96 protein-coding genes and 6 tRNA genes (2 of these 102 only partly in view) are annotated in these 115343 nt (G+C 47.6%); 57 read left to right on the top strand and 45 right to left on the bottom strand.

The features are described 5' to 3' along the window. The 8 genes from M0415_RS05175 to M0415_RS05140 form a co-directional block, all read right to left on the bottom strand. Window positions 1–809, bottom strand: partial view of a glycosyltransferase family 2 protein gene (locus M0415_RS05175; protein WP_220055507.1) — the 5' portion only. Its footprint begins 247 nt before the window's first position; only the first 809 of its 1056 coding nucleotides appear in the window; its start codon is at window positions 807–809; the stop codon falls past the left edge of the window. Continuing rightward, window positions 806–2134 carry an oligosaccharide flippase family protein gene (locus M0415_RS05170; RefSeq protein ID WP_249555216.1) on the bottom strand — a complete coding sequence of 443 codons (1329 nt, stop codon included), beginning with the start codon at window positions 2132–2134 and terminating at the stop codon, window positions 806–808. Before M0415_RS05170 ends, M0415_RS05175 begins: the two co-directional genes overlap by 4 nt. Before the next feature lie 216 nt (window positions 2135–2350). Beyond that, window positions 2351–3673 (bottom strand): O-antigen ligase family protein, encoded by a 1323-nt coding sequence (locus tag M0415_RS05165; RefSeq protein WP_249555218.1) that lies wholly within the window; start codon window positions 3671–3673, stop codon window positions 2351–2353. After that, complete coding sequence (locus tag M0415_RS05160) at window positions 3628–5040, bottom strand: GumC domain-containing protein (RefSeq protein WP_249555220.1); 1413 nt, start codon at window positions 5038–5040, stop codon at window positions 3628–3630. Before M0415_RS05160 ends, M0415_RS05165 begins: the two co-directional genes overlap by 46 nt. Before the next feature lie 67 nt (window positions 5041–5107). Continuing rightward, window positions 5108–6376: a polysaccharide biosynthesis/export family protein gene (locus M0415_RS05155; protein ID WP_249555223.1), complete on the bottom strand. Its 1269-nt coding sequence runs from the start codon at window positions 6374–6376 to the stop codon at window positions 5108–5110. 38 nt (window positions 6377–6414) lie between these two features. Then, window positions 6415–6756 carry an STAS domain-containing protein gene (locus M0415_RS05150; protein WP_249555225.1) on the bottom strand — a complete coding sequence of 114 codons (342 nt, stop codon included), beginning with the start codon at window positions 6754–6756 and terminating at the stop codon, window positions 6415–6417. Between the two features lie 225 nt (window positions 6757–6981). Continuing rightward, a complete protein-coding gene (locus M0415_RS05145; protein WP_249555227.1) occupies window positions 6982–7377 on the bottom strand; it encodes an ATP-binding protein in 396 nt (131 codons plus the stop codon). Continuing rightward, on the bottom strand, window positions 7374–8609 hold the full coding sequence (locus M0415_RS05140) for a SpoIIE family protein phosphatase (protein WP_249555229.1): 1236 nt from the start codon (window positions 8607–8609) through the stop codon (window positions 7374–7376). Before M0415_RS05140 ends, M0415_RS05145 begins: the two co-directional genes overlap by 4 nt. Window positions 8610–8918: 309 nt before the next feature. On the opposite strand from M0415_RS05140, the gene M0415_RS05135 reads away from it, so the two are divergent. The 3 genes from M0415_RS05135 to M0415_RS05125 are packed head-to-tail and all read left to right on the top strand — an operon-like array spanning window position 8919 to window position 14669. Beyond that, window positions 8919–9821 carry a phosphate/phosphite/phosphonate ABC transporter substrate-binding protein gene (locus M0415_RS05135; RefSeq protein WP_249555231.1) on the top strand — a complete coding sequence of 301 codons (903 nt, stop codon included), beginning with the start codon at window positions 8919–8921 and terminating at the stop codon, window positions 9819–9821. Between the two features lies 1 nt (window position 9822). Next, window positions 9823–13182, top strand: a complete 3360-nt coding sequence (locus M0415_RS05130) for a PAS domain S-box protein (RefSeq protein ID WP_249555232.1) — start codon at window positions 9823–9825, stop codon at window positions 13180–13182. Window positions 13183–13190: 8 nt separating this feature from the next. After that, window positions 13191–14669 (top strand): sigma-54-dependent transcriptional regulator, encoded by a 1479-nt coding sequence (locus M0415_RS05125; RefSeq protein WP_249555240.1) that lies wholly within the window; start codon window positions 13191–13193, stop codon window positions 14667–14669. Window positions 14670–14873: 204 nt separating this feature from the next. Here the strand turns inward: M0415_RS05125 and M0415_RS05120 are convergent, their stop codons facing one another. The 4 genes from M0415_RS05120 to M0415_RS05105 form a co-directional block, all read right to left on the bottom strand. Further along, window positions 14874–16505 (bottom strand): methyl-accepting chemotaxis protein, encoded by a 1632-nt coding sequence (locus M0415_RS05120; protein ID WP_249555242.1) that lies wholly within the window; start codon window positions 16503–16505, stop codon window positions 14874–14876. 597 nt (window positions 16506–17102) lie between these two features. Beyond that, window positions 17103–17179 (bottom strand) — tRNA-Val (locus M0415_RS05115). A gap of 38 nt (window positions 17180–17217) precedes the next feature. Beyond that, a tRNA-Val gene (locus tag M0415_RS05110) sits at window positions 17218–17294 on the bottom strand. Between the two features lie 251 nt (window positions 17295–17545). Beyond that, a complete protein-coding gene (locus tag M0415_RS05105; protein ID WP_249555244.1) occupies window positions 17546–18925 on the bottom strand; it encodes an MATE family efflux transporter in 1380 nt (459 codons plus the stop codon). A 33-nt stretch (window positions 18926–18958) separates the two neighbouring features. On the opposite strand from M0415_RS05105, the gene M0415_RS05100 reads away from it, so the two are divergent. Further along, on the top strand, window positions 18959–19579 hold the full coding sequence (locus M0415_RS05100; protein ID WP_249555246.1) for a riboflavin synthase subunit alpha: 621 nt from the start codon (window positions 18959–18961) through the stop codon (window positions 19577–19579). A 9-nt stretch (window positions 19580–19588) separates the two neighbouring features. On the opposite strand, the gene M0415_RS05095 is transcribed toward M0415_RS05100, so the two are convergent. Further along, window positions 19589–19789 carry a CPXCG motif-containing cysteine-rich protein gene (locus M0415_RS05095; protein ID WP_011622722.1) on the bottom strand — a complete coding sequence of 67 codons (201 nt, stop codon included), beginning with the start codon at window positions 19787–19789 and terminating at the stop codon, window positions 19589–19591. Between the two features lie 239 nt (window positions 19790–20028). Next, complete coding sequence (locus M0415_RS05090; RefSeq protein WP_249555249.1) at window positions 20029–20289, bottom strand: hypothetical protein; 261 nt, start codon at window positions 20287–20289, stop codon at window positions 20029–20031. A gap of 362 nt (window positions 20290–20651) precedes the next feature. Between M0415_RS05090 and thrS the strand changes: the two genes are divergently transcribed. From thrS to rplT, 4 genes are all read left to right on the top strand, one after another. Continuing rightward, complete coding sequence (gene thrS, locus M0415_RS05085) at window positions 20652–22580, top strand: threonine--tRNA ligase (RefSeq protein ID WP_011622724.1); 1929 nt, start codon at window positions 20652–20654, stop codon at window positions 22578–22580. Window positions 22581–22583: 3 nt separating this feature from the next. Next, window positions 22584–23126 carry a translation initiation factor IF-3 gene (gene infC / locus M0415_RS05080; RefSeq protein WP_084294816.1) on the top strand — a complete coding sequence of 181 codons (543 nt, stop codon included), beginning with the start codon at window positions 22584–22586 and terminating at the stop codon, window positions 23124–23126. 85 nt (window positions 23127–23211) lie between these two features. Continuing rightward, window positions 23212–23406, top strand: a complete 195-nt coding sequence (gene rpmI, locus M0415_RS05075) for a 50S ribosomal protein L35 (RefSeq protein WP_011072303.1) — start codon at window positions 23212–23214, stop codon at window positions 23404–23406. 16 nt (window positions 23407–23422) lie between these two features. Beyond that, a complete protein-coding gene (rplT, locus tag M0415_RS05070; RefSeq protein ID WP_006081652.1) occupies window positions 23423–23779 on the top strand; it encodes a 50S ribosomal protein L20 in 357 nt (118 codons plus the stop codon). A gap of 194 nt (window positions 23780–23973) precedes the next feature. On the opposite strand, the gene trxB is transcribed toward rplT, so the two are convergent. Together trxB and ald are read right to left on the bottom strand one after the other, a co-directional pair. Beyond that, on the bottom strand, window positions 23974–24927 hold the full coding sequence (trxB, locus tag M0415_RS05065; protein WP_249555251.1) for a thioredoxin-disulfide reductase: 954 nt from the start codon (window positions 24925–24927) through the stop codon (window positions 23974–23976). Between the two features lie 528 nt (window positions 24928–25455). Next, window positions 25456–26571: an alanine dehydrogenase gene (gene ald, locus M0415_RS05055; RefSeq protein ID WP_011717031.1), complete on the bottom strand. Its 1116-nt coding sequence runs from the start codon at window positions 26569–26571 to the stop codon at window positions 25456–25458. Window positions 26572–26751: 180 nt separating this feature from the next. Here ald and lrp point away from each other — a divergent pair, with 180 nt between their 5' ends. The 7 genes from lrp (at window position 26752) to M0415_RS21435 (ending at window position 34158) form a co-directional block, all read left to right on the top strand. Beyond that, window positions 26752–27258 (top strand): leucine-responsive transcriptional regulator Lrp, encoded by a 507-nt coding sequence (lrp, locus tag M0415_RS05050; RefSeq protein WP_007647640.1) that lies wholly within the window; start codon window positions 26752–26754, stop codon window positions 27256–27258. A gap of 303 nt (window positions 27259–27561) precedes the next feature. Next, window positions 27562–30315, top strand: a complete 2754-nt coding sequence (locus tag M0415_RS05045) for a DNA translocase FtsK (RefSeq protein WP_249555253.1) — start codon at window positions 27562–27564, stop codon at window positions 30313–30315. Between the two features lie 69 nt (window positions 30316–30384). Then, window positions 30385–31005, top strand: a complete 621-nt coding sequence (gene lolA, locus M0415_RS05040) for an outer membrane lipoprotein periplasmic chaperone LolA (protein WP_249555255.1) — start codon at window positions 30385–30387, stop codon at window positions 31003–31005. Between the two features lie 8 nt (window positions 31006–31013). Continuing rightward, window positions 31014–32345 carry a replication-associated recombination protein A gene (locus M0415_RS05035; protein WP_249555257.1) on the top strand — a complete coding sequence of 444 codons (1332 nt, stop codon included), beginning with the start codon at window positions 31014–31016 and terminating at the stop codon, window positions 32343–32345. Continuing rightward, entirely contained in the window at window positions 32338–32712 is a 375-nt protein-coding gene (crcB, locus tag M0415_RS05030) for a fluoride efflux transporter CrcB (RefSeq protein ID WP_011622732.1), read from the top strand. The genes M0415_RS05035 and crcB overlap by 8 nt, the downstream gene beginning before the upstream one ends. 18 nt (window positions 32713–32730) lie before the next feature. Continuing rightward, the gene (gene serS, locus M0415_RS05025) at window positions 32731–34017 is read left to right on the top strand and encodes a serine--tRNA ligase (protein ID WP_249555259.1); all 1287 of its coding nucleotides are present in this window, start codon (window positions 32731–32733) and stop codon (window positions 34015–34017) included. 18 nt (window positions 34018–34035) lie between these two features. Beyond that, complete coding sequence (locus tag M0415_RS21435; protein WP_011622734.1) at window positions 34036–34158, top strand: hypothetical protein; 123 nt, start codon at window positions 34036–34038, stop codon at window positions 34156–34158. A gap of 67 nt (window positions 34159–34225) precedes the next feature. Here the strand turns inward: M0415_RS21435 and M0415_RS05020 are convergent, their stop codons facing one another. From M0415_RS05020 to punR, 6 genes are all read right to left on the bottom strand, one after another. Further along, window positions 34226–34564: a TusE/DsrC/DsvC family sulfur relay protein gene (locus M0415_RS05020; RefSeq protein WP_088212406.1), complete on the bottom strand. Its 339-nt coding sequence runs from the start codon at window positions 34562–34564 to the stop codon at window positions 34226–34228. Continuing rightward, entirely contained in the window at window positions 34558–34839 is a 282-nt protein-coding gene (gene tusB / locus M0415_RS05015) for a sulfurtransferase complex subunit TusB (protein ID WP_011622736.1), read from the bottom strand. Before tusB ends, M0415_RS05020 begins: the two co-directional genes overlap by 7 nt. Next, window positions 34839–35195, bottom strand: a complete 357-nt coding sequence (gene tusC / locus M0415_RS05010; protein WP_011622737.1) for a sulfurtransferase complex subunit TusC — start codon at window positions 35193–35195, stop codon at window positions 34839–34841. The genes tusB and tusC overlap by 1 nt, the downstream gene beginning before the upstream one ends. A 14-nt stretch (window positions 35196–35209) precedes the next feature. Continuing rightward, the gene (gene tusD / locus M0415_RS05005; RefSeq protein WP_220055592.1) at window positions 35210–35599 is read right to left on the bottom strand and encodes a sulfurtransferase complex subunit TusD; all 390 of its coding nucleotides are present in this window, start codon (window positions 35597–35599) and stop codon (window positions 35210–35212) included. A 59-nt stretch (window positions 35600–35658) separates the two neighbouring features. Continuing rightward, window positions 35659–36318, bottom strand: coding sequence for a Bax inhibitor-1/YccA family protein (locus M0415_RS05000; RefSeq protein ID WP_249555261.1), 660 nt, complete (start codon window positions 36316–36318; stop codon window positions 35659–35661). Window positions 36319–36577: 259 nt separating this feature from the next. Continuing rightward, window positions 36578–37480, bottom strand: coding sequence for a DNA-binding transcriptional activator PunR (gene punR / locus M0415_RS04995; RefSeq protein ID WP_041408771.1), 903 nt, complete (start codon window positions 37478–37480; stop codon window positions 36578–36580). Between the two features lie 115 nt (window positions 37481–37595). On the opposite strand from punR, the gene punC reads away from it, so the two are divergent. Further along, a complete protein-coding gene (gene punC / locus M0415_RS04990; RefSeq protein ID WP_220053124.1) occupies window positions 37596–38867 on the top strand; it encodes a purine nucleoside transporter PunC in 1272 nt (423 codons plus the stop codon). Between the two features lie 80 nt (window positions 38868–38947). Further along, a tRNA-Ser gene (locus M0415_RS04985) sits at window positions 38948–39038 on the top strand. Window positions 39039–39352: 314 nt separating this feature from the next. Here M0415_RS04985 and M0415_RS04980 read toward each other — a convergent pair. Then, window positions 39353–39883, bottom strand: coding sequence for a hypothetical protein (locus M0415_RS04980; protein WP_220053125.1), 531 nt, complete (start codon window positions 39881–39883; stop codon window positions 39353–39355). A 368-nt stretch (window positions 39884–40251) separates the two neighbouring features. Between M0415_RS04980 and M0415_RS04975 the strand changes: the two genes are divergently transcribed. The 5 genes from M0415_RS04975 (at window position 40252) to M0415_RS04955 (ending at window position 45800) form a co-directional block, all read left to right on the top strand. Then, window positions 40252–41925, top strand: coding sequence for a ribulokinase (locus M0415_RS04975; protein ID WP_249555263.1), 1674 nt, complete (start codon window positions 40252–40254; stop codon window positions 41923–41925). A gap of 1 nt (window position 41926) precedes the next feature. Continuing rightward, a complete protein-coding gene (locus M0415_RS04970; protein ID WP_011626173.1) occupies window positions 41927–42622 on the top strand; it encodes an L-ribulose-5-phosphate 4-epimerase in 696 nt (231 codons plus the stop codon). 38 nt (window positions 42623–42660) lie between these two features. Next, a complete protein-coding gene (gene araA / locus M0415_RS04965; RefSeq protein ID WP_249555265.1) occupies window positions 42661–44163 on the top strand; it encodes an L-arabinose isomerase in 1503 nt (500 codons plus the stop codon). A 76-nt stretch (window positions 44164–44239) separates the two neighbouring features. Next, the gene (locus M0415_RS04960) at window positions 44240–44848 is read left to right on the top strand and encodes an HAD family hydrolase (RefSeq protein ID WP_249555267.1); all 609 of its coding nucleotides are present in this window, start codon (window positions 44240–44242) and stop codon (window positions 44846–44848) included. Window positions 44849–45083: 235 nt separating this feature from the next. Then, complete coding sequence (locus M0415_RS04955) at window positions 45084–45800, top strand: FadR/GntR family transcriptional regulator (RefSeq protein ID WP_011622747.1); 717 nt, start codon at window positions 45084–45086, stop codon at window positions 45798–45800. A 110-nt stretch (window positions 45801–45910) separates the two neighbouring features. On the opposite strand, the gene M0415_RS04950 is transcribed toward M0415_RS04955, so the two are convergent. After that, window positions 45911–46858: a glycoside hydrolase family 43 protein gene (locus M0415_RS04950; RefSeq protein WP_249555269.1), complete on the bottom strand. Its 948-nt coding sequence runs from the start codon at window positions 46856–46858 to the stop codon at window positions 45911–45913. 176 nt (window positions 46859–47034) lie between these two features. On the opposite strand from M0415_RS04950, the gene M0415_RS04945 reads away from it, so the two are divergent. The 10 genes from M0415_RS04945 to M0415_RS04900 all read left to right on the top strand — a co-directional run bounded on the left by M0415_RS04945 (window position 47035) and on the right by M0415_RS04900 (window position 58527). Further along, window positions 47035–48768 (top strand): IlvD/Edd family dehydratase, encoded by a 1734-nt coding sequence (locus M0415_RS04945; protein WP_249555271.1) that lies wholly within the window; start codon window positions 47035–47037, stop codon window positions 48766–48768. A gap of 60 nt (window positions 48769–48828) precedes the next feature. Further along, window positions 48829–49599: an SDR family NAD(P)-dependent oxidoreductase gene (locus tag M0415_RS04940; RefSeq protein ID WP_249555273.1), complete on the top strand. Its 771-nt coding sequence runs from the start codon at window positions 48829–48831 to the stop codon at window positions 49597–49599. Window positions 49600–49678: 79 nt separating this feature from the next. Continuing rightward, a complete protein-coding gene (locus M0415_RS04935) occupies window positions 49679–50734 on the top strand; it encodes an aldose epimerase family protein (RefSeq protein WP_249555275.1) in 1056 nt (351 codons plus the stop codon). A 98-nt stretch (window positions 50735–50832) separates the two neighbouring features. Further along, window positions 50833–51774 carry an ABC transporter substrate-binding protein gene (locus tag M0415_RS04930; protein WP_011622752.1) on the top strand — a complete coding sequence of 314 codons (942 nt, stop codon included), beginning with the start codon at window positions 50833–50835 and terminating at the stop codon, window positions 51772–51774. A 31-nt stretch (window positions 51775–51805) separates the two neighbouring features. Continuing rightward, window positions 51806–53305 carry a sugar ABC transporter ATP-binding protein gene (locus M0415_RS04925; protein WP_249555277.1) on the top strand — a complete coding sequence of 500 codons (1500 nt, stop codon included), beginning with the start codon at window positions 51806–51808 and terminating at the stop codon, window positions 53303–53305. Beyond that, entirely contained in the window at window positions 53306–54523 is a 1218-nt protein-coding gene (locus M0415_RS04920; protein ID WP_249555279.1) for an ABC transporter permease, read from the top strand. Further along, a complete protein-coding gene (gene yjfF / locus M0415_RS04915; RefSeq protein WP_011622755.1) occupies window positions 54520–55482 on the top strand; it encodes a galactofuranose ABC transporter, permease protein YjfF in 963 nt (320 codons plus the stop codon). Before M0415_RS04920 ends, yjfF begins: the two co-directional genes overlap by 4 nt. Then, complete coding sequence (locus tag M0415_RS04910; RefSeq protein WP_249555281.1) at window positions 55457–56593, top strand: glycoside hydrolase family 43 protein; 1137 nt, start codon at window positions 55457–55459, stop codon at window positions 56591–56593. The genes yjfF and M0415_RS04910 overlap by 26 nt, the downstream gene beginning before the upstream one ends. A 61-nt stretch (window positions 56594–56654) precedes the next feature. Further along, the gene (locus tag M0415_RS04905; protein ID WP_011622757.1) at window positions 56655–57656 is read left to right on the top strand and encodes a family 43 glycosylhydrolase; all 1002 of its coding nucleotides are present in this window, start codon (window positions 56655–56657) and stop codon (window positions 57654–57656) included. Between the two features lie 280 nt (window positions 57657–57936). Next, window positions 57937–58527 carry a DUF4303 domain-containing protein gene (locus M0415_RS04900; RefSeq protein ID WP_249555283.1) on the top strand — a complete coding sequence of 197 codons (591 nt, stop codon included), beginning with the start codon at window positions 57937–57939 and terminating at the stop codon, window positions 58525–58527. A 253-nt stretch (window positions 58528–58780) separates the two neighbouring features. Here the strand turns inward: M0415_RS04900 and M0415_RS04895 are convergent, their stop codons facing one another. Together M0415_RS04895 and M0415_RS04890 are read right to left on the bottom strand one after the other, a co-directional pair. Further along, window positions 58781–61168, bottom strand: a complete 2388-nt coding sequence (locus tag M0415_RS04895) for a glycoside hydrolase family 127 protein (RefSeq protein WP_249555285.1) — start codon at window positions 61166–61168, stop codon at window positions 58781–58783. Between the two features lie 107 nt (window positions 61169–61275). Next, window positions 61276–62721 carry an MFS transporter gene (locus M0415_RS04890; protein WP_249555287.1) on the bottom strand — a complete coding sequence of 482 codons (1446 nt, stop codon included), beginning with the start codon at window positions 62719–62721 and terminating at the stop codon, window positions 61276–61278. Between the two features lie 208 nt (window positions 62722–62929). Here M0415_RS04890 and M0415_RS04885 point away from each other — a divergent pair, with 208 nt between their 5' ends. Beyond that, window positions 62930–63997: an arabinan endo-1,5-alpha-L-arabinosidase gene (locus M0415_RS04885; RefSeq protein WP_249555289.1), complete on the top strand. Its 1068-nt coding sequence runs from the start codon at window positions 62930–62932 to the stop codon at window positions 63995–63997. A 2-nt stretch (window positions 63998–63999) separates the two neighbouring features. Further along, window positions 64000–65901, top strand: coding sequence for a family 43 glycosylhydrolase (locus M0415_RS04880; protein ID WP_249555291.1), 1902 nt, complete (start codon window positions 64000–64002; stop codon window positions 65899–65901). Window positions 65902–66093: 192 nt separating this feature from the next. On the opposite strand, the gene M0415_RS04875 is transcribed toward M0415_RS04880, so the two are convergent. Both M0415_RS04875 and M0415_RS04870 read right to left on the bottom strand, forming a co-directional pair. After that, the gene (locus M0415_RS04875) at window positions 66094–66849 is read right to left on the bottom strand and encodes a sulfite exporter TauE/SafE family protein (RefSeq protein ID WP_249555293.1); all 756 of its coding nucleotides are present in this window, start codon (window positions 66847–66849) and stop codon (window positions 66094–66096) included. Window positions 66850–67028: 179 nt separating this feature from the next. Further along, window positions 67029–69866: a TonB-dependent receptor gene (locus M0415_RS04870; RefSeq protein WP_249555295.1), complete on the bottom strand. Its 2838-nt coding sequence runs from the start codon at window positions 69864–69866 to the stop codon at window positions 67029–67031. 586 nt (window positions 69867–70452) lie between these two features. On the opposite strand from M0415_RS04870, the gene M0415_RS04865 reads away from it, so the two are divergent. The 7 genes from M0415_RS04865 (at window position 70453) to fdhE (ending at window position 81739) form a co-directional block, all read left to right on the top strand. Next, window positions 70453–73818 (top strand): LamG-like jellyroll fold domain-containing protein, encoded by a 3366-nt coding sequence (locus M0415_RS04865; protein WP_249555297.1) that lies wholly within the window; start codon window positions 70453–70455, stop codon window positions 73816–73818. A gap of 99 nt (window positions 73819–73917) precedes the next feature. Then, entirely contained in the window at window positions 73918–74769 is an 852-nt protein-coding gene (locus tag M0415_RS04860) for a DMT family transporter (protein WP_249555299.1), read from the top strand. A gap of 99 nt (window positions 74770–74868) precedes the next feature. Continuing rightward, the gene (locus M0415_RS04855) at window positions 74869–75771 is read left to right on the top strand and encodes an SMP-30/gluconolactonase/LRE family protein (RefSeq protein WP_086904292.1); all 903 of its coding nucleotides are present in this window, start codon (window positions 74869–74871) and stop codon (window positions 75769–75771) included. Window positions 75772–76294: 523 nt separating this feature from the next. Further along, a complete protein-coding gene (gene fdnG, locus M0415_RS04850) occupies window positions 76295–79312 on the top strand; it encodes a formate dehydrogenase-N subunit alpha (protein ID WP_249555301.1) in 3018 nt (1005 codons plus the stop codon). 2 nt (window positions 79313–79314) lie between these two features. Further along, a complete protein-coding gene (fdxH, locus tag M0415_RS04845; RefSeq protein WP_088212379.1) occupies window positions 79315–80217 on the top strand; it encodes a formate dehydrogenase subunit beta in 903 nt (300 codons plus the stop codon). Next, the gene (locus M0415_RS04840) at window positions 80214–80837 is read left to right on the top strand and encodes a formate dehydrogenase subunit gamma (protein WP_249555303.1); all 624 of its coding nucleotides are present in this window, start codon (window positions 80214–80216) and stop codon (window positions 80835–80837) included. Before fdxH ends, M0415_RS04840 begins: the two co-directional genes overlap by 4 nt. A 2-nt stretch (window positions 80838–80839) precedes the next feature. After that, a complete protein-coding gene (fdhE, locus tag M0415_RS04835) occupies window positions 80840–81739 on the top strand; it encodes a formate dehydrogenase accessory protein FdhE (RefSeq protein WP_249555305.1) in 900 nt (299 codons plus the stop codon). 1068 nt (window positions 81740–82807) lie between these two features. Here fdhE and M0415_RS04830 read toward each other — a convergent pair. Then, a complete protein-coding gene (locus M0415_RS04830) occupies window positions 82808–84103 on the bottom strand; it encodes a tyrosine-type recombinase/integrase (RefSeq protein ID WP_249555307.1) in 1296 nt (431 codons plus the stop codon). A gap of 61 nt (window positions 84104–84164) precedes the next feature. Then, window positions 84165–84383 carry a hypothetical protein gene (locus M0415_RS04825; protein ID WP_089067768.1) on the bottom strand — a complete coding sequence of 73 codons (219 nt, stop codon included), beginning with the start codon at window positions 84381–84383 and terminating at the stop codon, window positions 84165–84167. Window positions 84384–84554: 171 nt separating this feature from the next. Between M0415_RS04825 and M0415_RS04820 the strand changes: the two genes are divergently transcribed. Next, the gene (locus M0415_RS04820; protein WP_249555309.1) at window positions 84555–86141 is read left to right on the top strand and encodes a DUF3369 domain-containing protein; all 1587 of its coding nucleotides are present in this window, start codon (window positions 84555–84557) and stop codon (window positions 86139–86141) included. Window positions 86142–86240: 99 nt separating this feature from the next. Here M0415_RS04820 and M0415_RS04815 read toward each other — a convergent pair whose 3' ends face one another. Further along, window positions 86241–86726 (bottom strand): hypothetical protein, encoded by a 486-nt coding sequence (locus tag M0415_RS04815; protein WP_249555311.1) that lies wholly within the window; start codon window positions 86724–86726, stop codon window positions 86241–86243. A gap of 223 nt (window positions 86727–86949) precedes the next feature. On the opposite strand from M0415_RS04815, the gene ccoN reads away from it, so the two are divergent. From ccoN to ttcA, 11 genes are all read left to right on the top strand, one after another. After that, a complete protein-coding gene (ccoN, locus tag M0415_RS04810; RefSeq protein WP_089067765.1) occupies window positions 86950–88386 on the top strand; it encodes a cytochrome-c oxidase, cbb3-type subunit I in 1437 nt (478 codons plus the stop codon). Window positions 88387–88398: 12 nt separating this feature from the next. Further along, entirely contained in the window at window positions 88399–89025 is a 627-nt protein-coding gene (gene ccoO, locus M0415_RS04805) for a cytochrome-c oxidase, cbb3-type subunit II (RefSeq protein ID WP_011622772.1), read from the top strand. An 11-nt stretch (window positions 89026–89036) separates the two neighbouring features. Continuing rightward, window positions 89037–89213 carry a CcoQ/FixQ family Cbb3-type cytochrome c oxidase assembly chaperone gene (locus tag M0415_RS04800; RefSeq protein WP_011072349.1) on the top strand — a complete coding sequence of 59 codons (177 nt, stop codon included), beginning with the start codon at window positions 89037–89039 and terminating at the stop codon, window positions 89211–89213. Then, window positions 89213–90181 (top strand): cytochrome-c oxidase, cbb3-type subunit III, encoded by a 969-nt coding sequence (ccoP, locus tag M0415_RS04795; RefSeq protein ID WP_088212366.1) that lies wholly within the window; start codon window positions 89213–89215, stop codon window positions 90179–90181. Before M0415_RS04800 ends, ccoP begins: the two co-directional genes overlap by 1 nt. Before the next feature lie 110 nt (window positions 90182–90291). Further along, window positions 90292–90771: a FixH family protein gene (locus M0415_RS04790; protein ID WP_011717084.1), complete on the top strand. Its 480-nt coding sequence runs from the start codon at window positions 90292–90294 to the stop codon at window positions 90769–90771. A 22-nt stretch (window positions 90772–90793) separates the two neighbouring features. Further along, on the top strand, window positions 90794–93193 hold the full coding sequence (locus M0415_RS04785) for a heavy metal translocating P-type ATPase (RefSeq protein ID WP_249555313.1): 2400 nt from the start codon (window positions 90794–90796) through the stop codon (window positions 93191–93193). A 20-nt stretch (window positions 93194–93213) separates the two neighbouring features. Next, window positions 93214–93426: a cbb3-type cytochrome oxidase assembly protein CcoS gene (ccoS, locus tag M0415_RS04780; protein ID WP_023265289.1), complete on the top strand. Its 213-nt coding sequence runs from the start codon at window positions 93214–93216 to the stop codon at window positions 93424–93426. Window positions 93427–93434: 8 nt separating this feature from the next. After that, a complete protein-coding gene (locus M0415_RS04775) occupies window positions 93435–94127 on the top strand; it encodes a sulfite exporter TauE/SafE family protein (protein ID WP_023265288.1) in 693 nt (230 codons plus the stop codon). Between the two features lie 55 nt (window positions 94128–94182). Continuing rightward, entirely contained in the window at window positions 94183–94935 is a 753-nt protein-coding gene (gene etrA, locus M0415_RS04770) for an FNR family transcription factor (protein WP_218738453.1), read from the top strand. A gap of 142 nt (window positions 94936–95077) precedes the next feature. Then, window positions 95078–96010: a universal stress protein UspE gene (gene uspE, locus M0415_RS04765; protein WP_249555315.1), complete on the top strand. Its 933-nt coding sequence runs from the start codon at window positions 95078–95080 to the stop codon at window positions 96008–96010. A 76-nt stretch (window positions 96011–96086) separates the two neighbouring features. Continuing rightward, window positions 96087–97055 carry a tRNA 2-thiocytidine(32) synthetase TtcA gene (ttcA, locus tag M0415_RS04760; protein ID WP_220055690.1) on the top strand — a complete coding sequence of 323 codons (969 nt, stop codon included), beginning with the start codon at window positions 96087–96089 and terminating at the stop codon, window positions 97053–97055. 58 nt (window positions 97056–97113) lie between these two features. Here ttcA and M0415_RS04755 read toward each other — a convergent pair whose 3' ends face one another. Both M0415_RS04755 and M0415_RS04750 read right to left on the bottom strand, forming a co-directional pair. Further along, on the bottom strand, window positions 97114–97737 hold the full coding sequence (locus M0415_RS04755) for a DUF2987 domain-containing protein (RefSeq protein WP_249555317.1): 624 nt from the start codon (window positions 97735–97737) through the stop codon (window positions 97114–97116). After that, window positions 97730–98542: a glucosaminidase domain-containing protein gene (locus M0415_RS04750; protein WP_249555319.1), complete on the bottom strand. Its 813-nt coding sequence runs from the start codon at window positions 98540–98542 to the stop codon at window positions 97730–97732. The genes M0415_RS04755 and M0415_RS04750 overlap by 8 nt, the downstream gene beginning before the upstream one ends. Before the next feature lie 316 nt (window positions 98543–98858). On the opposite strand from M0415_RS04750, the gene M0415_RS04745 reads away from it, so the two are divergent. Beyond that, a complete protein-coding gene (locus tag M0415_RS04745; protein ID WP_249555321.1) occupies window positions 98859–99782 on the top strand; it encodes a YvcK family protein in 924 nt (307 codons plus the stop codon). 131 nt (window positions 99783–99913) lie between these two features. Here M0415_RS04745 and M0415_RS04740 read toward each other — a convergent pair whose 3' ends face one another. The 5 genes from M0415_RS04740 to M0415_RS04720 all read right to left on the bottom strand — a co-directional run bounded on the left by M0415_RS04740 (window position 99914) and on the right by M0415_RS04720 (window position 103456). After that, window positions 99914–101107, bottom strand: coding sequence for an amino acid aminotransferase (locus M0415_RS04740; RefSeq protein WP_249555323.1), 1194 nt, complete (start codon window positions 101105–101107; stop codon window positions 99914–99916). A gap of 293 nt (window positions 101108–101400) precedes the next feature. Then, window positions 101401–101487, bottom strand: a tRNA-Leu gene (locus M0415_RS04735). Window positions 101488–101536: 49 nt separating this feature from the next. After that, window positions 101537–101610, bottom strand: a tRNA-Cys gene (locus M0415_RS04730). A 23-nt stretch (window positions 101611–101633) separates the two neighbouring features. After that, a tRNA-Gly gene (locus M0415_RS04725) sits at window positions 101634–101709 on the bottom strand. 313 nt (window positions 101710–102022) lie between these two features. Continuing rightward, window positions 102023–103456, bottom strand: coding sequence for a glyceraldehyde-3-phosphate dehydrogenase (locus tag M0415_RS04720; protein ID WP_011622785.1), 1434 nt, complete (start codon window positions 103454–103456; stop codon window positions 102023–102025). 206 nt (window positions 103457–103662) lie between these two features. Here M0415_RS04720 and M0415_RS04715 point away from each other — a divergent pair, with 206 nt between their 5' ends. After that, the gene (locus tag M0415_RS04715; RefSeq protein ID WP_249555325.1) at window positions 103663–104550 is read left to right on the top strand and encodes a DUF2989 domain-containing protein; all 888 of its coding nucleotides are present in this window, start codon (window positions 103663–103665) and stop codon (window positions 104548–104550) included. Window positions 104551–104762: 212 nt separating this feature from the next. Beyond that, window positions 104763–105773, top strand: coding sequence for a type I glyceraldehyde-3-phosphate dehydrogenase (gene gap, locus M0415_RS04710; protein ID WP_011622787.1), 1011 nt, complete (start codon window positions 104763–104765; stop codon window positions 105771–105773). A 124-nt stretch (window positions 105774–105897) separates the two neighbouring features. Here gap and sodC read toward each other — a convergent pair whose 3' ends face one another. From sodC to astE, 6 genes are all read right to left on the bottom strand, one after another. Further along, window positions 105898–106410, bottom strand: coding sequence for a superoxide dismutase [Cu-Zn] SodC (sodC, locus tag M0415_RS04705; RefSeq protein ID WP_249555327.1), 513 nt, complete (start codon window positions 106408–106410; stop codon window positions 105898–105900). A 290-nt stretch (window positions 106411–106700) separates the two neighbouring features. Continuing rightward, window positions 106701–107774 carry a quinolinate synthase NadA gene (gene nadA, locus M0415_RS04700; protein WP_249555329.1) on the bottom strand — a complete coding sequence of 358 codons (1074 nt, stop codon included), beginning with the start codon at window positions 107772–107774 and terminating at the stop codon, window positions 106701–106703. Window positions 107775–107918: 144 nt separating this feature from the next. Beyond that, on the bottom strand, window positions 107919–109511 hold the full coding sequence (locus M0415_RS04695) for a dihydrolipoyllysine-residue acetyltransferase (RefSeq protein WP_249555331.1): 1593 nt from the start codon (window positions 109509–109511) through the stop codon (window positions 107919–107921). Between the two features lie 9 nt (window positions 109512–109520). Beyond that, window positions 109521–110498: an alpha-ketoacid dehydrogenase subunit beta gene (locus tag M0415_RS04690; RefSeq protein WP_249555333.1), complete on the bottom strand. Its 978-nt coding sequence runs from the start codon at window positions 110496–110498 to the stop codon at window positions 109521–109523. 3 nt (window positions 110499–110501) lie between these two features. Next, window positions 110502–111680, bottom strand: a complete 1179-nt coding sequence (locus M0415_RS04685; protein WP_249555335.1) for a thiamine pyrophosphate-dependent dehydrogenase E1 component subunit alpha — start codon at window positions 111678–111680, stop codon at window positions 110502–110504. Window positions 111681–111842: 162 nt separating this feature from the next. Next, window positions 111843–112877 (bottom strand): succinylglutamate desuccinylase, encoded by a 1035-nt coding sequence (gene astE / locus M0415_RS04680; protein ID WP_249555337.1) that lies wholly within the window; start codon window positions 112875–112877, stop codon window positions 111843–111845. 278 nt (window positions 112878–113155) lie between these two features. On the opposite strand from astE, the gene msrA reads away from it, so the two are divergent. Continuing rightward, window positions 113156–113635 carry a peptide-methionine (S)-S-oxide reductase MsrA gene (gene msrA / locus M0415_RS04675; RefSeq protein WP_011717096.1) on the top strand — a complete coding sequence of 160 codons (480 nt, stop codon included), beginning with the start codon at window positions 113156–113158 and terminating at the stop codon, window positions 113633–113635. A 118-nt stretch (window positions 113636–113753) separates the two neighbouring features. Here msrA and pgm read toward each other — a convergent pair whose 3' ends face one another. Next, window positions 113754–115343: the 3' portion of a phosphoglucomutase (alpha-D-glucose-1,6-bisphosphate-dependent) gene (pgm, locus tag M0415_RS04670; protein ID WP_249555339.1), read on the bottom strand. The gene runs 63 nt beyond the window's last position; only the last 1590 of its 1653 coding nucleotides appear in the window; the start codon falls outside the window, past its right edge; it ends in the stop codon at window positions 113754–113756.

Below are 115343 nucleotides of genomic sequence, written 5' to 3'. Positions count from 1 at the left end.
CGAATGGCTTGCCTGGCTAAATAGCGAAGCTGATAGGCTCTGGCAGCATTTTCATGCTTTAACAGGATCTTAGGGGCATAACGGCGCGCCTTAGTGACCATTTGCTCCCAAGATGCCAACTGTTTCACTAAATTCGCTGAAAGGCCGCCATGGTTTAAGCGGTAGTAAGTTAATGGTTCGGGGATCCCCTCCATTTGCCACTCGGTTGTCGCCACAATGCGAAACCAACACTCGATATCTTCCGATTGGCGAAATTGTTCATCGAAATAACAAGTGTAATGCTCGCTGTGGTTCAGCGCTTGGAAGCGAATATCATTTAAGGTTTCGCGGCGGATCACCGGCGCTGAACCATTGCCCACCGGATTGCGGCACAGCAAATGGCCAGCATCGATATCGGTAAGTTGCGGCATCTGGTAAAAATTGATCGGGTTGCCCCGGTAATCGATAAAGCTTGAACGCGAGAAGCTGATCCCCACCTTGGGCGATTTTTGCAGATGATCCACATGCAGCTTTAACTTATCCGGATGCCAGAGGTCGTCCGAATCGATAAAGGCCACATAGCGACCAATCGCATGGCGTATACCAGTATTACGTGCGGCGGCTAAGCCCTTATTCACGGCATGCTGCACGATACGAATGCGGCTGTCGCAAAATTGTTTACAGCGGGCGAGGCTATTATCGGTCGCGCAGTCATTGACTATGATGAGCTCAAAATCCGTAAAACTTTGAGCTAATACAGAGGAAATTGCTTTTGAGACAAAAGCTTCCACATTATAGACTGGCATCACCACAGAGACGGTAGGGATCATAATGAACCTCCTAATGAAGGGGATAAGCTGGGTAAACTCAATTTGAGTGCTATGGGTTTCATCACAAAGTAGGCAAATAACGGCATACAAATCAGGTAACAGAGGAAGATGCCCATGGCGACGCCTTTCAGCCCCCACAAGGTGCCTAGGCTGATACTCAGGGCCAATAGGCCAATAAAGCCAACATTTGAGACTAAGTTCAGCTTACTCAGCTCGCAGGAAATCAGCAGTTGACTCGCGGCTTCACCCAAGGGACGCGTTAAACCACTTAAACAGAGCAGAATAAATACTGGGAGTGCGCCAGCTTCAAGCCAGTGTTGACCATACACTAGCGGTAAATACCAAGGGGCGAGCGCGCTTTGTAAGCCTATGATAGGCAAGGTCACCAGCATGATACTCAGCAGGCCGTGACGGTATTTAAGCAGTGGTTCTTCACCATCACTCTGGCAGAGATGTGAATAGAAGGCAGTGCCAAAGCTTTGAATTAACCCTAAGCTAATGCCAAGACTGGTATTGACCGCAAAGAAATAGATCCCAAGCGCCTCAACACCTAAAAAGTAACCCACTAATAAATAATCAATATTTTGTCTCATGGCGAGGCAAAGATCCCCAAGCGCCACCTGAGTACCAAAGCGAAATAGTGATTTACATTGAGTTAAGTTTATCTGGCAGAAAGAACGCGCGAGTGGGGCTGTGTGAATATTTTGGATGCCAGAATGCTGTCTATGCACGGCTACCCAAATCAACACCACCAGCACTTTAGGCAGAATAATCCCCCAGATCCCTAAGCCGCATAACGCTAAGATAGCGGTGAGCACACTGTCGGCCACCGTCTGCCACAGGTTGGCCTTGGCGACGATACGCATCTTATTTTGGCGTAGGTTGGCGGCGGCATGCAGCATGCCAAAGGGGAGGAGCAAATAGCTTGTTGCCATGAGTATCATAGGCTTCACTATCTGTGCATCTTGATAGTAAATCGCTAACAGGCCACTGAGTAAGCTCAAGGCAACAAAAGACAGTACACATACAAAAAGGTTGATCAGATTGGCGCTGGCGAGATGAGAAGCAAAGGCGCTATCGTCCATCTTGATCAGTGATGCCGAGGTGATCCTGCGAATAAAAATGCTGACTATTTCAAAACTGGTCAGAATGATCGCGACTTGGCCAAAGACCTCGGGGGTGAGTAAACGGGCTAAGATAATACTGCAACCAAGGCGCACGATACGACCGCCGACTTGGGCTGAGCCTAACCACAGTATGCTGCTAGCCAATCGACGAATACCTTGGTTGTGCTTAAGGGTTTGTATCCATGCCCATCTGCTCATCGCAACACCTATCAGTTAAGAGTGCCTGTTCTGACTATTCAGTTTCTATGCCAGCTTTTTAATGTTTATTTTCTGATTTAAAAACAGGTGGTTATAGCAGTTTTGACTAGTTTTCAATTTAGCAGAGCTTTAGGTGTTGCGGTCCATTGCAAAATGCAAATCAAGATGCAACGGCCGCGAGTATTGAAAGGACAACGAAAAACTCGCGAAGGGATCTCACTGAGCACTCAGTTGAGTCGCTTCTGATGATTGTTGTGATGGTTCCTGTAATAAGCTCTTATGGCGAAGACTCGCCGCTTGCCTTGCCTGATTGTGGGCAATGCCAAGCACGATTAACCCAGGCCAGAAGAGATAGGCGAGGATCTCTAAATTTTCGCCAAAGGTGTAAAGCAGCAAAATCATCAGTACCGCCATACCGACTGCCGAGAGTCTGGATTGCATCAAACTAGGTAGAAGACTGAGCACACTGACAAATAAGGCTACCGCCAGCGCGAAGGCGCCAACAATTCCCTTCACAAACAATAGACCGTACCAAGTGTGGTGCGAGCCAATCGGCATGTACTCGACCATATGGGGGCCGCGCTCGACAATGCCATGGCCCCAGACAATAGCCTCGTTCGCCCAGCGCTCGAGGGCAATTTGGCCGAGGGCCTCACGCACCCGAGTCGAATCGGCTCTGGCGGCTTTAACACTGTGAATACTGGCTTCGATGCTAGATAGTACCGACTCGCCAAAAATACCCGCTAATAGAAAAACCGGACTCACCAATAAGTACAGCCAAGGGGATTTGGCGTAGCGAATAAAGTTGAAATAACACACGAGAGCAAGACAGCAGAGGATCGCGAGTCTGGATTGCGAGATGAGCACCATCAAGATACTCCCAGCTAAGCCATAGAAGCGATAACGCTTATTGCTTTCCTGCAGGGCAAATAGAAAATAAAAGTTACCCACCATGCCAAGGGCGGGAGCCCAAGGAGTGAAGAGACGCCACCTCGGCATGCCGCTGCCAGGGTCGATTTCATACAAGCTAACGGCGAAAAACTCAGGCCCAGGTCCACCGACAATGCTTAAGGGAGAGACATACAAGGTTGTCGGCAAGTGCAGCAGCCAAGCGAGTACAAACAGCGGAAACAATATTAAGGTATGTTTGCCGACCACGCAGCAGGCGCGGTAAATCAGCTGTGGCCGAATTTGCAGACCGCCAATCAGCGGAAATACCGCCAATAGCGCCCAGCCCTTAGCCCAACCTATGGAGGATTTAATCAGTTGGGCTATGCCTAAATGCTCCACCAAATGACCTATGACTAATGCCAATAGCATCAATAACATAGCAAATATCCAACTTATTATTGGTAACGAAATCCGGCACCCTTCGGCGTAAAACAGCAGCCGGCCGAGTATCCGCAGCACTAAGAGCCACCCGATTACTGGAGCAACCAAGTACATGGCACCTAAGAACCAAAAGAAGTAGGTGCCTGTAATGGCGAGCCAGACTAGTCGTTCGTCAGAATTTTCTGGAGTATAGGTTTGCGTATCCATAGTATGCTCAATCCGACAATGACCATCATTGAGGCGGCGATGCCACCCACTAAGGTTAAAATTAAGCCCAGTTTGTCAGGCTTTTCGGGGCGAGTCGGTGCTGCAAACAGCTGTAATAACGGGTAAGCGGAAAAGATGTCGGCCTTACCCACATCAATTTTTGCAATGGCCGAGGTAAATACTGCGGTCGCAAGTTGATGATCTCGGTGTAAATCCTCAAGCTTGGCGGCATCATCATTACTGTGCTTGAGCCGGGTTTCCCATTCATCAATCTGGGTGCTCAAGGACGCCAGCTCATGGGTTAAGCCTTCATTTTCGGTGGTGATGTTTATCAGCTTTTGCATCAGCTCTGCGCGGCCATCGATATCATCGACTGAGAGGATCAACATCAACTTAGGATCGCAGCGCGTGAGCAATTTTTGGCAGCGACTATGCAGCGCATCCAACATAGTTTTTTGCTCTGTCTTGGCGGTCAGCACTTGGGGATGTTGCTCACCAAAGTGACCATTAAGGCCCACAAGCAGCGCGGTAGACTCGGTATATTTAACTAAGAGTTGTTGGAATAGCTGATCGTTTTTCAGCTTAAGCAAATCAGTGGACTGACTTGCCGTTAGGGATAAGTCGGCCTCCAACAGTTGCTGACTGGCAAGGCCGCCATTGAGTTTAGCGGTCAGATTGACTTGGCTTTGGCGTAAATGCTCAATGGTGACCGCCACTTCCTTAAATTGATCCAGCGAGACCAACCCCGTCTTCGATTGGAAGGCGACAATATTGGCCTGACTCTGATGCACTTTATCGGCAAAGCTCTCAAGCCCCATTCTGACGCCGTTTTCGCGAATATGGATTTCATCGATTCTCAGGTGTGAGAGTGTGCCCTGTAGCGTGCGGTAATGTGCCCAGGCTTTTTGCTCGGCAAGCTCGGCGCTGTTGGCGCTGATACTAAACTCCATTAATCCCGTTTGACTGGGGAGCTTTAATTTAGGCGTGCCCAAAGCTGAGGCCTTAAGATTTAACTGGGCGGCAGCGTCACTTAATAGCTTGTCGCTTAGCGCGATGGCCTTATAGTTTTCCCGCGGGTCGATGGCAGAACTCAGGTAAGGAGAACTGCTCGAGCTGCTGGCTTGCCCCAAACTGTCTAGACTAACGACCGCCCCTGCGCCGGCGCCGGGTAAAATCAGCACCCATTTGCAGGTATAGCGGGTTGGGGTGATGACGATAACAAGACCTGTGATCAGCCAAATCACCGCTAATGCTGATAGCACAGTCTTTAGATACAACTTACGGCGCGCGGGGGCGGGCAAGCTGCTGCCATTGACCAGCGCGCGCTTTAACCACAGTAGAGGGTAGCCTTCCTGAGATGCTTTCATGATCAATTCTCCCTCGCCGAATCATCCTAAGGGTGGCATCATCTGCCACCCAAGCGCTTGTTCCGAGCTACAGCAAACCGAGTAAACTTGCGGGCACCAATAAATCGGTTAGGCTGCGCGCAATCTCACGCACATTGGTTACGCCAGAGTCATAGCAGGCGATACCATCACCTGGGAGCAATACCGGGTTCATTTGTGGCTGCCAAGAATCACGGATTAAGCTGTCGAGTGAGCGCTCAACGATATCGGTTTGATCTGAAAGCGGATTGCGTGTCACTAGCAACACATGACGACTGGCGTTGGTGCTTTGGGCGCCGCCGACACAGTTAGCCGCTATCGCGCCAGTGAGTAAACGTGTGCCGTAGGGAAAACGTGTCGCTTCGGTATCTAACGCAGATTGCGAGTTACTGCTCGCGGGTTGGGTTAAGTTGGAAATAAACACGCGGATCCCAGGCGCGGTGATTTGCGAGGGACGCACGAGTTTGTCCTCAAAATGCCGAGAACTTGGGACAAAGATTTGATCGCCAGCACTCAAGAGAAAACGTGGCACTTGGGTGCCGCTGATCACGCCGGATAAATCCAGTAAAAAATGCTGTTGACCGCGGATCACCCGCACTTGACGGATGTCGGCGTCGGGTCTCACCCCTCCGGAGGCGCGAAGGGCGGCGGCTATGGTGCGATCGCTTGCCTGATCGCCGCTATGGCTCTTGTCATCATCCTTAATCTCGGTATCGGACTTTTGGTTGATAAAGTGCTGCCCGGGCTCAAACACTGAACCCAGTATTGTGACTTCAACCGGCGCCCAGGCGATGGGACTGATATTAACCCGCACACTGCTGGCTTGCATTAATTGCTCATTCACTAAGGTTTGACTGATACGTTTTTTCAAGACGGAGAGGGTTAATCCCTGCGCATTAATCGGCGGTAAATAGGGCAGATAGATTTGGCCGTTGGCATCAATCTCCACATCGGCACTGAAATCCTCGCCATTGAGGACCCCTACACGCAATTTATCACCAACAGAGAGCTGTGCATCGAGGGCGGCCGTATCGCTCAATGTGGCGCTAATGCTTTGAACTTCACTTGGATTAAGACTGATGTTCTCAGCTTGCGCCGTTAACAACTGTTGGTCCGCCTGACGCAGATACGAAGTTTGCGGACCGAAGTAGTGACAATATTCTCCGGCCTGTTGCTGGCAGAGTTGATCCTGTGTCGTACGCAGGGGAGTGACGCAAGCCGTTAACATGCAGATAGCGGCGCCGATAGTCACTTGTGGCAAGGATAAATGGCATTTACCTGCGATATGGGCCAAATGGCTGAGTGTTAACCTTTCCATAATGTCACTCCCTCTTAGCTTAAACCCTGTACGATGCGCTAGTGGCAACTAAAGTGCGCGATGGCTGCATCTTGATTTTCATAGATGCTGAAAATCTGGTGTAAGCGCGTTAGTTCAATCAGGGCGCGTACATGGGCCGAAGGAGACAAGAGTAATATTTCACCATCATGCTGCTGTGCCCGTTTAAGGGCGGAGATCAGTACCGACAAGCCGCTAGAGTCGATGTATTTCACTTGTTCAAGATTGATTATTAAGCGGTTGGTGTTCTGCTCCATATGGCGTAATAGCGCGGCCCTGTGGGTGGGCGTATTGGCCATTATCATCTCTGTAGGAAATATCACTAGGCTCGCGTTGTATTTTTCGAGTGGGAAGAATTTCATGATAATCACCTCTGGCTGCCAGTTAATATTGAAACCGCAGTAACAGATAAGCATTTATCAGGCCAATATTTATAATTAATAAATTCAATTGGTTAGCTTGGCGCAGGCATTAAGGATAGAGCTAGGTTTGAAAATGCATTGCAATTTGCAATTGGAAAGCGCAGCGGGCATGAAACGAAACCTAGCGGTGGAAATTCCCGCCGCTAGGTATGATGGAAATGATCTTTAGTGATGACGCAGTAAGGTTAACCTTAAGTGTGAGCCGAGCACTGTGGTCTGAAACCGCACTGCATCCATCCAGTTATACATGATCCATAAGCCTCTACCATGCTCGCTCAGTTGGTCAGGACATTGGTCGAAGGAAACCTTAGGCACCACGGGCGAGCGGTCCAGTAAATCGACGATAATTCGGTCATGATTACAGTGGACAATCAATACGATGGGCTCACGGGAATCTTCGGTGTGATTTATCACATTACTGACCGCCTCGAGTATGCAGGTAATGACTTTAAATCGTTGGCGCTCATGTACATTTTGCATCAGCATAAACTGCTCTAATTCGGAGCAAAAAGGCTGTTGACTCCATTGGTCATGGGTGAGGTTAAACTGCAAGCTGTTCATAATGCCTCCAAAGCCGCATTGGCATAGTTGGCTGACGGGTAGGTAATTAACATCATCGAAATATCATCTTGAGTTGTGCCGCCTTGCCAGAGTTGTAAGGCATGGCTCAAATGATGCAGCAAGGCTTCATCGCTCAAGCTGTTGGCTTTCGAGCACAGGGTTTGCAAACGCGCTTGGCCGAAAAAACCGAACTTGGGGTGTTGGCACTCATAGGTTCCATCGGAAAATAACAACAAGCGACTGCCAGGTAAGAGGGTGACTAGCTGATCTTGATACTGCACGGCGCCATGGATCCCAAGCGGTAACTCAGTGTCGAGGGGCAAGGGCTCGCAGCCAGTCTCGGTGAGCAGTAACGGCGCGGGATGCCCGGCGCTGCATAGCCTTAGTTCACCCGTCAGCGTATTGATCTTGCCGAGTAACAGAGTCACAAAGCGGCCAGTATTGTCAGGATCGCTTAGCTCGCGATTGACCTGATTCACTATCTCTTGGGGCGATAACCCGCACCAATCGGTACGTTCCATCGACAGACGTTGGGCAAGGCTGACACTCTGCAGCGCGGCGGCGACTCCATGACCCGCGGCATCAATCAGATAAAACCCGAGCTGATCGTCGCCAAGATCGAAACATTGATAGAGATCGCCAGCAAGATAACTCGCGGGCTGAAACTCATGGTGTAACTGCCAGCCCCTTGGCAAGGTTTTACTGCGGGGCAGTAATTCTCGCTGCACCTTAGCGGCAGAAAACAAATCCTGTTTTATGGTGCAGAGCAAGGCGGATTCTTTCGCAAGCCCTTGCTGTAGCAGTTGATTGTTACGGCTCAAATTATGTTGCAGCTGCACGATACGCATCGCGGCTAACATCCTAACCTTTAACAATTCCGGTAGAAAAGGCTTACAGATAAAGTCATCGGCACCCGCTTCAATACCTAACACTATGTCGGCAGTTTGATTATTGGCCGTCAGCAAAATCACAAAGGGTGGCAGATGATTATTTTTAACGATTTGGCATAGCTCGATGCCGCTCATCTCAGGCATGCGCCAATCGCTGACTAAAATATGCACTTCATTCTGCTGCAAGTAATCCAGCGCAGCCTTACCGTTACTGCGACTCTCCACCACCCAACCAAACTGTCTTAGCAGGTGAGTGATATAAAAGCGCTCGCAATCTGTGTCTTCCACGACCAGCACAGACAAGGTAAAGGCTTGAATCGATGTGAGCGAAGAGAGCGGCATAGTCTGACTCCTGCAAAGGGAATATTCTCGAATAGCAAGAGCTATGCCCATTTAAAAAAAGCCAACTAATTGAGGTTGATACTGCAAAGGATTGCCGAAAAGCGCAGGCTTAAGACTGATTTTTGCCATCTTGTTGCAAAATGCAAAACCCTCATCCATAGTGAGTTTATCTCAGGCGAAATGTTCTCCAAGGTGATTGTTTTTATTGATGGTATTTTTTATGGCACAGGGGTTGCTGATGCAGCATAGGGGCAAAGTGTTTTATGTCCTATATGTAGAATGCATATCATTGAGAAAAGGACATTTAGCATGGCTCAGTTTTCCAGATTGTGCGTCAAGGCAGCGCCTAACAATGCCATAAAATGGCAGCTTATCTATCTGATAATATTCGTAATGGCTTGGGTATCGCCGACTTATGCGCAGGATACCAATCCCCCTGATACCCCAAAACCGACGCTGATTTTTGGCGTAGTACCCCAGCAGTCAGCCACTCAACTCGCAAAGCTGTGGCCACCGATCCTCGCCGCCTTGTCTGAAAATGCAAATTATCAATTGCAATTTGCAACGGCGCCCGACATTCCCACCTTTGAGCGGCGGCTCAAGGCAGGGGAATACGATATTGCCTATATGAATCCCTATCACTATGTGGTGTTTCATGACAGCCCGGGTTATTTGGCCTTAGCGCGTGAAAAGGATAAAAAGCTCAAAGGCTTGCTTGTGGTACGCAAGGATTCTCCCATCAAATCGTTAGCCCAATTAGAGGGAAAAACCTTGGCTTTTCCAGCGCCCGCCGCATTTGCAGCCAGTGTGCTACCTCGGGCACATCTGCAGCAGGCCAATCTTAATGTGCAGGTAAAATATGTAGGCTCCCATGACTCAGTATATTTAGCCGTGCTGCAAGGGCTTGTAGATGCGGGCGGCGGTGTGCAGCGCACCTTCAATAATCTGAGCGAGGCGCAAAAACAGCAATTAACAGTATTGTGGCAAACGCCGACCTATACGCCCCATGCTATCGCAACGCATCCACGTGTCTCGGCGGCGCAGCGTCAAATGCTACTCGAGCGGTTAATGGCACTCTCGACGACGGCGCAGGGCAAAGCCTTATTAGAATCGGTTGATTTTTCAGCGTTTACCGCGGCAGAAGATCAGGATTGGGATGATGTCCGCTCGCTCAAACTCGGCTCCTTAACCAAACCGCTCGGGGAGAAATAGTGTGTCGTTTAGACTGAAAACAATTTTAGGGATCGCCTTAATCGAAGGTTTATTACTGTTTTTGCTGGTGTATACCAGCATTAACTACCTTAAGTTGTCTAATCAGTCGCAAATTGAAAAACGGGCCGAAACCACATTAACGCTGTTCTCTGTGGCGGCGCAGGATGCGGTGATCAGTAACGATCTGGCGACATTACATTCGTTAATTCAAGAGCTGTTAAGCCACAGCGAAGTCTTGTATGTCACTGTGTCAGATCAGAGCCGCATTTTGGCCTATGGCGGCGCCGATAAATACATTCAGGTTTCGCATCAAGCGGATAAGCATCTGGATCAAGTCAAGGATGGGATCTTCGATCTCGAATATCCCATTGAAGTCAATGGCTATCTTTTCGGCAAAGTGAACATGGGGTTTGAGACCCAGAGCCTTGATAATCTGGTTCATACAGTGACACAACAGATCCTCTCAATCGCTGGGGTTGAAATGTTGCTGGTGGCCTTGTTTTCATTGCTACTCGGGCATTATCTCACCCGAAACTTAACTCAGCTAACCAGCGCTTCGAAACGCATTCTCGCGGGTGAGCTAGGGGTGAGGGTGCCTGTCAAAGGCAAGGATGAAATCGCCCAGATGACCCGCGCCTTTAACAATATGGTCGATAAAGTCGATGCAAGGACTAAGGCATTAGAGGCGGCAAATATCCGTCTCAATACCATTCTTGAGTCGGCGGTCGATGGCTTTGTGATCATCAATGAGTTCGGCATTATCACCGACATCAACCCCGCCGTCAGTCGACTCTTTGGTTATGCTCATAATGAACTGATTGGCCAGAATGTATCGATTTTTATGCCATTCGACCAAAGGCCATTGCACGATGGCTACATTCAGCAGTACTTCACAACCCATGTTGCCAAAATCATCGGCACTAGCCGCGAGTTAACGGCGCAACGTAAGGACGGCCAGCTATTTCCCATCGCTTTATCCGTGTCGCAAATGAGCATCGATAATCGGGCGATGTTTATCGGTTTAGTCAAAGACTTATCCGAAGCGAAACGCAAAGAAATCGCCGCGGCGAAAACCGAGTCAGTGCTGCTTGCCACCTTAGCGGCGAGCCAAGATTGCTTAATTACTATCGATATGTCGGGCAAAGTCATTGAATTTAACCTCGCGGCCACTAGGCTGTTTGGTTATAGCCGTGAGGAGGCTGTCGGCGCCTTATTGGAGGATTTAATTATCCCCGAAGACAAACAACAGGGGCATAAGCGAGGCATTGAACGTTATCGCCGCACTGGCGAAGGGAGAATGCTCAATAAACGGGTCGAATTACTCGCGCGCTGCAAGGCGGGCAATCTAATCCCCATCGAGCTTGAGGTGGTACCGATCCAACTCGGGGATGAAGTGCTGTTTACGGCATTTTTGCGGGATATTTCCGAGCGCAAAGCCAACGAGCAAAAACTACAGCAGGCAAAGGAACAAGCCGAGCAGGGCAGTAAAGTGAAATCGCGTTTCTTAGCCACCATGAGCCATGAGATCCGCTCACCGCTAAACGCAATTTTAGGCGGGGTGGAATTGTTACTCGACTCATCCTTAAGTAAAGACCAACGCATTCACGCCAATATCGCACGGGAAGCGGGCAGTGCTTTACTGCATACGATTAACGATATCTTGGATTTCTCGAAGATTGAAGCCGGGCAGATGGTGCTCGAGTCCCATGAGTTTGAGCCAGATAAACTGGTTGCTCAAGTGCTGCAAATTCTTGAGCCCAAAGCCTTCGAAAAGGGGTTAGAGCTGGTCAGTTTTGTGAATCGAAATGTGCCAAGAACCGTGGTTGGCGATCAGCAGCGCTTACGTCAAGTGCTGCATAATCTCGTCGATAATGCGATTAAGTTCACGGCATCCGGCACCATCACAGTGGAAATGTGGATCCCCGATAATCACCAAACCGAGGTGCAACTCTATTGCCGTGTCACTGACTCTGGTATTGGTATCTCTGCGGAGGCGCAAAGCAAACTATTCAAAGAGTTTAGCCAAGTACACGATACCCATAACACAAACTACAAGGGTACGGGCCTAGGTTTGGCCATCTGTAGCGAGCTTATCACTATGATGGGCGGCACGATTGAGCTGCAAAGTGAACTTGGTCAGGGCAGTCGCTTTACTTTTTATGTGTCTTTGCAATTGCTTGAGGGGAATTTCTGCCACAGTCATTATTTCCCCGCCCATTCTCGGGTTCTGCTTGCCCACCATGATGCAACTTGGCTATCGCTCGTCTCGAAACAATATTCGCAATACGGAGTAGAGACGGTTGAAGTGATGGACTGGCAATCGATAAAACGGGCGAAAAAAATAAAAGGTCAATTCAACCTGATTTTGCTCGACGAAGGTTTCTTTTTGGATGTAAACGAACAGGATGTCAATCGCTTAAGGCAAGCGCATTTAACCGCCGATGGTTCTATGGTGGCCTTGGTATCGGGTATGAGCACCGAAATAACCCATTCGCTCGCTACATTAGGGTTAGATCAAGTCGTCAATAAGCCTCTAAGCCGCGCCATGCAGTTGGCACTCTTAAGTAAAGATGCGCTGGCGAATGAGTTTGAAGAAGAATATGTGGCCCAAGAGAAATTCCAAGGCCATATCCTCCTCGCCGAAGACAGCCCCGCGAACCAAATTATTGCCGGAACCATGCTCACCAAGGCAGGGTTCGATGTCACTTATGCCTGCAACGGGCTTGAAGCGGTTAAGTTGGTCGTCGAAAAGCCCTTCGATCTCGTCTTGATGGATGTGCGTATGCCCGAGATGGATGGACTCGAGGCCACGGAAGTCATCCTGCAAAATCAGCCTGAGCAAGTTATTTTGGCGATGTCGGCCAATGTGATGAAAGAAGAGATAGAGCATTGCTATCAAGTCGGGATGAAGGACTTTATCGCTAAGCCCGTCAAACAAAAGACCTTACTGCATGCCATTCAAAAATGGTTGCCCAATGCCGTTGTCAGTTTACCAAGCTCACATAAACCCGCTGAAAATACAGCGAGTTTACTCGATGAACAACTCTTAGCGGAGCTTGAACATACCTTAGGTAAAGCGAGTCTATCGAACATGATGACGATCTTCTGTGATGAATTGGCGCAGCGGCTTAATCAGTTAAGCGAACTCGAATCGACGCAAGTGGACGAGATTGAAGATCAAGCGCACACTCTAAAAAGCAGTTCAGGCAGTTTCGGGGCGACGGCGCTGTTCTTATTAGCTCAGAAATTAGAAGCCTGTGCCCGTCAGCAACAGCTCGGTGCCATTCCCGAGCTGATGGCACAGATTGATGTCCTCGGAAAACAGACTCACAGTCTATTAACGGAACGATTTATTCAATAGGGATAGCTATGAATTATTCAGCATTATTGGTTGAAGACAGTATGTCACTCGGTGCGCTCTATACGGAGTATTTGCGCGCGGAGGATATTAATGTAACCCATGTGCATTACGGCGCGGATGCCCTAAAGGAATTATCGAACTGGCAGCCCGATCTGTTAATTCTCGATATTAAGCTGCCGGATATGTCGGGGCTCGACATCCTTAAGCAAGTGCAGCAGAGTCATCCCCATATCAGCACCATTATGATCACCGCCCACGGCAGCATCGATATTGCCATCGATGCGATGCGCTCAGGGGCGTTCGACTTCTTAGTTAAACCCTTCGATGCCAAGCGACTATCGATTACGGTGCGTAATGCCCTTAAACAAAAGCAATTACTCGAGCTTGTGACTCAGTATGAAAACAGCTTGCCAAAAGGGCATTATCAAGGGTTTATCGGCGATTCGCTAGCAATGCAGAGCGTGTACAAAACCATTGATTGTGTCGCCAACAGTAAGGCATCGGTTTTTATTATGGGGGAGAGTGGCACGGGTAAAGAAGTCTGCGCTCAAGCCATTCACCAAGTCGGCAATCGCGCCGACAAACCCTTTATCGCCTTAAACTGCGCATCAATCCCGAAAGAACTGATTGAAAGCGAAATTTTTGGCCACTGCAAAGGGGCATTCACCGGCGCCCATAACAATCGGGATGGCGCCGCGACCCGAGCCGACGGCGGCACCTTGTTCCTCGACGAAATCTGCGAAATGGATTTAGAACTGCAGAGCAAATTACTGCGGTTTATCCAAACAGGGACCTTTCAACGGGTGGGCGGCTCTAAAGAAGAGCATGTGGATATTCGTTTTATCAGTGCGACCAATCGCGAGCCCTGGGAAGAAGTCAAACTTGGGCATTTCCGTGAGGATTTGTTTTATCGCTTGCATGTTATTCCTATCGAACTGCCGCCCCTGCGCGCACGTGGGAATGACGTGCTCTTGTTGGCCAAACAATTATTAAAAACCTATACCAAAGAAGAAGGTAAAAAGTTTATCGACTTTAATCCACAAGCTGCAGCCATGCTACAAGCCTATGATTGGCCAGGCAATGTAAGGCAACTACAGAACGTGATCCGTCAGATTGTGGTACTCAATGACGCAAGCCATGTCGAGCCAAGTATGTTCCCCGTACCGCTAAAGCCGCTAGCACAGCCTCAAACAAAAGTTCAGCAGAAGACTAAGATGCAGGTCGAAACGACAAAACTGGACATTGATACACCCGTTCAAGTGGCGAGCCGCGAATTATCGGCAGAGTCTACGCAAGAGGCGCATACACAAACTGCTGAGCAACAGCGGATCCAACCGCTTTGGTTAACCGAGAAGCAAACGATAGAAGGGGCGATTGCCCTGTGCGACGGTAATGTCCCTAAAGCGGCCGCGCTGCTGGACATTAGCCCATCGACCATTTATCGCAAACGCATGACATGGGAAGAACAAGCGGAACGTTCAAGCTAATAATTGCTCCGTTTTGAGCCGCAGACACTTGCGTTAACAAGAGCCTCAACAGATAGCTAAACAATGAGCTTTCACATTGAACGTCAACAGTGTTTGCGGTTAGGTGTTTATCCTCTTTTGTAGCGCAAGCCAAGGCTGCGCTAAATCTCAAGTGTGCTAACGCTGAGTGGTTCGCTTTAACTCACAATCGACACGTGAATATAATCAATAACTGCGCTTGGTTTTGAAGAAGGCAAGTAGCTGTTTTTGTTTACCCGCTTCGGATAACACATCATGGCAAGCCTTACTGGCGTTGCCGACTCCCACCACGTTTTGATCGACCATTTCAACCGTCGATGAGATATTTCTGGAAATGTCTTCGGTCACGCTGGATTGTTCACTCGAGGCCGTGGCAACCACGGTATTAACATTAGAAATCGCATTGACTGAGGCCGAAATCCCTTGGAAAGCTCTGCGCACTTTTTCCGATACCATTTGAGACTCATCCAGCAAACTGGTATTGGCCTTCATATAATGGTCGGCTTTTTCCGCCTGAGACTGTAATTTTGAAATAATTTCTTGGATATCAATGGTGGATTGTTGGGTTTTAGCCGCAAGAGAGCGAACCTCATCGGCAACAACGGCAAAACCGCGACCCGCTTCTCCAGCCCTTGCCGCTTCAATCGCCGCATTAAGTGCCAGTAGGTTGGTTTGTTCGGAAATACTGGTAATCACATCAATAACAGAACCAATTTCGATGGAATAGTCTTTCAACTGATTCACAATCGAGCCTGAATCTCGGATCGCCGCCCCAATTTTGACTGAAATATTATCGGACTCGCCGAGGGATTTATTGCCTTCAGAGACATTGCCCATCGCCTCACCGGCACTGGTTTCGGCCTCGGTCGCATTTTTACTCACTTCTAGCGCGGTACTGGACATTTCATTGAGCGCCGTCGCAATTTGCTCGACCTGCACCAGCATTTGCTGGGAATTATGTTCAACCTGATTCATGGTTGAGGCGAGGATTTCGGCCGAAGTCGCGGTATTGTCGGCAACGGTAATTAATTGCTCGGTCATCTCAGAAATTTTATCGGCAGTCTCATTACAGCCCTGGGCCAAAACACCCAATTCATTATTGCCAATATCGGCAATGCGCTCGGAAAGATCGCCATTAGCCAACTTCGCCATAAAACTCTGCACGGTTTTAATCGATGTAATAATAAATTTTGAGATAGCCGTCGACGTCACTAACACCAACAATGACACTATGACCAAAATGAATAACATTATTTTGATCGATTCATCGTAAATCACATCGCCATAGCTGCTTGCGTCCTGCGCGCCTTTGTAATTCAGGTCTGATAATTTCAGCAATAAATCCGAGTATTCGTTATACGCCTCGAGTGATTCCGTCAGCAGCAATTGCTTAGCATCTTCGTTTTTATTTGCCCGTGACAGTATAAGCAGCTTCTGGTGAACGATCAGATATTCCTTATATAAGCGCTGAAAATCATTGAAGATATTTCGTTCTTCATTGCCGCTGATCAGTTGCTCATAGGTGTGGATAGAGTCATCGATTTGCGCTTTGGTTTTCTCCAGTTCTCGCTCAGTATCCCGCATCTGTCCTTCATCCAGCGAGAGAATATGCCGGGATTCTAATACCCTAAGATCTGCGGTTTGACCGTTGAGTCGCTCGATGACCCGCACGGCTGGCAACCAGTCATTGGATATGACGGTGGACTGTTCATTGATGACTTGCATTTTGCTCATTGCCATCATGGTTAACCCTAGAATTGCAATAATAGGAATCGCAAAAGCGCCAAGTAATAGGTGACTTATCTTTAGATTACGCATGTAAACCCCAGCAATGATGACTATGCTCAAATTCAGTTAAAAAAGCCTAATATAGGTATTTTTCCTTCCATAGATATATAAGTCAGAGTCTTCACTTTCGCTATGTCCACACAATGAATATTTGAATTGCAATAGTGACTTGCTTGTTTGCGAATACTGTTGTGATGCAGGCAAGATGACCCCATTAAATGCCGAAATAAAAATACCTAGAATCTTAGTCGATTTGCCGCTGGCGAAATGAAAACACATTTTACAATCGGTGTGGCGGTTACGGCTCACTCATGATGGTCACTAGGATTTCTTTAGCTATTTAGGACGGGGGGCAGTGGATAAGTTATCAAATGTATCTTGTGCCTACAGGTTTGGCACGAATTGGGCACAAATTTAGAAAAACGGCGAATTGGGGGGAAATTGCGGTAAATGTGGATTAAGCAAAAGAGGCAAAATCAGGTAGAGCCGAAGGGTGGGGCATGTTTGAATGTTTTTGCAAAAAACTAAAACAGGCTCGAAGATTTTATCTTAGGCACAAATAAAAACTAAGTATCTTGATGGAAGATTATATTAAATTGAGGTTTTACAGGGAGTTAAAGCGAGAAATGGTACACCCGAGTGGACTCGAACCACCGACCCCTACCATGTCAAGGTAGTGCTCTAACCAACTGAGCTACGGGTGCACTGTTTGAATTTCAAAATTTATACTCTTTTAAGAGAGTGGTACACCCGAGTGGACTCGAACCACCGACCCCTACCATGTCAAGGTAGTGCTCTAACCAACTGAGCTACGGGTGCATTGTTTTAATCGTTTTCTCAACACAACTTTGCGTTGTGCTTCGGAACGAGCGCTATATTAGGGGGATAGCGAAAGGCTGGCAAGCAAAAAAATGAATTTTATTGCCAAATGGTGAATTGCTGTGCAACTTGTCCAGTGTTTCAGCAAAGTTGTTGATAAAACGGCAAGTTAGACTGTGATGAGGGCCCAAATGACCCCGCACGAAATAAAACGGCGAGCCAAATGCTCGCCGTTTTATCTTTCAATCTGCTTAATGATGTACGCTGTCACCTTCAATCAAACTTAAATGCACACCATGCTTTTGAATATAACGAAGGCGGATGAAAAACAGCAGCGCCGCCGAGGTGAGGCCGGCAATTAATCCTGTCCAAAAACCATGGGCGCCCATGGCGGGTACGATAAAGTCGGTATACGCCAAGGTATAACCTAATGTCATGCCAATGCCCCAGTAGGAAAACAGCGTAATATAAAACGCACTGCGGGTATCTTTATATCCACGCAAGGCGCCGGCGGCGACCACTTGAACTGAGTCAGATAATTGATACAGCGCGGCCATCAGCATCAAACTGCCCGCAAGTACCACCACTTCTGGATCGCTGTTATACAACTCGGCGATTTGGAAGCGGAATAACACCGTTAAGATTGCCGTCGACAAGGCCAATGAAAGCGCCAACCACAATCCAACCTTTGCCACCACGGCAGAAATATCCGCGCGATCGCGGCCAAGGTAATAGCCAATACGAATCGAGACGGCAATACCAATCGAGAGTGGCAACATAAATACTATGGCGGAGAAGTTCAGCGCAATCTGATGGCTGGCCACCACAGTCGCGCCTAATGGCGCCAACAGCAGGGCAATAATTGCAAATAGGCTCACCTCAAAGAAGAGTGCCATCGCAATCGGCATCCCAAGCTTAGTCATCTTCTTCATGGTGGCAAAATCAGGGCGATGGAACTGGCTAAAGGGCGCCAATGCGGCAAACTTTTTATGGAACTGCATATAAATCGTCATGGCAATCAACATGGCCCAAAAGACTAAAGCAGTCGCGATACCACAACCGGCACCGCCCATGGCTGGCACGCCGAAATGGCCATAAATAAAGATATAGTTTGCCGGAATATTCACCGCTAACCCCACGAATCCGATGATCATGGTCGGTAATGTGTAAGAAATCCCTTCACTGCAACCGCGTAATACCTGATAGAGCACAAATGCGGGCGCGCCCCATAAAATACCGTCGATATATCCTATGGTTAAGTTGTACAATTGGGGCTCTAAATTCATATGGCTGAGCACGAGTGGTGCGGATGCGAGAAACGCCATCACGCCAAGGCCACCAATTAAGGCCAGATAAGCGCCTTGAAACGCCAGCGGTTGAATGGCTTTCTGATTATTTGCGCCATTGTGATGGGCAAATAACGGCGTAAACGCCATCAACAGCCCTTGGACAAATAAGATGGCGGGTAACCAAAGACTGGTTCCTACGGCCACGGCGGCCATATCGACAGCACTGACGCGGCCCGCCATGACAGTATCGATAAACCCCATCATGGTTTGTGTTACTTGGGCGATCAACACTGGGAGTGCGAGTTGAATTAAGCGTTTGGCCTGAAAGCCTGAATGATTCATAAATACAGCCTTTAACGAATAAGCGAGCAAAAAATGTTTACTGGTATAGTTCAAGCCACCTGCGAGGTGGTTGCAATACATAAGAAAGATGGCCTAAATACCCTTGAGGTAGCGTTTAAACCTGATTTGCATGAGGGACTTGCGATTGGTGCAAGTGTGGCAAATAACGGGGTATGTCTGACGGTGACTCAGGTCGTTGATGATAGGGTATTTTTCGCTGTAGTGGAAGAGACCTTAAGGTTGACAAACCTTGCTAATTTGACTGTTGGCCAGCGGGTGAACATCGAGCGTTCTTTGACGTTTGGCAGCGAAATCGGCGGTCATATCCTCTCGGGACACATTCATACTAAGGCGAAAGTGAGTCACATTAGTCATACAGAGCAGCATTATGATCTGACCTTAAGTGTCGAGCCTAAATGGATGAACTATATCCTTTATAAAGGCTTTGTCGGGGTAAACGGTTGCAGCTTAACGGTAGGCGAGGTGACCGAAAGTAGTTTTATGCTGCACTTGATCCCAGAAACCCTCAAATTAACCAATTTAGGCCAGTGTCAGGTTGGTGATGAGTTAAATATCGAAATTGACAGCCAAACCCAAGCGATCGTCGACACCGTCGAGCGCGTGCTGGCCAAACGTTTTAGCGGCCAATCTTAATTCACATGCCTAATAAATTTGCTCGTCGTCCGAGTCAATATATAACTCAATGGTGCGGCGGGCATCATCCACATGTAAACGCAGGTGGATGGGATTACAACAAATTCGGCAGTCATCGTAATAATCCTGATCGCCGCTGCTGGCATCAATACTAATATGTTGATGGTGTCCGCAGTGGGGGCAGGCAATCACTTTATTCATGATCCTCATGGCGCAACTCCTCTCTAACGAATGCTAGGGATGACACTTGTCGCTAAGCCATCACACTGGCTTTAGTTGAGTATACAAGAATGTGCTATTGCAACTTAGATAAAGTCGGTATCAAAATCTTATTAACTAGATTTTTCCGTTCCGCTCAGCGCTTGGTACTTTTTTCACAGATATTTATCTAGCGTAAAAACCGTCAAGCATGCGCACCAGTTAAGTTATGTAAGTTATGTTAAGTTAACTCAATCCTTTACTGTCATCAGTTCGACAGGCGCAGTCGGTAATATGCCTTCCTCTATATTGTCACTAATGGCCTGCGATAACTGTTCTATCTGCAGCAAAAGCTCGGCGTGGATGTCGGCCTGCAAACCAATGGCGTCAAATTGCACCGCTTGGCGTTGAACTGCTCGGGGTTCAGGTTGAGTGAGTGGCGTGGGGCTAACTGGGATTGGGTTCTGGGCGACTTGGCTAAGTGCAACCGTTAATAGGATACTCGTGAACATACCAACTCCTTTGGCTTCATTATTTACAGCGATGCGACTGCGCGATAAACCTCCAACCCACCCGCAATCATTTAACGCGCATAGCGTAGGGGCGTTAAATGACTGCCACATGAACGATTGACTGCAATATGATGAATTCACAGCAAACTTTGCCGATGATGTTAATAAAGGAGCAAATTTGGGGGCTAAGCCTCGCAATTGGGCCATTTAACTTGCGTGCCTTAAAGACTATCCCGTAGAATAACTGTCCTGCTACGCAAGGCGGCTAAGACTCCTGTACTGTCTTAACCTCGCGAGCATTCTCTTTTTACTTAATCACCATGTGGCCCTACGTGTGGGTCACCACTGGACAAGGATATTTCATGCCTGTAATTACACTTCCTGATGGTAGCAAACGCGAGTTTGCACATCCCGTATCGACTCTCGATGTTGCCGCTGATATCGGCCCTGGTCTTGCTAAAGCCTGTATCGCTGGTCGCGTGAATGGCGAACTAAAAGACGCTTGCGATCTGATCGAAACCGATGCTGAACTTTCTATTATTACCGCTAAAGACGAAGAAGGTATTGAAATCCTTCGCCATTCTTGCGCGCATTTATTAGGCCATGCAATCAAGCAATTATGGCCACAAACCAAGATGGCGATCGGTCCTGTGATCGATAACGGCTTCTACTACGACATCGATCTTGAGCACAAGCTGACTCAAGAAGATATCGAAGCCCTCGAAAAACGTATGCTTGAACTGGCTAAGACCAATTACGACGTAGTCAAACGCGTTGTGAGCTGGCAAGAAGCCCGTGATACCTTCGCCGCCCGCGGTGAAGAATACAAGATCGCGATTCTGGATGAGAACATCAGCAAAGATGCGACTCCAGCGCTCTATCATCACGAAGAATACACTGACATGTGCCGTGGTCCACACGTGCCAAACATGCGTTTCTGCCATCATTTCAAGTTGATGAGCATTGCCGGCGCTTATTGGCGCGGTAACTCTGAAAACAAGATGCTGCAACGTATTTACGGTACTGCATGGGCGGATAAAAAAGCCCTGAGCACCCATTTAGCCCGTCTTGAAGAAGCGGCTAAACGTGACCACCGTAAGATTGGTAAGCAGCTTGACCTCTACCATATGCAAGAAGAAGCACCAGGCATGGTGTTCTGGCATAACGATGGTTGGAGCATCTTCCTCGAATTAGAACGTTTCATTCGCCGTAAGTTAAATCAATACACTTACCAAGAAGTGAAAGGTCCGTTGATGATGGACCGCGTACTGTGGGAACGCTCTGGTCACTGGGATAAATACTCAGAAGCCATGTTCACAACCAGCAGTGAGAACCGTGAATACGCAGTTAAGCCAATGAACTGCCCTGGCCACGTACAGATCTTCAACCAAGGCTTGAAATCTTACCGTGATCTGCCACTGCGTATGGCGGAATTTGGTTGCTGTCACCGCAATGAGCCATCAGGTTCGCTGCACGGTTTGATGCGCGTACGTGGTTTTACTCAAGACGATGCCCATATCTTCTGTACTGAAGATCAAGTTCAAGCAGAAGTGAGTTCTTGTATCCAAATGGTATACGACACTTACTCGACATTTGGCTTCGAAAACATCGTTGTAAAACTGTCGACTCGCCCAGAAAAACGTATCGGTGACGATGCGATGTGGGACAGAGCCGAAGAAGCACTCAAGCAGGCTTTACGTGCGAACAACATTGAATTCACCATTTTACCGGGTGAAGGCGCCTTCTACGGTCCTAAGATTGAGTTCACGCTACACGACTGTTTAGACCGTGCATGGCAATGCGGTACTGTGCAATTAGACTATGCATTACCAAGCCGTTTAGGTGCAACTTATGTCGCCGAAGATAACAGCCGTCAAACGCCTGTGATGATCCATCGTGCGATTTTAGGCTCGTTGGAGCGTTTCTTAGGTATTTTGATCGAAGAATACGCAGGTCGTTTCCCAACTTGGTTGGCTCCAATGCAAGTTGTCGTGATGAATATCACCGACAAACAGGCTGATTATGTTGAAGAAGTGGTCAAATTCTTCAAAGAACAAGGTATTCGCGCCTCATTTGACTTGAGGAATGAGAAAATAGGCTTTAAAATACGCGAGCACACCTTAAGGCGTGTTCCTTATTTATTGGTCGTTGGCGATCAGGAAATGGAAAATAAGGAAGTTGCGGTGCGTACACGTGATGGCGTTGACTTAGGTAAGATGCGAATCGAAGATTTCGCCGCTAAGATCCATCAACAAATTTCGCTCCGTAGTCTCAAATTGTTGGAGGAATAGGTCATAAAGATCAAGAAAACAGCAGGGCGTCAGCTGGCCCCTAATAGAATCAATGAAGAAATCACAGGTGTACCAGAAGTACGCTTAACTGGCATTGATGGTGAAGCTATTGGTGTGGTAAGCATCAGAGATGCTCAGAATTTGGCAGATGAAGCGGGTGTAGACCTAGTCGAAATTAGTCCAAACGCTGAACCTCCAGTATGTCGCATTATGGACTACGGTAAGTTCCTGTTTGATAAAGCGAAAGCTCAAAAGGAACAAAAGAAGAAGCAAAAACAGGTTCAGGTTAAGGAAATCAAATTCCGTCCTGGAACTGACGAAAACGACTATCAGGTAAAACTACGCAACCTGATACGTTTTCTGGAAGACGGGGACAAAGCGAAAATTACGCTGCGTTTCCGAGGCCGCGAAATGGCTCACCAAAACCTGGGTATGGATCTGCTGAACCGTATCAAAACAGATTTGGATGAGTATGCAATTGTTGAATCCTTCCCGAAAATGGAAGGCCGACAAGCCATTATGGTGCTAGCGCCTAAAAAGAAATAAGTAGGGCAACCTATAAAAGTAGCGAAGGCTATATGCCTTCGCTCGCCTTGCTTTTTATTTAACATCCCAATGCGGAGTTTTAGTAATGCCTAAAATGAAAACCGACAGAGGTGTAGCGAAGCGTTTTAAGAAAACCGCTAATGGTTTCAAGCGCAAGCAAGCCCATTTACGTCACATTCTGACCAAAAAGAGCACTAAGCGTAAGCGTCACTTACGTAACAAGTGTTTAGTTGCTAAAGTTGACGTTCCAGCAATCGCGCGTCAATTACCATACGCTTAATTTAGGAGATTAGAAAATGCCAAGAGTTAAGCGTGGTGTAACCGCACGTGCTCGTCACAAGAAAGTTTTAAAATTAGCTAAAGGTTATTATGGCGCTCGTAGCCGTACTTACCGCGTTGCTGTTCAAGCAGTAACTAAAGCTGGTCAATATGCTTACCGTGACCGTCGTCAGAAAAAACGTCAATTCCGTCAACTGTGGATTGCACGTATTAATGCTGCAGCTCGTCAAAATGGTCTGTCTTACAGCCGTTTCATCAACGGTCTGAAAAAGGCGTCTATCGAAATCGATCGTAAGATTTTGGCTGACATCGCTGTATTCGACAAAGTTGTATTCGCAACTTTAGTTGAAAAAGCAAAAGAAGCGTTAAACTAAGCAATTAGTTTGTCGCACTTAAGAGGGGACCATTTGGTCCCTTTTTTTGTTGCTGCTGTGACCGTCTTAAATAGCGTTGAGGCTTGCTTCAAGCGAGTCACAAAAACAGATAAAAAAATAGCAGGCTAATGCCTGCTATTTCATTTGAGTGGGCGAGCACCCGTAAAAATCACACTCAATTGTTCTTCGCGTAATTACTTTTTAGCGTCTAAGTAACGCTCAGCATCTAATGCTGCCATACAACCTGTACCCGCAGAGGTAATCGCTTGACGGTAATGTTGGTCCATAACGTCACCTGCGGCAAAAACACCTTCGATGCTGGTTTGGGTCGCGTTACCTTGAAGGCCGCTTTGTACCTTCAGATAACCGTTGTTCATCTCTAATTGGCCTTCGAAAATCCCAGTATTTGGGCTGTGACCAATGGCCACAAACACGCCGGTAACGGCCAGATCTGTGATAGCGCCATCTTTGGTGCTTTTCATTTTCAAGCCTGTTACACCCATAGCATCACCAACCACTTCTTCCATGGTTTGGTCAAGGTGCAGGATAATGTTGCCGTTAGCCACTTTATCCATTAAACGGTCGATAAGGATTTTCTCTGAGCGGAAAGTGTCACGGCGATGAATTAAGTGCACTTCGGCGGCGATGTTACTCAAATAAAGTGCTTCTTCAACGGCAGTGTTACCACCACCAATGACGGCAACTTTCTGATTGCGATAAAAGAAACCATCACAGGTCGCACAGGCCGATACGCCGCGTCCTTTAAACGCTTCTTCAGACTCAAGTCCTAAGTAACGAGCAGAAGCACCTGTCGCAATGATCAGCGCATCACAAGTGTATTCGCCATTGTCGCCTTTTAAACGGAAAGGGCGCTCAGTCAGCGTCACTTCATTGATATGGTCGAAAAGGATTTCAGTATCAAACTTTTCCGCATGTTTTTGCATACGTTCCATTAATGCTGGACCCGTTAAGTCTTCTGCATCACCTGGCCAGTTTTCAACTTCAGTCGTGGTCGTTAACTGACCACCTTGCTGCATACCTGTGATCATCACAGGCTTTAAGTTTGCGCGCGCAGCATAAACTGCTGCCGTGTATCCTGCGGGACCTGAACCTAAAATCAATAGGTTACTGTGTCTGACTTGGCTCATTTTTCTCTCCGTGCCTTTAGCAAATTGCATGGATTGTATGGAATTTACCTGTAGGGGTAAAGCGCTGTTTGGTGATTCTTTTAGATTATGCTAATCGAATCCTAAGGCAAATTGTCAGCCTGAGTTTACTAAGGCTTTGGCTTATATCAATCACATTAAATATCTAATCAGTTCAGAGCCTCGCAGGCATTTCAATCCAAGGCGCATTGACGCAGAAATGGTCATTCCCTTTTAAGTCAATGTAACACCGGAGTGGGATGCCTGTGTGGCTCCCAAAGGGCAGCTGATGTTCACTGTATGGCAACGCGCTTTATTGCGTTTAAGGCTTTCGACAGAGCGCCACTATGCCTTCAAGCCTTAGCCTTGTCTAAAGCGCGTTGAATTCCCGCTGAATGAACAGATATTTAATACGATTGGTATTAAGCCCCGCACGGGTGAAGATATTTGTGATCAGCATAAAAAATCGGCCTCAACAAAGTGAGGCCGAACAAAGCAGAGTAGGTCAGAAGGACCTAGGCTCTCATATGATTAGGCTAATAAACTTGCTGGCGCTGTGTACTCAAGATTTAATGCTTGCGCCACTTCTTTACAAACCAGTTTGCCGTGCATCACGTTCAAACCGTTCAGTAAGTGTTTGTCTTGTAGTAGGGCAGCTTTATAACCTAAGTTAGCTAACTTAAGGATATAAGGCAGAGTCGCGTTATTCAGGGCGAAGGTTGAAGTGCGGGCAACAGCACCTGGCATGTTCGCGACACAGTAATGCACTACGTCATCAACGATGTAAGTTGGATCTTGGTGAGTCGTTGCATGTGAAGTTTCCACACAACCACCTTGGTCGATTGCTACGTCAACGATAGCACTGCCTGGCTTCATGCGAGCGATCATGCTACGTGTCACAAGCTTAGGCGCCGCAGCACCTGGAATTAATACGCCACCAATCACGAGATCAGCCTCTAATACATGGCGCTCAATCGCATCGGCAGTTGAGTAAACAGCCTTAACTGCAGAACCAAATTGTACGTTTAAGCGGCGCAGTGCATCGATGCTACGATCAAGAACAACCACATCAGCACCCATGCCCACAGCCATTTGTGCAGCATTGGTACCAACCATACCACCGCCGATGATCACAACTTTTGCAGGCTCTACACCTGGTACACCGCCTAAAAGCATGCCGCGGCCACCGGATGATTTTTCCAGCGCCATCGCACCCGCTTGGATTGACATGCGACCAGCCACTTCTGACATTGGGGCCAGCAAAGGTAAGCCACCACGGTCATCGGTTACTGTTTCGTAAGCGATACATACGGCACCACTTTTAATTAAATCTTCAGTTTGCGGTAAATCCGGCGCTAAATGCAGATAAGTGAATAAAATCTGGTCATGACGAAGCATAGCGCGTTCAACTGCTTGAGGCTCTTTTACCTTTACGATCATCTCTGCTTTAGCAAAGACTTCAGCAGCAGTTGCTAATATTTCGGCACCTGCATCAACATAATCCTGATCTGAAAAACCAATTCCCGTGCCGGCATTCGTTTCGACAAACACTTCATGACCTTTGATGGTCAATTCGCGAACGCTTGAAGGAACCATACCGACACGATACTCGTGGTTTTTAATTTCCTTTGGTACACCAATAATCATTTTTGAGCCTCAATTGCCTGAAAAACCCACTTTTAATGGGCATAATTGTTATTTTATCGTGACCTGAACGTGATTAATTCAGGGATATCTAGTATAGTATCGGCGACGCAGTTTATGCTGCTGAACTTTAGACATACGTAGAATAAAATGTTGTTTTAGTGATAAAGCAAGGTTAAATAAATGGCATATAATAAAAAGAGTCCTGTAAAAGACTTGGATCGCATCGATCGCAACATTCTTAATGAATTACAAATTGATGGACGCATTTCAAATGTGGAACTGTCTAAAAGAGTAGGATTAAGTCCCACTCCGTGTTTAGAAAGAGTGAAACGACTCGAAAAGCAAGGATATATCAACGGCTATACCGCCTTGGTTAATCCTCATTTCTTGGGTGCATCCCTACTGGTATTCGTGGAAATCACCTTGAGCCGTGATACTCCCGAAGTATTTGATAAGTTTAATCGCGCTGTGCAACTGTTAGATGATATTCAAGAGTGTCATCTGGTTTCTGGTGACTTTGACTACTTATTGAAGACACGTGTTTCTGATATGTCAGCTTATCGCCGTTTACTCGGTGAGACGCTGCTGAAATTACCTTCAGTGTCCGATACCCGTACTTACGTGGTGATGGAAGAAGTGAAACACACGAGTCGTGTCGCGATAAACCATCTGCTCTCCGATATTTAATACCCTGAACGTTTACAATAAGGGGCCTAGGCCCCTTATTTATTCCTACGCTCGACGCCTTGCTTAGCCCTTAGGTTTGCCAGCTTAAGGGCGAATTTTTATCTGGTTTTTATCTTCTGTTCCGCGGGTAAATTGGTTGCATAATAGTCAGTTAATGCTGAAAACCTGTGCTTTAGGTCATTAGCGCCGATTTTTTGCCTTGTACCAGTAATTCTTAGGATAAAAACGCCCTAAGATGCTCCACATTTAGTGGGATTCTGGTATCGTTAGCCCACCTGTTTTCATTTTTATGGATTAAGTCGTTTGTCTCAAGGAAATAGTGTACGCACGCTCTCAGGCCTGCAGCGTCTGCTCGAAGGCGGACTCATCATTTGCTGTGTTTTAGCCACCTATATTTTGCTTGCCTTAACCAGTTTTAGTCCGTCGGATCCGGGCTGGAGCCAGTCTCATTTTCAAGGCGATATCAAAAACTGGACGGGTGCAGTAGGGGCGTGGATTGCCGACATTCTGCTGTACTTTTTTGGCGTCACTGCCTACATCATGCCGATTATTGTGGCCTCGACAGGTTGGCTGCTTTTCAAACGCGCCCATGATTTATTGGAAATTGACTACTTTTCAGTTGCACTGCGCATCATAGGTTTTCTGCTGCTTATTCTCGGTTTTTCAGCATTAGCCAGCATGAATGCTAATAACATCTATGAGTTTTCCGCAGGCGGCGTGGCAGGGGATGTTATCGGGCAAGCCATGTTGCCGTATTTTAATAAGCTCGGCACGACCTTGTTGCTGCTGTGCTTCTTAGGCTCAGGCTTTACGCTGTTAACCGGGATCAGCTGGTTGACTGTGGTCGAGAAGGTCGGCTTTGTTTCCATTTGGTGCTTCAGAAAGCTCAAACGTCTGCCACAGGCGTTAAAACGTGAGCGTGAAACCGAAGATACCCGTGGTTTTATGACGGTCGTTGATAAGTTTAAGCAGCGCCGTGATTCACAGCACCAGCTTGAAAAAGCCCGAGTGCGCGAACCTGAAGTCGCACCGAGCCGCATCTTTACCACTCGCCCAGTGAAGGAAGAAAAGGAAGAAGTCAGCGACGAAATCATCACCGAAGCGAGTACAGGGAAGGGCAAGCTGTCGGCTCTCGCAAAAATCTTGAGTTTAAACAGCAATAAAACCAAGGCTGAACCTAAAGGCCAACAACGAGTTGAGCCACAATTGGATCAAGCCAGCGCTGTGGCTGAACATGGTCATTTTGAGGCGCCGCCTTGGGTGGCTAAACCCAAAGAAGCCGAATTAGATTTAGAGGATGAAACTGAGTTCAAGGCGCACGTATTCGAAGATGACGATGGCGATGATGAGCCCATATTCCACCGTGAAACCATGCTCGATGATGAGGATGAAGACGAATTAGGTTTCAACGATGAAGATGTCATCGATTTTGATACTAAAGCCTCAACGGGCGCTGTGACTCAGGCGCAACGTCAAAAAGAAGCGCCAAAGGCGAAGATTGTCGATGGTATTGTGGTTTTACCGGGACAAGAAGATAAACCAGTTCCTGCAAAACCTATGGATCCGCTGCCAAGCATCAGCTTACTGGATGTGCCTAATCGTAAAAAGAATCCGATAAGCCCAGAGGAATTAGAGCAGGTTGCCCGTTTAGTCGAGGCTAAGCTTGCCGACTTTAACATTGTGGCCACAGTGGTGGGGGTTTATCCCGGTCCTGTGATCACCCGTTTTGAGCTAGATTTAGCCCCAGGCATTAAAGCCTCTAAGATTTCAAACCTCGCCAACGACCTAGCACGTTCACTGCTAGCCGAGCGTGTGCGTGTGGTTGAGGTGATTCCGGGTAAATCCTATGTGGGTCTCGAACTGCCAAACAAGTTCCGCGAAACCGTGTACATGCGCGATGTGCTCGATTGTGAAGCCTTTACCGAGAGCAAGTCGAACCTGACCATGGTGCTTGGCCAAGATATTTCCGGCGAACCTGTGGTGGTTGATTTAGGCAAAATGCCGCACTTACTGGTAGCCGGTACCACGGGTTCGGGTAAATCTGTCGGGGTGAACGTGATGATCACCAGCTTATTGTATAAGTCTGGCCCTGAAGATGTTCGCTTTATCATGATCGACCCGAAAATGCTGGAATTATCGGTTTATGAAGGCATCCCACATCTACTCTGTGAAGTGGTTACCGACATGAAAGAAGCGGCCAATGCGCTGCGCTGGTGTGTGGGTGAGATGGAGCGCCGCTACAAGCTAATGTCTATGATGGGCGTTCGTAACATCAAGGGATATAACGCCAAGATTGCCGAAGCGAAAGCGAATGGCGAAGTGATTTTAGACCCCATGTGGAAGTCATCTGACAGCATGGAGCCTGAGGCGCCAGCCTTAGATAAACTGCCATCGATTGTGGTTGTCGTCGACGAATTTGCTGACATGATGATGATTGTCGGTAAAAAAGTGGAAGAACTGATCGCCCGTATCGCCCAAAAGGCCCGTGCTGCGGGTATCCATTTAATCCTTGCGACCCAACGTCCATCGGTGGATGTGATCACTGGCTTAATCAAGGCCAACATCCCGACACGGATGGCGTTCCAAGTGTCTTCCCGTATCGACTCCCGTACGATTTTGGATCAGCAAGGCGCTGAAACCTTATTGGGTATGGGTGACATGTTATATTTACCACCCGGAACCGCGGTGCCAAACCGTGTCCATGGTGCCTTTATCGATGACCATGAAGTTCACCGTGTGGTGGCCGATTGGTGCGCCCGTGGTAAGCCACAATACATTGATGAGATCCTCAATGGCGTGAGCGAGGGCGAACAAGTGCTCTTACCGGGTGAAACCGCCGAGTCCGATGAAGAATACGATCCGCTTTACGATGAGGCCGTCGCCTTTGTGACCGAAACCCGCAGAGGTTCGATTTCGAGCGTACAGCGTAAGTTTAAGATTGGTTATAACCGTGCAGCACGTATTATCGAACAAATGGAAATGCAGGGCGTGGTCTCGGCGCAGGGCCATAATGGTAACCGCGAAGTGCTGGCACCGCCGGCCCCGAAACACTATTAATGTTAAGCTAGATGTCAGTTTGAACTCGCCATAATGCGGTGAGTTCAACTTTTAGTTCAAAGGATACCTATGAAAAAACTGTTGTGTGCTGTGTTGTTATCACCATTGTTATACAGCAATGCAGTATTGGCCGATGACGCAACGCAATTACGCGAAACCTTAAACGGCACTGAGTCACTCAAGGCGGATTTCAAGCAAACCGTTACCGATATCAATAAAAAGGTTATCCAAACGGGCGCGGGTGTATTCGCACTGGCCCATCCAAACCAGTTCTATTGGCATTTAACCGCACCCGATGAATCCCAAATTGTCGCCGACGGTAAAGATTTATGGATTTATAATCCCTTCGCCGAAGAAGTGGTGATCATGGATTTTGCTGAAGCCATTAATGCATCGCCGATCGCCTTATTGGTTCACCGCGATGACGCCACTTGGTCACAATATAGCGTCGCCAAGAAGCAAGACTGTTATGAAATCAAACCTAAGGCCACGGATGCCGGGATCTCCTCGGTCAATGTCTGTTTTAACAAAGGCACGCTGAATAAATTCAATGTGCTCGATGATAAAGGCAACCAGAGCCAGTTTTATTTGAGCAATCAACACAGCATTAGCGCCGCGGATAAAGCGTTATTTAAGTTCGTGTTGCCAGAAAACGTTGATGTGGATGATCAACGTCTTAAAAGCCAGTAGGTTTACGCGTGAGCAGTTTATCGTTTAATTTTGCGCCTGATTTTCGTCCCTTAGCCGCGCGTATGCGGCCAAGGACGATTGCCGAGTATATAGGTCAAGCCCATTTGTTGGGGGAAGGCCAACCACTGCGCCAAGCATTAGAAGCGGGCCGAGCCCATTCGATGATGTTATGGGGACCGCCGGGCACAGGTAAAACGACACTTGCCGAACTTATCGCCCATTATTCCAATGCCCATGTTGAACGCATCTCGGCGGTCACCTCGGGGGTAAAAGACATTCGCGCCGCCATCGAGCAGGCCCAAGCCGTTGCCCAATCCCGTGGACAACGCACCTTGTTGTTTGTTGATGAAGTGCATCGCTTTAATAAGAGTCAGCAGGACGCCTTTTTGCCCTTCATTGAAGATGGCACAGTGATTTTTATTGGGGCGACCACTGAAAACCCTTCATTTGAAATCAATAACGCCTTACTGTCGCGGGCGCGTGTTTATCTTATCAAACGCTTAAGCCAAGACGAGATAGTGCATATTATCACTCAAGCCTTAACGGATCCCGAGCGTGGGTTAGGACAACGTCAGTTAGTTATGCCAGCGGGTGTGCTCAATAAGCTGGCACAGCTCTGTGACGGCGATGCGCGCAAAGCGCTAAACCTGCTTGAATTGATGAGCGATATGGTGGCCGATGGTGGCAGTTTTACCACTGAAATGCTGGTACAAGTCGCCGGTCATCAAGTGGCGGGGTTCGATAAAAATGGCGATCAATTTTACGATTTGATTTCGGCGGTACATAAATCGATTCGCGGCTCTGCGCCCGATGCCGCACTGTACTGGTTTTGCCGTATTTTAGAAGGCGGCGGCGATCCGCTATATGTCGCCAGACGCTTATTAGCCATAGCCTCGGAAGATGTGGGCAATGCAGACCCTAATGCCATGACAGTCGCGCTCAATGCTTGGGATTGTTTCCATCGCGTTGGGCCTGCCGAAGGTGAGCGGGCGATTGCCCAAGCGATTGTGTATTTAGCCAGTGCACCTAAGAGTAATGCCGTTTACACCGCCTTTAAAGCGGCGAGGGCGCTGGCACGCGAAACGGGCCAAGAGGCCGTGCCCTATCATCTGCGCAATGCGCCGACCAAACTTATGGCGGAAATGGGTTTTGGCGCCGAATATCGCTACGCCCATGATGAACCCAATGCCTATGCCAGCGGCGAGAATTATTTCCCCGAATCCTTACAAGAGTCGCAATTTTATTTCCCGACTGAACGCGGATTTGAGAAGCGAATTAAGGACAAATTGGCGCAATTAGCGCAATTAGATCAAGCCAGTGGGAGAAAACGGTATGAATAATCTCTTACTTGTGGCCTTGGGTGGTTCCATTGGTGCGGTTTTTCGCTATCTTATTTCAATATTCATGATCCAAGTATTTGGCAGCAGTTTTCCTTTTGGTACACTGTTGGTCAATGTCCTCGGTTCATTTTTAATGGGCGTCATTTACGCACTGGGACAAATGAGTCATATCAGCCCAGAACTCAAAGCCCTGATCGGCGTTGGCCTATTAGGCGCTTTGACAACGTTTTCAACCTTCTCAAACGAAACTTTATTGCTGATGCAAGAAGGAGATTGGTTGAAGGCGGCTTTGAATGTGGTGTTGAACCTAAGTCTATGTTTGTTTATGGTTTACTTAGGCCAACAACTGGTTTTTTCTCGCATTTAACTATTAAGAATATATCACATGTTAGATCCTAAATTTTTGCGCAACGAATTAGCAGTTACCGCTGAGCGATTAGCTACCCGTGGTTTTATTTTAGATGTCACTCATCTCACTCAATTAGAAGAAAAACGTAAGTCACTGCAAGTGGCGACTGAAGAGTTACAAGCTTCGCGTAATGCTATTTCCAAGTCCATCGGACAAGCAAAAGCCCGCGGCGAAGATGTGGATGCCATCATGGCGCAGGTTGGCGATTTAGGTGCGCAATTAGATGCGAAGAAAGTCGAGCTGGCCGCGGTACTTGAAGAAGTGAACGCGATTGCCATGTCGATGCCAAACCTGCCAGATGAGTCTGCGCCTATCGGTGCTGATGAGACTGAGAACGTCGAAATTCGTCGTTGGGGCACACCACGCAGCTTCGATTTCCCAGTTAAAGACCATATCGATTTAGGTGAAGACCTAAACGGTTTAGATTTTAAGAGCGCAGTGAAAATCACAGGCTCACGCTTTATCGTCATGAAAGGCCAAATCGCCCGTTTAAACCGTGCATTAGGTCAGTTCATGTTAGATCTGCACACCACTGAGCACGGTTATACCGAAGCTTACGTACCATTACTGGTTAACGAAGCAAGTTTACTGGGTACTGGCCAATTACCGAAGTTTGGTGAAGACTTGTTCCACACTAAACCTGCGACCGAAGAAGGCCAAGGCTTAAGCCTGATCCCAACCGCAGAAGTGCCATTAACGAACCTAGTGCGTGACAGCATTGTCGATGAAGATGAATTGCCGATTAAGTTAACCGCGCATACCGCTTGTTTCCGCAGTGAAGCGGGCTCATACGGTAAAGATACCCGTGGTCTTATCCGTCAGCACCAATTCGATAAAGTGGAATTAGTGCAACTGGTTAAGCCCGAAGACTCAATGGCGGCGCTCGAAGCGCTAACTGGCCACGCTGAAACCGTACTGCAACGCCTCGGCCTGCCATACCGTACAGTGATCCTGTGCACCGGTGACATGGGCTTTGGTTCAAGCAAAACCTACGATATCGAAGTGTGGTTACCAGGCCAAAACACTTACCGTGAGATCTCTTCATGTTCAAATATGAAGGACTTCCAAGCGCGTCGTATGCAAGCCCGTTACCGCGTTAAGGCAGATAACAAGCCTGCATTGCTGCACACCTTAAACGGCTCAGGCTTAGCGGTAGGTCGTACTTTAGTTGCGATTTTAGAGAACTATCAAAATGCCGATGGTAGCGTGACGATTCCTGAAGCACTGCGCCCATACATGGGTGGATTGACTCAGATCGGTTAATTGGCGTAACACAACACCATGGATAAAGGTCAACGTTATCTTCGTTGGCTTTCCTACACCGCTGTCATCGCCGTGTTTTGCGCAGTGATGTTGGCCACCCTAGGTAAAGCCGTCTGGGTTGTGTTAGAAAACGTGAAATAGCACGACTCAAATAAAAAGGTATATTCCACTGGAATATACCTTTTTTGTTAGCAGAATCGATTAAAGCTTAAATACACTTGGCAGGTTTAGGCAGGCCCGCAATCTTTGTCGCCTGTTTGGCAGGACCCACCGGAAAGAGGGTATAGAGATACTTAGAGTTACCTTTATCCGGCCCTAAGCTTTGACCAATCGCTTTGACTAACACGCGAATTGCAGGGCTGGTTTTATATTCCAGATAAAAATCCCGAACAAAATTAACCACTTCCCAGTGAGCACTGGTCAGTTCAATCTGTTCTTCTTGGGCTAACAGCGGCGCCATATCCGGCTGCCAGTCGGCGATATTCTTTAAATAGCCTTGATGGTCGCGTTCAATTTCGACGCCATTGAATATAAGCGGATTTACCACGTGATCACCTTATCGTGCTGCAAAGATTGAGCGACAAACTCGTTGTAATCAATCTGACTAATGTTTTTAAGACGTTCCGTTAAGCCACGGGCAATGACATCGTCTTTGAGCACCATCACCTTAAAGGGCGATAGCGCCATGGCCCATTGGCGCAGTAATAATGCGTTAACGCCATCGCTCGAGAGTAAAATCGCATCCTCTTTGCAAGCATAACGTAGGCAAAGTTTGAGGGCATTGTCTCGGCTGGGCGAGGTTTGGATATGATGTAAAATCATTAGAATACTAAGACCTCATCAACGGCTTTTAAGTGAGCTGAGATGGCTTCATCGTTTAAGATAGTCACCGGAATCGACAGCAAGCCATGGCTTAAGCCGTAGTCACCTAAGGACTGTTTGCAGGCGAATACTGATTCGATGTCGTACAGCGGGAGCGCTTTTAGCGCCGCAAGGTAATCTTTACCACCGATAAGTTCGGGTTGTTGGTCTTTAAGCAGATGCAACACGCCTTCATCGACAAACACTAAACTCACTTCTTGCTCAAAACTGGCGCTTAACAGGGCAAAGTCTAAGGCTTCGCGGCCTTTAGTGGTGCCATGGGGCGCGCTTCGGAACAATATACAGATTTTTTTCATAGCATTTCCGAAGCTTAAAAGCAGATCAAACGATCGGCTGATTCAATTCCTGTGACCAGTTCACCCAGTCCACCCATGATAAAAGAATGTTCAACATTCCAGTGGTTTAGCCCGTTCTCCTGCGCCTCTTGCTGCGAGACTATACCGCGTCTTAATGCAGCAGAAACACAGTTCACGAGGGAGACTTGATGCTCGGCCGCCAGTTGTTTCCAGCCTTTAACCACATCATATTCATCGGATGCAGGTAAGTTAAAGTCCGTCGAGTTATACACGCCATCCTGATAGAAAAACACGCAGACAATCTCATGTCCGCTTTGCAGGGAGGCTTGGGTGAAACGTAGGGCATTCACGCTTGCCGACGTGCCATAAGCTGGCCCGTTTACTTGGATAATAAATTTGCTCATCATAAAAAAAATAGCCCTAAAAGTAGGGCCATTTTAGCGTAAGTTTCCCGAAAAGGGGATTAATCATCGTTACCAATGCCAAGCAAATGCAAAATGGCAATGAACAGGTTTAAAAAGTCCAGATACAAGGAGATAGTGGCGCGGATATAGTTAGTCTCGCCGCCATTCACGATACGGCTAGTATCGAACAGGATAAAGCCGGTCATTAACAGCGCAAGACCCGCGTTAATCGCCATAAAGGCCACACTGTTACCCACGAAAATGTTAATCAGCGCAGCGGCGATCACCACAATCAATCCGGCGAACAGGAAACCACGTAGGAAAGAGAAATCTTTCTTCGTTGTGACTGCATAGGCCGAGAGTCCAATAAAGATAACCGAGGTTAATCCTAAAGCTTGCATGATAAGCTCAGAGCCATTGGTCATGCCGGCGTAGTGATTAAGCATGTAACCTAATGAGGCGCCTTCCATACCCGTAAAGGCAAATACCCAGAAAATGCCCGCAGCAGAATCGGCTTTGCGTAGGGTAACGAACAGCAGCACTAAACCACCGATAGATAAACCGAGTGACATCAGAGGGCTGATATTCAGTGCCATCGCTAAGCCTGCACACAACGCCGAGAAGGCGAGGGTCATGGCCAGCAATAAATAGGTATTTTTGAGAAGTTTATTCACTTCTAAGGTGGATGCACTCGCTGAGTACAAGGTTTGCTGAGTCATATCTTTCTCCATTAGCTTTTAAATCCAAACTGATCATTTTGATTTTTAACGGGGACGAGAGTTCCCATTAATATCGTAAATCCAGTAAAACTGGGTGAATACTACCGAAAACAGCGCTGGGCTTAAAGGATTCACGCCACAAATAACAAGTTGTAATGACTGATTTTTCTGCGCTACCAAACGATTCAGCCGTATTTCGTTACACCAGTGCAACACAAAGACTTTAAAACAAGCTTAATCCTGAGGTAATGCAGTAATATTACGCCAACCATTCACGGTGTAATTTCTCAGTATCCCCTAAGTAGTCGAGCACCCAAGCAAGGGCGGGCGACATCTTGTCGGCGTTCCAAGCTAGGCAACAGGGGCTGGTTAATTTAGGATTTTCAAGCTGCTTTTCAACCAAAGCGCCCGCTTTAATAAATACGCTGGCTAAATGTACTGGCATATAGCCGATGCCTAGTCCCTCTCTAAAGCAGTTAATCGCGCGGATCCAATCCGGCACTACGAGTCTGCGTTGATTCTCCAATAACCAGGTCATGCGCTTAGGAATTTCCCGCGAGGTATCTTCCAAACAAATGGAGGGGAAGGGACGCAGTTCATCATCGGTCAAGGGGCGATCAATACTGGCTAAGGGATGGTTTTTACTCACCAAAAATGCCCATTGGATATCGCCCATGTCCTTATACTGGTATACACCACCTACAGGGATAGCAGTGGTTGCGCCAATGGCGATATCACTGCGCCCGGTTGCAAGTGCCTCCCACACCCCGTTAAAGACCTCGATGCGGATGATAAGCTCAATATCATGGAAATGGCGGTAAAAGTCGGCGATTAATACGCTAATTCTGTCGGCACGCACTATGTTATCTAAGGCGATAGACAGTGTGGGTTGCCAGCCGTTGGCCACACGCTGGGTGCCGCGTTTCATCTCATCCATTTGAGTCAGCAAGTTTCTGGCTTGCTTAACAAAATGCTCTCCCGCGGGGGTCAAGGTCACGCTGCGGTGGTGGCGCTCAAATAACACGACGCCAAGTTCTTCTTCGATTTGTTTAACGGCATAACTGACCGCAGAAGGGACCTTGTGCAGTCGATTGGCTGCCGCCGTAAAACTCCCCACCCGGGCCACGATATCAATGAGTTCTAACGCTTGTTCCGAGAGCATAGCTGACATCCATTGTGATGAAAATAATTGATAGCATCTGTCAAAAATAAACGTTTCCAATCAAATTAACAAGTATTTAGACTGCACGCCTTAAGTCTTTTGACATGATTATTTTATGAAAACGTCTAGTAATATCTTTGTAAATATGAAGTTTTTTATATTTTTATTCTATTTGGCCTTATTGAGCATGTTAGGCTTTATTGCCACTGACATGTATTTACCTGCTTTCAAAGCAATTGAAAGTTCGTTCAATTCTTCACCGTCACAAGTGGCAATGTCGCTCACCTGTTTTCTGGCCGGTTTAGCCTTAGGGCAACTGATTTATGGCCCTTTGGTCAGTAAACTCGGCAAACGTTATGCTCTTATCCTCGGCCTTGGCATTTTTGCGCTCGCCAGTGTGGCCATCGCCAATAGCGATTCGATACTGATGCTGAACATCGCTCGCTTCTTCCAAGCCGTAGGCGCCTGTAGTGCAGGGGTCATCTGGCAAGCGATTGTGGTCGAACAGTATGATGCCGAAAAAGCGCAGGGAATTTTCAGTAACATTATGCCGTTAGTGGCATTATCACCCGCATTAGCCCCCATCCTTGGTGCTTATATTCTGAACGATTTTGGATGGCGTGCAATCTTTATCTCATTGTGTGTGATTGCCTTTTTATTGGTATTGATGACCTTATACTTCGTGCCGAGCCATGCAGAGCATCAGGATGCTAAACCAAGCGCGGTTTCCTACGGGCAGATTTTGAAAAATACCCGTTACCTTGGCAATGTGGTGATTTTTGGTGCCTGTTCGGGTGCGTTTTTCGCATATCTTACTGTATGGCCGATTGTGATGGAGCAACACGGCTATCAGGCAACTGAGATTGGGCTGAGCTTTATTCCGCAAACCATCATGTTTATTGTGGGTGGATACGCGAGTAAGTTGTTGATAAAACGCATTGGTGCCGACCGTACACTCAACGTATTGCTGACCATTTTTGGACTCTGCGTTATCTCGATTGTGTTTTTCACCTTATTAATGAAGGCGGAAACCATTTTCCCACTGCTGATTTCCTTCTCGATACTCGCAGCGGCGAACGGGGCGATTTATCCGATTGTAGTAAACAGTGCTTTGCAACAATTCACTCAAAATGCGGCTAAGGCGGCAGGATTACAGAACTTTTTGCAAATCACCATCGCCTTTGGCGCCTCAAGCTTAGTCGCGCTCTGGGCAAGTTCAGGAGAAGTCGCCATAGGTTGGGGGATTCTGAGCTGTTCATTAGTAGTGATCTTAGGTTACCTGTTAAAAACCGAGCAAACTTGGGCTGATTTTGCTAAACACTTTACTGCACCGGATCCTGCTCGTCTTGGGATCAATGCAGATACGAAGCAAAATCAAGCAGATTGAATGTAATACGAGCAGTTAGCGCAGAATTATCAGTTAGTGCTTTACAGTCCGTAAACTAACTTATATTATGCGCATCGTTCGGAGGGGTGGCAGAGTGGTTTAATGCACCGGTCTTGAAAACCGGCGTGGGTTTATAGCCCACCCAGGGTTCAAATCCCTGCTCCTCCGCCATATTCTACGGAAAAGCCATCAGCAATGATGGCTTTTTTGTTTTTGGAATTTCGAAAGTTGAACCTAGGGTTCCTCATGCTAAGCACAGCTCCTCCGCAATATTCCACAGATAAACCATCATTAATGATAGCTTTTTTGTTTTTGGAATTTCGAAAGTTGAACCTAGGGTTCCTTATGCTAAGCGCAGTTCCTTCACCCTATTCAGATAAAAAGGCCGCTAAGTTATTAGCGGCCTTTTTCTTTCGCACTAGATTTAATTTCCCAATAGCTTGGTTGTTCAAATAGCAAAGTAGCTTAGGTGAAGTAAGGCTAGGTTAAGTGAGCTTATGCCTAATAAGGCTTAGCGCAAAAGTTTCATAGGCAGGAACCGTTTCACTCCCCACCCATGTGCAATAAATACAGTCGGGATCGTTCAATGCAAGTCCCAGAGCATCAAGATAGTCGGGGCCGTTGACCACGAAGAACTGCTTTTTATAGGGCAACAACACCATCTGCGGTGCTTGCTCTAAAAAAGCCAACGCCTCATCAAAACCGCTAAACCAGTGATTGAGCAAGGTATCGCAGCGCCTGTTATGGAATAGGGTACCTAAGTCTTCACCAATTAACGCTTGCCCCGATAACACTCTTTGGCAGTGATTAAAATCTGTAAAACCGAGCTCTCGGGCCAAGACGCTTTGGCAATGCTTGAGTTGGATGTCCTGCTGGGTTAAACCTTGCTTATTCATCAAGGAGGCGAGTTTATCTAGCGCCACTACATCGCCAGCTTGGCAGGCTTTAAGGCGCTTTTTAGCGAGGATTTTGACTTCAGTTAAGGCGCGTGGTGCTGGGGTAATTTGTTGTATCACAAACAATTCTCCTAAGTTTTATTGGCATCTCCGCTAAGCCAAACCTAATCAATTGTTGTGTCATACATGTGATGCGTACATCGAGATATGAGTCAGAGTGATGTCATCTTCTGCGGATAGGCGTCTCTGCAACCTGGCGCCATTATTCGACTTCTTCATGCTCGAGTCAAGCTCAGTACTGCTTCTCCCATCCTTACGCTCATCCCCCGAATCGTTACATGCTCAGCCTTAATGTTAAAAATTTTATCACCCATCAACTAAAATCATATTGTATTACTATTGAGCTGTAGTAATATTGTAGTACCAAATAATATTTACTCTACCTGCGTAAACCGGATCGGACGCAGACAAAATGTACGGGGATGCAAATGTCGAATGTTTTAGGGGCTTACGCGTTAGGGCTTGATTACGGCTCTGATTCAGTTCGCGCGTTATTGGTGGATACCCAAACGGGCGCAGAAGTAGCAACAAATGTGGTGTACTACCCACGTTGGAAGAAGGGGCTTTTTTGCGATCCCGCGAAGAATCAATTTAGACAACATCCCCTCGATTACATCGAAAGCCTTATCGAGGTAGTGCAAGGGCTATGGGCAAAAGCCCCGAGTGGCGCCGCGCAAAGAGTCTGCGGTTTGAGTGTTGATACCACAGGCTCAACCCCAATCGCGGTCGATGAATCTGGTGTTGCTTTAGCCTTAAAACCAGAGTTTGCGAATAACCCCAATGCTATGTTTTTGCTTTGGAAAGATCACAGCGCGATTCTCGAAGCCCAGCAAATTACCGCTGCGGCAAACAATGCAAGCGAAAATTACCTGAAATATGAAGGAGGAATTTACTCCTCCGAATGGTTTTGGGCAAAAGCGCTATTCGTACTGCGTCACGACACAGAAGTCAGACAAGCCGCCTATAGCTGGGTCGAGCACTGTGATTGGATCACTGCATTAATGACAGGCACCACACATCCAAAAGTCTTTAAGGCAGGGCGCTGCGCCGCCGGTCACAAAGTGATGTGGCATGAGTCATGGAATGGTTATCCGCCGAATGACTTTTTCGTTGGTATCGACCCTTTACTCGATGGATTGAGAGACAAGTTACCGCTTGAAACCTGCACATCTGACAAAGTTTGCGGCCAGCTAACACCAGAGTGGGCACAGCATTTAGGACTATCGACCGAGGTTATCGTGTCTTTTGGCTCATTTGACTGCCACGCAGGCGCCGTTGGAGCCAATGTTAAACCTGGTGTCTTAACCAAGGTGATGGGGACTTCAACCTGCGACATTACGGTCGCCAGTTATGAAGATATTGGTGAGCGTTGTATCAAAGGCATTTGCGGTCAAGTGGATGGCTCAGTATTGCCCGGGATGATAGGGCTGGAAGCGGGTCAGTCTGCCTTTGGCGATCTCTACGCTTGGTTTAGGGATCTCACCGCATGGCCGATGCAACAGCTCGACACTTCAGCCTTATTTGATGACAACACCAAAGCCAAACTCATTCAGCAACTCGAATCAGAAACTCTGACAATGTTAGGCAACGCGGCCGCGAAAATCCCTGTTGGCGAGACTGGTATTGTCGCGCTGGATTGGATTAATGGACGTCGCACCCCCGATGCCGACCAATCTGTTGCCATGGCTATCACAGGCTTAACCATGGGTAGCCAAGCACCGCAAGTCTTCAAAGCTTTAGTGGAAGCTAGCGCCTATGGCGCACGGGCTATCATCGAGCGCTTCAAACAGGAAGGCGTATGCATTGACCATGTGGTCACCATTGGTGGGATCTCGAAAAAATCCGACTTCATTATGCAAACCTGCGCCGATGTGTGGAATTGCAACATCGACGTACTCGAGAGCGAGCAAAGCTGCGCACTGGGCGCCGCCATTTATGCCGCAACCGCAGCCGGGGTTTATCCCGATGTGCTGAGTGCCCAGGCAGCCATGGCCTCGAACGTTGCGAAAACCTATCAGCCAAATCCTGAAAACGCAGAGAAATATCAAGCGCTTTACCAAGGGTACTTAGCCCTTGGCCACTATGTTGATGGAGCGAAATAAGATGTCTTTTTTAGAGCTAAAACGCGAAGTATACGAAGCCAACATGGAGCTTGAGAAACGTAAACTGGTTACTTACACCTTTGGCAACGTTTCACAAATTGATCGCCAACTCGGCGTCATTGGTATCAAACCAAGCGGTGTGCCCTATGAAGATTTGAAGGTTGAAGACATTGTGATTGTTGACCTTGAGAATCAAATCGTAGAAGGGCGCATGCGTCCTTCATCCGATACCAAGACACACACCTATTTGTATCGCCAGTGGCAGAGTATTGGTGGCATTACCCATACCCACTCGACCTACGCCACTGCCTGGGCGCAGGCACAGATTGCGATTCCCTGTTTAGGTACAACACAGGCCGATTATGTGTACGGTGAAATCCCGTGCACAGCGGTGATGCGCAACGATCAGATCAGCCGCGACTATGAAGAAGAAACCGGCGTGCAGATCCTCGATTGTTTCGCCGACCGAGATCCCAACGAGTCGCCCATGGTAATCGTTGCAGGCCATGCACCGTTCACTTGGGGCGCGAATGCAGCTAAATCCGTTTATCACGCCGTGTTGCTCGAAGAAATCGCTCGGATGGCGTATCTCACCAAGACCTTATCGCCAGGTATCAGTCAGTTAAAACAAGAGCTTATTGATAAGCACTATTTGCGTAAGCATGGAAAAGACGCTTATTACGGCCAAAGCAAGTAATTACCAGTCGGGTCTCATTTCAAACTAGAGAGAGTAATATGAAAGCCTTCAAACAAAAACAAGTGTGGTTTATCACGGGTTCGCAGGATTTATACGGCCCAAAAGTATTAGAGCAAGTCGCTAAAAACAGTGAGCAAATTGTTCATGGCTTCAATGAATCATCCGACATTTCCATCGAAGTGGTGTATAAGCCAACCGTAAAATCCCCACGGGAAATTCACGCCGTATGCCAAGCGGCCAACAGCGATGAAAACTGTGTTGGTGTGATCCTGTGGATGCACACTTTCTCTCCTGCCAAGATGTGGATTGCTGGCCTTAATGAATTAAGCAAGCCATTCATGCACTTACACACTCAGTTCAATGCCGAGCTCCCTTGGAGCGAAATCAACATGAACTACATGAACACCCACCAAAGTGCTCACGGTTGCCGCGAATTTGGTTTTATCGGCACTCGTATGCGTAAAGAGCGCAAAGTGGTTGTGGGTCACTGGCAATCGGGCGATGTACAGGCTCAAATCGATGATTGGTGCCGCGCAGCGGCGGGTTGGCACGAGAGCCAAAACCTGCGTATCGCCCGCTTTGGCGACAATATGCGTCAAGTGGCCGTGACCGAAGGCGACAAAGTTGCCGCACAAATTCAATTCGGTTACGAAGTGCACGCCTACAGCTTAGGTGAACTCAATGAAGCGATTGCAGCCATTGCCGAAGGCGATGTAACCGCACAGCTCGACCGTTACGCCAGCGAATACCAAGTGGGTAACGAGCTATTTGGCGATGAATACCAATTAGACCGTTTAAGAAAAGAAGCCAAGATTGAACTCGGCTTAACCCAATTCTTAACCCTAGGTGGATTTGGTGCCTTTACCAACTGCTTCGAAAACCTCACCGGTATGACAGGATTACCGGGACTGGCTACCCAACGTCTGATGGCGAACGGTTTCGGTTACGGCGGCGAAGGCGACTGGAAAACGGCTGCCATGGTGCGCATCATGAAAGTGATGGGTCAAGGCCGTGCCGGTGGTACTTCCTTTATGGAAGACTACACCTATAACTTTGGGGCGACTGACCAAGTTCTTGGCGCCCACATGTTAGAAGTGTGCCCATCGATTGCTGCTGCAAAACCACGTTTAGAAGTTCACCGCCATACCATTGGTGTGCGTTGTGACGTGCCACGTCTGTTATTCACAGGCAAAGCTGGCCCAGCAATTAACGTATCGACTATCGATTTAGGCAACCGTTTCCGTATTATTCTCAATGAATTAGATACAGTAACGCCACCACAGGAACTGCCAAATCTGCCTGTCGCGTCAGCGCTGTGGGAGCCTCGTCCGAATTTAGCGGTTGCCGCCGCAGCTTGGATCCACGCCGGTGGTGCTCACCACTCGGCCTATAGCCAAGCCATCACGACGGATCAGATTGTCGACTTTGCTGAAATGGCCGGTGCTGAACTGGTTATCATCGATGCCGACACTAAGATCCGCGAGTTTAAGAATGAGCTTCGCCAAAATTCCGTTTATTACGGTTTAGCAAGAGGTTTATAATTCTCGTGCAGCAATAAAGCCGCCTTCGGGCGGCTTTCATTTTTCTAGCACCATTCATTTCATAGGGTTAACACAGATGTATACAGAATTTGACGGCATTATCTTCGATATGGATGGCACCTTAGTCGACAGCGGTCAGTTGCATGAGCAGGCATGGCGACAAACCTTGAATCACTTTGGGATCCCCGTAGAGCCTGCACTGATGCGCTCCTTAGCAGGGGTGCCGACTATTGGTACCTTAGAGATCCTAATCGCCCATTTTGGCGTCACGCCTACGGCCAGTTGCGAGGCCATGAACGAGTATAAAGAAGCCCTAGTGCGCGACACTATGCATTTATATGTGAAACCGACGTCATTAGCCGAATTTGCCAAGCAGAATCAGGGCAAACGCCCAATGGCGGTCGGCACAGGTGCCTACACAGAGGAAGCCATTCAAATCTTAACCCTGTGTGGATTACTGGAATTAGTCGATTATGTGGTGGGTGCAGATCAGGTCGCGTCACCCAAACCCGCGCCAGATACCTTTTTACGCTGCGCCGAACTGATGGGCATAACGCCTGAGCGCTGTATCGTATTTGAAGATGCGAAGGCGGGCATCCAAGCCGCCGAAGCTGCGGGGATGTTTGTGGTCGATGTACATGCTGAATTACAGATTGAAAATGACTATTTCCTAGGCGCTCAGTAGCCGTTTCAAGCTTGTCCAATCACTGGTCAAAACGCAAAATTAGGCTTTACAATGTAAAAGTTTGGGGTAAGGTAGGGACAGTAAGTTTGAGGAAATTCCCATAAATTCTTAGCGTTAACAAAATTTTTATTACCTTTATCAGGAAAGGTAGTATCATAACATTTGTTTATCAGCGTTAAGCACCTTATCCAGCCGATTGGATTGAGCACAGAGATAGAGAGTTAAAGAGGGCACTATGGCAAATCAGGCAAATAACCGTCCGCAGAATATCCATAACTGGGTGGCAAGCGAATTAGGTTCTCGCATTGTGGGCGGCTTTTATGCGCCAGGTGAATATATCCCTAATGAAAATGCTATCTGTGAAGAGCTGGAAGTGTCACGCACCTCTTTAAGGGAAGCCTTTAAGGTACTCACGGCAAAAGGACTTATCGAATCTCGCCCTAAGCTGGGTACCCGTATTCGTGAGCGTCGCCATTGGAATATGTTCGATCCGGTGATCTTAAACTGGTTTTCCCAATCTAAACCTTCGCCCGAGTTTTACACTTCTCTCTATGAAATCCGTGAAGTGTTTGAACCCGCCGCGGCGGAACTGGCGGCGAAAAAACGCACCCCTGAGCAGCTTGAGGTGATTGCGGCGGCCTATGCCAAGATGGAAGCGGCCGAATTAGGTACGGATGAAGTCTATACCTCGGATATCGATTTCCACATGGCGATTTTAGATGCGACCAATAACGAGTTTATGGTGTCCCTCGGCGTGTCGATCCAATCTGCGCTGCTCGAAATCTTTAGACTCAGTAGCACAATTCAGGATGACTTTATCCAATCACTCCCTGGCCATAAGGCCATTTATACTGCGATTGCAGCAGGAGACAGTGAAGGCGCGAAAGCCGAGATGAATAAATTACTCTCAACGTCTCAAGATACAGTGCATAAAAATATTGAGCGTAAATAACAAAATATCGAGCATAAGTGACGAGTTACTTATCTTTAACGTCACTCTACCCATAAAAAAGGTGAACTTAGGTTCACCTTTTTTGCTTTGCTGTGAGCAGAAAAATAGGGTTACTGTGGCTCGCTGATGCCTTCGCTCGTCATATGAATGCGCTGTAGGGTACCGTCGGCATTGTAATGCAGCGGGTCAATGGCAACTGAACGTCTAAACTCACCGCCGCCATCCTGCGATGCGCCGGTATGGTAGATGAAGTAGGATTTACCTTTAAATTCAATAATCGCTTGATGGTTTGTCGGCGAGTTGCCCGCCACTTCATTTAAGATGCCTTGGTACTTCCACGGGCCTAGGATGCTATCACTAGTGGCATAGGCAATTTTTTCAGGGAAGCCTGAAGCGTATGAAAGATAATAGGTTTTATCTTTTTTATGTACCCAGAGCGCTTCGGTAAAATTAGGCACATCAATGGCATTAATCGGGCCGCCCAGCTCAATCATATTGTCTTTAAGTTTTGCATATCGCGGTTTAGTGTTACCCCAAAAAATATAAGCTTGCTTGTCATCGTCGATAAAGACCGCAGGATCGATATCATCCCAATCAATCTCAGTATCTGTGGTCATGTCATTGGTGATAAGGGCTGTGCCGCGGGCATCCTTGAAGGGACCAAGTGGACTATCAGCAACCGCGACACCAATGGCAAAGCCATTGATTTTGTTGTGTCTTGCCGTCACATACCAGTAAAACTTACCTTCTTTTTCGATCACATGGCTAGCCCATGCATCTCCTTTAGCCCAACTGAAATCCTTCACCGATAACTTGCTGCCATGGGCCGTCCAATTATGCATATCCTTAGAGCTGAAAACGAGCCAATCATGCATTTCGAAGAAGGTGCGATTGTCCTTTGCTACGTCATGGCCAGTATAAAGATAGACAGTATCTTGATGAACTATGGCGGCGGGATCAGCGGTAAATACATCCGTAAACAGAGGGTTAGCAGCAATCGCTGCAGTGCTGATAGTCGTACTCAATGCCAAACACACACTCAAAAATGCCTTTTTCATACTTCCTCTATTGTTTTTTGATATTTTGATATTATAGTAATACCAATACTTTTACGTGCTAGCAATATTAAAGTACAAATTGTTAACTCAGGGCATTAGGTTCGTCCGTTCGTTTTATGTTGAGTGTTACTCAAGCGTTCGGGCAGGGCATGTGCCTTGGAAGACGAAGGTGTCATATGAATAATAAAAAACCGAAAACACTTCGTTCGGCTAATTGGTTTGGTAGTGATGACAAAAATGGCTTTATGTATCGCAGTTGGATGAAAAACCAAGGCATACCTGAGCATCACTTTCAAAATAAGCCTGTGATTGGTATTTGCAATACCTGGTCAGAATTGACGCCCTGTAATGGTCATCTACGGGAATTGGCGCAAAGAGTAAAGAATGGCATTCGTGAAGCGGGTGGCATTCCAGTGGAGTTTCCAGTGTTTTCGAATGGCGAGTCCAACTTGCGTCCAAGCGCCATGCTGACCCGTAACCTTGCGGCCATGGACACGGAAGAAGCCATTCGTGGCAACCCCATCGACGGTGTTGTGCTGTTAGTGGGTTGTGATAAAACGACTCCAGCGTTATTAATGGGCGCGGCCAGCTGTGATTTACCGACAATCGTTGTTACCGGTGGTCCCATGCTCAATGGTAAGCATAAGGGCAAGGATGTCGGTTCGGGCACACTCGTATGGGAACTGCATCAAGAATATAAAGCGGGCAACATCAGTCTCGCCGCATTTATGAATGCCGAAGCGGATATGTCACGCTCAACGGGCACCTGTAACACTATGGGCACGGCATCGACCATGGCTTGTATGGTGGAAACCCTTGGGGTGAGTTTGCCACACAATGCAGCCATTCCTGCGGTGGATTCTCGCCGCCAAGTATTGGCGCATATGTCGGGAATGCGAATTGTGGACATGGTCAAGGAGGATTTGACCCTAAGTAAAATTTTAAGCCGTGATGCTTTTATTAATGCCATCAAAGTCAATGCTGCCATTGGAGGTTCAACCAACGCCGTTATCCATTTAAAGGCGATTGCCGGTAGGATAGGGGTTGAGCTGTCACTCGATGACTGGCGCCATGGATATACAGTACCGACCATAGTGAATCTTAAGCCTTCGGGTCAGTACTTAATGGAAGACTTTTACTACGCAGGTGGCCTGCCAGCAGTATTAAGGCAGCTGTTTGAACATGATTTACTGAGCAAAAACACGCTTACAGTCAATGCTGCTAGCCTCTGGGACAATGTTAAAGAGGCGCCTTGTTATAACCAAGAGGTCATCATGTCACTTGAAAATCCCTTGGTCGAAAATGGCGGCATTCGCGTACTGCGCGGCAATCTCGCGCCCCGAGGCGCAGTGATCAAAACTTCAGCCGCCAGCGCGCACCTGATGCAACACCGCGGTAAAGCCGTGGTGTTTGAAAGCTTCGACGATTACAACGCTCGCATCGGCGATCCTGAATTGGATATCGATGAAAACAGCATTATGGTGCTTAAAAACTGTGGCCCGAAGGGATATCCGGGCATGGCTGAGGTCGGCAATATGGGACTGCCACCTAAGTTGTTGAAAAAAGGAATTAAGGACATGGTTAGGATTTCCGATGCACGCATGAGTGGCACCGCTTTTGGCACAGTTGTGCTGCATGTTGCCCCAGAAGCACAAGCCCTTGGGCCACTGGCCGCCGTTCAAAATGGTGACATGATAGCGCTAGATACTTATGCCGGAACGTTACAGCTGGAGATCAGTGACCAAGAGTTACAGGCTCGTCTTGCCAAACTGGCAACGGTGAAATCCATTCCAGTGAATGGTGGCTATCTCTCGCTCTTTAAGGAGCATGTTCTCCAGGCGGATGAGGGATGTGATTTTGATTTTCTCGTGGGATGTCGAGGTGCAGAGATACCAGCACATTCCCATTAAATATGAACTCGTTTTCTTTTATAATAAAACCAGATAATTATTTTAATAAAAGGTTGAGTTATGAAGTTGACTAATCAATACCCGAGTTTACAAGGGAAAACCATTTTTATCAGTGGTGGCGCAACGGGTATTGGAGCTTGCTTGGTTAATGCTTTTTTAGAGCAGGGCGCTAAGGTGGCATTTGTCGATATTTTAGTTGAGGAGTCGACTCAACTCGTCACAGACCTTAAGCAGACTCAACCAGAGGCCAGCGTAAAATTTTATCACTGCGATCTTGTCGATATCGCCGCCCTCAAGCGTGTGATAGCTCAGGTCGAGGACGATTTAGGTCCAATATCGGTATTGATTAACAATGCCGCGTGCGATCAGCGCCATAGTATCGACGAAGTGACCCCAGAATATTGGGACCAATGCCTAAACACCAATTTGCGGCATTACTTTTTTGCCGTACAAGCGGTCAGGTCGCAAATGCAGCGCCTCGGCGGAGGCTCAGTGATCAACTTAGGTTCTATGAGTTGGCACAATCGGCAGGCGGGCATGGCGGGTTACACCGCATCTAAGGCCGGCGCCATGGGCTTAACCCGAGGGTTGGCAGCCGATTTAGGTAAAGATAAAATCCGGATTAATACCTTAACGCCGGGTTGGGTGATGACAAAACGTCAACTCACATACTGGGTAGATAAAGATACGGCAAAACATATCGAAAATAACCAATGTATTAAAGAATATGTAATGCCCGAAGATATTGCTGCTATGGCGTTATTTTTAGCAGCAGATGATAGCAAACTCTGCACCGCACAGAATTTTATTGTCGATGGTGGTTGGATTTAAATATCACAATAAAATTTCAGTTCATTAAATAATGAGGTGAGTGCTGAGTTTATTTTAAATAAAAGGTAAAGCACTCACCATGCAACTCTCTGTTACTAAAAAAAGCCTACAACACGCCGCATTTGCGGATGAATTACAATTAGTCACGCTCACCAATAGCCACGGGCTTGAAGTGGTTCTGTCAAATTACGGCGCCAGTATTTGGTCGGTCAAACTTTATGGTCAAGGGCAAGAACCTATTTCATTAAGTCTTGGCTATCAAGATATTAAAGATTGGGCGACTAATCCGTATTATTTTGGTATTACCGCCGGCCGTGTCGCAAATCGCATTGGTAAAGCACAATTCCCCTTAGCAGGTAAAACAATTCAATTAGTGCCTAATGAAGGCAACAATCAACTTCACGGCGGACCTAAAGGATTAAGCCATTGCACTTGGCAGGTTGAGACGCTGCAGGACAATGACAGTGTGGCGGCGGTTTTCAGTATTACCAGCCCCGATGGCGATCAAGGATTTCCGGGTAATCTTGCCATTAAGCTAGAATACCGCCTCAATGAAAACAATGAATTAACTCTGAGCTATCAAGCCGTTTGCGATCAAACCACCCCCGTCTGTTTAACCAATCATGCTTACTGGAATCTTGCCTCCAACAAACAGCAAGGCATTTTAGGGCACGAACTCTCCATTCAAGCCAGCCATTTCCTGGCACTCGATAATGAACAGATACCAACAGGCGAATTAATCTTAGTCGACGATGGCGCTTACGATTTCAAACAACCAAAGTTAATTGCCACGGATATTAAGCAATTAACCAATGGTTATGATCATTATTTTGTTATGGATAGAAATAATGACAATAAAAACAGTTTGCAGACTATTGCGGTGTTAAAAGATCCGCTTTCTGGCCGAGAACTCGAAATTAGTACCACTGAAGTCGGCGTGCAATTTTACAGCGGTAACTTTCTCGATGGCAGCCATATTGATGATGAAGGTTATAGCATTAATCAATTCCATGGCCTGTGTTTAGAAACCCACGGTTATCCGAATGCGGTAAACATTGACCATTTCCCGAGTGTCATGCTTGAGGCAAATACTCAATATCAACAAATTACGGTACATAAGTTTAAGAATATTTAATTCAATCAAGGCGAAATAACATTTATTTGTACGAGTTGGCCTGCTGTTAACAGCAGGCTAGGGGATCTCTGTTACCTAAAATTATAAAGGGAATAATAATGAAACATAATAAAATCATTACCGCATTGGGATTATGGGCTGTCAGTGCAACTTGTGCCTACGCCACCACGGTGGGCTTTTCACAGGTTGGCTCCGAGAGTGGTTGGCGTACCAGCTTTAGCGAAGCGGTCAAGGCCGAAGCCAAACAGCGTGGCATCGATTTAAAATTTGCCGACGCTCAGCAAAAACAAGAGAACCAAATCAAAGCCGTGCGTAGCTTTATCGCCCAAGGCGTGGATGCCATTATTATCGCACCCGTGGTAGAAACAGGCTGGAAACCCGTACTCAAAGAAGCCAAACGTGCCCACATTCCTGTAGTGATTGTTGACCGTAATATCAAGGTCGATGATGACTCCTTATTCCTTACCCGTATCGCCTCCGACTTTACCGAAGAAGGCCGCAAGATTGGCCAATGGCTAATGGATAAAACCCAAGGCAACTGCGATATCGCCGAGTTGCAGGGCACGGTAGGTGCAACCGCAGCGATTGATCGCGCCGCCGGTTTTAACCAAGTGATTGCCAATTATCCCAATGCCAAGATCGTTCGTAGCCAAACCGGCGAATTTACCCGCGCTAAGGGTAAAGAAGTGATGGAAGGTTTCCTCAAGGCGCAAAACGGTCAGCCACTGTGCGCCGTGTGGTCGCATAACGATGAAATGGCCCTTGGCGCCGTGCAAGCCATTAAAGAAGCGGGTTTAAAACCGGGCAAAGATATTCTGATTGTCTCCGTGGACGGTGTTCCCGATTACTTTAAGGCCATGGCCGATGGCGATGTTAATGCCACGGTTGAGCTTAGCCCATACTTAGGCGGCCCAGCATTTGATGCTATCGATGCGTACCTGAAGGGCAATAAGGATCAAGCCAAGCTTATTAGCACCACGGGTGATGTATTTACCCAAGAAACCGCTGCCGCAGAGTACGAAAAGCGCCGCCAGCAATAATCCCATTGACGCTTTCTTGGGGAATAGCGCTATGAGCCTTATTTTAGAACTCAAGCAGATCAGTAAGCATTATCCGGGCGTCAAAGCCCTTGAGGATGTGAGCTTACGGTTATTTGCGGGGGAAGTTCACGCCCTATTGGGCGAAAACGGTGCGGGTAAATCGACGCTGGTGAAAGTGATGACAGGCGCCCAGTCGAAAGACATGGGCGAGATCCTTTTCCTCGGTGAACCGCAACACTTCAACACACCAATGGACGCGCAAAAGGCGGGGATCAGCACGGTTTATCAGGAGGTGAACTTAGTGCCTAACCTGACCGTGGCACAAAACCTGTTCCTCGGTTACGAACCGCGCCGCCTTGGGCTGATCCATTTTAAAAAAATGTATGCCGACGCGCGGGCCGTGTTAACTCAGTTCAAGCTAGATATCGATGTTAGCGCACCGCTGTCGGATTATTCCATCGCGGTGCAGCAACTGATCGCCATCGCCCGCGGCGTAGCCATGTCGGCCAAGGTATTAGTGCTCGATGAGCCTACCGCGAGCTTAGATGCCAAAGAAGTGCAAGTACTGTTTGGGATCTTAAACCAGCTCAAAGCCAAGGGTGTGGCTATTGTGTTTATCACTCACTTCCTCGATCAGGTTTATCAGATAAGCGATCGCATTACCGTGTTACGCAACGGGCAGTTTATCGGCGAATATCTGACGGCAGAACTGCCACAACCTAAGTTGATTGAAGCCATGCTCGGGCGTTCTCTGCAGGAGCAATTGGTTGATAAACAGGAAAAGGAGCGCACCGTCACCCGCGCTGAGGCCGTACTCTTGTCCCTCAAAGATGTGTCGGTAAAAGGTTCAATCCAATCGATGAATCTCACCGTGCCAAAGGGGCAGGCAGTTGGGCTTGCAGGGCTGTTAGGATCGGGGCGCAGCGAAGTGTGCAACGCCGTATTTGGGCTGGACTTGGTCGATAGCGGCAGTATCCATTTGGCTGGGCAGAAATTGAATCTGTCACAACCCGTGGATGCGATCAGCGCCGGGATCGCCCTGTGCCCGGAAGATCGCAAGATTGACGGCATCATCGGCCCTTTATCGATTCGTGAAAACATCATACTTGCGCTGCAGGCGCGTATCGGTTGGTGGCGGTATTTATCTAAGGCTCGGCAGCAGGAAATTGCCCAGTTTTTTATCGATAAATTACAGATTGCGACGCCAGATGCGGATAAACCCATAGAACAGTTGAGTGGTGGTAATCAACAGAAGGTGATCCTCGCGCGTTGGTTAGCCATCGAGCCCATTTTGCTTGTGCTAGATGAGCCGACCCGCGGCATCGATATTGGCGCCCACGCCGAAATCGTAAAACTTATCAGAACCTTGTGTGATGAAGGCATGTCGCTGCTGGTTGCATCGTCTGAGCTCGATGAGCTCGTGGCCTTTTCAAATAAAGTCGTAGTATTACGCGACAGATATGCAGTACGTGAACTTTCAGGAGCGGAATTAACCTCGCAACACGTAATGCAAGCGATTGCGGAGGGATAAATGAAAAGCTCAGCCGAAACCCTATCATCCACACGCATGTCCGCCGATTTGATCTCACCCCAGATGAATGCATCTGAGGCGCATTCATCTGAGCGGCAACCACGGATGCAGGAAAGTCATAAGACCATGGTTCAAGAAAAAAATGCCCGTTACCAAGCGGGTAAGTCGACCTCCATTGGACGATACCTCTGGCCACTATTGGCCTTAACTATTCTGTTACTGGCCAATCTGTTTATTGACAGCAGTTTCTTCAATATCAGCTATCAAGACGACAGACTCTATGGCTCCTTGATTGATATCTTAAATCGCAGTGCACCCGTGGCGCTGCTCTCAATTGGTATGAGTCTCGTTATTGCCACTGGCGGAATCGACCTGTCGGTTGGTGCCGTGATGGCGATTGCGGGCGCGGTTTGCGCCAATCTACTGTTAGTGCCGGATATCAGCTTAGTCACCGTTATTGCAGCAGGCCTGATCGTTGGGCTCTTAGCTGGCTGTATTAATGGCGGTCTGGTGAGTTTCTTAGGTATTCAACCGATTGTCGCGACCTTACTGCTCATGGTGGCGGGGCGCGGTGTTGCTCAGCTTATCAACCAAGGACAAATTATCACTTTCCAGCACCCAGGCTTTGCCGCCATTGGCGTGGGCCAGTTTTTAGGCCTGCCGATGCCAGTGTGGATTGTGATTGGGATGCTGACCTTCAGCCAATTACTGCTGCGTAAAACCGCTTTAGGGCTTTTTATCGAAGCGGTTGGCTGTAATGCCAAGGCGAGTCGTTACCTCGGGATCAACGATAAATCCATCAAACTGTTCGCCTATGGCATTGCGGGTCTGTGCGCGGCATTGGCCGGCATGATCAGCACCGCCGATATCCAAGGCTCAGATGCGAATAACGCCGGGCTTTGGCTTGAGCTCGATGCCGTGCTCGCCGTCGTGATTGGCGGCGCTGCGCTCACGGGAGGGCGTTTCTCGTTAATTTTGTCGGTCGTCGGCGCGCTGATCATTCAAACCTTAGCGACCACCATTATCGTCAGTGGTTTACCCGCTAAATTTAACTTGCTGATCAAGGCCATCGTTATCCTGACCGTACTGCTGTTGCAATCGGCTAAATTTAGGCGCCAATTGTCGGCGCTGTTCACATCCAAGCGCCAAACGGATGCCAAACCAGCAGAAAAGGGCACAAGTGCAAAAGCCAGTACAGCAACAGGAGAAAAACTATGATAGCAAGACGTTTTATCCCGCTGTGGATCACCGCCTCATTGCTGCTGACCATGTTTCTGGTTGGCACCTTTCAGTTTGACGGTTTTGCCAGTGGCCGAGTGGTTACCAACCTGTTGCGTGACAATGCGTTCCTGCTGATCACCGCATTAGGCATGACCTTAGTGATTATCTCTGGCGGGATCGATCTTTCGGTTGGCGCCGTCATCGCCTTAAGTGGGGTCGTCACTAGTTTATTGATCACAGAGTACCAGTGGCATCCATTGTTGGCCTTTGCGGTTATTCTGCCACTAGGCACTCTGTTTGGCGCACTCATGGGCACCATTATCCATGTATATAAGTTGCAGCCATTTATTGTGACGCTTGCGGGCATGTTCTTAGCGAGGGGCTTAGCGACGACGCTCAGCGAAGAGTCGATTGCCATTGACCATCCATTTTACGATGCGGTGGCCGAGATGAGCATTGCACTACCAGGCAATGGCGCGCTCGATTTAAGCTCGCTGATCTTTATCCTGTTCTTTGTGATTATCGCCGTGGTTATGCATTACACCCGTTTTGGTACGAATGTGTATGCCATTGGTGGCAATCAACATTCCGCCGAGCTGATGGGGATTTCCATCGCTAAAACCACTATCAGTATTTACGCCATCAGTAGCTTTCTGGCGACGCTGGCGGGCATTGTCTTTACCTTTTACACCTTCTCTGGCTATGCGCTTGGCGCCATTGGCGTCGAACTGGATGCCATTGCGGCCGTGGTCATTGGTGGCACCCTGTTAACTGGCGGCAGTGGCTTTGTGCTCGGCACTGTGCTCGGGGTGATTTTGATGGGAGTGATTCAAACCTATATTACCTTCGATGGCAGCTTAAGCAGTTGGTGGACCAAGATTGTCATTGGCCTGTTACTGTTCTTCTTCATCCTGTTACAGAAACTCTTGAATGGACGCAAAACACAACATGGATAATCGTCAACCTAACCTGTCGGTCTTTCTGCGCTTGCCTTTGACCTGTGGCTTACTCGCCACATTGGCGCTGCCATTAGCGCAAGCTGTGCCTGTACTTGAGATTAGCCGCGCACAATCCCAAAGCGCCACGGCTCAAACCCTCGATGCGAATGCGCCCTTTATCGAGAGAAGGGCGGATCCTTGGGTGATACGCGACGATGACGGCAGTTACTACTTTATTGCCTCTGTGCCTGAGTTTGACCGCATCGAACTTCGCCACGCCAAAACCATCGACGGTTTACGCCAAGCCACACCTAAAACCCTGTGGCACAAGCATGAAACTGGCCCCATGAGTATCGATATTTGGGCGCCTGAGCTGCACAAAATCGATGGTCGCTGGTATATCTATTTTGCGGCCAGCAATAAGGATGTGCGTTTTCATAACCGCATGTTTGTTTTAGGACTCGAGGGCGACTCACCGATGACAGGCCAATGGCAAGAGCTTGGCAAGTTACAATCGGCACAGGATGCTTTCTCCCTCGATGCGACCAGCTTTAGCCTGAAGGGCGAGCGTTATTTTATTTGGGCGCAGCAGGACAAAGCCAAGCGTTACAACACCGGCTTAGTGATTGCCAAAATGCTATCGCCAACTCAACTCTCTGATAACGAAACCATTATCAGCGAGCCCTTATTGGATTGGGAACGTTTAGGCTTTAAAGTCAACGAAGGCGCCGCTGTGTTGGTTAAAAACGGTAAAGTCTTCGTGACCTATTCCGCCAGTGCCACGGATGACCGTTATGCCATGGGGCTGTTATGGGCCGATGAAAATGCCGATTTACTCAATCCTAAGAGTTGGCATAAATCGCCAAGCCCAGTCTTTACCACTGAGCCGAGCTTGAATCGTTTTGGTCCTGGCCATAATAGTTTTGTGCTGGCAGAGGATGGTAAAACCGAGCTGATGTTTTACCATGCTCGTAATTACCTTGAGCTGCAGGGGACACCATTGACCGACGGTAATAGACACACTTACTACCGCGCCATTCGCTGGTCGGCGGACGGTTTCCCAGTATTTGATAATCAGCACAGCGATAGCCAAACCTTTAATCAGCAAGACACGCAATCCCGCGAATAAGCGAAATGCGTTTAATAGACACGAACAGCACACTTAAGTAATCGAAATAGACAGGATTTCCATGATAAGAGCAACAAACAGCCCCCTGGTCGAGCAGCGCGCCGATCCCTTTGTGTACCTACATAGCGACGGTTATTACTACTTTACGGGCTCTGTTCCGACCTACGATCGGATTGAACTGCGTAAATCCAAGACCTTAGACGGCTTGAAAGACGCCCAAACCTTCGATATCTGGTTTAAACACCAAAGCGGCCCGATGAGCCGCCACGTATGGGCGCCCGAGATCCATTATCTCGACGGCAAATGGTACATCTACTTTGCGGCCAGCGAAGAGGAAAATATTTGGGCATTACGCCCCTATGTGCTTGAGTGTCTAGGACAAGATCCATTAAATGATGAATGGATTGAACTTGGCATGATGCAGGCGGCCGAGGGAGATAATAAATCCTTTATCGACTTTTCCTTAGATGCGACCATTTTCGAAAACAACGGTAAGCGTTACTTCTGCTGGGCGGAGAAAACCGGTGGACAATTTGCGGCATCCAACCTGTATCTTGCGGAAATGGCATCGCCAATCAAGTTAAAGACGGCGCAATTTATGCTCACCACCCCAGATTATGATTGGGAGCGCGTCGATTTTTGGGTTAACGAAGGGCCTGCAGTACTTAAACACCAAGGTAAAATCTTCATTACTTTCTCAGCCAGCGCCACAGGTGCTTGTTATTGCATGGGTTATATGGAGGCCGATGAGCATGCTGATCTGCTCGATCGTAACTCATGGAAGAAAACCCGCCAGCCAGTGCTGTGCACAGATGTCGACAAGCAAATATTCGGCCCTGGTCATAACAGTTTCACCGTGGCAGAAGATGGCGTGACGCCCATCTGTGTTTACCATGCCCGTGATTATGAACATGCGGTGGGCGATCCAAGCGTAGTGCCAAAGACAGATACCCGTCCATTAGCGCAAATCATTAAAGATCCACTCTATGATCCCAATCGCCATGCGCGGACGTTAGCGGTGTCATTTGATGAGAGCGGACGCCCCTTGTTCAATCTCTACTAATTGATTTGCCACCACAAATGATGTGATGACCGCGGGGCATGCTACAGCAGCCCCGCTTTTTTATGCCTGACTTAAGCGCTATTGCTTAGGTAAAACGCGATTTTTAGGCTCGCACGCACAACAAGCTATTCCGGTCGCTATTTCAATCACTTAACCGATTCAACCTTTGAACCTATTGATGTTATATTGCCGCCCGAGCATTCACATGGTGGGCAGAAGTACTGCCTGCGTGTGGAAGAGAATATCAGTGATGATTTTGCCAAGTTCGAGGAGTAGGGAAATGGCGATAAACAAGGACAAGTTTAGTGCAGATATTGAAGCAAGAATGGATGAGTTTACTCAGGAAATCACCCAGGCACTTGCGAAATATTACGATTGGTGGCTGTCACAATATCCGGCGCAGACCCTCTATGGTTTTTGCCTATACAGCACGCCCTTAGTGGAATATTTAGGCGCCACCCTTTTCACCGAGGAAGGCCTGACGGCCGTCGCAGAGCAATATCAAAACGATCATCGTTTTCGGCATAAATCCCTCGCACAGCTTAAGCAAACACTGCGCTGGTCGGCCTGCGACTCTCCACATCACAATGAAAATGAAGATATTTTTGAAGCGATTAACGACAAACTGCAATTGCTGCAAGAGGACGCTGAGGCGCTCGAGTCCGAAGAGGCATACGATGCTTACCTCAAAGCCTTGTACGCCATATTAGTCAAGGCGCTCAATGAGGTTAAAGCCATGCGCCCGCTAAACCCGCAGGCAATATTGTTCTCCGTCTGGTTTGGCGATCAAAGCGATGCTGATATCGATTATTTTGTTCAAAGTTGCAATAACAAAGAGATGGTCGCTCTTTTTTATCAGCAATGGCGATAGATTTTGCCTACAAAAATTTTCAACTAAATTGGCTTATTTCGTCTATTACCGAAGAGGTCCCACTCAATATTGACTGAAAGACGGCTAGTGGTTGTTATTTACGGCGAGTCGCATAGGGCCACCAGCAAACATTAGGTAGTGCCAAGCGCAGAAACTCTGGGTTAGGGGATAAAAACAAGGGAAAGCGTTTCACTTTCCCTTATCTAAATCAGTGTTTTAAGCCCGAGTGCCTACATGCGCTCGGGATGCTTGCTTACTGAGTCGAGGTCGACTCACTTTTTAGCAGGCGCACCTCATATAAACCGCCGGCAATCGAGCCCGGTTTTGCCACAAATTTCACCCTGAAGGGCACTGTGTTATCCGAAAGCATGTCGGCGGGAATAGGGTAGTCGACGTTGTAAAATGTGGGCCCCTTATCGGCAGGCAGAGTGACTTCGGCAAGGCGTTTATCGTTGATCAAAATGTCGAAACGTCGCCCAGCATCCAAGCCAAAGTAAGTTAAGCGTAATATGGGTTGCGGTTCACCTTTGGCATCGAGTTGATAGCTAAACCAATCCTCGGCATGGCGCCAATGGCGATTACCATTAAGGCCCGCTTCACTCTTTGATGCCTTAAAGAAATGATCCGACTCAGGTTGCTGCTCTCCGGGCTGCACACTATCTAAGGTTTGCGCCATCAACTTGGCTTCCATCTGGGCTTTTTGAGCTAACTCTTGCTGTTTCTGTTGCCATTCATCGGGAGCGCTCTGGCCAAAATACAAGGTATAGCGGCTGTCATGCAGGCGAAAGAAGGGGATCAGCGTGATGGGGCTCGCTTGATTTGTACGAGCTTTCCCCGTGGTAAATTGCAGCTGACTCATGGGCTCACGGCGGATATCGGTTAAAAAGCGGGTGCCATCACTGATAAAAATCGGCGCCTGACTGGGTTCGCACATAGGGCCACTGGCAATATGCCCCATGCGACTGGCATCGCCGATAAAGTTTAAGGCTTCATTGGCGATAGGCGCCGTTTTTGCCGCTAACACAATTGGCCCATAAAGCACTGAGTAATAGGCGGTTTTATCGGGTAGCTGCTCAAGGCTAATGTCCATAGGTAAGGTGATGGTCACGCTATCGCCCTTGCGCCAGTGCCGTGTTAAGGGAATATATTGCCCTTGAGTCGGTGTAAACCTTTGCGGCTCGCCATTAATGCTCACGGTCACGTCCCCCTTAGCCCATGTGGGATAGCGCAGATTGAGGGTAAAGTCCGCTTCCTGATGGATAATCATCTGCGAAGTATTGTCATCGGGGAACTGAGTTCTTTGGCTAAGGCTGATGCCTTTGGCTTTCCAGTTGACTTCGGAGTCGACAAACAGGTTCACGAACAGATTGTTGTCCTCCTCGGCATAGATGAGCTCGCCGTATTTAGCATGGTTTTCGATACCTGAGCCGACACAACACCACATACTTTCCTGCGCCGAGGAATAAACGCGGTAATGGTCTGGGCGCATTGGCGTAAAATACACTAGGCCGCCAGTTTGTGGATGCTGGGACGAGAGGATATGGTTGTAGAGTGCGCGCTCGTAGTAATCGATATAACGTAAATCACGTTTGTTTTCATAGAGTAATTTAGACAGTTTCAGCATGTTGTAGGTATTGCAGGTCTCAGGGCCTTCTACCGAATCGAGCATAGTGCTGAAGTCTTCGCTGGGATGAAAATGCTCGCGCACACTATTGCCACCGATGGAAACAGTGCGCTGGTGAACCACTTGCTGCCAAAAGTAATCTGCGCTTTCTAACCACGCCTTGTTATGACTGAGCTCGGCAATACGTGCCACACCCACAATTTTAGGAATTTGTGTATTGGCATGTAAGCCCGTCAGTTTATCTTGATGTTGCAACAGGGGTTGTAACAGGCTCTGATCCGTATAGCGATTCGCAAGATTTAAGTATTTGTTTTGACCTGTAATGCTGTACACATCCGCTAAGGTTTCATTTAAGCCACCGTATTCGGTGCGCAGCATAAGCTGCAGCTGCTCATCAGTTAGATTGCGACTTAAATCCAGCATCCAATCGGCAAAACCGACGAGCATTTTCTTCGCCGTAGGATTTTGAGTATAAAGATAGGCATCCCGCAGGCCGGCAAATACCTTATGCAGGTTATACCAAGGCACCCATGATTGGTTGAGCGTAAACAGATCCGCTTCGATATGACCAGCGGCGACCTGCTGCCATAATTTGTCTCCATGGGGGACACCGCCCACGTAACCATTGCCATGCGCCTGTTGGCACTTTTCCAACTCGGCCACCATGTAGTTGAGTCGCTCAAGCACCGCCTGATCGCCCGTGGCGGCATACATTAGGGCCAATGCCGATAGATAATGCCCACCGATATGGCCATCGAGGCCCGTATTTTCCCAATTGGGGTAGTTGTCGGCGGTAGTCGCGATTCCCGCTTCCTTACGGTAAGGGGCCAGTAGTCGCTCGGGATCCATCGACATGATGTAAGCCAAATCGGTCTGCTGGGCATGCAGAAACGGCCCGGCTGTGAGGCGCACATCGTTTAGGGGAATGGGGGTAAGGCTAGCAAAACTTGGCTGAGATACGAATGGGCAAGTTAATGGCAATAACAGGCAAAGGCCAAACAATCGGGCAGTGTTCATCTTGGCTCCCTTTATTATACGGATTGGAGTTTTACGTTTGGATTAACTCAGTTTTTGCGTGATAAAAAAGCCCCTGGGTAGGGGCTTAGGGTGTTATCGCAGATAGATTACGCCGATACTTGAGGCGCTGCAGTCTTAGGCGTTACTGCCTCAGAGGCTTCAGTGCTAGAGGCTAGAGTCTTAGACGTCAAGTTGGCGTCCGTTTGGCTTGAATGGGCCTGCTCGGGTAAAGCCTGTTTGATTTCTTCATAAACGCGGTCAGAAATCTTGTATTTGAACATCAGTAAGCCCATCAGCGCGTGGAATGCGCCTGGGATCACCGTCAGCATTAACGAAATACCGGTCAACGCAAACTCGCTTTGGGTTTCACCGGGTTGATAGTTGAAGTAGGTCAGCAGCATACCCACCACAAATCCCGCCGCGCCCATACCCGCTTTTTGGGCGAATGAGATCCCGCCAAAGGCAAGGCCAGAGACCCTGTGGCCCGTTTTGACTGTGCCATAATCCACCGACTCTGAAATCACCGACCAGAAGACTGGCGCATGTAAATCCACCACGAATGAAATCGCAAAGTAGAGTACAAAGGCCAGCACTATGTCGCCCGGCTGCACGGCAAAGAACATGATGGCGCTTAAGATCCCAACCACGATTTGGCTATAGCGGAAGAGTTTTAGTTTGCAGTAACGCTTTGTGATCCAAGTTGAAGCGACCATGGCCAGAATCGCAGCGCCCACACCGGTCGACAGGAATGCCGAGAGCATTTTCGCATCGCCGCCCAAGTAATAGGTGGCGTAGTAGGCTGCTACCGAGCCGCGGATCACATAGCCAATAGTGCCAATCACACAAATCGCGACTAATACTAACCATTGATCGTTTTTGAACAATAATCGCAGTTGCATGCCAACAGGCTTAGTTTCCACCTTGTAGGCCACGCGCTCTGTGGTAGTGAAAAAGCAGAATAAAAACAGTAGTGTTGCCATCAATGCCATCACGCCCATGGCTTTTTGATAGCCCGCGGCAATATTCTCACCGCCCCAAGATGACGCCAACATAGGCACGATAATGGTCACTAAAAAGGCGGCAATTTTTGCGAAGAACAAACGGTAACCGTTGGCGGATAACCGCTCTTTTGGATCGTCGGTGATTACGCTGATAATCGAAATATATGGAATAGTCACAGTGGTGAAGATGATAGTGACCAGAATATAGGTCGAGTAAGCCCAGATAAGTTTGGCATTGTAATCCCAATCTGGGGTTGAGAAGGTTAAGAAAACCGAAATACCAAAGGGAATCGCCATAAACAGGAAGTAGGGGCGATATCTTCCCCAGCGGGTCGTCACTTTATCGTTAATAATGCCCATTAAAGGATCGGTAATGGCATCGATAAGACGAACCAACAGGAACAATATCCCGACATCGGCGGGTTTTAACCCAAAAATATCAGTATAAAAGAAGGTAATAATTAACATCATTGACGAAATCACCACGTTAACGGCCATGTCCCCGGAGCCGTAACCGATCTTTTCAATGACTGACAATTTATGAGAACTCATCAGAAATCCTTATTATATTTATTATAAACAGTGAGTTATTGTGTTATTTTGCAATTTACCGCATTCGCAATGTTAACACATTTTTCTCCTGTTAATTTTTTTGCATTTGATTGTTACTTCCTTGTCCTGATAGTATGATAACTTAATTCATCATACAATAGCATAATAACTATTTTGTTATATGGGATGGGGTTCATAAGGAGAATTGATGCCAGCTATGAGAGTCACACCGAAAACAGCCCTAAAACGTCACCTTAAGATGCTCAATTGTGCGCTGCTAGGTGTATTAGGCACCCTAGGCCAAGTAAGTGCCAAACAGGTGAGTATTCACGATCCTGTGATGGCAAAAGAGGCCGGACAGTATTATCTCTTCAGCACAGGTCCCGGTATTACCTATTATTCCTCAAAGGATAAGATCCATTGGGCATTGGCTGGGCGAGTATTCGAAACCGAGCCTAGCTGGGCAAAGGGCGTTGCGCCAGAGTTTAACGGCCATTTATGGGCGCCGGATATCATTGAGCATAACGGCTTGTTCTATCTGTATTACTCAGTATCAGCCTTTGGTAAAAACACCTCGGCCATCGGCGTGACAGTCAATAAAACCCTCGACAAAAACTCAAAGGATTATCAGTGGACAGATAAGGGCATCGTTGTTCAATCTGTGCCAAATCGCGATGCTTGGAACGCGATTGATCCCAATATTATTGTCGATGAGCAGGGTACGCCTTGGATGAGTTTTGGCTCCTTCTGGCAAGGGTTAAAACTGGTCAAGCTCAATCCAGACTTTATCTCCATCGCCAAACCAGAGGAGTGGCACACGCTAGCCAAGCTAGAACGCCCCGCACTGCTTGGTGAAACGGAGCCAGGTCCTGCTGAAATCGAAGCGCCTTTTATTTATAAAAAAGATGATTATTACTATCTTTTTGTCTCCTATGGCCTTTGCTGTCGTGGGGACGACAGCACTTACCACTTAGCCGTGGGCCGCGCCAAAACGGTGACCGGGCCTTACCTCGATAAAGAGGGCAAAGACATGGCGCAAGGCGGCGGTTCGGTTTTACTGCATGGCACTAAGGCTTGGCCGGGATTGGGCCATAACAGTGTTTATGCCTTCGACGGTAAAGATTACTTAGTCTTTCATGCCTACGAATCCGCCGATAATGGCTTACAAAAACTCAAGATGACGGAACTGAGCTGGCGCCAAGGTTGGCCAGAGGTCGATCCTAAGGCGCTCAATCAATACCAGAGCGTATTAGTTGCACCCGAAGGAACAAAATAATAATGACTCACACAATCAACAAACGAATGGCTACGCTTGCGCTGGCCATGGGACTTACGACCTGCTTGGGGGCAGGTAACCTATATGCCGCAGAGAGTGCGAAGGGCGCGGATGAAAACCGCATTACCGCAGCGACCTTTGCAAATCCGTTATTTCGAAATGGAGCCGATCCTTGGCTCGAATACCACAATGGTAACTATTACCTCACCACCACCACGTGGACCTCTGAGCTGGTGATGCGTAAATCGCCCACCATTGCAGGGCTTGCCGATGCGCCGGCCCACAATATTTGGAGCGGCACAGATAAATCCAACTGCTGTAATTTTTGGGCATTTGAATTTCACCCTCTGCAAACTGCGCAGGGATTACGTTGGTATGTGATTTACACCTCGGGCGTGGCAGAAAACTTCGATGGCCAGCGTAACCATATCCTTGAGAGTGAAGGCAGCGACCCTATGGGGCCATACAAGTTTAAGGGCACGCCAATGCCCGACCACTGGAATATCGACGGCAGCTATTTGGAGTATAAAGGCCAGTTATATTTCCTCTGGTCCGAATGGCACGGCCAAGATCAAGTCAACTTGATTGCCAAGATGAGCAATCCTTGGACAGTTGAGGGTGAACATAAGGTGATCACTGCGCCCATTCACGACTGGGAAAAATCAGGCTTAAACGTCAACGAAGGTCCTGAAATCATCCAGCATGAGGGCAGAACCTTCTTAGTTCACTCGGCAAGTTTTTGTAACACTGAGGATTATTCCTTGGCCGTGGTTGAACTCACCGGTGACGATCCTATGGATCCCGCCGCATGGACTAAGTACGACAAGCCTTTCTTTAGCAAGGCCAATGGTGTCTATGGCCCTGGCCACCATGGTTTCTTCAAGTCTCCCGATGGCAAAGAAGATTGGCTCATTTACCATGGCAACTCCTCGGTCTCCGACGGCTGTAGCGGTACCCGTGCGGCACGTGCTCAACCCTTTACTTGGGATAACAAAGGCTTGCCTAAATTTGGCGAACCGATGGCGGATAAAAAACAACTGCCTGTCCCAAGTGGCGAGTTTGGTCCGATAACCACCCAAGTGGAAGGTGTGAAATACCGCATCGTGAGCCGTGAAGTCGGTCAATGCCTAGTGACCAATGCCAAGGGGCAGGTCAGTGTCGGTAAGTGCGAAGATGACAGCAGCCAATGGGTTATCGACCCGAGTAACGATGGTCTATACCGCTTTGCTAATGTGGGTCAGGGAACCTTTTTAACCCAGGCTCAGTGCCAAGATGAGTCTTCAACGGCACTGAATACTGCGCCTTGGGTCGCCTCCCGTTGTCAGCGTTGGTCGGTGGATTCGACCCGTGAAGGCTGGTTCCGTTTCGCAAACGATCGCTCCATCGGCAATCTGCAGGTGAAAAACTGCAGTAAAAAGGCTGGCGCCGAGGTGATTGCCGGGGAAAACCGTGTCAGTGAATGCACCGATTGGCGGATTGAGCCTGTCTCAACATTTGCCATAGTCAATGCCCATAGCGGCCGAGTGGTCAGCGCCGAACAATGTCAGCTTAAACCTAATGCCAATGTGGCTCAGTTTGAATACACCGGCGATGCCTGTCAGCAGTGGCAAGCCATGCCGACAACCGATGGATTTTACCGTCTGCAATCCATCCAACGTTCAAACAATAAGGCGCAACAATGCCTTGTGACCAACGAAGGTAATCTAGGGCTAGGGGCGTGTAATGCAGTCGACAGCGAGTTCCGTAGCGAGTTGATGCCCAATGGCTCATTAAGGCTAGTGTCTCGCAAGGGTGGTTCGTCCATGAAAGTGGCCAATGGCTCCTATGCCAATGGCGATAACATAGTGGAGGACGTGTGGAAAAACACCATTTCACAACAGTTCTATTTTAGAGAGGTGAAATAATTCATCCTCTAAATAACTGAGCATCACCACGGCGGTGGCTAAACGCGTGCTTGTAATGTCGTTTAAGTTGAGGTCGCTTAACGGCATCTTGGTTGAGCCTTGTTTGCTCGGCACCAGAGCAGTAGTTGTGCTTGCAACTGCTGCTCTTTTTTATTCAGGCTCTTTTCTCCCATAGTTTTTATCCCATGGTTTTTATCCCACCAAGGCCTGCCACAATAAACGTATCGCCAGCAGTGTCAGCACCCAATTAAAAGCGACGCCAAAATACTTATCCGTCACCCGCGCTAACATCTTAAAGCCAAGCCAGGTTCCCAAGGCGCCGCTTAAAATCATGCAAAGTAGCAGCGGCCACCAAGGCAGGATAGGAATATCCAGCCCCTCAAAAACGATAATTTTGACGCCATGTTGCAGGGACATCGCCATCGCAAAGGTCGCGACAGTACGAAAACGGTCAACCTCTAATTGTTTGATAAAGGCCGCCACTAAGGGACCTGTCGCGCCGACAAATAACGAAATAAAGGTAGTTAACGCACCAGCGATAATGGTCCCAGCTGTTCCCAGCACCACGCGGGGGATTTTCGGTCCCCAGCAGGAGTACAAAATAAACAAGGCTATGGTGAGGTACATGACCTTTGGCGGCAATGCGACTAACACTAGGCTCCCCAAGGCAGCACCAACGAGCGCGCCGGGTAAGAAACGACTGATAAGCCACCACTGCACATGCTGCCAACCTAATAGTGCGCGACCCAAATTCGAGCCCAATTGCACCACGCCGTGGAGGGGAATAATCACTTGGGGCGGAAGAACTTGCGCCATCACTCCCAACAACATTACGCCACCACCAATCCCAAAACAGGCAGTAAAAAACGAAGTAAACGCCGCAGTCATTGTCAGCAGGGCAAAGATATCGATAGGGATCAGCGTAAAGTCGAACCAAGCGAAATGCATAGTCAATATTTGAGGAAGAGTGTAATCCTTAAACTAGCAAAGCTTGCCCAGAGACAAAAGCAGTTTGATGGCCAGCAGGTTCTTAAGCGTCTTTAAGACTCTTGCTAGCTGTCTAAATTCAAAGCATAAAAAAAGCTAATCACAGGATTAGCTTTTTCGGTTTAAATAACAGTGGTCAATTAGAAGGAGTAACGCGCACCCAATGCAAAAGTACGAGTGTAGATACTGTTCGTACGGTTATAGAGTACTGAGTCCTCGTAGTATTCTTGATAGATATCATCAAGAATATTTGTCGCATCGAAGGTTAATACAAACTCATCACTGATGTTGTAGCTGAACTGGAAGTCCAGTGATTGCTCTGGCTTACGGTAAATACCGCGTGGCATTGCAAAGCTACCTGCATCATACGCACTTAAGAATTTATCACGCCAAGTGTATGATAAACGCGCGCTGTAATCGTCTTTATCGTAAATCAATACCGCACTCATAGAAGTATCAGACACACCGAATAGTTCACGAGTTGTAGTACCAATTTGCTCACCACTCTCAGAGTCAAACTCAGGAATGTCTTGGCTTGAATCTAAGAAGGTTGCACTGACTTGAGTACCTAAGCCATCTAAGTAACTAGGCATATTCTCTGGGAAATATACAGTACCTAGCTCAAATCCTGTCAGCTTTCCGTTTGAAGCGTTTTCTGGACGGCTTAAGATATATTTTTTGGTTTCGCCGTCAACTTCACGGGTAATAGTAGAAGAAGAGTTAAATACGAAACCTTCAATATCACGACGGAAATAAGTACCGAATATGGAAGATCCTTCACCAAAGTAATATTCCAATGAGAAATCATAGTTTTGTGAAGTAGTAGGTTCTAACTTAGAGTTACCACTTGAAGCTTGACCGAACCCAAGCTTTGTTAAGTCCTCTGTATAAGAAATCGCAGTGGTTAAATCGCCAAAGGCGGGACGACGAATCGTTTCAGTGTAGGCAAAACGTGCAACCAAGTCGTCAGTTAACCAGAAGCGTACCATTAAGCTTGGTAATAACTCCGCACTTCCATTGGTATCTGTGTCATGAACGAGATAGTATCGAATGTCATCAACAACATCCTCTGCAGCATATTTTTTGCGTTCCCAGAAATCCATATCTGCATCGGCTTTCTCATAGCGAAGGCCGATTTGACCATCAACTTGCTTACCCCATAACTCGGTCTCAAAATCACTTTGAATATATGCAGCATATGACTTTTCGGTGATGTCATAGTTGGTATACATGGCAAGGGCTTGCTCATCGGCGTTATACATAGCTTCAATGGCTGAGCGGTTAGCATATAAATAATTACCATCGGCAATCGCCCAACTGGTTGGCACATTACCACGGCCATCAAAGAAGCCGGAGGTTACTGTGAACATGTTAGGGTCAAGATCGCTAAACAACACGTTGGTGTTTAAGGAACCGGCATCGTAAAGTCCGTGTTTGGCACCACGTTGTTCTGCACGAACACCAAATTTCATCTTAGTAAATATGCCGTAGTCGAGGAAATAGTCACCATCGAATGTCCAAGTAACTGAATCACCTTCGTCCTTAGCGCCACTATCGTATAATTGAGCCGTTTGCCATAGGGCATATTGAGTTAAATCAGACTCATTAATATCAGTATCTGGATTATCTAAATAAACCCAGCTAGGAACACCATCACTTTTGTCGTTATAGTCAACATCAACACCATAAAAAGTTTTAGTGCTATTCGCGCTTACACCACGCATCGCCAGAAATTGTGATTCATAGGTACTGGTTTGATAGACCACTTCAGACTTTAAGGTCAAATTATCAAAGTCCCACTTACCTCCTAAGGCAAATACATAACTATCTGTTTTGTTATGGCTATGGTCTGAACTGCTAAATCCGTCAACGTTATAGGCAGTTCGCGATTTTACCACGTTGGTACCATCATAAACTTCAATACCATCTTGAATCACTTGGCTCCAGTTAGCAGATGAATCTACGTTACTAAAGAGCATAGAGTTGAAGTTATCATTACGATAACCGTTATAGAATGCTTCAAAAAGATATTCGGAAGTGTCAGTTGGCGCCCATTGCAATGATAGGTTCAGTGCTGGACGTTCACGCTCACCGTTATTCATATTTTGGAATACGGCGTCGCGCATGAGCAGATATTCCTGACCGTTGATTAATGCCCCTTCACTGGTATCTAAACCATGGGCTAGGCCACGCTTCCAATAAGTATCAGGGATTTGGACACCAGTTTCAGCGTAATAGGGCATTGATGCGCCAGGTGCAACCACTTGATCATTATAGTTGGTGCGGATATAGGAGACGTTAACTAATGCGCCGACTTCACCGATGCTGGTATCCCAGCGGTCGCTAATTAAGGCGCTGAAATTGGGATCGATAGTGTCAGGCTGATCAGAGTAAATACCTTTGGCTGCTACCGAAATTTTTTCTTCTTGGAAATCAAAAGGTCTATGGGTACGAATGTCAATTTGACCCGCGATACCGCTGGCGACTTGAGAAGAAGAGCGGGTTTTAAAGACTTCTACACTGCCGAGTAATGCCGCAGGTACGTCAGCAATAGCGACTTCACGACCTGCTGCAGTGAAAACTTGACGGCCGTTAACTGTAGTGGTTACGTCGGTTAAACCACGAATACTCACGGTATTGGCTTCACCTGATGCACGGTCAGTCACTTGAACACCCGTTACCCGTTGCAAGGCTTCAACCACGTTATTATCTGGGAACTTACCGATATCTTCGGCAATAATGGCATCGACAACTTGAATGTTTTGGCGTTTAAGTTCTACCGCTTTATTTAAACTACCACGGATCCCCTGAACCTGAATGATCTCCATCTCTTCGTTATTTTGCGCTTTACCGCCAGAAGAGGGGCGTGACGTTTCTTCCGTCTGAGGCGATTGTGTCGCTTCAGCTTCTGCCGCATACGTCGCTTGACTAGCAAGAGCAAGCAGAATAGCACTTGCCAAATAAGTCTGTTTAAACATCTAGTTAATCTCCGGTAGTTTTATTATTTGACCCGGTAGCCTAAGACACCATCTGACGTCCCGGTCTTTTTTATTCCACTTCAGAGTCACGGACATCCCCACAGTGTCCCTGAAAATTTAGAATTTTGTTGCCGATTTTGTAGCGTATAGTGCACCGCGTTAAACCAATTTCGCTTCAACGGGTGAGGTTAAGAATTTATCCGAACTGTTAAAATAATATTGTATGACTATTTGCATGTCAACTCACTGTTTGACGCAATAGGAAAGCAAGATCACATTTCGCTAAAATGCGACGAAAAGGTGCATAAACACTATCAACATGAAATTAAACGAGTTTACTGAATGGCATTAAGGTTTGGTGACTAAAGCATTGTCTTGATTGAATAGGTTAGACTGGTCAAGCAAGCTGACCTTAACGTCAAATGTTTTGCAAAATCTCACAAATCTCTGTCACAAGATATTTACTTCTATCCCCAGAATGCTAATGTAATTTTAGTGTTACAGTAGTATTGTATTACTTTTAGATTTGATACATTGATAAACGCTAACCTAATTATCAAACACAACAATAAAAGGAACGACGCTCATGGTGCTTAAACGCTCATTCGTGTCAGCAAGCTTGATCATGGCACTAGCCTCCTGTGGTGGGGACGACAGCAGCTATAGTGCAGACGACACAAATACCTTTACACTTCCTCCCCCTATGACATCGGCGGATCCGATAATTGCAGGTGAGGTGAGCTACAAAAATGCAGTGGTTCATGATCCTTCCATCATTAAAGATACCGATGGCACCTATTATGTTTTCGGCTCCCACCTCGCAGTGGCCAGTTCTACTGATTTAATGAACTGGACACAAATTGCCTCTGATGGTGCAGCCGAGAGCAGCCTGTTCAATACCTATGAGTCAGAAATCGCGGAAGGCACCGCATGGACGGGTGGCTTTGTTGGCTCGTGGGCACCGGATGTGATAAAGCTTGCCGACGGTAAGTACCATTTCTATTACGACTTCTGTGGCGGCCCCGATAAAATTGATTGCGTATCGCGCTCCTATTTGGGGATGGCCACCTCTGACAATATTTTAGGCCCTTATGTTAACCAAGGCTTGATCCTGAAATCAGGTCAAGAGGGGGCTGAAAACCCTGGCGCAAACGGTCAAATTTACGATGGCTTTGTCGACCCTAACGCTATCGATCCAGCCGTGTTTTACGATAAAGATGGCGGCCTGTGGATGACCTATGGTTCCTATTCCGGCGGGATCTGGGTGATGCAGTTAGATCCAGCAACGGGTAAACCGTTAGCGGATCAGGGCTATGGCACTAAGATCATGGGTGGTAACTACAGTGCCATCGAAGGCTCATATGTCATCTACAGCCCAGAATCTGAATACTATTATATGTTTACCTCCTTTGGCGGCTTCGCCCAAAAAGACGGTTATAACATTCGTATCTCTCGCGCTAAAAATCCTAACGGTCCCTATGTGGATGCCGCGGGTCTCGACATGATTGGCGCAACGGCCGCAGGTAATATCGCCGACTATGGCGTCAAACTGATGGGCGGTTTCCAATTTGTGGCCCACCCGGGCGATGTGGGTCATGATCACGGTTACCTTTCACCCGGCCACAACTCCGCTTTTTATGATGCACAAACGGGCAAATACTTCTTAGTATTCCATACGCGCTTCCCCGATACCGGCGAAGGTCACAGCGTGCGCGTACATGAGCTATTTCTCAACAGCGATGGTTGGTTAGTTGCCTCACCACAGCGTTATGCACCGATCAACGGCGCTAACATTGTCGATGAAATCGATGTCACCGGTGATTATCAATTTATTAATCACGCAAAAAATATTAATACCGCGGCACACAAATCAGTCCATGTGAAGTTATCCCGTACTTGGACCAATAAAGGTACAGTCTCTGGCGATGTAACAGGTACTTACCAACAGGGCGATGACAACCAAATCACCTTAACGCTAGACAATTTAGGCACGTTTGAAGGCGTACTCGCCTGGCAATGGGATCCTGAGCAAAACAAACTCATGCCGACATTTAGCGCCATTTCTAATGATGGGGCGAGTATTTGGGGCGTGAAACTCACCGATAAAACCACTGAGGAAATTTTATCGGCATCGGCAAACGGCATTAACCTGCCGACCGAAGCCACCGAAGGCACGATCGACTTACCGACAAATGGTACCCGTGGGGCGACTATCGAGTGGCAATCGAGCGATGAGTCAGTGATCCGTGCCGATGGCACCATTATCAGACCCAACGTGGGAGAAGGCGATAAGGTCGTGACCTTAACCGCGACGATTATGGTCAATGGTAAGAAGGTGACTAAAACCTTCCAAATCACCGTATTTGCCCATAAAACCTATAACCGTATTGCCCAGTACAGCTTCGAGAATAACCTCAAGGATACCTTAGGCTTATTTAGTGATGGTCAACCCACTGGCGATAGGATCTACAAAGCGGGTGATGCCATTGGTTACGCCACTGGCTTTGAAGGACAAGCCCTATCATTAGATGGTGCCCACGGGGTGTTGCTGCCATCGGGCATTATCTCCAGCTACGAGTACACAGTGTCTTTCTGGGCAAGTCCTGCGGTTATCACAGGATTTACCACGGCATTCTTCGGCGCAGTTAACGAGCAAACCGCTGAAGATGGTAGCAAGTTCTCCAATACCTGGGTCAGTTTGCTGCCACAGGGCTGGGACGGTAATACCATGTTCTGGAGCCATAATATCGATACCAGTGGCAGCTCAGTACTGGAGACCTGGTTTGATGGTGTAACGGGTGAGCGCATCGCTGAAAACACTTGGTCGCATCTGGCGTTCTCCGTCAATAAAGGGCTAGTTAAAGTCTTTATCAACGGGGTTGAACGCTTTAGTAGCGGTAACCTTGCCAACTACTTTACGGGGGCACAGGGCGTTTTCGGTCTTGGCGTTAACTACTGGGATGCTCCATACAACGGCCTTATCGATGAGCTAAAAGTATATGAAGCGGCATTAACGGCTGAAGAAGTCAAAGCCCTCGATATCGACAAGTTAGCCGACAGTGAACTCTTGTCTTCAGCAACGGCCATTCTGGAGCTAGGCGACTTATCTGCGGTGCGTGAAAACATCGAACTGCCAGTTACGGGTCCTTATGCTTCGGCCATTTCATGGGAATCGTCAGATCCAACGATTATTGATACCCATGGTAGCGTAACGCAACCTGCACGTGGCGAAGAAGACAAGGTGGTGACCTTAACGGCGACCTTAAAGCTCGGTCAAGCGACACAGACGAAAGTCTTCACCGCGACCGTTAAAGCTAAGAATCCGCCAACACCGGTCGCAGTCTACAGCTTTGAAGACAATCTTAACGACAGTACCGCTAACTTCGGCGCGGGCACTGTAGTGGGTAACCTGATTGGCGTTGAAGGCGGTAAAATCAGCTATGTGGATGGCGCGGTAGGCAAGGCGGCGGTCTTTGATGGTGCCTCTGGTATTGTATTGCCGAATAACCTTATCAAAGACTACACCTATTCAGTATCAATGTGGCTCAACCCTGAGCAGCTGAATAAGTACACTACAGCCTTGTTTGGTTATGCGACTGATTCTAGCTGGACCAGCGTCTTACCAGGCGGTCAAAATGATTATGAGCGCATGGTGTTATGGTCAGGCACCGCGTGGTACGACGGTAGAACCGGTTTTGTGATGCCAAAATCCCAATGGACGCACCTGGCGTACACTGTGAATGGCGGCGATGTGAAGGTCTATATCAATGGTGAATTGAAGTTTACCGGCGCGAACTTCCCGAACATCTTCTCAGTACCGACCACTAAGTTTGCGGTCGGGGTCAACTTCTGGGATACGCCTTTCAAAGGGGCAATCGATGAAATCAAGTTCTATGACGAAGCGATTACTGAACAAGATGTAGCTGATTTATTTGGTGAATCTAATCAATAATCGAGATTAGCTGTCTATACTGAAAGCACCCATTCGGGTGCTTTTTTATTGTTTGCAGCATGGTAATTGAATTCTGGTTATCCGTGACTAAGGAATCTAATGACTGTTTTTCGTCTATTTACGCTGACAACGCTCACCATGTTTGCCTTTGCCTGTAACTCGATACTTTGCCGGCTCGCGTTAAAGGATGGCAGTATCGATGCGGGCAGCTTTACCCTGATCCGGTTGTTATCGGGTGCCATCATGCTCTGGCTATTAAGCCTTAACAAACCTGCGCTGGAGGCCAAGGGACATTGGGGCTCAGCCTTGGCATTGTTTGTCTACGCAGCCGGATTTTCCTACGCCTATATCAATATGACGGCCTCAATGGGGGCGCTGTTACTCTTTGGCGCCGTACAAGCCACCATGATTGGCTATGGGCTGTACCGAAAAGAAATCTTTAATACCAGACAATGGCTTGGATTAGCCTGCGCCGCTGCCGGTTTGATTTTTCTGCTGTTACCTGGGCTGTCGGCGCCGCCACTAATGAGTTCATTGTTGATGATAAGCGCTGGGGTCGCTTGGGGGATTTATTCGATTAAGGGCAAAGGGGCCCAGCATCCCATTCCAATCAGTGCAGGCAACTTTATCCGCACTGTGCCAATGGCACTGTTATTACTGCTATTAGTTCGAGATCCCTTAGCAGTAAGTCAGATGGGGATTATCTATGCCTTGGCGTCAGGCGCCATCGCTTCGGGCGTAGGTTATGCGATTTGGTATTCCATTTTACCTCTATTGTCATCCACCTACGCCGCAACAGTACAATTGAGTGTACCGTTAATTGCCGCCGTTGGCGGAGTGCTATTGCTGGGTGAATCCCTAAGCCTTCGATTACTGTTAGCCTCCTGTGCCATCCTCGGTGGCATTGCACTGGTTGTCCTCAGCAAATCTGCACCACAAAATAAAAGCTAAATAGAAAGAAACGTTTATCTTTTCCTTTTGCCCTTGCGTCTGCCAACGCCTTGTTTAAGAATAAGGCCATTCTGGGTAAAAGGACGTCTTGAGTAAATCATGCAAACGGTCACGGTTGGCGATCTGTTGATGACAATCCCTGTGGGCAACCGCCTTGGTGAAGGTGTGCTATGGGATGAGTTACACCAATCTATTTGGTGGACCGACATTTTATCCTCTGTGATTTATCGTTTTCATCTCGCGAGCCGCTCCTTAGAGACTTTCCCCATGCCGCACCGCGTCGGCTCCTTTGGCCTCACGGCAAAGCATACAACACTTATCGTCGCATTCGATATCGGTATTGCAATCTATGATATTGAAGATCAAAGCCTGACATGGTTGGCACAGCCAGAATCTCATTTTGCTGGCAATCGCTTTAATGATGGTCGTATCGATAGGCAAGGGCGTTTTTGGGCGGGCACTATGGTTGAGCAGCGCGATACTTTGCAACAAACCGCAGCCCTGTATTGTCTAGATGAGAAAGGGCATTGCCACCAACACCTTACAAATCTCGAAATCTCCAACGGCCTGTGCTGGAGCGTGGATGGGCGAACGCTCTACCATGCTGATTCGCCAAAACACCAAATCTATCAATATGATTTTGATATTGAGCAGGGGTTATTGAGTCGTAAGCGCCTCTTTGCGAGCACGAGCCATCATATTTTCCCTGATGGTTCAGATGTCGATGCGGCGGGTTATCTCTGGAATGCCCAGTGGGGCGGTGGCCAGGTGGTGCGCTATCGTCCCGATGGTGAAGTCGATCTTATTCTCAAATTGCCCGTTACCCACCCAACCAGCATTGCTTTTGGCGGCGAAAAGCGTGATTTACTGATAGTCACCAGTGCCAAACACTCACTTGACGCATCGCAATTAGACCAAGAGCCGCAAGCTGGCGATGTGTTTATCTACCCATTACAGGGTATTTATGGTGTAAACAGCCCTCGTTTTTGCGGGCAGCTATAAGTTTAGATCAGCGTTTTTAGCGTAAATATTGTTATCACAGCCACTCACCAATCCCTTAGACAAAAACGATTTACCGTAATTTCAGGTAAAATCACCCTTTGTTGCCCCAATCATTTACCTTAAATTGTGATCTTGCTCAAAAAGCAGCTAATCGGTATTTTCACTCATAATCTGAGCAACTGGCGCCACTTTTGTGACGCGCATCAACAATAAGATTTACGCCCATCGGAAATTGGTACAAAGTGGACAAAATGGCTAATCAAAATGTCCATATCAATAAAAGCATTTAATTCTCTATATTGACGTAAATAAAACGCACAAACCTAATTACCTCATTGAAAACCCTTTAATTTAGATATTTACTCTATTGAAAGCTTAGTGTGATTTTGATCACCTGTCGGAAATTGTCATTATTGGTCACTTTTTTATACTCGCACCATGAGTGGGGTTAAGTTCTCTACTCAAGCATGCAGCGTATTCGCTGCAACTTGTGAGCACATAAAAGAGAGTGTGTGAAATGACAATGAATAGACGACAGTTTTTTAAACTCTGTGCTGTAGGAGCCGCGACTTCTGCTATTTCTGCACTGGGGTTAATGTCCGAAAAGGCATTTGCATCCGTCAGAGGTTTTAAATTGCTACGCGCAAAAGAGACGCGTAACAATTGTTGCTACTGCTCTGTGGGTTGTGGGTTGTTGATGTACAGCCAAAGCAGTAATGGGAAAAATGCGGAGCAGAGCATTTTTCATATCGAGGGCGATGCCGATAATCCGATTAACCGCGGCGCCCTGTGTCCAAAAGGGGCAGGACTGGTTGACTATGTGAACAGTCCGCACCGTTTAAAATATCCCGAAGTGCGTTTACCTGGTTCGGATAAATGGCAGCGCATTAGCTGGGATGAGGCTTTTAAGCGAATCGCAAGACTTATCAAAGACGAGCGCGATGCTAACCTGGTTGAGAAAAATGCCCAGGGTCAAACCGTTAACCGCTTAGTCAGCCTAGGGATGATGACATCATCGGCCCAAGCAAACGAAGGCTGCTACATCACTCATAAGTTCGGCCGTGCCATTGGTATGTTAGGCATAGATAACATAGCCCGCGTTTGTCACGCCCCAACACCGGCCGCGATGGCGCCCACCTTTGGCCGTGGTGCTATGACTAACCACTGGGCAGATATGAAAAATACCGATCTGGCCATTGTGATGGGCGGTAACGCTGCCGAAGCGCATCCCGTCGGCTTTGGTTGGGTGACAGAAGCGATGGAGCATAACAACGCCAAGTTGATTGTGGTCGATCCGCGCTTTAACCGCAGTGCTGCCGTCGCCGATTTATATGCGCCTATTCGTTCAGGCACCGATATCGCCTTCCTGCTCGGCATGATCCGCTACCTGCTCGAAACCCAGCAAATCAACCTTAATTATGTCAAAGCCTATACCAACGCTTCGTTTATCGTGCGGGAAGACTTTGAATTTAATGACGGTTTATTCAGTGGCTACGATGAGGCTAACCATAAATACGACCAATCCACTTGGTTCTATGAGTTAGATGAAGAGGGCTACGCAAAAGTTGACCCAAGCTTAAGCCATCCTCGCTGCGTGATTAACCTGCTGAAAAAACACGTCGATCGCTACGATCCTGACACAGTTTCCAGCATCACAGGTACGCCTAAAGAAGCCTATCTTGAAGTGTGTCAGCAAATTGGGGCGACCCATGTTGACCATAAAGCTGCCACCTTCCTGTATGCCCTCGGTTGGACACAGCACAGCGTTGGCGCGCAAAACATCCGTACCATGGCGATGATCCAATTGCTGCTTGGTAATATGGGGATCATGGGCGGCGGCGTGAATGCGCTGCGCGGTCACTCAAACGTACAAGGCGCGACGGACTTAGGTTTATTGTGCCAAGGATTACCAGGTTACCTGAAACTGCCTCAAGATAGAGATGTTGATTTACAAAACTATTTAGCCCATTACACCCCAAAAGCCTTAAGACCAAATCAAACCAACTATTGGCATAATTATCCAGCCTTTACCGTGTCGTTGTTAAAAGCCTTCTTCGGTGATCATGCCACCGCAGAAAACGATTATGGTTATGACTGGCTGCCAAAATGGGACCAACAGTACGATATCAATAAGCAAATCGACATGATGGTTCACGGTGAAGTTAATGGCTACTTTATCCAAGGTATCAACGCACTCAACTCCCAGCCTGATAAGCAAAAAGTGTCTAAGGGCTTGTCAAATCTGAAGTTCTTAGTAGTGCTCGATGCGCTGGCAAACGAAACCTCCAGCTTCTGGCGCAATGCGGGTCAGTTTAATGATGTGGATACCGCCAGCATTCAAACTGAAGTCTTCCGCTTACCCACAACCTGTTTTGCCGAGGAAAGTGGTTCAATTGCTAACTCTAGCCGTTGGTTACAATGGCACTTTAAGGGCGCCAATCCACCCGGCGAAGCCTTATCTGATCCGGCAATTCTTTCTGGCATCATGCTGGAATTAAAACGTTTATACCGTGAAGAGGGCGGCCGTTTACCTGAGCCTATCGAAGCCATCAAGTGGGATTATGCGATGGAACATGAACCTAGCTCTGAGGAAATCGCGCAGGAGATGAATGGTTATGATCTCACGACCGGTAAGCTACTCAATGGCTTCTCCGAGTTAAAAGCCGATGGCTCAACCTCATGCGGTATTTGGGTTTACTCAGGTATGTGGACCGAAACGGGCAACCTCATGGCGCGTCGCGATAATAGCGATCCCTCCGGCAAAGGCATTACCCCGAATTGGTCATTCGCTTGGCCTGCAAACCGCCGCATCTTGTACAACCGCGCCTCCTGCGACGTGCAAGGTAAGCCGCGCGATCCGAGCCGTGTACTACTCGAATACAAGGACAACAAGTGGCAGGGCATTGATGTGCCTGACTTTAATGCCAAGTTGAACGCCGAAGATTCGGCCCACCCTTTCATCATGCAAGCCGATGGCGTTGGCCATTTATTTGCCCTGCGTGACTTAAAAGATGGTCCATTCCCAGAGCATTATGAGCCGTTCGAATCGCCATTGGCGAGTAACCCACTGCATCCTAAAGTCACCAATAATCCGGTGGCGCGTATGTTCAAAGGCCTGCGTGAAAGCTTTGGTACCAACGAAGAGTTCCCCTATGTTGGCACCACTTACTCGATGACGGAGCACTTCAACAACTGGACCACACATTGCCATCTGGCTGCTATTACCCAGCCACAACACTTTATCGAAATCGATGAAACCTTGGCGGCGGAAAAGGGCATCAATAACGGTGATTGGGTCAAAGTGAGCTCTAAACGCTCACACATCGTGACTAAGGCCTATGTCACTAAACGACTCCAACCCATGATGGTTCAGGGCAAAAAAGTCCACACCATTGGTATTCCACGCCATGGCAGTTACGAGGCCTTGACGCAGAAGAGTTATATCGTCAACGAGCTAACTTCATCTGTGGGCGATGCCAACACCCAAACCCCTGAATATAAAGCATTCCTTGTGAATATTGCCAAAGCGGAGGGCTTCTAATTATGGCTTCTCAAGATATTATCCGCATCTCAGGCACCACGGATATCACCCCTGCGTCTCAAGCGCGCATTGGTGCGGTCCAGCAGGTGACTAAGCTGTTTGATGCAACTAAATGTACCGGCTGTAAGGCCTGTCAGGTTGCCTGTTCCGAATGGAATGACCTTCGTGAAGATGTCGGTACTTTCCAAGGCAGTTACCAGAACCCAATGATACTGTCACCCGAAAGCTGGAACATCATGCAGTATCACGAAGTGATGGATAACAATAAGTTGCGTTGGCAATTTACCCACACTGCCTGTATGCATTGTGCCGATCCAGCCTGCTTAAAAGCCTGCTCAACCAGTGGCGCGATTGTGCAGCATGCTAATGGCACAGTGGACTTTGACTCGAACAAATGTATTGGCTGCGGCTATTGTGCCAGTGCCTGTCCTTTCAATGTGCCTAAGATCAGTGCCAAAGATAACAAAGCCTATAAGTGCACCCTGTGCTCCGATAGGCTCGCCGTAGGCCTTGAGCCTTCCTGCGTTAAAACCTGCACCGTGGGAGCACTGCGCTTTGGTACCCGCGAAGACATGTTGTTCTATGCCGAAAAACGCGTCGAGCAGTTAAAGGAACGCGGTTTCAGCAAGGCGGGACTTTATAACCCTGAAGGTGTTGGCGGAACACATATGATGATGATCCTCCACGACATCACGCAACCCGAAACCTATGGTATGCCAAAGGATCCGCAAATCCCCGCCGCCACCGAATGGCGTCAAGATTGGCTCAAACCTTTGGGCACCGCAGGCTTGCTCGCAACGGCGGCGTTCGCCCTGATGCACCGCATTGCGGTAGGGCGCAACATCGTCGAGGAAGATCAGCCCGGTTACATTGATGCCGGCGCCACAGAGGAGGAAAAGCAATGAGTCATAAAGAGATGATAGTGCGCCATAAGCTCGTTGATCGTCTATGTCACTGGACCATAGTCTTTGTGGGCTTAGTGACCTTTTTAACGGGATTCTCGTTTTTTTACCCTTCGTTCCAGTGGCTGAGTGGCATTGTTGGCACCCCACAACTGGCAAAAGTGATGCATCCATTCTTCGGGATCGCTATGTGTCTGCTGCTGGCGGTGATGCTGATCCGCTATTACCAGCACAATAAGTGGAATAAGTACGATTTGCCCTGGATGAAAGCCGTGGTGTGGGTGTTACTGCAAAAAGAAGAAAACATTCCGCCCGTGGGCCATTACAACCCAGGTCAGAAAATGTTATTCCGCGCCTTTGTGGTTTTTGTACTGGCGTTTCTGATCAGCGGCATCATGATGTGGCAACCTTATTTTGCCCTCATGTTCTCGGCAGAAGCCGTCAATTGGGCCACCTTAGTCCACTCGTCCTGCGGCATATTAATGCTGTTATCCCTAGTGGTACACGTATGGATGGCCTGCTGGATTGAAGGCTCTATCACTGGGATGCTCTACGGCAAAGTCTCTAAGGCTTGGGCCCGTAAGCACCACCCAGCCATGTTAGAAGAACACGAGGAAAAATAGCGATGAAGATGGCCAGCGATATCCCGTTAAGTTTTGTTGATAAATCCCCCTTAGCATTAAAACCGCTAAAAGCGGCAGATCCTGAGAAAATTTATCAACATAGAGCACGTCGTTTAGCCCAATTAGCGCAGGATTCTCCGCTGGCGGATTATCTTAAGCTTTGCCAAATCCTTGTGTCGACGCAGCAAAAACTGGCGGCAATGGATATGGGCCCAGCACCAATGATTGACGCTGAGGTCCAATTTCCGCTGTCAGTGAGTCAAACTGCTAAGGCCCAAGCTTGGTTACAGCCATTGCAAGCACTGCTGACGGAGTTGGTATCTCAAGTACCTGCGCATTTAGTGCCTGTGATACAAGAGCTACAACAGCAGTCACCAGCTCAATTGCTAGAGTGGGGCAATCAACTAAGGCAAGGGCAGTTTAGTGCCGTACCCGCACAGTTCAGCTTATTTATCTGGGCGGGTTTGTCACTGTATTGGTCCCATTGGGCGCCCATGGTGATTGCACGTATGGATGTCAATCGGGTTAAACAGTCCAGTTTATGCCCTGTGTGCGGTAGTCATCCGGTCGCCAGCATGATTGTCGATAAACCCCGCGAAGGGCTACGTTATCTGCATTGCAGTCTGTGCGAAACTGAGTGGCATTATGTGCGTGCCCATTGTACTTGCTGCGAACAATCTCGGGAAATGTCCATTTGGTCCTTTGACGATCATAAAGCCAACGTGCGGATTGAAAGCTGTGAGACGTGTAAGGGCTACACTAAGATGTTGTTTACCAACCGTTTGCCATTGTTAGATGCGGCTGCGGATGATATCGCAACGCTGGGGTTGGATGCCGAGCTCAATGCAAAGGGCTATGGTGCGACAACGGTAAATCCCCTGTTACTTGCACATGAGGCCTAAGCTATAAAAGGATTGAATAAACAAGGCCATGGATGGCCTTTGATAATACATGTTCCATTCGGTCACCACTTAAGTTGTGACCGAATGGTCATTGACTGTGATATCAAACTCACTCACAAATAAAGTCAGAGTGGGGCGGTTATCAGGCTTTTTCGCATACACTGTATCGATTTGAATGCCCCTTCACATTATCTCTAGCACAGCCCCTTCATTTTATATCCACATTATCAAGACGTTAATGGTTATAAAAAACCATGTGGAATGCCTAGATGAAACAATATTGGATTTTGCGGAGCTGAGATTAAACTGTATTATTTAGAATAACTTAGATAAAAACAGTGTTTTATTGTGCCAAGAAGCGAACCAAGAAGCTTCAATCATTCCATAAGAATACTTAAGTCACTCAAACCCGTTTGTCTAAACCTAGAAACCCAGCGACAAACAACGATGGCGGTATGCATCTTGAACTCGAATCTGACTGGAACTGCGAGCGTGGAGGCGAAATCATCATTCAAGCCAACAGACTTCTTTGTGTAGGTAGGTTTAATAGCATTGAACCGTAATGCTCTGGGAATTTGGATAATTTAGGCGCATTGCACAACAGGCATTTTGCTCAAAGACGATTCAACTGATGGTAGATTGCGGGGATCTGCGTATTGTGAGTTTTCACCAAAAATAGGCGTGACTAAACAACGCGATTTAACCAGGTAAATCAACGCACTCATTAATAGCGCGTTCATCAATCTTTGTTAATCACAATCCTTTAGTCACATTCGTTCGCTACGTGAAATCTGCACAACTTGCAGGGCAATCCTAGCCAAATATTCACGTAGAAACGCCTTTGATAAATCCATTAAACACATCCTTAGGCTGATGATTAAAAATGAACGGTGAGTGTTAAAACGAGGGATTCTTAACCCTTGATGTGAGTGACTAATGAGAGGGATTAATGGAACTCAGTCATTTGCGTAGGGAAAGGTAATCAACCATATTCACTCATACTAAATTTAACATAATATACATTGTGCGCAGTTTTGTGTGGGAGGGATTTGGGATGCCAGCGCGGTTCTAGTCAATCCCTCGTAAATGGTCTAATGGCTTATTGAAGGCGCTTTCGTGTCTTTCTATTTGTGTGGTATGCAAATATTTCGATGTGGTGTCGATACTCTCATGGCCCGCATCAGCTTGTACGTGTGACAACGGTCGACGATTGATGTTGATATCATGAGTGATCCCCGTGTGCCGAATGTTGTGTGCGGTGAGTTTTCGCATTTGCTCAGCATCCTGGTTAAAGCCATCGGTTTGAGCATTATCCGCCGCGAGATTGATAATGGTTTGAATGTCTTCACGAATTTGCCTGATCCCAAGATTGGCATTTACAAGACCCGCGTCGCGGCCACGACCGGCGGCGCGATGGCGAACAAACAAAGGATGATGTTCACCTTGGCTTGGAAAATCTGACAGCCCCAAAAATTGCCTGTATTTAACCAAACCATCGAGTAACGCCTTAGAAATGGCCACGCTACGTTTTTTCCCACCTTTACTGAGCGGAATGTGAAAACTCCAAATTCCAGTCTGTGGATTTTGCCTAAATTGCCCCATAACGGGCGAATAGCCAACCCGAGCCGAAACATCTGAAATGCGCAAATAACAGGAATAAATCAATGAAATCAAAAATAAACTACGTTGGTGTAATTCGGGTGTCGTTTCTGCCAGCTGAGTCACAGTGCTCATCACATAGGACCACTGTAGTTCTGTGAAAGCCAAGCTGTTTTCATCTTCATCAGTTTGTCTTTGATACTGCTTGTTTTGCGCAAAGCGACTGTGATTCAACCAAATTTGCGCAGGATTACGCTCGCAAAATTCCTCGCTCATCAAATAGCTATAAAACGAGGATAAAATAGCAATCTTGGTCTTTAAGGCGTTATCGCTCAGCACATAAGGCTGTACTTGCCCAAGGGTTTTCTTGCCGACAAATGGCCGCCAAAGGCTGTTGGGCACTCGCTCATCCCGCAATTTATCGAGTTTAAACTGTGGCACGTTAAAGTAACCGATTAGCGTTAATGGTGGCGCTAAGCAATAATCCACATAGCGACTCATATCCTTACGTAACACCTGTGTGGGCGACATTTTCGCGACATCAAAACACCAATGCAGGAACGTTGTTACTTCACTCCGATAGGCTTTATAGTTGTTTTCACTGTGTTTTTGCTCGAATAACCAATCAGTTGCGTGTTCCATTACTAAACCCGCATCAGGTACATCTGCAAGACTGACTTGTGTGATGTATTGATTCACCACACTGTTGCCGTCTTGTATGAATTGAATTGAATCAAATAATGGTAATACTGGAGGAAGCTGCATATTAACTTTAAAATTTAATGGTTTATTGCATGATAATACTTAAATGCAAATGCCGATAACGTTATTTATCGGCATTAACCAAAAACTCAATTTGTGGACAGCTCGTTTGCGTACATTGCTGGCAACCGATGCGTTTTTGGCAGCAAATCAGACAAAGCTGCCAGACTTTACGTTTTGATTGACTATCGAGACAAGAAAAGTCCGCCGCACATAACGTGCCTTCGCGAATAAGCTGCGCGAGTTTCTCCTCTGATATGGATAGATTGATCCGTTCAGCCATATAAATCCCCTGCGATTAATCCTGTGTCGATAATACTAAAATGAGAATAGTTATCAACAAGGTTGATGTAATAATGCTAACTCCCCCACTATCTTAATTATTTTCAACTGATCCGATTGGCTTCTACTACACTCTAACTGTGTGCTGCTCCTTTACGTGTTGAGGTACCGGATGGTGATTGATATTACAAACAAAAAGCCGTTGTTCTCCACTAAGAAAACCACTGAAACATCTACCTCTGGGGCCCCCTGGAAGATCCTTGTTGTCGATGATGAGCCCGATGTCCACACCGTGACTAAACTTGCCCTTTCCCGTTTTCGACTCGATGGCCGTGCCCTTACCTTTATTAATGCCTACAGTGGCGAACAGGCAAAGGAGCTACTCGCCCATGAACAAGATATTGCCGTTGCTTTTATCGATGTGGTGATGGAAAGCGACCATGCGGGACTCGAGTTGGTTAAATGGATCCGCGAAGTGCAAGTGAACAAAAATATTCGACTCATTCTCCGTACAGGCCAGCCCGGACAAGCCCCCGAAGAGGATGTAATAGTCAACTACGATATCAATGATTACAAAGCCAAATCTGAACTCGATTCCCGCAAACTCATGACCAGCGTCTACTCTGCCCTACGCTCCTATCGCGACATTATGGAAATTGAGCAAGCAAGGCGAGCACAAGTGAATCATCGTAAGGGCTTAGAGCGGGTGCTTGAAGCCACCTCGGGTCTATTTGAACTCAGAACCTTACATCGATTTGCCGATGGCCTACTCACTCAAGTTGCGACTCTGCTTAATCTTGATACCGAAACCTTGCTGCTGACCTGCAATGCGATGGATGCGATTAGTGGTCATGTGGATACGGCTGAAATCGAAATCCTCGCCGGTACAGGGCAATTTGCCAATAGCCCTTCACATAAAGAGCTCCCTGAGCATATTGCCACGCTGTTGCGTAGCGCCTTAATGCAAAAGCGCTGCTTGTACGAAGACAATTGTTTTATCGGCTATTTTCCAATAAAGAGCGGCCTTATTAACCTGCTCTATATGGATGGCATTGATAAAATTGATGATTTGGATAAAAAGCTGGTCGATATTTTTGCGATAAACGTCGGGGTTGCGTTTGAGAATCTCCTCTTGAATCAAGAGGTGGAAGACACTCAATCAGAACTGATCCTGCGTTTGGGCGATGTGGTCGAGAGCCGTTCTAAAGAAGCCGCCAATCATGTTAAGCGCATGGCGGAATATTGTGCCCAACTGGCGTTACTGGCGGGGTTAACCGAGACCGAAGCCGACTTATTGCGCCGCGCCTCTCCAATGCACGATATAGGTAAAATCGCGATCCCCGATGCGGTATTACTCAAACCTGGCAAATTAAATGACCAAGAATGGTCTGTAATGCGTCAGCACCCTAGTATTGGATACCAGATCCTCGCCAATTCCGAACGGCCAATTTTAAAAGCGGCGGCGATTATCGCCCTACAACACCATGAAAAATATGACGGCTCTGGCTATCCAAGCAATTTAAAACAGGATCAAATTCACATTTTTGCCCGCATAGTTGCTATCGCAGATGTGTTCGACGCCCTATCACACGCAAGATGCTACAAAGCTGCCTGGCCATTAGAGGATGTTATCGTCGAAATGCGTAAAGGTGCAGGTAAACATTTTGATCCAGATTTGCTCGAACTCTTTATCAATAACATCGATATCTTTGTTCGAGTCAAAGATAACTGGAAGGATCATGACGAGTCATTAAAATAACCTTAAAAATCAGTATCAACTGAATGGTAAATAACTATATATGCTATTTCTTCAGCAAAAACTCACGAAATAAGGTTTTATTTGGCTCAATCGTTCCAATCAACTCGGATTATCGGCCAGAAAGTCAAAAACGACGGCTTGTTGAACACCATTTCGGCTAAAACTGATAAATCCTCGCCAGACCATGTATCCACTGCTGCAAGCGCCGTAGATCATCTGCCCTTCATAGGTGGTTTTAGTCACTTCACGAAGATTAACAGGTATAACCCCCATAAACATGTCTCTGCCTTCTAAACGGATCTGAAGGTTTTCGATAGTATCGGATGTTAATAGCTTCAATGTTAATGGTTTTTCGCTCGGCGCATGGGCGGGGGTGAGACTAATACGCAGCTCAATATCGCCAATGCGTTTAATACAATCTCCCTGCGTAAAGACGCAAAGTGTTAGGTCTGCAGGCGTGGTTTTTATCTGTTGCGTGGTCTTTTCATTGCAAGCTGTGAGATTCATCATAACTAGCATGAGTGTGAGTGGCAGAAGTTTGCGTGTAAGCACAAAAATTAACCTTGTGATGCAAGATGTTAACATTCTATGGCGTAGGTTGATCTAGATCAACTTTCCAGACCCCATCTTTGGTATCTTTTTTGACATGGCTCAAGTATCATTGCGAAACCTCATATTTGAGCACAAATGTGTAGGTTAACGCATTGACATGGCTTCACAACCCTAATAGGGAAGCGAGCTTTGTGTCATATATAACAGGTAAAGCTTGTCTTTACTAAAAGTAAAAGTAATAAGCAGTGGAAGCATTATGATGAACCATTCCCAGCCAACAGGCGCTGATTACAATTACACCATTGTCCGCCAATTTGCCTTAACCACAGTTTTGTGGGGTATTGTTGGTATGTCAGTCGGTGTATTAATTGCGGCTCAGTTAATCTGGCCACATCTGAACTTTGATACTCCTTGGTTTACGTATAGTCGCTTGCGACCATTACATACCAATGCGGTTATCTTCGCGTTCGGAACATCAGCCCTCTTTGCAACATCCTATTATGTCGTACAACGCACCTGTCAAACCCGACTATTTGCACCTAAATTAGCTGCATTTACGTTTTGGGGATGGCAAGCCATCATTCTGTCAGCAGCCATTACGCTGCCAATGGGTTACACCAGTGGTAAAGAGTATGCTGAATTAGAATGGCCAATCGATATCGCTATCGCTATCGTCTGGGTATCTTATGCAATAGTGTTCTTCGGCACTATTATCAAACGAACAACATCGCATATCTACGTAGCGAACTGGTTCTTTGGTGCATTTATCATTACGGTTGCCGTGCTTCACATCGTGAACTCTATGGCCGTTCCTGTTAGCTTGTTCAAGTCATACTCTATGTACAGTGGCGCGGTCGATGCCATGGTGCAATGGTGGTATGGTCACAACGCGGTAGGCTTCCTGTTAACCGCAGGTTTCTTAGGGATGATGTACTACTTCGTGCCTAAGCAAGCGGGTCGTCCTGTTTACTCATATCGTCTGTCTATCGTGCACTTCTGGGCACTGATCGCACTGTACATTTGGGCTGGTCCTCACCACTTACACTACACTGCCCTGCCAGACTGGACTCAGTCTTTAGGTATGGTGATGTCACTGATCCTGTTCGCACCATCTTGGGGTGGTATGATCAACGGTATCATGACCTTATCTGGCGCATGGCACAAACTGCGTACTGACCCAGTACTGCGTTTCTTAGTGGTTTCTCTGTCTTTCTACGGTATGTCGACCTTCGAAGGTCCGATGATGGCCATCAAGACAGTTAACGCTTTATCTCACTACACAGACTGGACTGTAGGTCACGTTCACTCAGGCGCGCTAGGCTGGGTTGCAATGGTGTCTATCGGTTCTCTGTATCACTTGATCCCAGTACTGTTCGGCCATGGCCGTATGTACAGCATCAAGTTAGTTAACGTGCATTTCTGGTTAGCGACTATCGGTACTGTACTTTACATCGTGTCTATGTGGATTTCGGGTGTAATGCAAGGTCTGATGTGGCGTGCAGTTAACGCTGACGGTACTTTGACTTATAGCTTTGTTGAAAGTCTGGAAGCTTCTTATCCTTTCTACTTCGTACGTTTCCTCGGCGGTTGTTTCTTCTTAACCGGTATGCTGATCATGGCATACAACGTGATCCGTACTGTGAAAGCCTCTAAAGATTCATTGCCAGCACTGGCTGAAGCAAAAGCGGCTTAAGGAGCAAACTCGATGAAATTTAATCATGAGATAGTTGAAAAAAACATCGGTTTGTTAGCGATCTTCACAGTTATCGCTATCAGCTTCGGTAGCTTGGTAGAAATCACGCCGTTGATTTTCCAAAAAGATACCACTGAGCCTGTTGAAGGTTTGAAACCCTACACTGCCCTGCAACTCGAAGGCCGTGACATTTATGTGCGTGAAGGTTGCTACAACTGCCACAGCCAGATGATCCGTCCTTTACGTGCAGAGACTGAACGTTACGGTCACTACTCTGTAGCCGGTGAGTCTGTTTGGGATCACCCATTCCAATGGGGTTCTAAGCGTACTGGTCCAGACTTGGCCCGTGTTGGCGGTCGCTACAGCGATAAATGGCATGAAGTTCACTTAATCGATCCTCGTGCTGTGGTCCCTCAATCGAATATGCCAGGCTTCCCATGGCTTGCCGAAAACAAGTTAGACGGCAAGTTAACCGGCGACAAGATGACTATTCTGCGTAACATGCACAAAGGCGGTTACAAGGGTAATGATCTTTACACCGATGAAGAAATCGCAGGCGCTCAGAAAGCTGTTGAAGGTAAGACAGAGCTGGAAGCCTTGATTGCATATCTTCAGTCTTTGGGTCACGCACTCAAATAAGGAGGCAATATATGGATTACGGCACATTACAAGGTATTTTAACCATCATTGTGATGCTGACCTTCGTCGGTATATTTGCTTGGGCATATAGCTCGCGTCGTCAAAAATCCTTTGATGAAGCAGCCAATCTTGTGTTTTCCGATGAGGAAATCAGCAAGGAATCGAAGGACTCAGGAGAGAATAAGTGATGAGTAGCTTCTGGAGTATTTGGATTAGCGTACTCTCGTTAATTGTGATCGCAGGATGTTTTCTGTTGCTGCGTGTGTGTTCAAAGAACACCACGGATGTCAAAGAAGGCGAATCCATGGGTCACAGTTTCGATGGTATCGAAGAACTCAATAACCCACTGCCAAAATGGTGGAGTTATATGTTCTATATCACTATCGTGTTTGGCCTAGTGTACTTAGCCCTGTTCCCAGGTTTAGGTAACTACAAAGGTCTACTGAACTGGACCAGCTCTAACCAAAGCATTGGTACAGAGAAAGGGATTAAAGCCGATTCTGCAGCCGCGATTGAGCTGGCAGCAAAAGAAGGCATGTACGTTCAGTACGACCAAGAAGTTAAACACGCTAACGAAAAATATGGCCCAATCTTCGCGGCTTACTTGGCAACACCACTCGAAGAGTTAGTGAAAAACCAAGAAGCGTTGAAAGTGGGCGGTCGTTTGTTCCTACAAAACTGCGCCCAGTGCCATGGCTCTGACGCACGTGGTAGCAAAGGCTTCCCTAACCTAACCGACAGTGATTGGTTATATGGTGGTGATTTAGCCACTATCAAGACCACAATCATGAACGGTCGTCATGGCATGATGCCGCCAAAAGGTGGTTTGCCAATCGACGATAGCGAAATTGCCGGTCTGGCCGAGTACGTGGTTAAGTTATCTGGCCGTGAGCACGACGAGAAACTCGCCGCTCAAGGTCAAGGTTCATTCATGAAAGGTTGTTTTGCGTGTCACGGTATGGACGCAAAAGGCAACAAACTCATGGGCGCACCTAACTTAACTGACGATGTTTGGTTATATGGCGGTAGCCGCGGCATGATCGAAGAAACGATCAAGCACGGCCGTGCCGGCGTGATGCCAGCATGGAAAGACGTTCTCGGTGAAGAGAAAGTCCACGTGATCGCAGCTTATGTTTATAGCTTGTCAAACAAGTAATTAGATGTGAGTAACGCTAAGGCCTCGATAACGTCGAGGCCTTTTTTTTAAAGTGCTAAAGCCACCTTTTAACGGTAAAATGGCGCAAATTTTTATTATGGGTATTTAACATGAGCGAACAACAACCCTGGTATAAGCAGTTTTGGCCTTGGTTTTTAATTATTCTTCCTTTGTGTGCCGTCGTCGCAAGTTTTACCACGCTAAAAATTGCCCTCTCAAACTCTGACTCTCTGGTCGCCGAGGATTATTACAAAGAAGGCAAAGCCATCAATATGGACTTGAGTAAGGTCAAATATGCCAAGCAACTTGGCATGCAATGGCAGCTCGAACAAAATCATCATGAGCTCCTCTTCACTCAACACGGCGGCCCTGCTTACCAAGCCGCATTAAAAGTTGAATTTTATCACCCAACAATTGCCGAAAAAGACATTAAGACCACAGTCACCGCCGATGCCAACCATGTGTATCGCATTACTCTGCCCGATGTATTAACCGGTGCTTGGGAAGTCCGTCTGGAAGGTTTTGATGGCAAATGGCGTATTCATCAACGTGTCGAACTCAAAGACAACGTCCAATTGTGGTTGAACTAATTGTGGTTGAATGAATATAGCTATGACACATCCAAGTTGTTTTCACTGTAATGAGCCCGTGCTCACGGGCACTCAGTTTGTCACCCGCATTCATGATCGCGATGAACTCATGTGTTGCCCTGGCTGCCAAGCGGTATCCCAAGCCATTGTGGATGCAGGCTTATTAAGCTATTACAAGTTTCGAACCGAGCCCGGCAGTAAACAGACGGCGCTGGTACCTGATGAATTAAATCAGTTTAGTGCCTACGATTTGCCCGAAGTACAGCAGGACTTTGTCCACTCAGAGGAAAATCGTGACTCTGTGTCGCTGTCCATCGACGGTATTACCTGCGCCGCCTGCGCCTGGTTAATCGAACATAAAGTGAAACAACTGCCTGGCGTCAGCCAAGTGATGGTCAACTCCACCACCCAAAGGGCGATGATCAGCTGGGATAAACAGCAAGTTAAACTCAGTGATATTCTTGGGCAAATTAGCCGTATCGGCTATCAAGCCGCGCCCTATCAAGTGGATGAGCAAGAACTGACCGCCAAGCAAAATAGCCGCAAATTCTTACTGCGCCTAGGCTTGGCGGGTTTTGCGACTATGCAAGTGATGATGTTCGCCCTCGCCCTCTATACCGGTTACTTTACCGATTTGGATGTGCAATATCGGGATTATTTCCGCTGGGTGAGCATGATTTTCGCCACGCCCGTGGTGCTGTATTCGGCGCAGCCCTTCTATTTCAGCGCCATTCGCACCCTGCTCAGTGGCAAACTCAATATGGATGTGTCGGTCTCTATAGCCATTGGCGGCGCCTATATTGCCAGTTGCTTTGCCACCGTTAACGGCACGGGTGAAGTCTATTTTGAATCCGTTTCCATGTTTACCTTCTTCCTGCTGCTGGGGCGTTATTTCGAGCAAAAGGCAAGACAAAAAGCCTCCGTTAGCTCCAGTAATCTCCACAAGTTAGTACCTCTTACGGCGCATCTGGTCACAGAGCATGGGCAAGAAGAGATCCCCGCTAAAAAATTACGCCTCGGGGATATAATCCTTATTAAACCCGGCGAAATGGTTGCCGCCGACGGCATCGTGGTTGACGGCCACACCAGCATCAATGAAGCCATGCTCACCGGCGAGCAAATGCCGATTGAAAAACCCGTCGATAGCCAAGTGTTTGCTGGCACCATTAACCTAGACCAGCCTATCAAGGTAAAAGTCACCGCCCTTGGGCAAGATCAATTGGTTGCCGAGATTATTCGTCTGCAGGAATTAGCCTCAAACACTAAACCTGCCGTCGCTATGTTGGCCGATAAATTGTCGCGTTATTTCTCAGGCACTATCTTATCGATTGCGACAATCACCTATCTGGTATGGCTGCAAATCTCCCCCGAAGATGCCTTTTGGGTCACCTTGTCGGTATTAGTGGCCACCTGTCCTTGTGCCCTTGCGCTGGCGACCCCCACAGCCGTCACCTGTGCGACCGCGATTTTTACTCGCCTTGGGATCATTACCCGTAAGGCGGGCGTCTTTGAAAAACTGCCACAGATCAAACATGTGGTCTTTGATAAAACTGGCACCCTCACCTGCGGCACCCTATCAATAGCCAAAGTAGAGTGCCATAAAGATTTTACCGAAGAACAAGTTCTCGCGATTGCTGCTGCGCTCGAATCAGGTTCTCGCCACCCTATTGCCGCAGCCTTTGCTAGCTTTAGCCAAACCGATGTGATTGCCAAACAAGTTCACCATGAAGTGGGCTTCGGAGTAAAAGGCCTGATTAATGGCATCGAATACCGCATTGGTAACGCAAGCTTCACGGGGGCCAGCGCAGAACCCAAGCTTGTAAACCAGCTTATTTGGCTCGCCCGTAGCAACAATCAGCAGTTTGAAGTCATCGCCACTATCGAGATCCAAGATAATATCCGCGTCGATAGCAAAGAAACCGTCGATATTTTGAAGCAGCAAGGTTGCCAAGTCAGTATCGCCAGTGGCGATAGCTCAGGGCATGTGCATCAATTGGCGAAAGAACTCGGCATTAGTGATGTCCACAGTGGGCTGACTCCAGCCGATAAACTGGCACTGGTGACCAAATTGCAGCAATCGACACCGGTCGCAATGTTCGGCGATGGCATTAATGATGCGCCAGTACTGGCGGGCGCCGATTTATCCGTGGCGATGGGGAGCGGCAGCGCGATTGCTAAAAACAGCGCCGATCTTATTCTGCTTGGCGATCACCTATCTCGCTTCACCCAAGCGGTCAAGGTTGCTAAACTGACCACACAAATTATTCGTCAAAACCTCGCTTGGGCCTTAGGTTATAACGCGCTGATTTTACCGCTGGCGGTAACTGGGCATGTTGCGCCTTATATTGCCGCCCTTGGCATGTCGGCAAGCTCTTTGATTGTTGTGGGTAACAGTTTGAGATTATTACGAATTAAATTATAACAATGAAATAGGCTTAGGTTATGAGCATCATTTATGTACTAATTCCTATCGCGATGATCTTTGTGTTGATCGCCGTAGCCGTGTTCTTTTGGGCGGTAAAATCCGAACAATTCGATGACTTAGACCGTCAAAGCGTGTCGATTCTCTTCGATGAAGATGCCGATAAACCGAGCCAAGCAGCTAACCCTAATCAAGAGAAAATCACAAGCCAAGACAAAGGCATGCCTCTGTGATTGGCTCTGTGATTGAGTATAACGTCACAGGCGCATTTCTGGTGGGGTTAATGGGCGCAGCCCACTGCTTTGGCATGTGTGGCGGCCTCGTTGGCGCCTTTTCCTCCCAGCTTCCGAATCCGAAACAGGGCAATCACTTAGCCCATCAACTCACCTACTTATTAAGCTATAACCTCGGCCGGATTTTAAGTTACACCCTCGCGGGCGCCTTAGTGGGTGGTTCATCGGCCATGCTGGGCCACTTATTCGAACTCGACAGTTACCTGTTAATCCTTCGGATCATTGCCGGCGTGATGATGATCGCGACCGGGCTTTACATTGCCAAAATCTGGGTGGGGATAGTACAGATTGAACGCCTCGGCCAAGTGTTGTGGCGATACCTTAAACCCTTAGCTCAACGTCTCGTGCCAATCACCTCACCATTGCAGGCCATCACCGCCGGACTGATTTGGGGCTGGCTCCCCTGCGGGCTAGTGTATAGCACCTTAACCTGGTCGGTGGCGGCTGGCTCTGCTAGCCAAGGCGCCTTGATTATGCTTGCCTTTGGCTTAGGAACCCTCCCTGCGCTCTTAAGTGCCGGTGTGGCGGCCAAACGCTTAGCCAATTGGGTACAGCAAAAGACCGTTAGATTATTGAGTGGCTTACTTTTAATTGCCTTTGGCGCACAAACTTTATATATCGCCCTGTCGCAGCTAAACTAGCCCAAGCGAGTGAATTGGTTTAACATGGCTGCAGTGGATTAACTTGAGAACCGACATGACAATAGAGCAGAATAAAAACCGTCGTCCCGCCGCGAGTGGGTGCACAATTCATTGTCACGATTGCAGTATGGGAACCCTTTGTATTCCGTTTACCCTCAATGCCAATGAGCTCGATCAGCTCGACGACATCATTGAGCGTAAAAAGCCAATTCAAAAAGGTGAGCAAATTTTTAAATCAGGCGATCCGTTAAAATCTCTGTTCGCAATTCGCTCCGGCACGGTCAAAAGTTACACTATTACCGAACAGGGCGATGAGCAGATCACCGGTTTCCATTTAGCTGGCGATGTGATTGGTTTTGATGGTATTCACGCTCAGTCCCACCAGAGTTTTGCCCAAGCTTTAGAAACCTCCATGGTGTGTGAAATCCCCTTCAATATTCTCGATGAGCTTTCAGGCAGCATGCCCAAGTTACGTCAGCAAATCATGCGCTTAATGAGTAATGAAATCATGAGCGACCAAGAGATGATTCTACTGCTCAGTAAGAAAAACGCCGAAGAACGCCTCGCCGCGTTTATCAGTAATCTCGCTAACCGTTTTGGCAGCCGTGGATTCTCCCCTAAAGAGTTCCGTTTAACCATGACCCGTGGTGACATTGGTAACTACCTAGGTTTAACCGTAGAAACTATCAGCCGCTTGTTAGGCCGTTTCCAAAAGTCGGGTTTGATTGAAGTAAAAGGCAAATACATCACCATCCTTGACCACAATGAACTGAATCTCTTGGCGGGTAATGCCAGGATCGCCAGATAAGTCACACCCTCCCACATTTGTGCTTTAATAATTGTAATTAATGCGCTAGGCACTGGTTTTGAAAAGAGTTTTGATCTAGAACAATACAGATAATTGCCAAAGGCTCATGATGAACATGAGCCTATGACTAAAGGAACATGTTATGAAGGATTATCAAAAAATACTGGTAGTAGTCGATCCCACGACAGAGCATCAGGTTGCACTCGCCCGAGCGGTGACCTTGGCCAGTAAAAGTAACGCCCATGTGACTGTGTTTCTGTCTATTTTTGACTTCTCCTACGAAATGACATCGATTCTATCGAGCCAAGAGCGCGAAGCCATGCGCCAAGGCGTGATCGATCAGCGTCTGGCGTGGATCCAAGATCTGCTAACGGCATACAACCATCTGCAACTCGTTATTGATACTCAAGTGATTTGGCACAATCGCCCATTTGAGAGCATCATCAACCATGCGATTGCCGGACAATATGATTTGATTGTCAAAGGCACCCACGCCCATGACAAGTTAAAGGCGGTGATCTTTACCCCAACCGATTGGCATTTGATGCGTAAAGCGCCTGTGCCTGTGTTGATGGTCAAAGATCATGATTGGCCCGAAGCGGGTAAAATCCTCTGCGCGGTCAACGTGGCAACCGAAGACACAGATCATCAAATGCTGAACGGCAAGATTATCGAACATGCCAAGGATTTAGCCGCAAAATTTGCCGCCGAAGTGCACTTAGTCAATGGTTATCCCGGCACACCGGTGAATCTTGCCATTGAACTGCCTGATTTTGATGCACAAACCTATAACGACACCATTCGCATGCAGCACGAACAACGAGTGCAATACCTTGCCAATGCCTATGGTATTGATACCCTGCACTGCCATGTGAAGGAAGGCTTGCCTGAGGATGTGATCCCTGAGCTTGCCGAGCAACTCGATGCCGAGCTGGTGATTTTAGGCACTGTCGGTCGGACTGGATTCTCGGCGGCACTTATCGGCAATACTGCTGAGCATGTAATTGATAGCATTAACTGTGATTTGTTAGCCATCAAACCCGATGGTTATAAATCGCCGCTTGAAGAGGCGTAACGCACGCCGCTCTTTACCCCGTCGTCGATAGCTGGAATAATACGCGCCCTGAAACTGAGTTACTGGGCGCTTTTTTATGTTGGAAGCTATGTCTGAAGTTACGGCGAGTCAAATGCCTGAAGAATTATCAAAAAAACAAATTACCCGTCTGAATAAGTTACAGAAGCGTCTGCGCCGTGAAGTGGGTAGTGCCATCGCCGATTACAACATGATTGAAGATGGCGACCGAGTCATGTGCTGTTTAAGTGGCGGTAAAGACAGTTACGCCATGCTGGATATTCTGCTTAATTTACAGCAGCGCGCGCCCGTACAGTTCGAAATTATTGCCGTTAACTTAGATCAAAAACAGCCTGGTTTCCCTGAACACGTGCTGCCCGCCTATTTAGACAGCCTGAATATTCCCTATCACATCCTCGAGAAAGACACTTACTCGATTGTGAAAGAGAAAATTCCTGAAGGTAAAACCACTTGCTCGCTGTGCTCTCGCCTGCGTCGCGGTACCCTCTACGGCTTTGCCCAGCGCATCGGCGCGACCAAAATCGCGCTAGGCCACCACAGAGACGATATTATTGAGACCATGTTCCTCAACATGTTCTACGGCGGTAAGATGAAAGCCATGCCACCTAAGTTGCTTTCAGACGATGGCGCAAACGTCGTTATTCGCCCACTTGCCTATTGCCGTGAAAAGGATTTAGAAGAATATGCGGAATTGAAAAAATTCCCCATCATTCCCTGTAACCTTTGTGGCTCGCAGGAAAACCTCAAGCGTCAAGCTGTGAAAGACATGCTCAATCAGTGGGATAGACTCTATCCTGGCCGTATTGAAACCATTTTCACTGCCATGCAAAACACTGCCCCTTCACAGGGTGTTGACCGTGAGCAGTTTGACTTTGTGTCCTTGAAGCGCGATCCCAATGCGCCGATGAAGGGTGATGTGGCCGAAGCCGATTTACCCGCATTTGACTTTCTGGATATCGCCAACAGCGGCCATATCGATTTAGATGCGGCAAAACGCATCAATATCGTCAACGTTTACGAAGTGTAAACGCGGCACGTATAAAAAAGCCCACGAGAGTGGGCTTTTTTATAACTTAAATCTATCGTTACTTAACCCAAGGGCTCAGTACGGCCGGCGCTTGGCTAAATTGCAATGATGTCAAACTGTTAAGTTGTTCAGTACTCAACTTAAAGCTGGCGTTCACCTGTTGCTCACGCCCATCGAGCGTCACAGTAACGGCTTGCTCTTGAGCAAATTCAAAGTTTAAACCCGCGATTGGCTCCTTAAAGTAGCGCATCGGGAAGCCCTGCATAGCCCCGAGTAAAGCATCCATTTCGCTGGCGATTTGCGCTAGTCGCGCCTTGTCGTATGTTGCTAACGTCTGCTTAGCTCTGACTTGCATCGCAATACCACAGCCCTCAGCCTTGCCCTCAAACTCCAGATTCACTAACGCGCGTTGGTCTTTCAGCGCATCATCAAAGGGAATAAACAATCGCTGCGCCGCAGTATATGTAAGTGGCGTTGAATTTAATTCACTTGAAATGCTGCCACTCTGGATCTGGCAATTAGGCAGCATTGGCACACTAAAGGCGATTTCGACTAACTGATAATTACCCTTATTGACTTGCTTTAGTCTGTCGTAGAAGCCTTTATATTCGAGGGAAATCGTTTCTGCATGCAGGTTTGTTGCACATAGACAAAGCCCCACTAACCACCATTTTTTATACATCCGCCTTCACCAAATATTTTTCATTATGACGTAACATATCGAGTAATTCGTCGATATAAGCTTCTTGCCTTTCAGAATAATTCACTAAGCCATAGATCAGCTGATCGACACTTAACTCGGCTTCCTGAGCGCGTAAATCGGCCCGTATTGAGCGAAACAGTGTATATGCCGTATTCGAGTTCAAATTGCGCATATAGGAAGACACAGAAGCGTCCACCGAGGGAAACACTTTCACTTCATGGGTTTTGCCCGAACCTCGAGAGGATGGCACTATGCCGCAGCCATTACTAAAACACCATTCGCCGAAAAAATTAAAGCCTTCACGGGCAAAACGCGAACTGCCCCAACCCGATTCATTAGCTGCCTGTATCAGCACCATAGATTCGGGAATGATATCGACCCGTTTAAGCAAACTGTTGAGTGATTTTGCATCCACATTACGGGCAGCATATTGATATTTATCAAATAACTGATTGAGCTGTGCTAGCTGCGTATCCGACAGAGAGCTGTCGTTCTCCACTAAGGCCAACATGTCGGTGATAAAGTCACGCTCGGTGGCAATAATGGCGTTTTGCTGTTGAATAATCGGCCTGAGAAAATCAAAAAAGGCACGCTTTTTTTCCGCTACATCATTGATGGCAGAAAAGTCAGGCACTTGAGTAACGGGATCAACGGAGTTTTCCAGTTGGTTAACGATAGATTCAGGCTCATCGATAGTAGGAATGAGCCAGACTCTCAGCGAAAAAATCGCTAAGATCACTAGGGCTAACGCGAGTGTAAACGAACCAATTCTACCTGTTTTCAATAAGTCACCTTTGATATTGAGTCACGTGTGGCAAAATAAGCGCCAGATTATATGTCATATCTTGAAATTCACGAAATGTGGCGACAAAACCGCCCATGCCAAGCGCTGGTATGAGTTTGTTACGCCAAAATGCGATCCCAAGCTTAACTCATACACTTTGGTGCATTTGCAGCGTGAATATTTAGTGCATGCTTTTGACTGAGCTTTTATACTAAGGTTCCGTTAACGCTGGTGTTGGCAAACGAGCCAAAACGAGGCTTCGCAGCACCGCTTAACAACAGGACAGGATTTTATGGGTATTCAGGAAGGAACCCTCATGCAGCATCAAATCTTAAATCAATACAGACACGTGGTCGCCATTGGCGGTGGTCACGGATTAGGCCGCGTGCTCTCATCGCTAGATTTTTTGGGCAATCGTCTCACAGGCATTGTTGCAACCACGGATAATGGTGGCTCTACGGGCAGATTACGGGCCGAACAGGACTGTATTGCGTGGGGCGATCTGCGTAACTGTCTGTCCCAACTTGCCCATCGCCCATCGGTGAGCTCGCAATTATTTGAGTATCGCTTTCAGGGCGAAACTGAACTTAGCGGCCATAATCTGGGCAATTTGATGCTACTTGCCCTCGATAAGCTTTGCGTTAGGCCCCTCGAAGCCGTCAATCTTATTCGGCATATGCTTAAGATTGAAACCAATATCATCCCTATGTCAGAGCAACCAACCCATTTAGTGGCATTACAAGCCTCTGGCTGTAAGGTCTTTGGTGAGGTTAATGTTGATAAAATGAATGAGGCGCCCATTGCCCTATGCCTCGAGCCACAGGTCGATGCGACCGACGAAGCCTGTGAAGCCATCAGCCGCGCGGATCTGATCATCCTAGGTCCCGGGAGCTTCCTGACCAGTATTATGCCACCGCTATTATTGCCCTGCTTTGCCAAAGCCTTAGCGATGACCACTGCGCCAGTAGTCTTTATCGACAATTTGAATGAAGAAACCTCGCCAGCAGGCCAGTTTAGTATTGAACAGCGAATTGCTTGGTGCCATCAAGTGATTGGTAAGCCTGTGATCACTAAGGTGCTGCGCCATTCTGAACAAGTGCGCCTTGGGACTTTAATGAATTACTTCCCGTTAAGGAATAGCCACAATCCGCAATTACACGATCAGGCGGGCCTGCGTGATGCGCTTAGCGCAGTATTGAGAATTAAGTCGGATTTACCGCTAGAGACCTTGGCGTCATAACGACAGATTAATGGCAAACATAAGCGCCTCTCAAGATCCACAATGTAAAAAGGACAGCCTAAGCTGTCCTTTTTAATAAGCCCTCTTCTTATATTAGAAGCTAATTTAGAGGGCTAAATTAGAGTCCTAAATTAAAGAACCTTAGCAATCGCTTTACAGATCACAGGCATATTGGTTTTGGTCATACCGGCAACACTAATACGGCCTGAACCGACGATATAAATACCAAACTCGTCTTTCAAGCGCGCAACCTGCGCTTTGTTTAAGCCAGAGAAGCTAAACATACCATTTTGGCGGGAAATAAAGCTAAAGTCTTGAGTCACACCTTCATCCTTTAAGCTTTGGACGAACAGAGTACGCATCTCGGCGATACGTTCACGCATCTCGGTCAACTCTTGTACCCAAAGTGCTTTTAACGCCGCATCGCTTAAAATGGTGCTAACGATTAACGCACCGTGTGCTGGTGGGTTTGAGTAATTGGCACGAATGGTACGTTTCACTTGGCTAAAGGCACGCACCGCTTCATCGGCATTTTGTGCCACTACAGTCACAGCGCCGATACGCTCGTTATAAAGACCAAAGTTTTTAGAGAAAGAGTTAGCCACTAACAACTCAGGTACTTTTGACGCGACTAAACGTAAACCCGCAGCATCTTCTTCAATACCTGCGCCAAAACCTTGGTAAGCAAAGTCAAACAATGGCACTAACTGCTTGTCTGCGCAGAGATTAGCAACCAATTCCCATTGGGCTAAGGTCAAATCAATGCCCGTTGGGTTATGGCAGCAACCGTGCAGTAGAATAATGTCACCCGCCTGTGCATTGGCGAGACCTGTCATCATGCCGTCGAAATCGATATCGTGGGCGGCGGCGTTGTAGTAGCCGTATTCTTTAACCGTTAAACCCGCAGTTTCGAAAATATTCTGATGGTTCGCCCAAGTTGGGTTACTTACCCACACAGTGCGCGATGGCGTGTTACGCAGTAAAAACTCGGCGGCAATACGCAGTGCACCAGTACCACCAGGTGCCTGAGCGGTCGCTGCACGGGCTGACGTCACAAGCTCACTACCCTCGCCAAATAATAGCTCTTGCACTACGCGGTTATAGGTTTGTACCCCTTCAATACCTAAATAGTTCTTGGTCTTCTCTTGCTCAAGCAATAGGGCTTCTGCTTTCTTCACTGACTGTAATACTGGAGTCTGCCCTGCTTCATCCTTATAAATGCCAACACCGAGGTTCACTTTATCTTGGCGTGGATCGGCCTTGAAGGTATCGGTTAAACCAAGGATGGGATCAGCGGGTGCGAGTACTACCTGAGAGAAAATCATGACTACTTATCCTAAATGTTCACGTGTAGGGGAAATTCGGCTTATTTATACCACTGTCTTAAGAGGGGGAATAGCGCCTATTGCCGCATCTTAAGGAAATAGTTTGCGTATTATGGATTGATTAAAATAAATAACAACTAAATGAGAGATCAATTATCTTGAAGCTGAAATTTTTGATAATTGTGATTTTTAAGAGGCAGATCACTATTCGTTTCAGGATTAATTTGTAGGAGTTGTAACTGGATTTGTGGCAATAAAAAAGGCCTAACGTGTGTTAGGCCTTCTCTATGTTATGGTACCCGAGGCCAGACTTGAACTGGCACGCTGTTACCAGCGAGGGATTTTAAATCCCTTGTGTCTACCGATTCCACCACTCGGGCAAACTCTTTATATTAACGACGGGAATCGTGTCATTAATACCTTAATCTATGGAGGCGCGACCCGGAGTCGAACCGAGATCGACGGATTTGCAATCCGCAGCATAGCCATTCTGCCATCGCGCCATTTTTCCAAACTCGTAAAGAGTTGGAGCGACATATCGGGTTCGAACCGATGACCTATACCTTGGCAAGGTATCGCTCTACCAACTGAGCTAATGTCGCATCGATATCACAGCTTAATGAGTCATTAAGCTTAGGAGTTACGTTGCTACGCTTTCCCCTGACTGCGGATTGGCATTCTACCGATTTAACCTTCAGAGTCAATCAACAAATTTGAAATATTGCGCTTAGCAGCACTGTTTGCCCAATATTCAGCCACAGAGATAAAAACTTGCCGATGGAATAATCAATTTGATGATTTTCTTTGCAACGACAAGGGATGAAGTGATTTTATCCCGCCGTAACAAAGCGCATCATTCCATAAAAAAGCGCCCTACTGGGCGCTTTTTATTGGACGTTTTTATGTGCGTAGCGATTATGCCGGCAGAGACAGAGTCGTCAGACCTAACATGGTCTGCATAACACCGACTACTTGGCAGCTGTAACCAAACTCGTTGTCATACCAAACGTACAGAATGGCACGTTTACCTTCGGCGATGGTCGCTTGCGAATCAACCACACCGGCATAGCGAGAACCCACTAAATCGCTTGATACGATTTCAGTTGAGTCTGTGTAATCGATTTGGTTTTGCAATGGTGATTGCAGCGCCGTGTCTTTCAGGTATTCGTTTAATTCGTCTTTGTTGGTCTCAGCATTAAGGTTCATGCTGATGATCGCCATAGATACGTTTGGCGTTGGCACGCGAATCGCGTTACCCGTCAGTTTACCCGCTAATACTGGCAGAGCTTTAGCAACGGCTTTAGCTGCACCCGTTTCAGTGATCACCATGTTTAATGGTGCACTGCGACCACGACGGTCAGCACTGTGGTAGTTGTCGATCAGGTTTTGATCGTTCGTGTATGAGTGAATCGTCTCAACGTGACCATTCTCGATACCGTACTTGTCATTTACTGCTTTCAGTACTGGTGTGATGGCGTTAGTAGTACAGCTCGCCGCAGACACAATGATATCTTCCGCAGTGATGTCGCCTTCGTTCACACCGTAAACGATGTTCTTGATGGCGCCTTTGGCTGGTGCTGTCAGTAACACTTTGCTCGCACCTGGGCTCTTCAAATGTAAGCCAAGGCCTGCTTCATCTTTCCAAATACCCGTGTTGTCTACCACTAAGGCATCTGTAATGCCGTATTTGGTGTAATCCACTTCATCAGGCGAGTTTGCGTAAATCACTTGGATATAGGTGCCGTTAGCGATGATGGCGTTGTTCTCTTCATCCACTTCAACTGAACCGTTGAATGGACCATGAACAGAGTCACGACGCAGTAAGCTAGCGCGTTTTTCTAAATCGCCCTTCTTACCACCACGTAATACGATAGCGCGCAGTCTTAACTTGTTGCTGCGGCCAGTACGTTCGATCAGTAAGCGCGCTAATAAGCGGCCGATACGACCAAAACCATACAACACGACATCACGCGGGGCGATATCATCAGCATGATCAATCGCCGCCGCTAATTCGCGTGCCATATAGCTTTCAATTTCGTTGGTATCAGTATGTTCAGCCCAGTATTTAACGGCAAGCTTACCAATATCCACTTTACATTGTTTAACAGCGAGTCTGCTTAAGGCTTGAACAAATGGGAAACTCTCGCGTAAACGTAATTTCTCGCCGACATGACGACGAACTAAACGGTGCGCTTTAATAATCTCAATAGTAGAAGCATTGAGTAATGGCTTACCATAAACCACAACTTCGACGCCTTGGTTACGGTACAACTTGCCCAGCAAAGGTTGCATTGCCTCTGCCATTTCAAAACGTTCTTGCCAACTTTGTAGGTGTTTATCAGCGCTCATTTACAGATCCTTTATCTCACTTTTCAATAAAATATATTGAAAGGTTTGAGTAACATGACGAAAAGACCAATAATCTTATGTAGGTTTTAGGGGAAACCCTGTGTTTTGGTCGGCGCCATTGTAATGAAAACTGACCCAGCTTGCCAGTAAGATATTTTCTGTAAATCTGTAATTTTATTAGAGAAAATTGCATTTTGGAGCGTATTTTGAGACAAAATCTAGTAATAATTACATCATTTACCCTCGCGATAAGCCTTTTCGGTTGTGATAATGGCCGAAATATCGAAACGATTTGTAAAAATAATCCTGAAATTTGTGCCGATTTGCATAAGGATGGCTGGTGTTTAACTGAGAAAACGAAGCTGATCCAGAGCCGATTCGACCTATTAGACAACAAAAATCCTACGGGTAAGCAACTTTACCAACAGTTAACTTACCTCGAGGACTACAGTCGTTGTATTGAATTGGCCTCTGGGGTGCAACATATCATCCATACGAATCGCACGGCTGACCGCGCAAGAGCCTTTCGTTTGAGCACACAAAACCTCAGCCGCCTACAGGATGAAACCCGTGAGCGCCAAGATCCCTTTATGTCTTATTATCAATGGACACGTTTTGGCGATACCAGTGCGCTAAACCGGTTATTGGCACAAGAAAATGCTGGCGAAGTCACTGAGCCATTTCTGTTGGCGCAGATCGCCACCTACTACAGCAACCGTAATGCCATCAAAGCGCAACAACTCTATCTTAAAGTGTTTGCAGAAATTCAATACGCTGACTTTGACCCCAATTGGTTGCTTGGGCTTGCCTCTGCCTATCGCCAAACCCAAGCGCTTGAAAAAACTTATATGCTGACAAAGGCCAATTTACTACTTACGCAGCAGAAGTATTCTGAAGATAAGATGCTAGCCTTAATCGGTGGCGACAAAACGCTGGCGGCCAAATTAGATGAATACGCCCAAAACTTAATCGATGCGTTAGAAGATGGTCTCTATTCAACGAGCCCTGTTGCGCTTTGGCTCGCGCCTCAACCCACCGAGGCGTCACCGCCTGCGGCAGCAACTGTCGAGCCAGAGAAGCCTAATTCGCCTTAACTTGCGTTTTGAGGAATGTCGGCAAAATGTTTGCCATCTTGTAATTTTTTATCCAAATGCCTAGCTAAAAATGGTGTTTTCGCGACCGATGTAAAAAAAACACCTAATTTGTTAACCGAATCCCGGCAAAATTGCCGAATTTACTTGACGATAGCTGTCAGTTTGGTAATTTTACTACCAGTTGAATTTTATAATCACCAGAGGGATATGAGATGACTATCCGTGTAGCAATAAATGGTTATGGCCGTATCGGTAGAAACGTATTACGCGCCCTGTATGAAAGCGAAAAAGCTTACCCAATCAAAATTGTTGCCATCAACGATTTAGGCGACGCTTCAATCAACGCTCACCTGACAAAATACGATTCTGTGCATGGTCGTTTCAATGCCAAAGTTGAGCATGATGCGGAAGCTATTTATGTCAACGGCGACAAGATCCTCACCTTCCAAGAGCGCGATCCAGGTAAATTACCTTGGGGTGACTTACAAGTTGACGTCGTGTTCGAATGTACTGGTATCTTCACTTCTAAAGAATCTGTACAGCCACATTTAGCTGCGGGCGCGAAGAAAGTCATTATCTCTGCACCAGGCAAAAACGTTGATGCAACCGTCGTTTACGGTGTTAACAACAATGTGTTGACCGCGGATATGACAGTTATCTCTAACGCATCATGTACCACTAACTGTTTAGCACCTTTCGCTAAGCCGTTAAACGATGAGATTGGTATCGAATCGGGTCTGATGACCACCATCCACGCGTACACCAACGATCAACGTTTATCTGACGTATACCACACAGATTTACGCCGTGCGCGCGCAGCTGCACTGTCTATGATCCCAACTAAAACGGGCGCTGCTGCGGCAGTAGGTTTAGTTGTGCCTGAATTACAAGGTAAATTCGATGGTTTAGCAGTACGTGTACCGACTGTTAACGTGTCTTTAGTGGATTTATCTTTCATTGCAGCACGTGATACCACTGTTGAAGAAGTTAACGCCATCATCGAACGTGCAGCAGCTGTTGCTCCACTGAGCGAAGTGTTAGCCGTCAACAAAGAGCCACTGGTGTCTATCGACTTTAACCACAATGCGTTTTCATCTAACTTCGATGCAACGCAAACCCGCGTTAACGGCCGTTTAGTTAAAGTCATGGCATGGTACGATAACGAATGGGGCTTCAGTAACCGTATGTTAGATAACGCGGTTGCGCTGATGAACGCGAAGTAATCATTCTTCTTTATCAAAAAGCCCCGCTCTTGCGGGGCTTTTTATATACCGATTTCACGACTCATCAATGATTGTCGTTACCAATGCTAGCATTAGGTCACTAATAACTTATATTGGCGAAACATTAATTGACAATACCGCAGGCCACACGCGCACCGCCGCCACCTAAAGGCGCAGGGTGATCGGAATGGTTATCACCACCGGCATGGATCATGATTGCATGGCCTTTAAGATCACTCATTTTTAAACGCGGTGCCAGCACGGCCTGACTTGCAGCACCGTCTGCATCGACAAACAATGGTGGCAAATCACCTAAATGCCCTTCTCCCCATGGCGTGCCGTGGGCTTTCGTGGCGGCAGGATCATAGTGTCCACCTGCCGCACCAGCAGGGACGATTTTTCCATCCTTTTCCTTTGGATCACAACTGCCGTTCTCATGTAGATGGAAACCATGTAATCCCGGCATTAAGCCTTTGAGTGATGGTGTAAATACCACTCCATACTGCGATTCTGAAATGGTCACTTGACCGACACTTTCACCCACACCCTTTTCGTTGACAAGATTCATTGGCACACTCACGTCCGCAAATGCGCTGGCAGCAGACATTGATGCAAGCAGTAACACGATGTTTTTCATACCCTTCTCCATGGTTATCTTATACATAATTGCATGAACACAGCGCAATGAGTGAACTCACCTACGCTTTGCTATATCAAATTTAGGTCAACAACACCGATCCGGTAAGTAAAAGAGCGTGTATTTCTTTAAATTCAAGCATAAATGCATCTATGAAGAATGGCTTCTAAAGCTAGCGCGACTTATTAAGCAGATGCTTAACAGCTTAGCTGCTGAGCAATTTAAGCCAATACAAAAATCCCCGCCAAGTGGCAGGGATTTCGTTTTTCGTGAATGTTATGGACGCTTGATTAAGCGTTGCCTTTCACTTTCATATTCAGTGTTTTGGCGAAATCGAGCATACGCGTCAGCGGAATTAAGGCTTTCACGCGTAAATCTTCATCGACAAAGATCTCATGTGTCGTTTTGTCGCTGTCACTTAATGACGCTTCAATCGCCTTTAAGCCGTTCATCGCCATCCAAGGACAGTGGGCACAGCTCTTACAGGTGGCACCGTTACCACCGGTAGGCGCTTCAATCAGTATTTTACCCGGCGCCGCTTGTTGCATTTTGTAGAAAATACCGCGATCGGTCGCCACAATAAAACGCTCGTTAGCCATGGTTTGTGCAGCTTTAATCAACTGGCTGGTGGAACCGACAGCATCCGCCATCGCCACCACACTCGCGGGTGACTCTGGGTGCACTAAAATCGCCGCATCGGGGTAAACACGCTTTAAATCACGCAGCGCATTGGCCTTAAATTCATCGTGAACGATACAGTCGCCCTGCCACATCAACATCTCGGCGCCCGTTTGTTTGGCAATATAACTGCCTAAATGACGGTCTGGGCCCCAAATGATTTTTTTGCCTTCGCTGTCTAAGTGCTCAACGATTTCAAGGGCAATACTTGAGGTGACCACCCAATCGGCACGGGCTTTTACCGCCGCCGAGGTGTTGGCATAAACGACCACGGTATGATCAGGATGTGCGTCACAGAAGGCGCTGAATTTATCGATGGGGCAACCTAAGTCCAATGAACAGGTCGCCTCAAGAGTCGGCATCAGAATGGTTTTTTCTGGGCTTAAAATTTTGGCGGTTTCACCCATAAACTTCACCCCGGCGACGATTAACGTCTTGGCGGGATGATCGCGGCCAAAGCGCGCCATTTCGAGTGAGTCGGAAACACACCCACCGGTTTCTTCGGCCAGCGCTTGAATTTCAGGGTCGGTATAATAATGGGCAACCAATACCGCATCTTTTTCAATCAGCAGCTGCTTGATACGTGCCTTGTAGTCCGCCTTTTCGGCATCAGACAGAGGAATTGGCTTAGGCGGAAACGGATAATCAATAGTTTCGATTGTTGGGGCAAATGGGCTGGGGCTCATAACAAATCCATCAGGATAACAACGTTCGCGAATTATACGTAATTGGGATCAAAAGATTAACCCATTTATGGCCTGCGAATAAAAAAGGACGCTAAATTGCGTCCTTTTTTGCTGGATTGGCTGTAAGTATTGGCTGATAGCCGATTAGCGCATGGCTAACAGCATATCCTGCGGTTGCTCAAGGTATTGTTTCCACAAGTTACAGAAACGGGCAATAGTACCACCATCGATAACTCGGTGATCCCCAGACCAACTCACTTGCATGATCTGACGCGCTTCCACTTCACCTTTCGCATTAAAGCGAGGCAAGGTTTGTAACTTACCTAATGCGACAATTGCGACTTCCGGTTTATTGATAATCGGCGTTGCGACTGTGCCACCTAAGGCGCCAATATTTGAAATCGAAATTGTGCCTTCTTTAAGATCCGCCGGCGCCACACGGCCGCTACGCGCAGCATTGGTTAAGCGGGTAATCTCGGCAGCGACCTCAAGGATGCTCTTATCTTGCACATCCTTGACGTTTGGTACCAGTAATCCCACCTTAGAGTCGACCGCCATACCTATGTTATGACGCGCCTTGTAGGTGATTTCCGTACAATCAGCATTCACTTGGCTGTTAAGCACTGGGAACTGCGTTAAGGCTAACGACATGGCCTTCATAAAGAATGGCATCATGGTCAGCTTAACTTCGTCGGAAGAGTACTTGGCCTTCATGCTTTCACGCAGTGCGACTAAATCTGTTAAATCAAACTCTTCGCAATAGGTGAAGTGTGGAATGGTTGATACCGATTCCACCATCATTTTTGCCATTACGGCTTTCACGCCACGGATAGGCTCAACAATGTCACCCCGTGCAACGCTTGCCACTGCGGTAGAAACAGTTGATTGAGTAACAGTTGGCGCTACCGCCACTGGCGCAACGGCAGGCACAGCGCCGCCCTGTGCTTGGAAGCGAGTAATGTCTTCCTTATACACACGGCCATGTTTGCCACTACCAGGGACGCGACTTAAATCGATATCTAAGGCACGTGCCATACGGCGAACGGCTGGGCTGGCTAAGGCTTTACCTTGGCGAGCAGGCTCCGAGGACACCGCCGCGCAAGCGGCTGGTGCTGCAGTATTCACAGCGGCGCTTGCTTCCTGTGCATGGCTGACTGGCGCACTAACGCCACCTTCGACCTCAATCGCAAATAGTGGCGCATGTACTTTAGCTAACTGGCCCTTACGGTAGTACAATTTGACAATTTTGCCCGCTTTGATAGCAGGGATTTGCACTAGGGCTTTATCTGTCATCACATCGGCGATGGGTTGATCTTCAACCACAGTATCGCCTTCTTGGACTAACCATTCGACCAGTTCACACTCAACAATGCCTTCGCCAATATCGGGTAGCAGAAACTCTTCTACGCTCGTACCGGACGCGCTGGCTTGGCTTACAGGTGTTTGCGTCGCTGTGTGTACTTCAGGCAGAGATGCTGCAACAGGTGCGGCTTCGTCAACCTCAATCTGCACGGCATAAAGCGGTGCATGCACCTTAGCGATATCGCCTTTGGCGTAATACAGCTTGGTCACGACTCCCGCAAAAGGCGCCGGAATTTGCACTAAGGCTTTGTCGGTCATCACATCGGCGATGGGCTGATCTTCAGCAATCGTATCGCCCTCTTGCACCAACCACTCGACGAGCTCACACTCGACAACGCCTTCACCAATGTCCGGCAAAATAAAATCTTTAATCATACCGGACTCCTAGAAGTTCACCGATGCCTTAATGGCTTCAAAGGTTTTGAGCGCATCGGGCATATATTCTTTTTCGTGGACCAGTGGATATGGGGTATCTAGACCACATACACGGCTGATGGGTGATTCTAAATACAGGAAACATTCCTGCTGAATCGTCGCCGCGATTTCACCGGCAAAACCACCCGTCAATGGCGCTTCGTGGTTGATCAGTAAACGGCCTGTCTTCTTCACAGAATCGGCAATGGTATCTACATCCCAAGGCGCGAGTGTACGTAGGTCGATAATTTCGCAGGAAATCCCCTCTTTTGCCGCCATGTCAGCCGCTTTTTCGATGATTTCCATCTGTGCGCCCCAGGCTACTAAGGTGATATCTTTCCCTTCTCGGACCACTTCGGCTTTACCCAGCTCGATTTCATAATCGCCCGAAGGGACTTCACCCACTGAAGCACGGTATAAACGCTTTGGCTCGAAGAACACCACAGGGTTTTTATCGCGAATAGAGGCTAATAATAAGCCCTTGGCCTGCTCTGGATTACGTGGCACAACCACTTTTAAGCCTGGGGTTTGGGTAAAATAAGCTTCTGGCGATTGTGAATGATAATGGCCGCCCGCAATACCGCCACCATAAGGTGTACGAAACACTAGGCTTCCCACGTTAAATTCATTACCGCTGCGGTAACGGAATTTAGCTGATTCATTCACTATCTGATCGAACGCTGGAAAGATATAATCGGCGAACTGGATTTCCGCTACGGCGGTCATGCCATTAGAGGCTAAACCGTTGGCAAAACCCGCGATGCCTTGTTCAGTCAGCGGCGTGTTAAAGCAGCGGCTGCGACCAAACTTTTCCTGTAAACCTGAGGTTGCGCGAAACACACCACCAAAGTGGCCAACGTCTTCACCAAATACCACCATGCGCTCGTCAGATTGCATGGCGATAGACAAGGCCTCATTGACGGCCTGTAACATATTCATTTCTGCCACGGCTTATAGCCTCCCTGCACTTTTGGGATAGGATTGCGGATATTTCTTGATGTGTTCTTTAAGTTCACTCAGCTGCTTTTTCAGCGCTGGTGTTGGCTTGTCGTACACATCTTCAATGATCTCATCCAGCATAGGGATAGGTAATTTTTCAGCGACTTTAACGGCGGCTAACACTTCTTCACGGTACTTTTCGTAACGCTGGGCATCATCGGCTTCGGCCAACCAGCCTTTGTTGATCAACCATAACTTGAAGCGTTTGACTGGATCGTGTTGCTGCCACTTCGCCTCTTCTTCTTTGGAGCGATAGCCAGAAGGATCGTCAGAAGATGAGTGCGCGCCAAGGCGATAAGTCATGGCTTCAATCAACACGGGGGCATTATGCTCAATTGCATAGGCACGCGCCTGTTGCGTCGCCGCTAACACCGCCAGCATATCGTTACCGTCGACACGAATGGTGTGCATACCGTAACCCACACCGCGGCTAGCGATACCGTTACCGGCAAACTGCTCTTCGGTTGGAGTAGAAATCGCATAACCATTGTTACGGCAGAAGAAAATCACTGGGCATTTTAACACCGCCGCCATATTCAAGCCGGCGTGGAAGTCACCTTCAGACGCAGCGCCTTCACCGAAATAACAGACGGCAACATTACGTTTGCCCTGCATTTTCAGGCTATAACCGACACCTGTCGCTTGCGGGATTTGCGTGGCCAATGGCGATGAAATGGTTTGGTAGTTTAACGCCGCACAGCCGTAGTGGATTGGCATTTGGCGACCTTTACCTAAGTCCTTCTCATTGCTGAACATTTGGTTCATAAACTGGTCAGTGGTAAAACCACGATAACGCAGCGCCGCATGTTCACGATATTGCGCGAGGATCACGTCCTCAGAATCAAGCGCCGCGACACTGCCGACGATTGCTGCTTCTTCACCCGTACAGGTCATATAGAAGCTGATCCGTCCCTGACGCTGCGCGCCTAACATACGTTCGTCGAGTACCCGCGTGAACACGCAAGTATCGTAAATTTTGGTGGCTAAGGCTTCATCTATTACAGGCAAAACCGCGGTTTCATAGGTAGTGCCGTCTGCTTGTAGAATTCGAAGGATAGGAATGTGAAGCGATGCCTTATCCAAGAAGCCGACACGGTGCACTGTATCAGTGTTGAGTGTTGCTTTGCTCATATTGTGCTCTTGTTATCTCGTTACGCCATGGAAAATCCACAACGCCTAATTTATACGAATATGCCGGATGAACATTACGTTAACGTAAACTACCTATCAACCGTTGGCACAGTTCAAACGACAACTAATCCCCTGTGTGCATGTATATAATGCTTTACAAAACTAGCGAACATCTGGCGCGACTGAAGGGATCAGGCAAATCACAGTGCGATTGCCGATAGGCACCTTAGCATTGGGGAAGACAATCGCTTCAAATTCCTGTTCGACTTTAATTTCCTGCCCCCCCTCTTGGGCCAATACAAAGCCTTTCGGGAAAGCTCGGAAGTTTTCGACATCGGTCGCGAAGGTAAATTCAAAATCATCAAAATGTTTGTTAATCACCCGGCACACTTGATATAGATTCACCTTATCCGCTGAGAATGGCTCAAGCGCTAAGGGTTTGTCTGTGATAAGGCGCATAAACATCTCTTGGGCGGCAATAAAACGCGTCATATCGTTTTGCCCCATGGGATACACCTTACCTAATTCAATGGTAAAGGCATCGGCGCCATACTGCTCGGAGGAAAAATAACTAAAAGTCGTCGTCGGCTCATGGTGAAATAACACAGTATCTACGCCACTGGCGGCTAAAAACATGATTTGCTCGGCGCTGTAAGCCCGGCCGGGACGATAGGGATAAATTGCAAACTTTTCGTGTTTTGACGCCCGCATCGCCGTGTGCAAATCGTAGTGGATCCGCTGGCGCCCTGCGGCTGCGCCGTTAAAGAAGCGGTCGACATAGGCTTCTAATTTTTTCGCCCGCACCCGTTCAGGATTCACTAATCCCGGCGGATTTGAATGCTCACCACTAAACAGACGATTCATGTTCTCGTCGATAATGCGAGTGCCATTATTAATCGCTAAAGGGTTGCCAATAAGAAACAGCGTGCGTTGTTTGGCGATGATTTTTTGTTGGAGAAGCTGTTTGATTAAGGTATTGCAGAGTTCGATGGGGGCGGTTTCATTACCGTGGACACCGCAGGAGAGAATGACATCCTTACCTTGGGCTTGTGCTGGCTCAAAGACAATGACACCCGTGTCCCACACCTCGACTCGAGTATGTTCCCCTAAGGTGAAACTAAACTCATCACCGAGGGTTTGCGGATTGGCTAGGGTCAGCGCGAGAAAATCCTTCGAATCTAACAGAGCTTGTAACACAGAATTCTCCTTATAATAGCGTGTTAAAGACGGGATTTATGGCAATAACTGCCTGTTTCATTGCACTTATCGCTACCCGCCTTAAAAAGCGAATCCATACTAACACAAGTTTTTGGGCCGTTACTCTGTCATTCTGGTCAAACAAGCGCATTTCGCGGTAAAACCACAGCATCTTAGGCACATTTGGTCGACATAGGATTAATTTTGTCGGCACACTTGCTTTTAGGCATGAGTTTTATCACAATCCTTAGCCATCTAGACTTCTATCAGGATTTATCATGGCGTTAGCAACTTTCGGTGCCGGCTGTTTTTGGGGCGTGGAGTATTTCTTTAGACAAGTCAACGGCGTGACCAACGCGACCTGTGGCTATATGGGTGGCAATAACGAAGCGACCACCTATGAGGAAGTCAAAAAAGGCAAGACTGGCCATGCTGAAGTCGTGCAAGTGGAATTTGACCCAGCGATTGTCAGCTACGACGAGTTACTGGATGTGTTTTGGAAGAATCACAACCCGACCACGCTCAACATGCAAGGTGGCGATATTGGCACTCAGTACCGCAGTACCATTTTCTTCCACGACCGTGAGCAAAAAGCCACGGCAGAAGCTTCAAAACTGGCCTTTGCCCGCTCGGGCCGCTGGGGATTACGCCACATAGTGACTGAAATCGTGCCTTTGCAGCAATTCCATGTGGCCGAGGAATATCATCAAAACTATATCGATAAGAACAACTTACCAAGTTGCCATCTCGAGTACTGATCATAACCTGTAGCATCCGAGTGAGTGGCTTCTGCCACTCATCGCTGCAAATAAAAACGCACTCATAGGATTTCCATGAGTGCGTTTTTTTATCTGTAAAGAATGCTTAAACGGTAGATCAGGCGCTAAGCGCCTTATCGATCAAGGCCTGTGCGTCCTTAATAATATCGGCAAGATGTTGCTCACTGATAAAGCTCTCACCGTAAATCTTAAATAACGCCTCAGTGCCCGACGGCCGCGCCGCGAACCAACCATTGGCCGTCGCCACTTTAATGCCACCTATCGAGGCATTGTTACCTGGGGCGTGGGTTAATACGGCATCAATCTTCTCACCCGCCAGCAGAGTGGCGTTTAAGGTCTCAGCATTGAGCTTGGCAAATTTGGCTTTGTTCTCGAGGCTAATCGGGCTGTCGATACGCTTGTAGAAACTTTGACCGAACTGCGCCACTAATTCTTGATGGCGTTGCCCCGGCGTCTTGCCAGTAACCGCAAGCATTTCGGCCGCAAGCAGCACCAGAATAAAACCGTCCTTGTCGGTACACCAAGTCGTGCCATCACGGCGCAGGAAGGCGGCGCCCGCACTCTCCTCACCACCGAAGGCAATGGTTGCCTCGGCTAACCCATCGACGAACCACTTAAAGCCAACGGGAACTTCGAGTAATTTTTTGCCGTGGAAGGCGCAGATTTTATCGATAAGCGCACTCGATACCAGCGTCTTGCCGATGGCTAACTGCTCGCTCCATTGAGGTCTGTGGGTCAGCAGATAATCAATCGCAACCGCTAAATAGTGGTTGGGATCCATCAGCCCCGTGCCCGGACACACGATTCCGTGTCTGTCGTAGTCAGGGTCGTTACCCACACATAAATCAAAGGATTCTTTATGGGCCAGTAAGCCTGCCATCGCATAGGGCGAAGAGCAATCCATGCGGATCTTGCCGTCTTTATCAAGCGACATAAAGCTAAAGCTTGGGTCGACCTTATCATTAACTAAGGTGATATCGATACCATAATGCTTGGCAATCGGCGCCCAATAATGAATACCCGAGCCGCCTAATGGGTCAACGCCCAATTTCAGCTTAGCCTTGGCGATAGCATGCATATCAACCACATTGACTAAATCCGCCACATAGGGGGTAATCAAATCGATGGCATGCACATAGCCCGAGGTTAACGCGTCGGCATAAGCGAGCTTATTAACGCCCTTAAGCCCTGCGCGCAGGTAATCATTGGCGCGGGACTCAATCCACGCGGTGATATTGCCTTCGGCCGGTCCGCCATGGGGAGGATTGTACTTGATGCCACCATCCTGAGGCGGATTGTGAGATGGCGTGATGATCAAACCATCGCTTAACGCGGCACCAGTCAGTGCGGCTTCACGATTGGCGCAAATAATGGCATGGGACACCACAGGCGTGGGAGTAAAGCCATCATTTTGCTGAATATTAACAGTCACCTTATTGGCCGCTAACACTTCAATCGCCGACACATAAGCCGCATAAGATAAGGCGTGGGTATCGATACCTAAAAATAGCGGACCATCGATATTCACCGATTGGCGATAATCCACCACGGCTTGGGTAATCGCCCAAATATGGTCTTGGTTAAAACTTGCTTGAAACGCAGTTCCGCGGTGACCCGAGGTCCCGAATGTCACTCGTTGCTCGGCAGCATCCACATTAGGTTTGATGCTGTAATAATGGCTCATCAG

The sequence above is a fragment of the Shewanella sp. 10B genome (assembly GCF_023475885.1).
GTDB classification, from domain to species: domain Bacteria; phylum Pseudomonadota; class Gammaproteobacteria; order Enterobacterales; family Shewanellaceae; genus Shewanella; species Shewanella mangrovisoli.
The sequence above is the reverse complement of the archived record's forward strand: the minus strand, read 5'-3'. Positions and strand labels throughout refer to the sequence as shown.

Coding starts and splice junctions, on each gene's coding strand:
- M0415_RS21435 (WP_011622734.1), top strand. CDS start 34,036: ATGGATAAAGGTCAACGTTATCTTCGTTGGCTTTCCTACACCGCTGTC.
- M0415_RS04830 (WP_249555307.1), bottom strand. CDS start 84,103: ATGCAGCTTCCTCCAGTATTACCATTATTTGATTCAATTCAATTCATA.
- nadA (WP_249555329.1), bottom strand. CDS start 107,774: ATGAGCCCCAGCCCATTTGCCCCAACAATCGAAACTATTGATTATCCG.
- M0415_RS04975 (WP_249555263.1), top strand. CDS start 40,252: ATGTCGAATGTTTTAGGGGCTTACGCGTTAGGGCTTGATTACGGCTCT.
- M0415_RS04880 (WP_249555291.1), top strand. CDS start 64,000: ATGACTCACACAATCAACAAACGAATGGCTACGCTTGCGCTGGCCATG.
- M0415_RS04920 (WP_249555279.1), top strand. CDS start 53,306: ATGAAAAGCTCAGCCGAAACCCTATCATCCACACGCATGTCCGCCGAT.
- M0415_RS04785 (WP_249555313.1), top strand. CDS start 90,794: ATGACACATCCAAGTTGTTTTCACTGTAATGAGCCCGTGCTCACGGGC.
- M0415_RS04685 (WP_249555335.1), bottom strand. CDS start 111,680: ATGAGCAAAGCAACACTCAACACTGATACAGTGCACCGTGTCGGCTTC.
- M0415_RS04950 (WP_249555269.1), bottom strand. CDS start 46,858: ATGAAAAAGGCATTTTTGAGTGTGTGTTTGGCATTGAGTACGACTATC.
- M0415_RS04695 (WP_249555331.1), bottom strand. CDS start 109,511: ATGATTAAAGATTTTATTTTGCCGGACATTGGTGAAGGCGTTGTCGAG.
- M0415_RS04935 (WP_249555275.1), top strand. CDS start 49,679: ATGCAACTCTCTGTTACTAAAAAAAGCCTACAACACGCCGCATTTGCG.
- M0415_RS04905 (WP_011622757.1), top strand. CDS start 56,655: ATGATAAGAGCAACAAACAGCCCCCTGGTCGAGCAGCGCGCCGATCCC.
- M0415_RS04945 (WP_249555271.1), top strand. CDS start 47,035: ATGAATAATAAAAAACCGAAAACACTTCGTTCGGCTAATTGGTTTGGT.
- M0415_RS05095 (WP_011622722.1), bottom strand. CDS start 19,789: ATGAGGATCATGAATAAAGTGATTGCCTGCCCCCACTGCGGACACCAT.
- M0415_RS04825 (WP_089067768.1), bottom strand. CDS start 84,383: ATGGCTGAACGGATCAATCTATCCATATCAGAGGAGAAACTCGCGCAG.
- M0415_RS05160 (WP_249555220.1), bottom strand. CDS start 5,040: ATGAAAGCATCTCAGGAAGGCTACCCTCTACTGTGGTTAAAGCGCGCG.
- punC (WP_220053124.1), top strand. CDS start 37,596: ATGAAAACGTCTAGTAATATCTTTGTAAATATGAAGTTTTTTATATTT.
- M0415_RS05100 (WP_249555246.1), top strand. CDS start 18,959: ATGTTTACTGGTATAGTTCAAGCCACCTGCGAGGTGGTTGCAATACAT.
- serS (WP_249555259.1), top strand. CDS start 32,731: ATGTTAGATCCTAAATTTTTGCGCAACGAATTAGCAGTTACCGCTGAG.
- M0415_RS04740 (WP_249555323.1), bottom strand. CDS start 101,107: ATGATTTTCTCTCAGGTAGTACTCGCACCCGCTGATCCCATCCTTGGT.
- M0415_RS04820 (WP_249555309.1), top strand. CDS start 84,555: ATGGTGATTGATATTACAAACAAAAAGCCGTTGTTCTCCACTAAGAAA.
- M0415_RS04970 (WP_011626173.1), top strand. CDS start 41,927: ATGTCTTTTTTAGAGCTAAAACGCGAAGTATACGAAGCCAACATGGAG.
- tusD (WP_220055592.1), bottom strand. CDS start 35,599: ATGAGCAAATTTATTATCCAAGTAAACGGGCCAGCTTATGGCACGTCG.
- rplT (WP_006081652.1), top strand. CDS start 23,423: ATGCCAAGAGTTAAGCGTGGTGTAACCGCACGTGCTCGTCACAAGAAA.
- M0415_RS04870 (WP_249555295.1), bottom strand. CDS start 69,866: ATGTTTAAACAGACTTATTTGGCAAGTGCTATTCTGCTTGCTCTTGCT.
- M0415_RS04895 (WP_249555285.1), bottom strand. CDS start 61,168: ATGAACACTGCCCGATTGTTTGGCCTTTGCCTGTTATTGCCATTAACT.
- gap (WP_011622787.1), top strand. CDS start 104,763: ATGACTATCCGTGTAGCAATAAATGGTTATGGCCGTATCGGTAGAAAC.
- rpmI (WP_011072303.1), top strand. CDS start 23,212: ATGCCTAAAATGAAAACCGACAGAGGTGTAGCGAAGCGTTTTAAGAAA.
- M0415_RS05170 (WP_249555216.1), bottom strand. CDS start 2,134: ATGAGCAGATGGGCATGGATACAAACCCTTAAGCACAACCAAGGTATT.
- tusB (WP_011622736.1), bottom strand. CDS start 34,839: ATGATTTTACATCATATCCAAACCTCGCCCAGCCGAGACAATGCCCTC.
- M0415_RS04800 (WP_011072349.1), top strand. CDS start 89,037: ATGGATTACGGCACATTACAAGGTATTTTAACCATCATTGTGATGCTG.
- yjfF (WP_011622755.1), top strand. CDS start 54,520: ATGATAGCAAGACGTTTTATCCCGCTGTGGATCACCGCCTCATTGCTG.
- M0415_RS04925 (WP_249555277.1), top strand. CDS start 51,806: ATGAGCCTTATTTTAGAACTCAAGCAGATCAGTAAGCATTATCCGGGC.
- M0415_RS05090 (WP_249555249.1), bottom strand. CDS start 20,289: ATGTTCACGAGTATCCTATTAACGGTTGCACTTAGCCAAGTCGCCCAG.
- M0415_RS04755 (WP_249555317.1), bottom strand. CDS start 97,737: ATGTATAAAAAATGGTGGTTAGTGGGGCTTTGTCTATGTGCAACAAAC.
- thrS (WP_011622724.1), top strand. CDS start 20,652: ATGCCTGTAATTACACTTCCTGATGGTAGCAAACGCGAGTTTGCACAT.
- ald (WP_011717031.1), bottom strand. CDS start 26,571: ATGATTATTGGTGTACCAAAGGAAATTAAAAACCACGAGTATCGTGTC.
- M0415_RS04885 (WP_249555289.1), top strand. CDS start 62,930: ATGCCAGCTATGAGAGTCACACCGAAAACAGCCCTAAAACGTCACCTT.
- M0415_RS05140 (WP_249555229.1), bottom strand. CDS start 8,609: ATGCCGCTCTCTTCGCTCACATCGATTCAAGCCTTTACCTTGTCTGTG.
- lrp (WP_007647640.1), top strand. CDS start 26,752: ATGGCATATAATAAAAAGAGTCCTGTAAAAGACTTGGATCGCATCGAT.
- fdhE (WP_249555305.1), top strand. CDS start 80,840: ATGAAGATGGCCAGCGATATCCCGTTAAGTTTTGTTGATAAATCCCCC.
- sodC (WP_249555327.1), bottom strand. CDS start 106,410: ATGAAAAACATCGTGTTACTGCTTGCATCAATGTCTGCTGCCAGCGCA.
- M0415_RS04910 (WP_249555281.1), top strand. CDS start 55,457: ATGGACGCAAAACACAACATGGATAATCGTCAACCTAACCTGTCGGTC.
- ccoS (WP_023265289.1), top strand. CDS start 93,214: ATGAGCATCATTTATGTACTAATTCCTATCGCGATGATCTTTGTGTTG.
- fdnG (WP_249555301.1), top strand. CDS start 76,295: ATGAATAGACGACAGTTTTTTAAACTCTGTGCTGTAGGAGCCGCGACT.
- M0415_RS04815 (WP_249555311.1), bottom strand. CDS start 86,726: ATGTTAACATCTTGCATCACAAGGTTAATTTTTGTGCTTACACGCAAA.
- lolA (WP_249555255.1), top strand. CDS start 30,385: ATGAAAAAACTGTTGTGTGCTGTGTTGTTATCACCATTGTTATACAGC.
- punR (WP_041408771.1), bottom strand. CDS start 37,480: ATGCTCTCGGAACAAGCGTTAGAACTCATTGATATCGTGGCCCGGGTG.
- ccoP (WP_088212366.1), top strand. CDS start 89,213: ATGAGTAGCTTCTGGAGTATTTGGATTAGCGTACTCTCGTTAATTGTG.
- msrA (WP_011717096.1), top strand. CDS start 113,156: ATGGCGTTAGCAACTTTCGGTGCCGGCTGTTTTTGGGGCGTGGAGTAT.
- M0415_RS05150 (WP_249555225.1), bottom strand. CDS start 6,756: ATGAAATTCTTCCCACTCGAAAAATACAACGCGAGCCTAGTGATATTT.
- M0415_RS05155 (WP_249555223.1), bottom strand. CDS start 6,376: ATGGAAAGGTTAACACTCAGCCATTTGGCCCATATCGCAGGTAAATGC.
- M0415_RS05000 (WP_249555261.1), bottom strand. CDS start 36,318: ATGACTCAGCAAACCTTGTACTCAGCGAGTGCATCCACCTTAGAAGTG.
- M0415_RS04955 (WP_011622747.1), top strand. CDS start 45,084: ATGGCAAATCAGGCAAATAACCGTCCGCAGAATATCCATAACTGGGTG.
- uspE (WP_249555315.1), top strand. CDS start 95,078: ATGAAGGATTATCAAAAAATACTGGTAGTAGTCGATCCCACGACAGAG.
- M0415_RS04890 (WP_249555287.1), bottom strand. CDS start 62,721: ATGAGTTCTCATAAATTGTCAGTCATTGAAAAGATCGGTTACGGCTCC.
- M0415_RS04860 (WP_249555299.1), top strand. CDS start 73,918: ATGACTGTTTTTCGTCTATTTACGCTGACAACGCTCACCATGTTTGCC.
- M0415_RS04960 (WP_249555267.1), top strand. CDS start 44,240: ATGTATACAGAATTTGACGGCATTATCTTCGATATGGATGGCACCTTA.
- M0415_RS04875 (WP_249555293.1), bottom strand. CDS start 66,849: ATGCATTTCGCTTGGTTCGACTTTACGCTGATCCCTATCGATATCTTT.
- M0415_RS04900 (WP_249555283.1), top strand. CDS start 57,937: ATGGCGATAAACAAGGACAAGTTTAGTGCAGATATTGAAGCAAGAATG.
- M0415_RS04720 (WP_011622785.1), bottom strand. CDS start 103,456: ATGAGCGCTGATAAACACCTACAAAGTTGGCAAGAACGTTTTGAAATG.
- M0415_RS04930 (WP_011622752.1), top strand. CDS start 50,833: ATGAAACATAATAAAATCATTACCGCATTGGGATTATGGGCTGTCAGT.
- fdxH (WP_088212379.1), top strand. CDS start 79,315: ATGGCTTCTCAAGATATTATCCGCATCTCAGGCACCACGGATATCACC.
- M0415_RS05120 (WP_249555242.1), bottom strand. CDS start 16,505: ATGCGTAATCTAAAGATAAGTCACCTATTACTTGGCGCTTTTGCGATT.
- etrA (WP_218738453.1), top strand. CDS start 94,183: ATGACAATAGAGCAGAATAAAAACCGTCGTCCCGCCGCGAGTGGGTGC.
- crcB (WP_011622732.1), top strand. CDS start 32,338: ATGAATAATCTCTTACTTGTGGCCTTGGGTGGTTCCATTGGTGCGGTT.
- M0415_RS04855 (WP_086904292.1), top strand. CDS start 74,869: ATGCAAACGGTCACGGTTGGCGATCTGTTGATGACAATCCCTGTGGGC.
- M0415_RS04790 (WP_011717084.1), top strand. CDS start 90,292: ATGAGCGAACAACAACCCTGGTATAAGCAGTTTTGGCCTTGGTTTTTA.
- M0415_RS05145 (WP_249555227.1), bottom strand. CDS start 7,377: ATGAACAGCTTGCAGTTTAACCTCACCCATGACCAATGGAGTCAACAG.
- M0415_RS05165 (WP_249555218.1), bottom strand. CDS start 3,673: ATGGATACGCAAACCTATACTCCAGAAAATTCTGACGAACGACTAGTC.
- M0415_RS04840 (WP_249555303.1), top strand. CDS start 80,214: ATGAGTCATAAAGAGATGATAGTGCGCCATAAGCTCGTTGATCGTCTA.
- araA (WP_249555265.1), top strand. CDS start 42,661: ATGAAAGCCTTCAAACAAAAACAAGTGTGGTTTATCACGGGTTCGCAG.
- M0415_RS04865 (WP_249555297.1), top strand. CDS start 70,453: ATGGTGCTTAAACGCTCATTCGTGTCAGCAAGCTTGATCATGGCACTA.
- M0415_RS05125 (WP_249555240.1), top strand. CDS start 13,191: ATGAATTATTCAGCATTATTGGTTGAAGACAGTATGTCACTCGGTGCG.
- ccoN (WP_089067765.1), top strand. CDS start 86,950: ATGATGAACCATTCCCAGCCAACAGGCGCTGATTACAATTACACCATT.
- M0415_RS05135 (WP_249555231.1), top strand. CDS start 8,919: ATGGCTCAGTTTTCCAGATTGTGCGTCAAGGCAGCGCCTAACAATGCC.
- ccoO (WP_011622772.1), top strand. CDS start 88,399: ATGAAATTTAATCATGAGATAGTTGAAAAAAACATCGGTTTGTTAGCG.
- trxB (WP_249555251.1), bottom strand. CDS start 24,927: ATGAGCCAAGTCAGACACAGTAACCTATTGATTTTAGGTTCAGGTCCC.
- tusC (WP_011622737.1), bottom strand. CDS start 35,195: ATGAAAAAAATCTGTATATTGTTCCGAAGCGCGCCCCATGGCACCACT.
- M0415_RS05105 (WP_249555244.1), bottom strand. CDS start 18,925: ATGAATCATTCAGGCTTTCAGGCCAAACGCTTAATTCAACTCGCACTC.
- ttcA (WP_220055690.1), top strand. CDS start 96,087: ATGTTGGAAGCTATGTCTGAAGTTACGGCGAGTCAAATGCCTGAAGAA.
- M0415_RS04940 (WP_249555273.1), top strand. CDS start 48,829: ATGAAGTTGACTAATCAATACCCGAGTTTACAAGGGAAAACCATTTTT.
- M0415_RS04745 (WP_249555321.1), top strand. CDS start 98,859: ATGCAGCATCAAATCTTAAATCAATACAGACACGTGGTCGCCATTGGC.